The sequence below is a fragment of the Stenotrophomonas thermophila genome, assembly GCF_001499715.1.
Taxonomy (GTDB): domain Bacteria; phylum Pseudomonadota; class Gammaproteobacteria; order Xanthomonadales; family Xanthomonadaceae; genus Stenotrophomonas; species Stenotrophomonas hibiscicola.
This window is the reverse complement of the sequence record NZ_CVIW01000009.1, coordinates 1-81,768: the sequence shown is the minus strand read 5'-3', so window position 1 is coordinate 81,768 and position 81,768 is coordinate 1. Positions and strand designations below refer to the sequence as shown.

Below are 81,768 nucleotides of genomic sequence, written 5' to 3'. Positions count from 1 at the left end.
CCCGGTAGGGGCCTTGTTTTTCTCCCGCCACGGCAAGGCGGGGACGTTGGGCCACAAGGCTTTACGCGCAGTCAGAAAGGTGAAATCGCTGGTGTGTTTTCCGGGTTTCCGGTAGCATGTCGGCTTACGCGGGAATAGCTCAGTTGGTAGAGCGCAACCTTGCCAAGGTTGAGGTCGCGAGTTCGAGTCTCGTTTCCCGCTCCATGTTCCGACTGGCCCCATCTTGGGGTTTTGTCTTGTCAGGGCTACGTTCCTGGCGTGAAGTACGTTGGCCTCATGGCAGAGTGGCTATGCACCGGATTGCAAATCCGTTTACAGCGGTTCGATTCCGCTTGAGGCCTCCAATTGAAAAGCCCTGACTCCGGTCAGGGCTTTTTTGTTTGGCTGCGATCGATTCCCCGCTCGCGCGATCGCCACCCGACCTGGCGGTCAGTCATGGCGGATGCGGTGGCGCTACACTCGCGTGATGAACCAGATTGATCACTTCCGCGGGGCTTTGCTCGGCCTCGCGTGCGGCGATGCCGTCGGTACCACGCTGGAATTCAAGCCCCGTGGCAGCTTCACCCCGATTACCGACATGGTGGGTGGTGGGCCGTTCCACCTGCAGCCGGGGCAATGGACTGACGATACCTCCATGGCGATGTGCCTGGCCGAGAGCCTGGCGCGCTGCGACACCTTCGACCCGCGCGATCAGATGAACCGCTACGCCAACTGGTACCGGCACGGTTACTGGAGTGCGACCGGCGAGTGCTTCGATATCGGTATGGCAACGCGAGCTGCGATCGACCGGTTCCTGCAGGACGGCCATCCGCTGGCGGGGAGTGACGACCCACGCAGCGCTGGCAATGGCTCGATCATGCGTTTGGCGCCGGTAGCATTGCGCTACGCCGGGACTCCCGATCTGCAGGCCATAGCCGAGCTGAGTTCGCGAACGACGCACGCTGCGCAGGAGTGCCTGGAGGCGTGCCGCTTGCTGGCGGTCGCGCTGGAGCGGGCGTTGGCGGGGAGCACCCGCGACGGAGTGCTGGATCTCAGCGATGTTCCCGTCAAGAGCGCGCGGCTGCAGCAGATCGCGGCGGGCGGCTACCGCGGTGCCGCGCGTGAGCAGATCCGTGGCAATGGTTATGTTGTTGACAGTCTGGAAGCAGCACTCTGGTGCTTTGATCGCCACGACACCTTTGAAGCCGTCGTACTCGAGGCGGCCAATCTTGGCGAGGACGCCGACACCACGGCCGCCATCGCCGGGCAGCTGGCGGGGGCATTCCAGGGTGCGCGCGGAATCCCCGGGCGGTGGTTGCAGCGGCTGGCCCTGCGTGCCGAAATCCAGGCGCTGGCCGATGCGCTGCACGCCTTGAACCAGGGCAGCGACCGCGCTGCGTGAGTCGGGTTCCCTGCCTGTGAACTGCGCCGGCAGGATGCTCCCTGCCGCCGCCATTTCCGACGCCGCGCTGCTTCACCTGCAGCCGTTCGCCACGTCCCGATCGCCAGTCTCAGCCGGCCACGACATGGAAAGGCGCTATGGTCGAGTTCCACGTCTCAGGGAGCCGCAATGGCGAGCACGGACATCACGCGTCGTTCCAGCCACGGAGCGAAACGGAAATGAGCAAAGTCACGGCAGATGTGCGCTGGTTGACCTTTCGCTTGAAGAACGGGCAATCCATCGGGCCGGACCGGTTGAAGGATGGCTGGATCATCGCTTCGGAAACCGCCCGCTGCGGGGTGCGCCGTGAGCATATCGAGGGGTCGGGCCTGGTCTACGCCCTCTATGCGCCGGCCAATCTGGCTTCGCCGCGTCGCGCGGAAATGCGCATGCGCGAATTCCTGATGAGCTCGGGCTACACCTTCACGATGGGCACGCTGGGCGGCTGAGCTGCGCGCGGGCCGCGATTGTTCAACGCTGTGCGGCCTTCAACGCCTCGATGATCTGCGCTCCGGAGAAGCCACAATGGCCTTCGCCAACGGGCGGCAGCACCTGTGGCAGCGGACGGGCGCCGGCCCGTGCGGCCGTCTGCAGATACACCGTCTGCATGCGCGGCACGATCGTCGGGTCGTTGTTGTTGAACTGGATCACCAGCGGTCGCCTCAACGCACCGCTCAATGCCAGCTCCCTGCGGACAGCGGCCTGCGCGGCAGGCACGGCATCGACACGTCGTACGCCGGCATTGAACGCCATGTCGTCACCGAAGCCGCTGTAAGCCACACCTCTGTTGCCCACCGGCATGCCGCCACTGCGCGTGGCCAGTTCGTGCAGGACCAGTGCATGCAGGCTGATCGTGCCGGCCAGTGCATCAGCGGACACCTGCAGCCGCTGTGCCAGCAACGCGGCATGTGACGGGCTGCGTTGCAGCGCATTGGAGATGCCTTGGTACAGTTCGCCCTGTGGCAGCGCAGCCGCTTCGGGTGAGAGCACTCCCGCACCCGGCAGGCCTTCGGCCTTGGCAAAGAAGTAATCGAAAGCGACCAGCGTGGTCAGCAGATCACTCGCGATCTGTTCGCCACTGAGATTGGCGCCGCATAGCGACACACCACCGGCGTAGTGTTGCGGGAACCGCTCGAGGCTGGCGAGGGTCACGGCGCCGCCCATCGAAAATCCCAGCATCCAGATATGGCGCACATGCTTGAGTTCGGCCACTGCATGCCGGCGCAGGCGTTCCATGTCGGTGATCGCATCGGCCACCGCCCAGCCCTGGCTGGCATAGGCGCTCTGCGCGACGGCGTAGCCTGCAGAGAGCAGTGGCGCGGTGCCGTCATTGGCGGCCATCGGCGTAGTACGTGGCACGCCTACCGGCTAGCCGTGCGCCAGCATCACCAGGTCACCGTTCCAGTCTGCCGGAACGTCCAGGCGCCACGGGGCCCTCTGCAGCTCGCCACTGAACGTGCGCGGTGATGCAGCGGGTGCGGCCATCACCGGTGTCGCCGGGAATAGCAGGGCGAGGGTGAGGGCACATCGTAGCAAGCGACACATCACGAGCATTCCATCCGGAAATGGCGTCAGCTTAGACCCCGCCAGCAGCCTGCGCGCGCTGCACTGCCGCAGGAAGGGCGGGGGGCGCTCCCCGAGTCGATCACGTCCGCTACGGGAGGATTCCGATACGATGTGTCGCCTTGATCTCTTTCTACTTTACCCAGGGTCCCGTCATGGTCGACCGTCTCGCCATTCTGCTTGAACGCTTTGCGGTCACTGCCTCGGTGTTCCATGCCGGTGCGCTGTGCGGTATCAACATGCTGGAGGGGGAGAATGAGGCCGGGCAGCTGCACCTGGTGCGGCGCGGCCCGTTGCAGGTCAGCCACGGCCGGCAGACCGTGCAGGTCGAGGTCCCCAGCCTGCTGCTGTACCCGCGACCGATGCCGCATCGCTTCAGCACTGATCCGCAGCACGGCGCCGACATGGCCTGCGCCAACCTGCATTTCGAGGGCGGTCGGCTCAACCCGATCAGCGTCGCGTTGCCCGATTTCATCTGCATGCCGCTGGCGGATCTCAATGGCGGCAACGCAGCGCTGGAACTGCTGTTCGAGGAGGCCTTCGAGCAGCGCTGCGGGCGTGCGGTGATGGTCAACCGGTTGTTCGAGGTAGTGATGATCCAGGTGCTGCGCCAGCTGATGGAAGGGGGCGGGATGCGTGGTGGCCTGTTTGCCGGGCTGGGTCATCCACGGCTGCGGCTGGCACTGGTAGCAATGCATGAGGCGCCCGCTCAGTCCTGGACCCTGGAAGACCTGGCCGAGGTTGCCGGCATGTCACGCAGCGTGTTTGCTGCCAGTTTCCGCGAGGCGATGGGTACCACGCCCGGGCAGTACCTGCAGGGTTGGCGGGTGGGCCTGGCGCAGCAGGCACTGCGTCAGGGGCGCCCGCTGAAACGGATTGCCGACGACGTGGGTTATGGCAGCGAAGCCGCGCTGTCGCGCGCGTTCAAGGCGCATACCGGGCTGTCGCCGCGGGAATGGCGCGGGCAGACCCGGGCCAGCGCGGCCTGAGCGCTCAGCCCAGCAGCAGCCGGGCCAGCTTCATGCCGCCGAATAGGCCGGCCAGGCCCAGTGCCACCGAGCCGCCGGCATACAGGGCCGCCAGCCCATGTTGGCCGCGCTGCAGCAGCAAGCCGATCTCCAGTGCATAGGTGGAAAACGTGGTGTAGCCGCCGAGGATGCCGGTGGCCAGCAACAATCGCAGCTGTGGCGAGGCGCCATTGCGCATCGCGAAGACCTCGACCACGACGCCCATCAGGAGCGCGCCGCTGATGTTGATCAGGAAGGTCGACCAGGGCCAGGGACTGCCGGCCACTACCCGCGCGCCGAGCAGATTGCAGGCGTGGCGCAGGCAGGCACCGATGCCGCCTCCGATGAAGACCAGGAAATAGCCGTTCAGTGCGTGCATGGGGTGCCTCGAATACGGGTTCGCAGGGTCAATGGCGAACGCTGAGGGCAGGCACGACCCGCCGTCGACGAACACCGGATTCGTCATGGCAGGAGCCATCAGCCTTCTCAGGCGGTTATCGGGGGAGCCCCATCCCCATTGAGGCCCATGCTACCAGCGGCGGTGCATTTACGTCATCGAGGTCGTCAGAACCCGGGCAACCTTGCTGCGGCTGAAGCCGTCCATCAGCAGTTCAAACGCGAGCAGATCCAAGGCCGCGTGGCGCCGGTGGTCGATCTCCAGACCGTTCTCGGCCACCAGATGGCTGACCAGCTCGTAGGCGTCCTGCCAGACATCCAGGTGGGCCTGGCTGGGGATGTAGGCATTGCCAGGCTCACCGACGCCAAGCCCGCTGACCCCGTACAGCAGCTCGCGTGCGTCCAGCTTGGCCGCATCGGCGATGCGGAACAGCTGTTCGGCCTTTACGTGCGAGGCGCTCACGTGGTCGTTGAGCCAGTTGCTGATGGTTGCTGTCGTTGATTTGGCGGCGCGTGCCAGATCGGCCGGGCGTGGGTGCCCGGCTTTCTTCATGGCTGCCGCGAGTCGTTGGCCGAGAGTATTCATCTATGCAAGCCAGCTTAACGCGTGGATTGCGAAGAAGCCTTGCCGCAAGAATCAGTCTGGTTAACAGAAGGACCGACCGTGACCGAATTCTGGAGCAAGCGGCAGGTACGAACCCGGCTGGGATTCCGCACCGACGCGGAACTGGCGCGCTTCTTTGGCATCAGCCGTTCCGCAGTGTCGCAATGGCCGAGGGACTTTCCCATTCCTCCATTGCGGCAGTACATCCTCCATCAGCGCTACCCGAACCTTTTTCCGACAACTGAAGCGCGGGCAGACGAATCCATCTGATTTGCGCCGCCTTTTGTCGCATCCAGCCTGCTTAACCCGATGCGCTAAGTACACTTAGCAAAATAGGCAAGTTCAATCGATCCCAAGCTGATAATCAGTGCCGCCTACTGCGGACGTCGTGCTGTGCTTCCGGACGCCTGTCGGCTTCGCCCCATCCGGCACCCCCAGGGCCCCGTATGTAGTTTCGTGAACGATTAATAATTTCAATCACGAAAGTCGCTGCATGTAATTGACCTGTCGTGAAATCTGTGACTAATTGGAGTCAACCAGTCGTGAAGCCTGGGAGTCTTTCAGTAGCACGCAAGTGAGTCGGTAGACCGTCAACGATGCAGAACAAGTCCAACGGAGGTCGTATGGAATACGGCATGAATGGCTTGGCTGAACGGGTACGCCGCGAACTGGAAGCCAGTTATCACAAACACGGATGCGGTCCGGCGTTCTGGGATACCTACCAGCAGGTGCTGGATCGCCTGGTCCCACAGGGGACCGAGCGTACCGAAGTCACCAACGAGATGGCGCTGATCATCGAACAGTTGGGCATCGTCCGGCGCGCCCAGCTTGTGCCGCCGCACGCCAACGCGTCGCGTTGATTCACAGCAGGCGCCAGGCGCCGCAGGCAAGCAGCGCGAGCAACAAGGACAGCAGGGCCAACGTCCGGGGGCGCCACAGGCGCTTCGGTTGTCCGGCCATCGCCTGCGGACTGCAGTAGCGCACCAGCCCAGGACCGAAACCGGCCCGGAGCTGTTGTTGTGCGCAGGCCTCCAGGCAGGCGCCACAGGCCAGGCAATCGGCCTGCGGTCCCTGGCGGATGTCCAGTTGCATCGGGCAGGCACGGACGCAGGCTGCGCAATCGGTGCAGTCACCCAGGCGGTCGGCGCTGAAGGTCGGCATCGGTCCTGCCAGCAGCGGATGCGCAGCGCGGAATACGTAGTCCTGCGCAGTGGTCGGGTCGAGCAGGCCGCGGCCACGGCCCAGCACCCCGCCGAGACCGGACGGGCGTGGCCCGCGCGGCTCACCGCGGCGGGCGTCGTACAGCATGCGCGGCGTATGCGGATCGGTCAGCAGCGGCTGCATGCGTGCGAACGGGCACAGCGAACGGCACACCTGCTCACGCAGGAACCCGGCGTTTCCCCAGGTGGCGGCGGCGTAGAACAGCACCCAGAACGTTTCCCAGCCGCTCCAGCCAGCGCTTGGCGCGGCGGCCAGCAATCCGCTGATCGGGCTGAACAGGCCGACGAAGGTGATGCCGGTCCACACTGACAGCAGGCCCCAGGCCAGCTGGGTGGCTGGGCCTGCCGCAGGTGCGGGCAGTACCCGCGCCGCGCTGCGGGCGATCCAGTCGAAGGCACGGCGCCACAGCGTCTGCGGGCAGGCGTGGCCGCACCAGACGCGGCCGGCGAGGTGGGTCAGCAGCGCGAGGCTTACTACCAGTACCGCCAGCAGGCCGATCAGCGCGCCGACGTCGCCGGGCCACAAGGTCCAGCCAAACAGGTCGAATCGCCGCGCGCTGATGTCCAGCAGCAGCGCCTGGCGTCCTTCCCAGCGCAGCCACGGCAGTGCGTAGAACACCACCAGCAGGGCAGCGCTGAGCGTGCCGCGCCAATGCCAGGGACGGGGTACCCGGGTGCAGGACGTGCTCATCCCAGCGGCAGCTCCTCGTCGTCATCGCCCGGCAGGGGCCGCTGCAGGTACCAGGTGACCGCGCTGGACAGTGCAGTGACCGACCAGAACATGAAGAATCCTGCCGTATAGCCCAGTTCGCGGCTGATGGCCGTGCCCGGGAAACTGATGGCCTGCAGGCGCAATGGATCGACGAAGGCGAAGAACACCACGCTGGCAACGCCGGCGGCGATGAAGCTGGGCCAGAGGATCGCGCCCCAGTGCTGGATCAGCCGCTGGCGGCGGTTGGGAAAAGGTCTGTTCATGCTGTCCCCGATCGAAAAGTGGGCGGCGCGTATACTTCGCCAGGATCGGCGCCGTATCCGCAGGGCATGCTTCCTGCAAGCGTGCCAGCCTAGGCGCAGCGGATTGCGCCGACATTGATCTGGATCAACGGCGCTGCCGCCTGGGTGCGGCAGCCTGCCTGCAAGCTTTGGATGCCCCGATGAACGCAACACAGCCGCCTGTCCTCCCCGTCGCCTCGCCCGGGTTGTGCACCGAGCAGGAAGTGACCCGACTGGTCCACGATTTCTATGCCCGCGTGCGAGTGGAAGAGCGGCTGGGACCGGTGTTCGAGGCGCACGTGCACGACTGGCCCGGGCACCTGGCGCAACTGGTCGATTTCTGGTCGGCGATGCTGCGTGGCACTCGCCGCTTCAAGGGCTCGCCGATGTCCAAGCACATGGCCATCGAGCTGGACAAGGACCTGTTTGATCGCTGGCTGGTGCTGTTCCGGGTCACCACTGCCGAGTGCGGCAACCCGCCGATGCAGGAACTGGCCAACGACGTGGCTGCGCGGATCGGTGACACCTTCTGGAAGCGCTACCAGATGCTGCGCTGGCCGCAGGTCGGCCTGCCGGTACTGGGGATCGCCGGCAAGCATTGATCTGGGTCAAGGCGGCACAGGCCGCCTGGCGCGATGCTGGGGGCATGGACACGTTCTCTCCCGCTGCCGGTGGCCTGGCCTGGACCTTCGACCCCGACCTTCTGCGCCGGCACGACCGGCCGGGCCCGCGCTACACCTCGTATCCGACCGCGCCGCATTTCCATGATGGCTTCGACGCGCCGGCGCTGCGCCAGGCGATCGCCGACAGCAACCAGCTGGCCCGCGCGCTGTCGCTGTACGTGCATGTGCCGTTCTGTTCCAGCCCCTGCTTCTACTGTGGCTGCAACCGGGTGATCACCCGCGACCGCGGACGTGGCCACAGCTATGTGTCGCGCGTGCTGGCCGAGGCCGACCTGCTGGCGCCGCAGTTCGAGGACGGCCGTGAGGTCATCCAGCTGCATCTGGGCGGTGGCACGCCGAATTTCCTCGAGGCCGAGGCGATGACCACGCTGGTGGAAGGGCTGCGCCGGCGCTTCGATTTCAGCGATTCACCGCAGCGCGATTTCTCGATCGAACTCGATCCACGCTTCATCGACACCCGCGACGTCGCCATGCTGGCGCGCCTGGGATTCAACCGGGCCAGCCTGGGCGTGCAGGATTTCGACCCGCAGGTGCAGGAATCGATCAACCGCATCCAGGGCGTGCAGCAGACACTGGACATCCTGAGCGCCTGCCGCGACAGCGGCATGCGTTCGGTCAACGTCGACCTGATCTACGGCTTGCCGGGGCAGAGCCTGGAGGGGTTCGGCCGCACCCTCGATAGGGTGCTGGCGCTGCGTCCGGACCGCCTGGCGGTGTACGGATACGCGCATCTGCCGCACCTGTTCCGTGCGCAGAAGCAGATCGACGAAAGCCGCTTGCCTTCGCCGGAGGACAAACTGGCGCTGCTGGGTCTGGCGGTGGAGACGCTCTCTGCGGCCGGCTACCAGTACATCGGCATGGATCACTTCGCATTGCCGGAAGAAGATCTGTCGCGCGCACAACGCGCCGGGCAGCTGCATCGCAATTTCATGGGCTATACCACCCACGCCGATACCGATCTGCTCGGCCTGGGCGTGAGTGCGATCAGCCACATAGGTGCCACCTACAGCCAGAATCCGCGCGACCTGCCGTCATGGGAGGATGCCGTGGACCAGGGGCAGCTGCCGGTGTGGCGCGGCGTGGCGCTGAGCGCTGACGACCAGCTGCGTGCGGAACTGATCCAGCAGTTGATGTGCCAGGGCGAGGTCGATGGCGTGCAGCTGGGTCAGCGCCACGGCGTGGATTTCGAGCAGTACTTCGCCGAGGACCTGCATTCGGTACAGCGGCTGCAGGAAGACGGGCTGGCCGAATACCGCGATGGCGTAGTGCGTTCCAGCGAACCGGGGCGACCGCTGCTGCGGTTGCTGGCGATGTGCTTCGATCCGTACCTGCGTGCCACTCACGAGCAACCGCGTTACTCGCGTGCGATCTGAGTGTGGGTTGCGCGGCGTGCGTATGGTGCCCGGAGCCGGAATCGAACCGGCATGACCTTGCGGTCGGCGGATTTTAAGTCCGATGCGTCTACCAGTTTCGCCATCCGGGCCAGCAGCGCGGCGCCGATTGTAGCCCACCTGCCTCGGCCTGTTTGCATCACGGCGGTCGCGTGCTTAACTGCCGATCGTATTCATGTCATAGTCCCTGCCATCGTTCCCAGGGGGGAGCCATCTGATGTCGCTGCACGCGATTGCCTATGCCAGCGAGGCCCGCGCCGATCTGCAGACAACCGATCTTGACCGCCTGCTGGCCGATGCCACGGCATTCAATCGTGTAGCTGGAGTCACCGGCGTCCTGATGTTCGATGGCAGCCGTTTCCTGCAGTATCTCGAAGGCCCGCAGGACGGTATCGATTCGGTGTTCCAGCGCATCCTCAACGCGCGCAGCCATGGGCAGCTGCACGTACTGTGCCGCGCTCCGGTGGTGCAGCGGGCATTTCCGCGCTGGTCGATGGGTACGCGGCGCATCGAGCCAGAACCACTGGCGCAGATCGTCGACGCCGCTTGGCCCGGCTTCCTGCTTGGCAGCGGTGGATTTGAACGCCTGCTGCAGGCCTGGACCGGTGCCGACGGTGAGCTGGAACCGGCGGCGGTGGCGTTGGGGTCCTGAGCCCGCCTTGGCGGCAGGGCGCCGGGGCCGGTAGGCTGTAGCCTTTCTGGCGCAGGTTTTCCGGAGTGGTGCAGCAGATGAGTGTGTTGGCCGAGGCCATGGCAGCGTATGTGCGATTGCATCGATTGCATGGGATGTGCCGATGAGTGTGCCGGTTGCGGCGGCCAGTGACCCTCGGTTTGCGGTGGTCGGCCTGGGATATGTCGGCCTGCCGTTGGCGGTGGCGTTTGGCCGGCAGTGGCCGACGTTGGGCTTCGATATCGACGCCGGTCGCATCGCCGAGCTGCGCAGCGGCCAGGACCACACACTGGAAATGGAAGCCGACGAGCTGGCCAGTGCGCACCTGTTGCAGTACGGCAGCGATCCGGCACTGCTTGATGCCTGCAATGTCTACATCGTCACCGTGCCGACCCCGATCGATGCCTACGAACAGCCCGATCTGGAGCCGTTGCGTTCGGCCACGCGCCTGATTGCCAGCCATCTCCGCGCCGGAGATCTGGTGATCTACGAGTCCACGGTCTACCCCGGAACCACCGAGGAAGTGTGCGTACCGCTGCTGGAACAAGGGTCCGGCCTGCGCTTCAACGAAGACTTCTACTGCGGCTACAGCCCCGAACGGGTCAGCCCCGGTGACCGCCAGCGGCGCCTTGCCGACATCCGCAAGATCACCTCCGGATCGACCCCGGAGGTCGCTGCGGTGATTGATGGTCTGTACCAGCGCATCATTGCCGCCGGTACGTTCCCGGCCCCTTCGATGCGCGTGGCTGAAGCGGCCAAGGTGGTCGAGAATATCCAGCGTGACGTCAACATCGCGCTGGTCAACGAGCTGGCCCTGATCTTCGACCGGCTCGGCATCGACACCCAGGACGTGCTGGATGCCGCCGGCAGCAAGTGGAACTTCCTGCCGTTCCGCCCGGGCCTGGTCGGTGGTCACTGCATCGGCGTCGATCCGTACTACCTGCTGCACAAGTCCGAGAGCGTGGGTTACCACCCGGACCTGATCCACACCGCGCGACAGGTCAATAACCGCGTCGGCGAGCACGTAGCGGCTCGGGTGCTGGCGATGCTGGCCGAGCGTGGCCGTGCGCCGGCGGATGCACGCATCCTGGTCCTGGGCGTGACCTTCAAGGAGGATTGCCCGGACCTGCGCAACAGTCGCGCGTTGGAACTGGCACAGCGCTTGCGCGATGCCGGTGCGAGGGTCGAGGTAAGCGACCCGTGGGTCGGCCCGGCGGCATTGACCGGCGAGGGCCTGGACTGGCTGGCCGAGCCCGGGGCAGGGCGCTATGACGCGGTGGTGCTGGCGGTGGCCCACGCCCGTTTCAAGGCGATGGATGAATCCGCAATCCGGGCGCTGCTGGCGCCCGGTGGCCTGGTCTACGACGTGAAATCGGCCTGGCCGCGCAACGTGGTTGACGATCGTTTGTAAGCCCCGGCTGCGAACGGCGCGGTAGACTCGGGGGCAGTTGCAACCGAGGAACGCCATGCACCGGTATATCGTCTACCTGCTCGCCATCCTGATGTTCCCGATATGCCTGTGGCTGGCCACGATCTGGCCAGCCTGGTACTGGGGCGTCGGCCTGACTGCCGCGATGGTGGCGCTGGGGACCTGGGACCTGCTGCAGAAACGCAGCACGTTGCGCCGCAATTATCCGGTGATGGCGCACTTCCGTTACGGGCTGGAGTCGATCGGCCCGGAGATCCGCCAGTACTTCGTGCAGAGTGACCTGGAGGACGTGCCGTTCTCGCGCCAGCAACGCGCACTGATCTACCAGCGCGCCAAGAACGAGATGGACACGGTACCGTTCGGCACCCTGCGCAGCACTTATGCGGTGGACTACGAGTGGATCAACCATTCGCTGGCACCGACGACGATTGCCAAGCATGACTTCCGCGTCCTGATCGGCCCGAACTGCGCCAAGCCTTATTCGGCCAGCGTGTTCAATATCTCGGCGATGAGCTTCGGTTCACTGTCGGCCAATGCCATCCGCGCACTGAACGAAGGCGCACGGCGTGGTGGTTTCTACCACGACACCGGCGAAGGCTCGATCTCGCCCTATCACCGTGAGATGGGCGGCGATCTGGTGTGGGAGATCGGCTCGGGGTACTTCGGTTGCCGCGACGAGAAGGGGGGGTTCAGCGAGGAACGCTTCGTTGCCAATGCCACCCATGACCAGGTCAGGATGATCGAGATCAAGCTGTCGCAGGGTGCCAAGCCGGGTCATGGCGGCGTGCTGCCAGCGCCGAAGGTGACTGCCGAGATCTCGGTGACCCGTGGCGTGCCGATGGGCGTGGACTGCGTGTCGCCGTCGCGTCACTCGGCGTTCTCGACACCGGTCGAGCTGCTGCAGTTCGTCGCCCGCCTGCGCGAGCTGTCCGGTGGCAAGCCGGTCGGTTTCAAGCTGGCGATCGGCCACCCGTGGGAGTGGTTCGGCATTGCCAAGGCGATGCAGGAAACCGGGTTGCTGCCGGATTTTATCGTGGTGGATGGTGCCGAAGGGGGCACCGGCGCGGCACCGGCCGAGTTCGTCGACCATGTCGGCGTGCCGATGCACGAAGCGCTGCTGCTGGTGCACAACACTCTGGTCGGCCTCGATCTGCGCGAGCGCATCCGCATCGGTGCAGCCGGCAAGATCACCAGTGCGTTCGACATCGCGCGCACCATCGCGCTGGGTGCCGACTGGTGCAATGCCGGCCGCGGCTTCATGTTCGCGCTGGGCTGCATCCAGTCGTTGAGTTGCCATACCGACAAGTGCCCCACCGGCATCGCGACCCAGGACCCGGCGCGCTGGAAGCATCTGGATGCACCGGACAAGGCCACCCGTGTGTACAGCTACCACGAGCACACGCTGCATGCCTTGAAGGAACTGCTGTGTGCCGCGGGCCTCAATGATCCGGCCGAGCTGGGGCCGGAACACATCCTGCGCCGTGTCTCGCCGGTGGAGATCCGTTCGCTGGCCTCGTTGTACCGCTACCTGGAGCCAGGCGAACTGCTGCACAAGGTGCCCGACCATGCGGTGTTCCATGCGTTCTGGGCCGATGCGCGCAGCGACTCGTTCCAGCCACCGCCGAAGATCCAGGCGCTGCGCGCCAGCAAGTCGCGATAACGTGATGTTGTAGAGCCGAGCCCATGCTCGGCTGATCTTCGTTCCAACATCGCGATGCGTGATCGAGAAGCAGCCGAGCATGGGCTCGGCTCTACAGGGAGATGTCATGCGGTTCAGGACCGGCACCATCGACGATGTCGCCATGCTGTGGGCACTGCGCACGCGTTGCGTTCGCGAGACGTGCAGCAGCCACTACCCGGCGGAGGTGATCGATCCGTGGTCTGCTTCGCCGCCGCCGTCGCAGTACGCACGGTTGCTGGGGCAGGGAGGCTGCGTAGTGGCCGAGGACGGGCAGGGTGGCCTGCTCGGCTTCGGCGTCTTTGATGCCGATGCCAATGAAGTCGATGCGTTGTTCGTCAATCCGGATCATGGCGGCCAGGGCATTGGCCAGGCGTTGATGCAGCGCCTGCTGGCGATGGCCGATCGTGAACGTGAGGTGGTGCTGTCGGCCTCGCTCAACGCCGTGCCGTTCTATCAACGCCAGGGGTTCGTCAGCGTGCGCGAAGAGGCCTACCCGCATCCCAGCGGCGTGGCGCTGGCTTCAGTGAGCATGCGCCGGCCGTGGTGAGTGACCTTTCCCGGCGTTGGATTCAAGCCGAGCATGGGCTCGGCTCTACAGGTAACGCCGTCGAGCATGGCTCGACGCTACAAGGCAGGCGTCACCGCCCGGCCAGCCACCTGATTACGCCTTCCGCAGCACGCAGGCCACTGGCGTAGCACGCGGTCAACAGGTAGCCACCTGTCGGCGCTTCCCAGTCCAGCATCTCGCCGGCGCAGAACACGCCGGGCACTGCCCGCAGCATCAGGCCATCATCCAGCGCATCCAGGCGCACGCCGCCGGCGGTGCTGATCACCTCGGCCATCGGCCGGGGACGCAGCAGGCACAGCGGCAGGCGCTTGAGCGTAGCCGCCACGGCAGGCAGGTCGCTGCCCGCTTCTTTACCCAGAATCTCGAACACCAATGCGGCTTTCACTGCATCCAGGCCGGCTTGGCGGCGCAGGTGCTCGCCGAAGCTGCGGCCCTTGCGTGGGCGTGACAGATCGGCAAGCAGGCGCACCTCGTCGCGGCCCGGTACCAGATCCAGCCACAGCATCGCGTGGCCCTCGCGGTTGATGGTCTCGCGCAGGTCCGCCGCCATCGCATAGATCAGGCTGCCTTCGATGCCGTACTCGCTGGCCACGCATTCGCCCTGCAGCGACTGTGGCTGTCCGGCCAGGTCGATCCAGTGCGCGACCACCGGCTTCAACGGTGCACCGGCATTGCGCTGGGCGAAGAACGGGGTCCAGTCCACGTCGAAGCCGCAGTTGGCTGACTGCAGTGGCGCGATGTCCACGCCACGGGCCTGCAGTGGCGCGACCCAGGCGCCGTCACTGCCCAGCTGCGGCCAGCTGCCGCCGCCCATCGCCAACACGGTGGCATCGGCGTGGACATCGATCTCGCCGGCTTCGGTGGCGAAGCGCAGCGCGCCGTCGTTGCCCCAGCCGATCCAACGGTGGTTGGCATGCAGGCGCACACCCTGTTCCTTCAGCCGGCGCACCCAGCCACGCAGCAGCGGCGCGGCCTTGCGGTCGACCGGGAACACGCGGCCGGAGCTGCCCACATAGGTCTCCACGCCAAAGCCGCCGGCCCAGTCGCGCAATGCCTGCGCATCGAAGCCATCCAGCCAGCGGCCCACGGTCGTGGACTGCTCGCGGTAGCGGCTGTCGAACAGCGGACGCGGATCGGAATGGGTGAGGTTGAGCCCGCCCTTGCCGGCGATCAGGAACTTGCGGCCGGGCGAACCCTTGGCCTCGTACAAGTCCACCTCCAGACCGGCGGCGCGCAGGCGCTCGGCGGCGAACAGGCCGGCCGGGCCGCCGCCGATGACGGCGACCCGCGGAAGCGGTGCGGCATTACGGTTTGACATCGAGCAGCTCGACATCGAACACCAGCGACGAGCCGGCCGGAATCGGGCCAACCCGGCGGTCGCCGTAGCCGTAATCCGGCGGGATCATCAGGGTGCGCTTGCCACCGACCTTCATGCCGGCCACGCCTTCATCCCAGCCGCGGATGACCTGGCCGGCGCCGAGTGCGAAGGTGAACGGTTCGCCGTGCCTGAAGGAGCTGTCAAATGTCTTGCCGTGCTTGGTTTCGGTGCGGTTGTCGTAGATCCAGCCGGTGTAGTGCACGGTGACCTTGCTGCCGGGAACGGCTTCAGCACCGGTACCTGGCACGGTATCGATCCGCTCGAAGGCGGTCAGGGTGCCGCCGGGCGGCGGGCCGGACGGTTCGGTCGAGCAGCCAGCGGCGGCGAGGGACAGCAGCAGGGGAAGCAGCAGGCGGCGCATCGGGCGTCTCCGGTAGGGCGCAGGTCGAGGGCGGCAAAGGGTAGCGCATCGGCGCCGGGTATCATGGGGACATGGCAAAACTCCTGCTCAATCTGCGCAATGTCGGTGACGACGAGTACGCCGATGTCTGCACGCTGCTCGACCAGCACGGCATCGCCTGGTACCGCACCGAACCCAGCCCCTGGGGCATTTCCAACGGAGGCCTGTGGCTGCGCGAGGACGCCGATCATCCACGTGCGAAGGCGCTGATGGCGGAGTACCAGGCCGAACGCGGGCCGCGCATCCGTGCCGAGCGTGAGCAGGCATTGCGTGATGGCACGGCGGAGACCTTCGGCAGCCTGTTCCGGCGGCGGCCGCTGTTCGTAATGCTGGTGCTGCTGGGGATGGCCGCTGCCGCTGCGCTGGTGCTGCTGCCGTTCGTGCTGTTGCGGGGGTAAGGGGTTTCGGCCGGGTTGCACCCGGCACCCGCAGACGCAACGGCGACGTCAAAAGCCGGGCTTCAGTGGGAGGGTGGGGCGGTGTGGGCAGGCGGGGGACGGCGAACGCTGCTCCTGCGTGCCTCGTAGAGCGCCATCCATGGCGCTCTGCGCCCCGCCTGCCCACACCGCCCCACCCCTGACAGATTCCGGGTGTCTGCCGGGCTTGGGGTCGGATCCCTCTGCTGCGCAGAGGGCACTGACCCCTGAATCTGTCTGTGCGGGCGGGAGGCGCTAAAATGGCGGGGTGATCGCCAATACCGCTGCCTACCATTTCGCCGTCATCGACGCCCCTCAGGCCCTGTGTGACCAGCTGCTGGCGCGTGCCGAGGCGGCACAGCTGCGCGGCACGATCCTGGTGGCGGGCGAGGGGCTGAACCTGTTCCTGGCGGGTGCGCCAGAGGCGGTCGAGGGTTTCTACGCAGCGCTGCGCTCTGACGCGCGCTTTGCCGATATGCGGGTCAAGACCAGCTTCAGCGAGCACCAGCCGTTCGCCCGGCTGAAGGCCAAGGTGAAGGACGAGATCATCAGCTTCCGCCGTGATGACGGCCAGCCGCTGGACTATCCGCGTGCGCCGGCGGTCGATCCGGCCACCGTGCAGCGCTGGCTGCGGCAGGGGCATGACGATGCCGGCAAGCCGGTGGTGATGCTCGATACGCGCAATCTGCAGGAAGTGGAGTACGGCACCTTCAAGGATGCGCTGGTGTTGCCCATCCACAAGTTCACCGACCTGCCGGAGGCGCTGGTGCCGCACCGCGAAGCACTGAAGGACAGCACCGTGGTCAGTTTCTGCACCGGCGGCATCCGCTGCGAGAAGGCGGCGCTGTGGATGGTCAACGACGGCATGGACAACGTGCTGCAGCTGGACGGTGGCATCCTCGGCTACTTCGAGGAAGTGGGCGGCGAAGGCTACGAAGGCCGCTGCTTCGTGTTCGATGAGCGCATTGCGCTGGATGCGGAACTGAAGCCGATGGTCGACCAGCCGTTGCCTGATCCGCGCCCCAGCGCGTTCTAAGCCGGGATGTCGATTCCCCGGTAGAGCCGGCCGCTGGCCGGCTGCCAGGGCACGTTGCCGGCCGGCCAGCGGCCGGCTCTACCGAATCAAGCGCAGCCAGTCGTGGACCCGCGCTGCGGGAATCAGCATCCTGCCACCGGCACTGGCCGCTGCGCCGGGTCGTCCCCATGCATGGGGGATCCTGTGACGGAAAAACGCCTGATGATCCCGTTGTCGATCCTTGACCTGGCCCCGGTCTGCGAGGGCAGTGACACCACCACCGCCTTTGCCAACATGCTGGAACTGGCCCAGCACGCCGATGCGCTGGGCTACCGCCGCTACTGGCTGGCCGAACACCACAACATGCCCGGCATCGCCAGTGCGGCCACCGCCGTGCTGATCGGCCATGTCGCCGGCGGTACCCGGCGCATCCGGGTCGGTGCCGGCGGCATCATGCTGCCCAACCATGCCCCGCTGCAGGTGGCCGAGCAGTTCGGCACGCTGGCCTCGCTGTATCCGGACCGGATCGACCTGGGCCTGGGCCGCGCACCGGGTACTGACCAGCCGACCGCGCGTGCATTGCGCCGCTACTTCGACAGCGCGGACCAGTTCCCACAGGACGTGCGCGAGCTGCTGCACTACTTCGAGCCGGTTCAGCCGGGGCAGGCGGTGCAGGCCGTTCCAGGTGGCGGCCTGCGGGTACCGACCTGGATCCTCGGTTCCAGCCTGTTCGGCGCGCGCATGGCCGCGTCGATGGGCCTGCCGTATGCGTTCGCCTCGCACTTCGCACCCGACGCGATGGACGAAGCCCTTGCTGTCTACCGCCGCGAGTTCCGCCCCTCGGCGGCGCTGAAGCAGCCGCACGCGATGCTGGCCCTGAACGTCGTTGCCAGCGACAGCGAGGCGGAGTCGCGCCGCCTTTTCACCAGCCAGCAGCAGAGTTTCGTCAACCTGCGTCGTGGCCGGCCGGGCAAGATTCCGGCACCGATCGACGACATCGAGTCCTTCTGGGAGCCGCACGAAAAACTGGGGGTGGAGCGGGCGCTGGCCTGCACCGTGCTGGGCGATCCGCAGCAGGTCGGGGAGGGCATCGCCGCGTTTGTCGAACGGCACAAGCCCGACGAGCTGATGCTCACCGCCAACCTGTACGACCACCGCGCGCGCTTGCGCTCGTTCGAACTGACCATGCAGGCCTGGCACGCCCGCCACGCGGGCTGAACAATTGCGTCACGGGCTGTTGCGGCCGTGCCCGGTCTGATGGGGGCTCATTCCGATGGAGTCCCCCACATGGCCGACACTCGCGCCGAACACGTCAACCAGCTGGCCGAACTGATCAAGGATGTGGAGGTGGCCATGTTCACCACCACCGGCGTCGACGGACGGCTCTACAGTCGGCCGCTGGCCACCCAGCAGGTCGCCTTTGACGGCGACCTGTGGTTCGTCATCACCGCCGACAGCCCGAAGGTGGCCGAGATCGCGCTCGACCCGCGGGTCAACGTGGCGTATGCCTCGCCCTCGAACAACACCTATGTCTCCGTGGCCGGGCGTGCCCGCGTCGTCGATGACCGCGCGAAGGTCGAGGAGCTGTGGTCGCCGGCGATGAAACTGTTCTTCCCGGGTGGCAAGGATGATCCGAACCTGCGCCTGATCCACGTGCGCGCCGAGAGCGCCGAATACTGGGATGGCCCGGGCACGCTGCTGGGCAAGGCATTGAGCTTCGTGCTGTCGGCGGTGCAGGACGAACCGGCGGCGCTGGCCGACAACGGTTTCATCGACCTTCGGTGATTGCTGCATCCACGCGTGGCGTGGATCTACCCGATGTCGGTAGTGCCGGCCGCTGGCCGACAACCCTGGAAACGTGGCAGCCGGCCAGCGGCCGGCTCTACCGGATGCCGCTTCAGAACCAGCGCTGGAACAGCTCCAGTGTATAGCCCACCAGCTGCCCCGAACTGAAGCCGAAGAACGCGATCGCCACCAGTGCGGCGATCCAGTTGAACAGCATCAGCGCACCATCGCGTTCCAGCAGCGCCAGCGAGAACAGCAGCAGCTGGAAGCCGAACAGGAAGTTGGTGAACGGAATCGGCAACGACAGCAGCAGGCCCAGCAACACCAGCAGCAGGCCAGTGAACGCGTGTGCGGGCAGCGGTGTCAGCAGCTGCGGCAGGCGTGGCTTCAGCATCCTGTCCAGCCGCCGCAACGGGCGATCGATACGGTCCAGGAAGCGGTGCATGGTGCCGCGCTTCGGCCCGCGTCGGGCAATGAAACCGGGCAGCCAGGGGCGGCGCAGGCAACACAGCATCTGCAGGCCGATCAGGACCACCAGTGGGCCGCTGACCGCACCCCCCATGCCCGGGATCGGGATGAACGAGGGCAGGATCGCCACGAACAGGAACACGCCGAACGCGCTCTGCTGCAGGTTGCTGAGGATCTGGCCGAGCGGCATGTGCTCGGCGGGATCGCCGGAGGCGAACATCTCCAGCAGGGTGCGGATGCCCTCGTTGCGGTAGGTCGGGCGCTGCGCGCCCTGGCCCTGGCCGGCCTCAGGCGGTGAGCTCATCGGCCTGCTCGTCGGATAACGTGCGCAGCAGCAGCTTGTCCACCCGCGCACCGTCCAGGTCGACCACCTCGAAGCGCCAGCCGGCCCAGTCGAAGTACTCGCCTGCGTGCGGGATGCGGCCGAAGTAATGGATGCACATGCCGGCCAGCGTGTAGTAGTCGCCATCCTCGGCATCGGGCAGGTCGTTGCTTCCGATCAGCTCGCGCAGGTCCTCGATCGGCAGCGAGCCGTCGACCAGCAGCGAGCCGTCCTCGCGGGTCACCACCAGTGCGTCTTCATCGGCATTCTCCACCGCCTGCAGGCGGCCAACCACGGCGCCCATCAGGTCGCTGATGGTCACCAGGCCCTGGATCTCGCCGTACTCGTCCACCACCAGCGCCATCGACTGCTGCTCCTCGCGGAAGATCTCCAGCAGCTTCATCGCGTGGGTCGATTCGGACACGTACAGCGGTTCGCGCAGGGTCTGGAACAGCGCGTTGTCCCCGCGCGCCATGCGCGTGGCCAGCGATTTCAGCTCCAGCACGCCGACCACGTCCATGTCGTTGTCGCGGTACACCGGGTACCGCGAGAACTCGTGCTCGGCCATGATGTCCAGATTGCGCTCCAGCCCGGCCTGGGTGTCGAGCCAGGCGATGCGGTTGCGCGGGGTCATCAGGCTGTCGGCGGTGCGGTCGCCCAGGCGCATGACGCGGTTCATCATGTCGCGCTCGTGGGCGTCGATCACGCCAGCTTCGTGGCTCTCGGCCACCAGCATCCGGATCTCCTCTTCAGTCACCTGCGCGGCCTCGTCCTTGCCCAGGCCCAGCACCTTCAGTACCAGCTGGGTGGTCTTGGACAGGAGCCAGACGAAGGGCAGGGCGAGCCTGGCCAGCCAGCTCATCGGCATCGCGACCAGTCCGGCAATGGCCTCGGAACGTGTCAGGGCCAGGCGCTTGGGCACCAGTTCGCCGAAGATCAGCGTGATGAAGGTGATCAGCGAGACCGCCAGGGCGGTGCCTACTTCGCGCGCGTACGCAAAGCCGGGCATCAGGCCCTGCAGCCAGCCGGCGATCGCGTCGCCGATCGCATCACCACCGAGGTAGCCGGTGAGTACGCCGATCACGGTGATGCCGATCTGCACGGTGGACAGGAAGCTCTCCGGCTTCTCCGACAGCTCCAGCGCCTTGGCGGCGCGCTTGGAGGTGGCGGCCATCTGCTTCAGGCGGCTCTTGCGCGAGGTCATGACCGACATCTCGGACATGGCGAAGAAGCCGTTCAGCAGAACCAGCGCGAAGACAATCAGGATCATTTCAAACACGGGCGTCGTCCCCGGTTGGTGGCAGGGAGGGCAGGTGCTTGCGATGGCGGCAGGCGCTCAGGAACGGGGTCCGGCGCGGCGCAGGGGGATAAGGGTCGTCGTCCATAAGGTGCGCCTGAAGGCGCGCTGGCATCTTAGCAAAGGGGCGTGGCAGGGTGGCAACCGCCTGTTCAGGTTGGGGCTCCCAGAGCCCGGAAAGGGCGCGGGGATACCCGTGATGGTCATCTAGCCGTCATAATTCGCTCTGGTGCCGTCCTTCCCGCGACGGCTGACAGGTTTCTCAATGTTCTCTCTGCAGACCATTTTCGGTTCCGGCAAACAGTTCTACACCCTGCTCGATGAGGCTGCTGTCGCGGCTTCCGATGCCGCCAAGGCGCTGCATTCCATGCTGCGCGAGGCCGACCGCCAGCCCGCGCTGGACGCCTTCAAGCTGGCCCGCCTGCGCGAACGCGCGGCCTCGGACAAGATCAGCCAGGCGCTGGTGGACAGCTTCATGACCCCCATCGAGCGCGAAGACATCGAAGCGCTGGGTTCGGCCCTGTACAAGATTCCGAAGCAGATCGAGAAGTTCGCCGATCGCTATTCGCTGGCCACGACCCACCTGGAGCACATCGACTTCGCGCCGCGCGCGGCGATGCTGGAGCAGGCCGCCGGCGTGGTGGTGGAGATGGTGGCCGACCTGCGCCACATGAACCTGGACCGGATGACCGCGCTGAACGAGAAGCTGCGCTCGCTGGAGAACGAGGCCGACCGTCTGATGCTCGAGCTGTACCGCGACATCTACTCCGGTCGCCTGGACAACCTGCAGATGTTCCTGCTGAAGGAATTCTTCGAGATCCTGGAAAAGGCCATCGACCGTTGCCGCGAGGCTGGCGTGGTGGCGTACCAGATCGTGTTGAAGAACAGCTGACGGACGCCGCCGCATGTTGACCCTTGTCCTGGTAGTGATCCTGGCCGCGCTCGTCTTCGAGTTCATCAACGGCTTCCACGACACTGCCAATTCCATTGCCACCGTAGTGGCGACCAAGGTGCTCTCGCCCGGCTGGGCGGTGATGCTGGCCGCCTTCATGAACCTCATCGGTGCGCTGACCGGTACGGCAGTGGCGCTGACCATCGCCTCGGGCCTGCTCAACACCAACGTGGTGGAAGTCACCCCGCAGGTGATCCTGTGCGCGCTGCTGGGCGGCATCATCTGGAACCTGATCACCTGGTGGAAGGGACTGCCGTCCTCGTCCTCGCACGCGCTGATCGGCGGCCTCTGCGGCGCCGGCCTGGCTGCGGCCCACAACAACTGGGATGCCCTGATCTGGTCCGAGCGCCTGGGCAGCTGGGCGCAGAACAAGGGCCTGCTGTGGAAGGTGTTCGTGCCGATGATCACCTCGCCGATCGCCGGCTTCCTGCTCGGCATCGTGGTGATGGTGCTGCTGTGGGCGCTGATCGCCGGCCTGGCCAAGGTCGGTGGCGCCATCGGCCGCCTGGCCCGCCCGCGCATCGTCAATGCCTTCTTCGGCAAGGCGCAGATCGCCTCGGCGGCCTACATGGGCTTCGCCCACGGCCACAACGACGCGCAGAAGACCATGGGCATCATCGCGATGACCCTGATTGGTGCCGAAGCCACCGGCGCACTGAACGATCTGCCGTCCTGGCTGGCCTTCATGCACCCGGACGCGCACGCCGGTGACGGCATCGCCATGTGGATCGTGCTGACCTGCGCGGTGGTGATGGCGGCCGGTACCGCTTCGGGTGGCTGGAAAATCATCAAGACCCTGGGCCACAAGATGGTCAAGCTGCACCCGATCCACGGCTTCGCCGCGGAGACCAGCTCGGCCACCATCCTGACCCTGGCGGCCCACTTCGGCATGCCGGTCTCGACCACGCACAGCATCTCCACCGCGATCATGGGTGTCGGCTTCGCCAAGAACCCGCGTTCGCTGAAGTTCGGCGTGATCGAGCGCATCGTCTGGGCCTGGATCCTGACCATCCCGGCGGCCGGCGGCTGTGCGTACCTGATCCTGAAGCTGTTCGAACTGTTCGGCTGGACCTGATCGCCACGCCAGGGTTGCAAACGAAAAAGCCCGCCATATCAGGCGGGCTTTTTCATGGGCAAGAATTTTTCCGCACCCACCGTGTCGACCAAGGTCGACACCTACCAGAGCAGAACCAGGGTCAGAGCCCGTTGCCAAACAACGGGATCCACCCCCGTGCCGACCAACGGTCGGCACCTACCAACAGCGCCCGGAAACTGTCGAAGGCGGGGTGGGGTGGGCAGGCGGGGGCGCAGAGCGCCATGGATGGCGCTCTACGAGGCACGCAGGAGCAGTTTTTGCCGTCCCCCGCCTGCCCATCCCACCTCGCCAACCCACGGAAACCCTGCTTTTGCCGTTGCAGTTGCAGTTGCCGTTGATCCGGCGGGGGCCGGGCCGCAGGCCCGGCCACCACCATCAATCAGTTGCGCTGGAACAGCGCCTTCACGTCATTCCGGAACGCCGCCTGGCTGTCCGTCCGGCTGTAGAACATGTGCCCGCCCGGATAGCTCCGCACCTGCACCCGGTCCGGATTGCTGCCCATCGTCGGCATCTGGTCCACGGTCAGGATCGAACCCATGAACGGGCACGACAGGTCGTTCCAGCCATGCACGATCAGCACCTGCAGGTGCGGGTCGATCGCCACGGCCTGGCGCAGCTGGGTCACCGCGCCATCGCGCAGCTCGCCATTGCGGTCCCATAGCCGGTTCACGTCGTAGTTCAGCGCCTGGTACCGCGCATCCACCTTCCAGCCGACCACGCGCGTCACGAAGTCGACCATCGCCGTGGTGGTCGGCGCGATGATGCTGTCCAGCAGCGGATCGTTGGCGCGCTGCTCCGGATCGTTCGGGAATGGATCGAACGCGGTCACGTTGGAGTCGTAACGGCTGCCCAGCGTGCCCTTGTCGCGGAACACTTCCCGCAGGTAGGCCTGGGTTTCCAGCCGGCCACCGGCACGGCGCACGAACTGCGGGTCCAGCCCGGTCAGTTCGGTCACCCGGCGCAGCATCGCCTCGGTTGCCTGCGGATCGCTACGGCCTTTCATCAAGGCGGTGGCGTAGTCGCCACGGGTGTATTCCACTACTTCGCGCATCGCTGCATCGGTCAGTTTGCCCTGGCGCTCCAGGTGCGCGGCAGCGATCGACGGCAGGGTCTGCATCCACGCCATCGGCGAGACATCGGCGTTGTCTTCCAGGGTCGGGCTCAGGTACGGCGAGACCAGTACCAGGCCGTTCATCGCCACGCCCAGCCGGGTCTGCAGGTAGTGGGTGATGCGCGGGCCGCGATAGCCGCCGTAGCTCTCGCCAGTCAGGTACTTGCGCGACGCCATGCGCTGGTTGCGCAGCAGCCAGTCGTAGATCGAGCGTGACAGGTATTCGATGTCGGCGCTGGGGTTGTACAGTGCCTTCTTCGCTTCATCGTCGCCGATCCGCGCGCGGCTGAAGCCGGTGCCGACCGGATCGATGAACACCAGGTCGGTGAAGTCCAGCCAGGTGCCGGGGTTGTCGTGCAGCGTGGCCGGCGCCGACGCGCTGTCACCCTCGGAGCCGAAGGTCACCACCTTGGGCCCGATCGCGCCCATGTTGAGGTACACCGACGACGCACCGGGGCCGCCATTGAGCGCGAAGGTCACCGGCCGGTCCTTGCCCGGCATCGTGTAGGCGGTGAACACCACATCGGCGATCACCTTGCCCTTGGCATCGCGTACCGGCAGGGTGCCGACGGTGGCGGTGTAGTCCAGGGTGCGGCCGGCCAGGCGCATGCTCTGGCGGGCTGAGGCGTCTGCGGGCAACGCAGGTGCCTCGGTCTTGTCGTCTTTCGGATCGGGCTTGGCGTCGGCATCAGGCGCGGCCAGCACGCTGGCTGGGGCGATGAGCAGGCCGACGCAGAGCGCGGCAGTGTGCAGCAGGGACTTCATGGCACCGGGTGGGCAGCGGAAGGGGATTCCGATGCTAGGCCGGTGGCGGCCCATGTCGTATGTGTCCAAAGGCATGGCCGTGCGTTGAGCCCGCTACTGGCCAGATTGGGTCAAGCGGGCAGGGTGGCGGCCGCTTCGTCATCGGCCAGCAGGCCATAGACGGCCGAGTCGGCCAGTTCCCCCTGGATCCGCCAGCGCTGGCGCAGCACTCCCTCGCGGCGGAAGCCCAGGCGTTCGAGCACGTGCGCGGAGGGTGCGTTGCGCGGGTCGATCTCGGCTTCCACGCGATGCAGGTGGAGGGTGCCGAACAGGTAGGCCAGTACCTGCTGCAGGGCCTCGTGCATGTAGCCCTGGCCCTGGCGATCCGGTGCCAGCAGGTAGCCGATCTCGGCGCGTGCCGCATCGCGGTCCAACGCAAACACCACGCAGATGCCCAGCAACGGGCCGTCCAGCGTTTCGCGCACGGCCAGCTTGAGCTGGGTGCCGGTGGCCTGTGCCGCCAGGTCATCGTCGATCTGCGCGCGTGCCTCGGACGGTCGTGTCCATGCAGGATGGTTCCAGAACCGCATCACGTCCGGATCGGACTGGATTGCGAACAGGGCGGCCGCATCGTCGCGGCGGATCGGGCTCAGGACGAGGCGCGCGCTGTGCAGCGGCAGGCCGGGAAACAGCAGGGAGTGGCTGGCCAATACGTTGGTCCACACGGATGGACGCGCATTATGGCGCCGCCGGGTTTGCCGATGGGGGTGGAATGGCCGGGGCGCATGAACCGGCACTACCGGGCGATGGGGCCAGAGCCGTTTCGCGGCAGGAAACGGGTCCGGCCCCGTACCGGCATCAGACTTCCAGCGACGCCAGGTCGCCCTTGCTCTCCAGCCAGCCCTTGCGGTCGGAGGCGCGCTTCTTGGCCAGCAGCATGTCCATCAGCGAACTTGTCTGCTCGCGATCGTCCACGGTCAGCTGCACCAGCCGGCGCGTATCGGGGTGGATGGTCGATTCACGCAGCTGAGGCGGGTTCATCTCGCCCAGGCCCTTGAAGCGGGTCACGTTGATGGCGCCCTTGATCTTCTCGCGTTCGATCTTGTCCAGCATCGAGCGCTTTTCTTCCTCGTCCAGGGCATAGAACACCTGCTTGCCCACGTCGATGCGGAACAGTGGCGGCATGGCCACGAACACGTGGCCGGCATCGACCAGCGCAGGGAAGTGCTTGAGGAACAGCGCGGTCAGCAGTGTTGCGATGTGCAGGCCGTCGGAGTCCGCGTCGGCCAGGATGATGACCTTGCCGTAGCGCAGGCCGCTGATGTCGTCCTTGCCCGGGTCGCAGCCGATCGCGATCGCCAGGTTGTGCACTTCTTCCGAGGCCAGCACGCTGTTGGAGGAAACCTCCCAGGTGTTCAGGATCTTGCCGCGCAACGGCATGATGGCCTGGAAATCCTTGTCGCGGGCCTGCTTGGCGCTGCCGCCTGCCGAATCACCTTCCACCAGGAACAGCTCGGTGCGCGACAGGTCCTGGCTGATGCAGTCGGCCAGCTTGCCGGGCAGGGCCGGGCCCTGGGTGACCTTCTTGCGGACGACCAGCTTTTCGGTCTTCAGGCGGGCGCTGGCGCGCTCGATGGCGATCTGCGCGATCTTCTCGCCCAGCTCCACGTTCTGGTTGAGCAGCAGGCTGAAGGCATCATGGGCGGCACCTTCGATGAAGCCGGCCGCCTGGCGTGAGGACAGGCGTTCCTTGGTCTGGCCGCTGAACTGCGGGTCGGTCATCTTCAGCGACAGCACGAACGACACGCGGTCCCACACGTCTTCCGGGGCCAGCTTGACGCCACGCGGCAGCAGGTTGCGGAAGTCGCAGAACTCGCGCAGCGCCTCGGTCAGGCCGGTACGCAGGCCGTTGACGTGGGTGCCGTGCTGGGCGGTGGGGATCAGGTTGACGTAGCTTTCCTGCACCAGCTCGCCTTCCGGCAGCCAGGCCACTGCCCAGTCCACGACCTCGGTGTCCTTCTTCAGGCTGCCGACGAACAGCTCGGCCGGCAGCATCTCGCGATCACCCAGCTCCAGCTTCAGGTAATCGCGCAGGCCGTCTTCGTAGTACCAGGTATCGACTTCACCGGTGGCTTCATCGGTCAGCTTCACGGTCAGGCCCGGGCACAGCACGGCCTTGGCGCGCAGCAGGTGCTTGAGCGCGCGCACCGCGAACTTCGGCGTATCGAAGTACTTCGGATCCGGCCAGAAGCGCACGCGGGTACCGGTGTTCTTCTTGCCGACGCTGCCAACTACTTCCAGCGGTGTGGCGCGGTCGCCATTGCGGAAGGTGATGCGGTGTTCGGCACCGTCGCGCTTGATGTGCACTTCCACCAGGGTCGACAGCGCGTTGACCACGCTGACGCCGACGCCGTGCAGACCACCGGAGAAGGTGTAGTTGTTGTTGCTGAACTTGCCGCCGGCATGCAGGCGGGTGAGGATCAGCTCGACGCCCGGGATCTTTTCTTCCGGATGGATGTCCACCGGCATGCCGCGGCCGTCATCGCTGACCTCCACGCTGCCGTCCTTGTACAGGGTGATCTCGATCGAGCGGGCGTGGCCGGCGAGGGCCTCGTCCACCGAGTTGTCGATCACTTCCTGCGCCAGATGGTTCGGGCGCGCGGTGTCGGTATACATGCCGGGACGGCGCTTGACCGGGTCAAGGCCGGACAGGACTTCAATATCGGCGGCGTTATAACGGGCGTTCATCTGTCTTCGAAAGCTTGGAGCGACGGGCAAGTGTGGGGTCTGGCACGGGATTTTGCACGCCTGCGGTTCAGTCTCGGCGACGCAGAGGGGGTAAAATGGCAGCCGCTGGAATCTGAACGCCGGCGCTCCGTTGGATCAGAACGTCCAAGCCATACCGCGAGGAGGACTCCATGAAGAAGTTGCTGACCATTGCGATCCTGGCCGCTGCCGCCGTTGCAGTGCCGCTGGTGGTGGCGCAGAACGCCGGCCAGTCGGCCCCGCAACAGGGTGATCAGGCCGACAAGGCCCAGGCCGAGGCCGATGCAAAGGCCAAGCGCCGGGCCCAGGCCAATGCCCAGATGAAGGCGCAGGGCCAGCCGGCCCCGCAGCAGGAAGAGGAAGAGGAAGCGCGCAAGAAGCGCTGATCCTGCAGCCTGCCAGGCGCCCTTGCGACAAGGGTTGCGCTCCGGAACGCCCCGCTCAGCGGGGCGTTTCTTTTTGGGAACGTGGCGTCTGCCCCTTGGGTTGGCGGCCATCAATCTGTAAACTATGGCTTTCCGGGAGTAAGTGCGTGTCCACCATTTGCGAATGGGCTGGAGCGGCCAAGCGTGGCTTCCAGCATGGCGGGTCGCAGGTGACGGTCGATTTGGCCGGCACGGCCGCCCCGACCTCGCACGATGGTTCCGGTCCGGCGCCTGCCGCCGCACGGATCCGCACCTCCCTCGCTGCCTCAGCGAACCGGAAAACCCCCTCTGAGCACCATGCCCGCCCTCCGGGTGCGCGTGGTGCTGCCGTTTTCCATTTCCAGACAGGATGCTTGCAGCCATGACTCCCTTGATTTTCGTAACCGGCGGCGTGGTGTCCTCGCTCGGCAAAGGCATTGCCGCCGCGTCGCTGGCCGCCATTCTCGAAGCCCGTGGCCTGAAGGTCACGATGATGAAGCTCGATCCGTACATCAACGTCGACCCGGGCACCATGAGCCCGTTCCAGCACGGTGAGGTCTATGTCACCGACGACGGCGCGGAGACCGACCTCGACCTGGGCCACTACGAGCGCTTCGTGCGCACCCGCCTCAGCCGCAAGAATTCGGTCACCACCGGCCGCATCTACGAGAACGTGATCCGCAAGGAGCGCCGCGGCGACTACCTGGGCGCGACCGTGCAGGTCATTCCGCACATCACCGACGAGATCCGTCGCTGCATCGACGAAGCCACCGAAGGCTACGACGTGGCACTGGTCGAGATCGGCGGCACCGTGGGCGACATCGAGTCGCTGCCGTTCCTGGAGGCGATCCGCCAGGTGCGCACCGAACGTGGCCCGGAGAAGGCGCTGTTCATGCACCTCACCCTGGTGCCGTACATCGGCGCCGCCGGCGAGCTGAAGACCAAGCCGACCCAGCATTCGGTGAAGGAGCTGCGCTCGATCGGCATCCAGCCGGACGTGCTGCTGTGCCGCTCCGAGCAGGCGGTGCCGGATTCGGAGCGCCGCAAGATCGCCCAGTTCACCAACGTCTCCGAGCGCGCGGTGATCAGCGTGCCGGACGTCGACGTGCTGTACCGCATTCCGTCGGGCCTGCATGCACAGGGCCTGGACGAAATCGTGGTCAACCAGCTGAAGCTGGCCGACAAGGCCGGTCCGGTCGATCTTTCGATGTGGGAAGACGCGGTCGACGCGACCCTGCACCCGCTGGATGAAGTGACCATCGCCGTGGTCGGCAAGTACGTCGACCACCAGGACGCCTACAAGTCGGTCGGCGAAGCACTGAAGCACGGCGGCCTGCGCCAGCGCACCAAGGTCAACCTGAAGTGGCTGGAAGCACAGGACCTGGAAGGCACCGACATGGCTGCACTGGCCGATGTCGACGGCATCCTGGTACCGGGTGGCTTCGGTGACCGCGGCTTTGAAGGCAAGGTGCTGACCTCGAAGTTCGCCCGCGAGCAGCAGGTGCCGTACTTCGGCATCTGCTACGGCATGCAGGCGGCAGTGGTCGATTACGCGCGCAACGTGGTCGGCCTGGAAGGTGCCAACAGCACCGAGAACGATCGCCAGTCGCCGAACCCGGTGATCGGCCTGATCACCGAATGGCGCACCGCCAGCGGCGATGTCGAGAAGCGTGACGACAAGAGCGACCTCGGCGGCACCATGCGCCTGGGCCTGCAGGAACAACGCCTGAAGCCGGGCACGCTGGCCCGCGAGCTGTACGGCAAGGACGTGGTCGCCGAGCGCCACCGCCACCGCTACGAGTTCAACAACCGCTACCGCACCCAGCTGGAAGATGCGGGCCTGGTGATCGCGGGCAAGTCGATGGACGACACCCTGGTGGAAGTGGTCGAGCTGCCGCGCGATGCCCACCCGTGGTTCCTGGCCTGCCAGGCGCACCCGGAATTCCTGTCCACGCCGCGCGACGGCCACCCGCTATTCATCGGTTTCATCCGTGCCGCGCGCGAGCGCAAGGCGGGCGGCAAGCTGCTTTCCGAAGCGCGCGACTGACTTGTGAATGGGGGCGTGGGCCCCCATCCTGCATGCTTCAACCCCCAGCGCACCGGCCCGGCCGGTGCTGCGGACAACAAGGAAACGCCATGAAACTGTGTGGATTCGAGGTCGGGCTGGACCAGCCCCTGTTCCTGATCGCCGGCCCCTGCGTGATCGAGTCGATGCAGCTGCAGCTCGATACCGCCGGCAAGCTGAAGGAGATCACCGGCAAGCTCGGCGTCAACTTCATCTTCAAGTCCAGCTTCGACAAGGCCAACCGCACCTCGGGCACCGCCTTCCGCGGCCCGGGCATGGAGGAGGGCCTGAAGGTCCTGGCCGAGGTCAGGAAGCAGATCGGCGTGCCGGTGCTCACCGACGTCCATGAGTACACCCCGATGGACGAAGTGGCCTCGGTGGTGGACGTGCTGCAGACCCCGGCGTTCCTGGTCCGCCAGACCGACTTCATCCGCAAGGTGTGCTCGGCCGGCAAGCCGGTCAACATCAAGAAGGGCCAGTTCCTGGCGCCTTGGGACATGAAGCCGGTCGTGGAGAAGGCCAAGGCCACCGGCAACGAGCAGATCATGGTCTGCGAGCGTGGTGCCAGCTTCGGCTACAACAATCTGGTCAGCGACATGCGTTCGCTGGCGGTGATGCGCGAGACCGGTTGCCCGGTGGTGTTCGACGCTACCCATTCGGTGCAGCTGCCGGGCGGGCAGGGCACCAGTTCCGGTGGCCAGCGTGAGCACGTGCCGGTGCTGGCCCGTGCCGCCGTGGCGGTGGGCATCTCCGGCCTGTTCGCCGAGACCCATCCGGACCCGTCCAAGGCCCTGTCCGATGGCCCCAATGCATGGCCGCTGGACCAGATGGAAGCCCTGCTCGAGACCCTGATGGAACTGGACGCGGTGACCAAGAAGCACGGCTTCTCGCGCTTCGCGTGAGTCGTGACCCGTGGCTGGCGCTGGAAAACCAGCGCCGCCGCCGGCACTGGAAACAGTGGCCCTGGGGCCTGATCGCACTGGGCCTGGCCGTGCTGTTCACCGTGGGCATGTTCGGTCTGGTGCTGATCGGCGCCGCGTCCGCGCGCCCGCCGGGTGATGGCAGCACCACGCTCAATCTGCGCGCGTACTTCCTTGCGCTGCTGGCGGGGGAACTGCTGGCTGCCGTGGGATGCGTCGTCTCCGCCGTGCTTGCGTGGCGCCTGAATCGTGGCAAGGTGGCCGCCGGGTTGGCGATCATCCTGCTGTCGCTGTGGCTTGGTGCCCTGTTCTACGGGCTGTTCTGATGAATGCGACCTTGGCAACCCGTGATCGGCCCTGGGCCTGATCGCGCTGGCGCTGGCTGTTCTTGCCTGGGCCGGCCTGGTGGCAGCTGTATTCGCCTTCGCCGCCAGTTTCGGTTCGCCCGGGGATGGCAGCCATGGCATGCAGGCCATGCAGTACTGGATCTGGGCTGCACTGGCCATGCTCGTGCTGTCCTTCGTTGGCAGCCTGGTGGCGACGGTGATGGCCTGGCGTTGCCGCCGCGGCGGCGTAGTGGCGGCCATTGCTGGTGGCCTGCTGGTGGTGATGGTGTCGTTGATCCTGATGGTGATCGGGGCCACTCTGGCCTGACGGCGCCCACGCCATTTGGCAAGTGGCGGGCAGCCGGGGATAATCACGCGGCATTCGTTTTGTCGCCCCCTCTCCAGACAGGTAACCGGCCCGACCATGAGTACGATCCGCAGCATCCACGCCCGTGAAATCCTCGACAGCCGTGGCAATCCCACGCTGGAAGCCGAAGTCATCCTGGAGGACGGTTCGTTCGGTCGTGCCGCGGTTCCCTCTGGCGCCTCGACCGGCACCAAGGAAGCGGTCGAGCTGCGTGACGGCGACAAGACCCGTTACCTGGGCAAGGGCGTGCGCAAGGCCGTCGACAACGTCAACACCACCATCGCCAACGCGCTGAAGGGTTTTGAAGCCACCGACCAGGCCGGCCTCGACCGTCGCCTGATCGATCTTGATGGCACCGAGAACAAGGGCCGCCTGGGCGCCAACGCGCTGCTGGGTGTTTCGATGGCCGCCGCGCACGCCGCCGCCGCGTCGAGCAAGCAGGCACTGTGGCAGTATCTGGCCGCAAAGACCGGCGTGGCCCCGGCGCTGCCGGTGCCGATGATGAACATCATCAATGGTGGCGCGCACGCCGACAACAACGTCGACTTCCAGGAGTTCATGGTGCTGCCGGTCGGCTTCACCTCGTTCTCCGAAGCGCTGCGCGCCGGCACCGAAATCTTCCATTCGCTGAAGTCGGTGCTGAAGGGCCACGGCCTGAGCACGGCGGTGGGCGACGAAGGCGGTTTCGCGCCGGACTTCCGCAGCAACGTCGAAGCGCTGGACACCATCCTCGAAGCGATCGGCAAGGCCGGCTACACCGCCGGTGAAGACGTGCTGCTGGGCCTGGACGTGGCGTCCAGCGAATTCTTCGAGAACGGCAAGTACAACCTGGTCGGCGAGAACAAGCGCCTGACCTCCGAGCAGTTCGTCGACTTCCTCGCCGACTGGGCCGCGCAGTACCCGATCATCACGATTGAGGATGGCCTGGCCGAGAACGACTGGGCCGGCTGGAAGCTGCTGACCGACCGCATCGGCAAGAAGGTGCAGCTGGTCGGCGACGACCTGTTCGTGACCAACCCGAAGATCTTCCAGGAAGGCATCGACTCGGGCACCGCCAACGCAATCCTGATCAAGGTCAACCAGATCGGCACGCTAAGCGAAACCCTGGAAGCGATCGCCATGGCTGATCGTGCCGGCTACGCCGCCGTGGTCTCCCACCGCTCGGGTGAAACCGAAGACACCACCATCGCTGACATCGCCGTGGCTACCACCGCCACCCAGATCAAGACCGGCTCGCTGTGCCGCAGCGATCGCGTGGCCAAGTACAACCAGCTGCTGCGCATCGAGGAAGCCCTCGGCGCCGGCGCGCGTTACGCCGGTCGTGACGCGTTCGTTTCGCTGAAGCGCTGAGCCGATGCGCGACTGGCGCTGGATGCTGCTGGTGCTGGCCCTGTTGCTGGGCTGGCTGCAGTACCGCTTCTGGTTCGGTCCGGGCAATTCGGGTGAAGTGATGATGCTCGAAGCCCAGGTCGCCAACCAGGAGCGGGACAACGAGGGCCTGCAGCAGCGCAACGACGCGCTGGCCGCCGAAGTGAAGGACCTCAAGGAAGGCCAGTCCGCCATCGAGGAGCGCGCGCGCAGCGAGCTGGGCATGATCAAGCCTGGCGAGAAGTTCTACCGTGTGGTCGAGGATGCGCCGGTCCAACCGGCGCAACCTGCGGCAGGTGTCAGCGCCCAGGTCGGCGATCATCCGGCGGACGTGCCATGAGTGGGGCGATCTGGGTGGTGGTTCCGGCCGCCGGCCGTGGCGCCCGCTTCGGCGCCCCGCTGCCCAAACAGTACCTGCAGGCCGGCGGGCAGATCCTGCTCGCCCATACCCTGGACGCGCTGCTGGCGCACCCGGCCGTGGCCGGCGCAATGGTGGTGATCGGACAGGACGACGGTGACTGGCCTGGCTGGAGTGAATGGGCCGGCAAGCCGGTGCTGACCTGCATCGGCGGCGCGACCCGTGCCGCCTCGGTGCTGGCCGGGCTGCAGGCCCTGCCGGACTCGGTGCGTGCCGATGAATTCGTGCTGGTCCACGATGCGGCGCGGCCCAACCTGTCGCTGGCCGACCTTGGCCGCCTGCTTGAAGTCGGTCGTGCCGACCCGGTCGGGGCGATCCTGGCCGCACCGGTGCGCGACACGCTCAAGCGCGCGGGCGATGACGGTGGCATCGATGGCACCGAGCCGCGGGAGCGCCTGTGGCGTGCACTGACCCCGCAGCTGTTCCGCCGCCACCAGCTCAGCCGCGCGCTGTCCGACGCCGCCGCCGCCGGTGTCGAAGTCACCGACGAGGCCATGGCCATGGAGCGCCAGGGCCAGCGCCCGCTGCTGGTGGAAGGCAGCGAGGACAACTTCAAGGTAACCACTCCGGCCGATCTCGACCGGTTCGAATTCGTACTTTCCCGCCGCGCCGGCTGATTGCCCGCGCGGCCCTGCTGCAAGGGTTGCATCCATGAGCACCGCACCGTTCCCGCCCGTCCGCATCGGCCAGGGCTACGACGTCCATGCCTTCGGTGAGGGCGATCACATCATGCTCGGTGGGGTGAACGTGCCGCACAGCTGCGGCGTGCTCGCGCACAGCGACGGCGACGTGATCCTGCATGCCCTGTGCGACGCGATGCTCGGTGCGCTGGCGCTGGGTGACATCGGCCAGCACTTCCCCCCGAGTGATGACCGCTGGAAGGGCGCTGACAGCAGCGATTTCGTCCGCCATTGCGACAGCCTGCTGCGCGAGCGTGGCTGGCGCGTCGGCAACACCGACATCACCGTGATCTGCGAGCGTCCGAAGGTCGGTCCGCATGCGCTGGCCATGCGTGAGCGCATCGGCGACCTGCTGCAGCTGCCGCTGGATGCGGTCAGCGTCAAGGCCACCACCTCGGAGAAGCTGGGCTTTACCGGCCGTGGAGAAGGCATCGCCGCACAGGCGGTGGTGCTGCTGGTGGCGGCATGATCCCGCTGCCGCTTGCGTTTGGTGCGCCGTTGCTGTCGGCGCGCATCCGCACCACGCCGGAAGATTTCCAGGTCGACGAGTTGCCGGCGTTCGAGGCCACTGGCGAGGGCGAGCACCTGCTGCTGCACATCCGCAAGCGCGGTGCCAACACCGTGCATGTGGCCAAGCTGCTGGCCAAGTGGGCCGGCCTGCCGGAAATGGCGGTGAGCTACGCCGGCATGAAGGACCGCCATGCGGTCACCACCCAGCGCTTCAGCGTGCACCTGCCCAAGCGCATTGCACCGGATCTGGCCGAGCTGGCCAGTGATGAGATCGAAGTGCTCGAAGCCACCTGGCACAACCGCAAGCTGCAGCGCGGCGCCTTGGCCGGCAACCGCTTCAAGCTGGTGCTGCGCCAGGTGCGGGGCGATGCTGCAGCGATCAGTGAGCGTTTGCAGCAGATTGCCAGCCGGGGCCTGCCGAACTGGTTCGGTGAGCAGCGCTTCGGCCGCGACGGCGGCAACGTGCCGGCCGCATTGGCGATGTTCGGGGGCCGCCGCATGCGCAAGGACCAGCGTTCGCTGCTGTTGTCTGCCGCCCGTTCGGCGCTGTTCAACCGCGTGCTGGCCGCGCGCGTGGAGCAGGGCAGCTGGGATCAGCCACTGGAGGGCGAAGTGTGGATGCTGGACGGCAGTCGCAGCGTGTTCGGCCCCGAGCCGTACACCGACGTGCTGGCCGAGCGCCTCGCGCGGTTCGACATCCATCCCAGCGCACCGTTGTGGGGCGAAGGCGAGCTGCGCAGCGCCGACGCTGCACGTGAGCTGGAGCTGGCCGCGCTGGACGACGAGGAATCGAAGGCGCTGCGCGCTGGCCTGGAAGACGCACGGTTGAAACAGGAGCGCCGCGCGCTGCGCCTGCGCCCGGCGCTGCTGCAGCATCAGTGGCTGGCCAGTGATGTACTGGAACTCTCGTTCGCGCTGCCGCCGGGCTGCTACGCCACCGCTGTACTGCACGAGCTCGGCCCGGTCGAAGACGCCTCGCAGGCCTGAGCAGGGCGCGCGGTAGAGTCGACTGTCAGTCGACTTGCGCGCGCAGCGCGGGGTATTCGCTTGCCGCTGGAAGAGCAGTCGACTGACAGTCGACTCTACCTGGACTCATGGCATCCCCTTTTTTCAGCGCCGCGCCAGCAGCACCAGTACCGCGCCGGTCCCGCCTTGCCCGGCCGGCGCTGAATGGAACGCCAGCACGTCGTTGCGCAGCCGCAGCAGGCGGTCAACCAAGTTCTTCAGCACCGGCGCACCGCCATCGGCTTGCAGGCCCTTGCCGTGGATGATGCGCACGCAGCCATATTCGTGTGCATGCGCTTCAAGCAGGAACTGGCGCAGCAGCGTCTCCGCCTGCGCGGCGGTGGCGCCGTGCAGGTCCAGCTCGTCCTGCACCGAGTACTGGCCACGCTTGAGGCGCTGGAACAGGCGTGGTGGCAGGTTGTCGCGTCGATAGCTGGCCACATCGCCGGCTTCCAGCGGGGTGCTGTCGCGCAGCAGCCGGGCGAACTCGCCGGCGGCGTCGGCCTCGTCACGTTCGGCCATCCGCGCACGCGGCTTCGGTCGCGGCGCGGCAGGTGCCGGCTCGGCATCCTTGCGCAGCGGCGTCACTTCGCCGATGGCCGCACGGAACAGCGCGGCGGGATCTTCGTCTTCAGGGTGCGACATGCGCACAGGGTAAACCGCCGGCGCAGGTCTGCCTATGACGGTTCGATGTCGGCCGTGACCGCCGGCAGGGTAGGACCGGCGGCTCGCATGCGGCACAATAGACGATGCGCTTGCAGGGTCGACGGCTTCCGCAGGGGAGCGCGGCGGTCCCGCCCACACTGCACGGTGACGGAATCGAATTCTTGGAAAATCAAGCGGTTAAATCGAAGATGCGAATCCTGGTCAGCAATGACGATGGTGTCGACGCTGCAGGCATCCGGATGCTTGCCTCGGTCCTGCGCGAGGCTGGGCACGAAGTTACGGTGGTCGCACCCGACCGCGATCGCTCCGGCGCCAGCAACTCGCTGACGCTGGATCTGCCGATACGGCTCAAGCGCATCGACCATTACACCGTCTCGGTGGCCGGCACCCCGACCGACTGCGTGCACCTGGCGCTGACCGGCCTGCTTGAATTCGAGCCCGACATTGTCGTGTCCGGCATCAACAACGTCGCCAACCTCGGTGATGACGTGATCTATTCCGGCACTGTTTCGGCGGCGATGGAAGGTCGCTTCCTGGGCCTGCCCGCCGTGGCGGTGTCGCTGGTCAGCCGCAACCACGATCCGAAGCACTACGAAACCGCTGCGCGCGCCGCGGTCGAGATCGTTGCACGGCTCAAGGCCGATCCGCTGCCGGCCGACACCATCCTCAACGTCAACGTGCCGGACCTGCCGTGGAGCGAGGTCAAGGGCTTCGAGGTCACGCGCCTCGGCAACCGCCATCGTGCCGAAGGCTGCATCGCGCAGAAGGATCCACGCGGCAACGAGGTGTACTGGATCGGCCCGGCCGGCCGCGAGCAGGACTCCGGCCCGGGTACCGATTTCCACGCCGTGCGCACCGGCCACATCTCGATCACGCCGATCCAGGTCGACCTCACCCGCTACCAGGCGCTGGAGAAGGTGGCCAGCTGGGTCGGCGGCCTCAGCGCAGCCTTGGACCAGCCGGCATGAGCCCACGCCTGCGCCTGCAACCGGAAGCTGTGGGTATCGGCATGACCTCGCAGCGCGTGCGTGACCGTCTGGTCGACCGCCTGCGCGAAGCCGGCATCGTCGACGAGCCGACCTTGAACGCGATCCGGGTGGTGCCGCGCCATCTGTTCATCGACGAAGCGCTGGCCTCGCGTGCCTACGAGGATACCGCGCTGCCCATCGGCCACGGCCAGACCATCTCTCAACCCTGGGTGGTAGCGCGGATGACCGAAGCGGTCCTCCAGGTCGCGCCCAAGCGCGTGCTGGAAGTGGGCACCGGTTCCGGGTACCAGGCCGCCATCCTCGGTGCGCTGGGCCTGGAGGTCTACACCGTGGAGCGCATCGGCGACCTGCTGCGCCAAGCGCGCAAGCGCTTCCGTGCGCTGGGCATGAACATCCGCACCAAGCATGACGACGGTCGCGTCGGCTGGGCCGAGCACGGTCCCTTCGATGCCATCGTGGTCACTGCGGCGGCGCCGGCACTGGTCGACGCGCTGATCGAGCAGCTGGCCGAGGGCGGCCGGCTGGTGGCGCCGGTCGGTGGTCCCGGGGCGCAGTCGCTGGTGCAGCTGGACCGCAAGGCCGACGGCAGCATCGAACAACACGTGCTGGCGCCGGTCACCTTCGTGCCGCTGCTGTCTGGCATGCTCGACTAATCCACGGAGCAGGGTTGCATGAAGATTTTCGGGCCGCTGTACGAGCGGGCGATGAAGTGGGCGGCGCACGAACGCGCGCCGACCTACCTGACGGTGTTGAGTTTCTTCGAAGCGATCATTTTCCCGGTGATGCCGGAGGTGATGCTGGCGCCGATGTGCGTGGCCCAGCCCAAGCGCGGCTGGTGGTTCGCCACCCTCAGCCTGGCCGGCTCGATGCTCGGCGCGCTGGTTGGCTATGCACTGGGTCACTACGCCTTCGAGGCGATCAAGCCGCTGTTCGAAGCGCTGGGCATGCTGCCGGCGATCGAGCAGGGCATCACCACCGTGCAGGCGAAGATGGCTGAGTCGCCCTGGGCGGTGTTCACCTTCCTGGTGCTGGGCGGATTCATGCCCATCCCGATGAAGGTCTTCACGTGGGCATCGGGTATCGTCGGCGTACCCATGCCGCAGTACCTGCTGAGCATGCTGATCGGTCGCGGCAAGCGCGTGTTCGTGCTGGCCGCGGTCATCCGTATCGGTGGTGCGCGTGCCGAAGCCGCACTGCGTCGCTGGATTGAACCGCTGGGCTGGATCGCCACCGTGCTGGTGGTGGTGCTGATCGCCTGGCTTGTATGGAGGTCGAAGTTCGCATGAATCCTGATCGTCTGAGCAAGGGAGTGCGCATCGGCGCGCTGGCGTTGCTGGTTTCCACACTGGCCGCCTGCGGTACCGCCACCGTGGTCCGCCCGGGCGGCGGCAACGCTGGCGGCGTGACCACGCCGAAGACCTCGGTACCCAAGCCCGGGCAGACCGTGGTGGTGCGCAAGGGCGACACCATCTATGCGCTGGCCCGCATCCATGACATCACCCCGGCCGACCTGATTGCCTGGAATCGTCTGGACAACCCGTCGACCATCTACCCCGGCCAGGTGATCCGCCTGTATCCGCAGGGGGCCACCAGCGGCCGTGCGCCGACCACGGTGGTCACCCCGCCGCGTTCGGCTGGCAGCAGTGGCGGCAGCACCGCGCCGGCCCCGGCGCCGGTCGGGCCGGTGAAGAGCAACATCGCCTGGCGCTGGCCAGCCGATGGCGCGATCGTCGGCCGCTACGTGGCCGGTGACGCGACCAAGCAGGGCGTCGACATCGCCGGTACCAGCGGCCAGCCGGTCAAGGCCGCCGCCAATGGCGTGGTGGTGTATTCCGGTGCCGGCCTGGTCGGCTACGGCGAGCTGATCATCATCAAGCACAGCGACCAGTGGCTGTCGGCCTATGGTCACAACCGCAAGCGCCTGGTCAATGAAGGGCAGAGCGTGAAGGCTGGCGAGCAGATCGCCGAAATGGGCCGCACCGGTGCGAACCGCGACATGGTCCACTTCGAGATTCGCTACAACGGCAAGCCGGTCGATCCGCAGCAGTATCTGCCGGCGCGCTGACGCAGGCAGAGACGGGTAGCGCCGGGCCGTGCCCGGCGGCTTTCCGCGCCGCGATGCGGCGCCGCCCGAGCACGGGCTCGGGCGCTACAGAGTCAAGTGTGATCCAGGGTAGCGCCGGGCCATGTCCGGCGGCACCACGTCAGCCTTCGAGAATGAAGGCGGCGGCGACCTTGCGGCCTTCGCCGGCCAGGATGTTGAACGTACGCGCGGCGGCTGGATTGTTCATCACTTCCAGGCCGATGCCGCGTGACAGGCAGGCGGCCATCACCGCCGCCGGCGGGAACACCTGACGGTCACCCGTGCCGAGCACGATCAGCGCCGGGTTCAGCGCCAGGATCGGCTCCAGGTCAGCCAGCTGCAGCGCAGTGGCGCTCACCGCCGGCCATTGCGTGACCAGCTGGTCCGGGGTCAGGAAGAAACTGCTGCCCAGCACCTGGTCATTGACCTTGGCCGAGCGGCCATCGGCGGCGCGCAGGCTGTAGGCGTAGTCCGGCGGTTCGTGGTTCAGCTGCATGGCAGTAGGCCGATCAGCCGCGCGGCAGCACGATCTGGCGCTGTTCCCTGCTCGGGCGGTACAGCACGGCGACGTGGCCGATGCGCTGCACCAGCGCGCTTTCGGTGGCTTCGACGATCTCGCCGATCATCACGTCACGGGCCTCGCGGTCTTCGGCAGCGACCTTCACCTTGACCAGCTCGTGGCGCTCCAGCACTTCGTTCAGCTCCGCAATGAAGGCCGGGGTCACACCCTTGCCGCCGGTCTGCAGCAGGGCCTTCAGGTCGTGGGCTTGGCCGCGCAGGAAACGGGTCTGGGAGGCGGTCAGGGCGATGGACATGCAGGAAAAGACGGTTGAATGGGGCGATCAGGGTATCATGAGGACCCCATCAGCCCCTATTTTCAATGGCTACCCGCAGCAAAAGCAGCCAGCGCTGGCTCAAGGAACACTTCTCCGACCCCTTCGTGAAGAAGGCCCAGGCCGAAGGCATGCGCTCGCGTGCCGCCTACAAGCTCGAAGAGCTGCTGGAACGTGACCGGTTGCTGAAGCCGCACATGGTGGTGGTCGACCTCGGCGCGGCCCCGGGCGGCTGGTCTCAACAGGTGCGGAGACAGATCGGCGATACCGGCCGGGTGCTGGCCTTGGACATCCTGGACATGCCGCCGCTGGCCGGCGTGGAGTTCCTTCATGGTGACTTCAGGGAAGAAGCCGTCCTATCGCAGTTTGAAGCCATGCTCGGGGACCAGCCGGTAGACCTTGTGCTGTCGGACATGGCCCCCAATAAGAGTGGTGTGGGTGCGGTCGACCAGCCGCGGATGATGCACCTGGCGGAGCTGGCCCTGGATTTTGCCGACAACCACCTCAAGACCGGTGGGGCGTTCCTGATCAAGCTGTTCCAGGGTGAAGGCTTTGACGACTACGTGCGCGACATGCGCCGCCGGTACGACAAGGTCTCCATCCGCAAGCCGGAAGCCTCGCGCAAGCGCTCTCCCGAGGTGTATGCCTTGGGTCAGGGAAAACGCGCCCACATGAAGTAAGCTCGCAATGTACGCAAGTTCGACCCCCACGCAACGCCAGCACTGAGAGGAACACCGGAGCCAATGAGGATGAACGACTTGACCAAGAACCTCCTGCTATGGGTGGTCGTCGCCGTCGTGCTGATGGTGGTCTTCCAGAGCTTCTCGCCGAAGTCCTCCGGAGCCGGCGCGCAGGGCGCGTCGTACTCGCAGTTCCTGGACCAGGTGGACAGCGGCAACGTGCAGAAGGTCGCCTTCGGCGGCGACATGCGCGGCGGCACCAGCCAGCTGACCTACACCACCCGCGGCGGGCAGACATCCACCATCACCGCACCGTTCGATCGCGACCTGATCAACGTGCTGCGCACCAAGAACGTGGAGATCGTGCAGGAGGAGCCGTCCAGCGGCATTTCCCTCGGCGCGATCCTGATGAATTTCCTGCCGGTCATCCTGATCATCGGCTTCTGGTTGTTCATCATGCGCCAGATGCAGGGCGGCGGTGGCGGTGCCAAGGGCGCGATGTCCTTCGGCAAGTCGCGCGCCAAGCTGCAGGGCGAGGACCAGATCAAGGTCACCTTCGCCGACGTCGCCGGCTGCGACGAGGCCAAGGAAGAAGTGGGCGAGCTGGTCGACTTCCTGCGCGACCCGTCCAAGTTCACCAAGCTGGGCGGCAAGATTCCGCGCGGCGTGCTGATGGTGGGCCCGCCGGGTACCGGCAAGACGCTGCTGGCCAAGGCCATTGCCGGCGAAGCCAAGGTGCCGTTCTTCTCGATCTCCGGTTCGGACTTCGTGGAAATGTTCGTCGGCGTCGGCGCCAGCCGCGTGCGCGACATGTTCGAGCAGGCCAAGAAGCATGCCCCGTGCATCATCTTCATCGATGAAATCGACGCTGTCGGCCGCCACCGTGGCGCCGGCCTGGGCGGCGGCCACGACGAGCGCGAGCAGACCCTGAACCAGCTGCTGGTCGAGATGGACGGTTTTGAAGGCGGCGAAGGCGTGATCGTGATCGCCGCGACCAACCGTCCGGACGTGCTGGACCCGGCGCTGCTGCGCCCGGGCCGTTTCGACCGCCAGGTCGTGGTCGGCCTGCCGGACGTGAAGGGCCGCGAGCACATCCTGAAGGTCCACATGCGCAAGCTGCCGCTGGCCGACGACGTCGAGCCGATGGTGATCGCGCGCGGTACCCCGGGCTTCTCCGGCGCCGACCTGGCCAACCTTTGCAACGAGGCCGCCTTGTTCGCTGCGCGTGGCAACGAGAAGGAAGTCCGCATGGACCACTTCGACCGTGCCCGCGACAAGATCCTGATGGGCGCCGAGCGCCGCTCGATGGCCATGAGCGAAGAGGAGAAGACCCTCACCGCCTACCACGAAGCCGGTCACGCCATTGTCGGCCGTCTGGTACCCGAGCATGATCCGGTCTACAAGGTCACGATCATTCCGCGTGGCCGTGCGCTGGGTGTGACCATGTACCTGCCGGAAGGCGACAAGTACTCGATGAACCGCGTCGCGATCCAGTCGCAGCTGTGCTCGCTGTACGGCGGCCGCGTCGCCGAAGAGCTGATTTTCGGCGAGGACAAGGTCACCACCGGTGCCTCCAACGACATCGAGCGTGCCACCAAGATGGCCCGCAACATGGTCACCAAGTGGGGCCTGTCCGAGCAGCTCGGTCCGATCGCCTATGGCGAAGAGGACGATGAGGTGTTCCTGGGCCGGTCGGTCACCCAGCACAAGAGCGTGTCCAACGACACGGCGCGCCGTATCGACGAGGAAGTGCGCAATATCCTCGACAAGGCCTACGCCCGTACTACCCAGCTGCTGACCGAGAACATCGACAAGCTGCACGCGATGTCCCAGCTGCTGCTGCAGTACGAGACCATCGACGCGCCGCAGATCGACGCGATCATGGAAGGCCGTGATCCGCCGCCGCCGGCGGGCTGGAGCAAGTCGAACAAGGACGGTGGCAACGACAAGGGCGGCGACGCCCGTCCGCTGCCGCCGATCGCGGGCCCGGCCGAATCGCACTGACGGCCCCCTGCAGGTGCACCAGACGAGGCCGGGGCAACCCGGCTTCGTCGTTTCCGGGCCACTGGCCCATCCCGAAGATCCGATCTGACGCTGGAGCCCGCATGTCCGCCCCGAAGCCCGAACCGATTTCCCACACCGCCGAAATGGTCATCGCCACCGTGGTCGGCGTGGGTGTGGGCCTTGGGGCCGACAACCTGCTGCTGGGCTGCGTGGTGGGTATCGGGGTCGGCATCGTGCTGAGCATTGCCAGGACCCTGTACGTGGACCGCAAGCGCCGCCGCCGTTGAGGGGGTGTCGGCAGGGCTGCGCCCTGCACCCGTGGTAGTGCCGGCCGCTGGCCGGCAACCTCAACAGCAACAGCGGGCTTTCCGTAGGATGGCGGGGCGGTGTCGGAGTGCGGGGACGCTGCAAGTACGTCCCTGTAAGCTTGGCAGCCGCATCCATGCGGCTGACACCCCGCCCTCCGACTCAGCCCCACCTCTGACAGATTCCTGCTGCTGTTGGTGGGTGTCGACCTTGGTCGACACGTAGATCCACGCCATGCGTGGATGAATCTCCATCTAAATCGAACATCTCGATATCCGGGAGATCTGAGCCGAGCATGGCTCGGCTCTACAGAAAACAAGGCCCGACAGATCGTGGAAATCTGTCGAAGGCGGGGTGGGTCCGGTTGCGGGGGCGTGAGCCGCATGGGCCCGAGGCATGCCTCGGGCGGGTTGGGCAGGACGCCCAACCCCGGTCTTGCCGTGTGCGCAGCACAGCGCACACGAGCAAGCGGCGACCGAGCTTACATGGACGTACTTGCAGCGGCCCCCGCAACCGGGCCCACCCCGCCTACCCTCAGGAAACCAGCCTCTGCTGTTGCTTGGGCTTTTGCTGTGGCCGTTGCCTCTGCGGGTGCAGGGCGCCGCCCTGCCGAACTAAACTACCTGCCGTTGTCCCAGCAGGATTGCCCATGTTCGATACCTCGCCCCAGCTCGATTGCGCCGGCCGCATCCTGCGCCTCGACCGTGCCCGGGTCATGGGCATCGTCAACGTCACCCCGGACTCGTTCTCCGATGGCGGCGCGCACGACACCACCGAGGCCGCGGTCGCCCATGGCCTCAAGCTGGTCGAGGAGGGCGCGGACCTGCTGGACATCGGCGGCGAATCGACCCGCCCGGGCGCTACGCCGGTGTCGATTGAAGAAGAGCGGCGCCGGGTGATTCCGGTGATCGAGCAGCTGGCTGCCCGTACCCGGGTGCCGATCAGCATCGATACCTTCAAGCCGGAGGTGATGCGCGCGGCCGTAGCCGCCGGCGCCGGCATGATCAACGACATCTACGGCCTGCGTCAGAAAGGGGCGCTGGACGCCGCCGCTGGAACCGGCGTGCCGGTGGTGCTGATGCACATGCAGGGTGAGCCGGGCCACATGCAGGCCGATCCGCAGTACGACGACGTGGTCGCCGAGGTGCACGGTTTCCTGGTGCAGCGCCTGTTCGCTGCCGAAATGGCGGGCATCGCAAAGAAGAACCTGCTGATCGATCTCGGTTTCGGTTTCGGCAAGACCACCGCCCACAACATGACCCTGCTGGCGCGCTCGGAACACTTCCTGGAACTGGGCGTGCCGATGCTGGCCGGCCTGTCGCGCAAGCGCAGCCTGGGCGAGCTGACCGGCCGCGACGCGGCGTCCGAGCGGGTGGCGGCTTCGGTGGCCGCGCACCTGATCGCAGTCCAGCGTGGCGCACGCATCGTGCGCGTGCATGACGTGGCCGCCACCGTCGATGCGCTGAAGATCTGGCAGGCCGTCGAGGCCGTGCCAACGCCGCGCGCCGACGCCACGCCGACGATCCGCTGGCCGGACGAAGACTGATGGGCATCGACCGGCGGCCACTGGCGATCGCCGTAATGGGGCCGACCGCCAGTGGCAAGACCGCCACCGCGATCGCCCTTGCGAAGCAGCTGGATGGCGAGATCGTCAGCGTCGATTCGGCGCTGGTCTATCGGCATCTGGATATCGGCTCGGCCAAGCCGGATGCGGCCGAGCGGGCGCAGGCGCCTCACCATCTGCTGGACCTGCGCGATCCGTGGCAGACCTATTCGGCGGCCGAGTTCGCCGCCGATGCCGGCCGCGTCGTGGCCGACATCGTCGCACGCGGCAAAACGCCGATCCTGGCAGGTGGCACGGGGCTGTACTTCCGGGCCCTGCTGCAGGGCCTGTCGCCGATGCCGGAGGCCGACCCGGTGATGCGCGAAGCACTCAGCACCGAGGCGGCCGAGCGGGGCTGGGCGGCACTGCACGCCGAGCTGGCCAAGGTCGACCCGGCCGCCGCCGCACGTATCCATGCCACCGACCCGCAACGCATCCAGCGGGCGCTGGAGGTCTATCGCCTCACCGGCACGCCGATCAGTGAATGGCAGCGCCGGCCGGGCGTCGCGCCGTTGCCGGTGCGCACCCTCAAGCTGATCCTCGCCCCGCGTGACCGCGCGGTACTGCACCAGCGCATCGAGGCGCGCTTCGACGCCATGCTGGCGCAGGGCTTCCTGGACGAGGTGCGGGCATTGCGTGCAATGCCGGAAATGACCGCCGTGGCGGCGCCGCTGGACCTGCCCGCGGTGCGCGCGGTTGGCTATCGCCAGGCCTGGGAATACCTGGACGGGGAGGGCGATGCTGCCCGTTTCCGTGACAAGGCCATCTTCGCCACCCGGCAGCTGGCCAAGCGCCAGCTGACCTGGCTGCGCGGCGAGCTTGATGCGCGCTGGTTCGACCCCCATGTCGATGGGGAGCGCCTGGCCGGCGCGGTGTCGACCTTCGTCGCACGCTGAACCCCCGCCAGCCGTGTAACATCATCGGTCGGCGGGCGGCTCGGGGGCCGTGGCAACCGTCGGCAACCCAATAAGAACAATAATCAGGAGTGTGCAATGTCCAAGGGGCAATCGCTGCAGGATCCTTTCTTGAACGCACTTCGGCGCGAGCGCGTGCCGGTTTCGGTGTACCTGGTCAACGGCATCAAGCTGCAGGGCACGATCGAGTCGTTCGACCAGTTCGTGGTCCTGCTGCGCAACACGGTCAGTCAGATGGTCTACAAGCACGCCATTTCCACGGTCGTTCCGGCACGTAACGTGAAGGTCGGTCCGGGCGGTGGTTACGTGCAGTCGGGTGAAGGTGGTCAGGCAGGCGATGAAGCAGACGAGTAAGACCGGAGCGGTGAATGTTTGACCGCTCGAAAAAGGGCGAACACGCCCTGTTGATCCAGCCCCATTTCGGCAAGCTGGAAGACGATGTGCTGGAAGAATTCGGTGATCTGGCCCGCTCGGCTGGGGCCAGCATCGCCGCGACGATCACTGCGCGCCTGGACCGACCGAATCCGTCGACCCTGATCGGCAGCGGCAAGCTGGACGAGATCAAGGCTGCGGCCGACGCCAGCGGTGCCGACCTGATCCTGGTCAACCATGCGTTGAGCCCGGGCCAGGAGCGCAACCTGGAACGGTTCCTGGAGCGCCGGGTGATCGACCGTACCGGCCTGATCCTGGATATCTTCGCCCAGCGTGCGCACAGCCACGAGGGCAAGCTGCAGGTCGAGCTGGCGCAGCTGCGGCATCTGGCCACGCGGCTGGTGCGCGGCTGGACCCACCTGGAGCGCCAGCGCGGTGGTTCAATTGGCCTGCGCGGCCCGGGTGAAACCCAGCTGGAAACCGACCGCCGCCTGCTGCAGAAGCGGGTCGAGCAGTTGCAGAAGCGCCTGGAAAAGGTGGAAGTGCAGCGCACCCAGATGCGTCGTGCGCGTGTGCGCAGCGAGCTGCCCCGTGTGGCACTGGTGGGCTACACCAACGCCGGCAAGTCGACCCTGTTCAACGCCATGACCGGCGCCGAGGCCTATGCCGCCGACCAGCTGTTCGCCACGCTGGATCCGACCGTGCGCCGCATCGCGGTGCCGGGCGGCAACGTGGTGCTGGCCGACACCGTTGGCTTCGTCCGCGACCTGCCCCATGACCTCGTCGCTGCGTTCCGCTCGACCCTGTCCGAGGCGCGCGAGGCCGATTTCCTGCTGCACGTGGTCGATGCTGCCGACCCGCACCGCGAGGAGCGCATCGCCCAGGTGGACGAAGTGCTGACCGCAGTCGGTGCCGGCGATCTGCCGCAGCTGCTGGTGTTCAACAAGATCGACCGCATTGACGGCGCCGACGTGCGCCACGACGGCCAGGACGGTATCCCGGACGAATCGCGTCGCGAGCGGGTGTGGATTTCCGCGCGTGACGGTCAGGGCTTGGAGCTGTTGCAGGCGGTGCTGGGCAAGCGCCTGGGCCTGCAGCATGTCACCGGCGAACTGCGTCTTCCCCCGGATGCAGGCCGCCTGCGCGCGCGCCTGCACCAGCTGGAGGTGATCCGCAGCGAGCAGGCCGATGAGGATGGTTGGCTGCTGCAGGTCGACCTGCCGATCGCCGAAGCCGAAAAGCTGGCCGCCAGTGCCGATGGCGCCCCGATCCGCGCGCTGCTGCCGGAAAAACTGCCGGAGTGGTGAGGTAGCGACCGGGGCCCGGTAGTGCCGGCCGCTGGCCGGCAACGCAACCGTGCCGGAGGGGCGCGACATCCGCCTGTCATCTGCGGTACAACGTGGTTCTTCACCCCACCGTCATGCCGATGTCCATCCCCACCGACGCCGATCTCAATGCCCAGTCCGCCGCGCTCGGACAGCGCCTGCAGCAGGCCTCGCTGCAGCTGGTGACCGCCGAAAGCTGCAGTGGTGGCTGGATCGCCAAGTGCATGACCGACATTGCCGGCTCGTCGGCGTTCTTCGACTGCGGCATGGTGGTCTACAGCTACGAAGCCAAGCAGCGCCTGCTCGGCGTGCGCGCGCAGACCCTGGAGCAGTTCGGTGCGGTCAGCCGCGAAACCGTGCTGGAAATGGTCTCCGGCGCGCTGGTCAATTCCGGTGCCGGCATCGCCGTGGCGGTGACCGGCATTGCCGGCCCCGGTGGCGGGGGCCCGGACAAGCCGGTCGGCAGTGTCTGGATTGGCTGGAAGCGCCGTGGCGGCTATGCCCGCGCCGAGCTGTTCCAGTTCGACGGCGACCGCGAAGCCATCCGCCGGCAAACCGTGGCGGCGGCATTGCGCGGTATCGACGCCCAGCTGTGACATGCTGCTCCGGTAATCGTCCGGAGCACGCATGATGTGGGAGACGCTGGGTACTGTCCGTGACCTGGGCCGACTGCAGGAAATCGCCGTCGTCCTGATCCGCTATGGCTTCGGCGACGTGGTGCGGCGCATCGGCCTGGCCACCACGCTGGAGCGGGCAGGGCGCCTGCTGCACTGGAACGAGGACCGCCAGGAACTGCTGCGGATGACCGCGCCGGTGCGTGTGCGCAGCGCTATGCAGGATCTGGGTCCCACTTTCGTCAAGCTCGGGCAGGTGCTGGCGACGCGCGTTGACCTGCTGCCGCCGGAATGGATCGCTGAACTGTCCGAACTGCAGAACGCGGTGCCGGCGCTGCCGTACGCGGATATCCGCGAGCAGCTCGAAGCCGACCTTGGCGCCTCGCCGACGGAGGTGTTCGCCTTCCTCGATGAAACCCCGATGGCCGCCGCCTCGCTGGCGCAGGCCCATCGCGCCCGGCTCCACGATGGCCGTGAGGTGGTGCTGAAAATCCGGCGGCCCGGCATCCGCGATGTGGTCGAGGCCGATCTGCGGCTGCTGGCCCGCCTGGCCGAGATTGTCGAGGCGCGGCTGCCAGACCTGCGCCGCTATCGTCCGGCCGAGGTCGTGCAGCAGTTCACCGTGTCGCTGCGACGCGAACTGGATTTCGCCGCCGAATGCCGTAACGCCGAACGCATCGCGCGCAACTTCAGCGGCCGCGACGACATCCTGATTCCCAGCGTGCACTGGCAGTGGACCTGCGAAAGCCTGAACGTGCAGGACTTCGTCGACGGCATTCCCGGCCGTAACCTTGCCGGTGTCGATGCGGCCGGGCTGGACCGCCGCGAACTGGCCCGGCGCGGCGCCGGCATCGTGTTGAAGATGGTGTTGGAGGACGGCAGCTTCCACGCGGATCCACACCCGGGCAACATCATCTACCTGCGCGACGGCCGCATCGGCGTGATCGATTTCGGCATGGTCGGCGCGCTGTCCGAGGCGCGCCGCTTCCAGGTCGCGCAGCTGCTGCACGGGCTGGTCGAGCAGGACCCGCAGGGCGTGGCCGACGTGTTGCTGGACTGGGCCGGTGGCGTGGAAGTGGACGAGAACCGGCTGCAGCACGACATCAGCCAGTTCGTCGACCAGTACCGCGGCGTGCCGCTGAAGGACCTGCGTATCGGCCTGATGCTGGGCGATATCACCCAGCTGCTGCGCAGCTACAGTCTGACGTTGCCGGCCGATCTGGCGCTGATGATCAAGGCCTTCCTGACCCTGGAAGGCATGGGCCGCCAGCTCGACCCGGATTTCGACATGGCCAGTGCCGCGCGCCCGTTCCTGGAGCGGGTAGTGCTGCAGCGCTATGCGCCCAAGGCGCTGCTCAAGCGTGGCCGCCGCAGCCTGCTGGGGCTGGTCGACTTCGCCGGTGAGCTGCCGCGCGACCTGCGCAAGCTGGTGCAGGCGGCGCGCCGCGGACGACTGCAGCTGAAGGTCGAAACCACCGCGCTGCAGGGCTTCGGCGAACAGGTGAACCGTGCGGCAAACCGGCTGGTGGTAGGCGTGATCACGGCTGCCCTGATCATCGGCTCGTCGATCGTGATGCACAGCGTCGGCGGGGTTTCCAGCCGCTGGCTGCTGGCGCTGGGCGTGTGCGGCTTCATCGGCGCCGGCTTCTGTGGTGTGTGGATCCTGTTCTCCATATGGAGGAGCGGCAAGCACACATAGTGTGCTTGCCGCAGCGGTTCCCCATCGGAACCGTGGAATCGCTGCGCGATTCCTGTAGGGCCGACCGCTGGTCGGCTGCTCTTGCTTTTGCCTTTGCCGCCCGGCCATTGGCCCAACTGCCGAGCATGGCTCGGCACTACAGATCCCCATCACCTGTTTGTCGTACCCGGCACTTGCAGTTGTGTGCGTTAGTAGTAATACTACTAACCATGGACCTGACCGACACCCAGCAGGCGATCCTGCAGTTGATCGCCGAGCGTATCGAGAGCGAAGGCGCACCGCCCTCGCAGACTGAAATCGCACGTGCGTTCGGCTTCAAGGGCGTGCGCGCGGCCCAGTACCACCTGGAAGCCCTGGAGCAGGCCGGTGCGATCCGTCGCATCCCGGGCCAGGCCCGCGGCATCCGCCTGGTGCAGGCGCCGCCGGTCGAGAAGCTGGCCGAGCCGGGCCTGCCCGACAGTGTGCTGCGCCTGCCGGTGCTGGGCCGGGTTGCGGCCGGCCTGCCGATCGGCGCCGACATCGGCTCGGACGATTTCGTGGTGCTGGACCGGGTGTTCTTCTCGCCGGCGCCGGACTACCTGCTGAAGGTGCAGGGCGATTCGATGATCGACGAGGGCATCTTCGACGGTGACCTGATCGGTGTGCACCGCACCCGCGACGCCCATTCCGGGCAGATCGTGGTGGCGCGCATCGATGACGAGATCACGGTCAAGCTGCTGAAGATCGCCAAGGACCGCATCCGCCTGCTGCCGCGCAATCCCGATTACAAGCCGATCGAGGTGCTGCCGGACCAGGATTTCGCGATCGAGGGCCTCTATTGCGGCCTGCTGCGGCCCAACCGTTGACCCGTTCCATAGCGCATTACCCCGCGGTCTTTTGTGGCGATTCTCTGGTTCCACTGAGGTTGGTACGGATGTCCGATAATTCTTTTCAGAGCGCCGGGCAGAATCTCAGCCTGTGCGATACGTCCGACTTAAAGTGAACCCATGGCAAAGAAGACCCCCAAAGACAGCACCCCCAACGACATGACCTCTGCAAGGACCAATACGATGGACGAGAACAAGAAGCGCGCCTTGGCTGCTGCTCTGGGCCAGATCGAGAAGCAGTTCGGCAAGGGCTCGGTGATGCGCATGGGCGACCGCGTGGTCGAGCCCGTCGAAGCCATCCCGACCGGTTCGCTGATGCTCGACATCGCACTGGGCATTGGCGGTCTGCCGAAGGGCCGTGTCGTTGAGATCTACGGGCCGGAATCCTCGGGCAAGACCACGCTGACCCTGCAGGCCATCGCCGAATGCCAGAAGATGGGTGGCACCGCCGCCTTCATCGATGCCGAGCACGCGCTGGACCCGATCTATGCCGCCAAGCTGGGCGTGAACGTGGACGACCTGCTGCTGTCGCAGCCGGATACCGGTGAGCAGGCGCTGGAAATCGCCGACATGCTGGTCCGTTCGGGCTCGGTCGACATCCTGGTGGTCGACTCGGTCGCCGCACTGACCCCGAAGGCCGAAATCGAAGGCGAGATGGGTGACCAGCTGCCGGGTCTGCAGGCCCGCCTGATGAGCCAGGCGCTGCGCAAGTTGACCGGCAACATCAAGCGCTCCAACACCCTGGTGATCTTCATCAACCAGCTGCGCATGAAGATCGGCGTGATGATGCCGGGCCAGAGCCCGGAAACCACCACGGGCGGCAACGCGCTGAAGTTCTATGCCTCGGTCCGCCTGGACATCCGCCGTATCGGCGCGATCAAGAAGGGTGACGAGATCATCGGCAACCAGACCAAGATCAAGGTGGTCAAGAACAAGCTGGCGCCTCCGTTCAAGCAGGTCATCACTGAGATCCTGTACGGCGAAGGCATCAGCCGCGAGGGCGAACTGATCGACATGGGCGTGGATGCCAAGCTGGTCGAAAAGGCCGGCGCCTGGTACAGCTACGGTGAAGAACGCATCGGCCAGGGCAAGGACAACGCCCGCGGCTACCTGCGCGACAACCCGACCGTCGCTGCAAAGCTCGAGGCGGAACTGCGCGAGAAGTTCCAGCCGGCCGAAGCGGCCCGCGAGGATGGTGACGACGAAGGCGACGACGAGTAAGGCTTGCTGTGGGGCAGGGCGGCGCCGTCAGTGACGTCGCCCTGTCCCGCAGGTTCGAATCGCCCATGGATGGGCTGGGTGCCACGGATGGCGCCACCCTTGGAGTACTCATGTCCGACGCCGAAGACATTCCGACCGGCCGCAAGCGCCGACCGCGTGAGCAGACTCCCGTGCAGCGGGCGCTGGGCCTTCTGGTCCGCCGCGAACACTCGCGCAAGGAACTCACCCGCAAGCTGACCGCCCGTGGCATTGAAGACGAAGCCGCGCAGGCCGCTGTCGCCAAGCTGACCCAGGCCGGCTGGCAGGACGACACCCGCTTCGCTGAGAACCTGGTGCGGATGCGCGCCAACACCGGCTATGGGCCCATCCATGTCCGCGCCGAGCTTGGCACCCACGGCCTGGACAGTGCCGCGATTGCCGCAGCGATGGACAGCTACGAAGGCGACTGGCAGGAAAATGCTCGCGATCTGGTCCGCAGGCGCTTTGGCGAGGCCGGCCCGCAGGACCTGGCGCAGCGGCGCAAGGCCGCCGATCTGCTGGCCCGACGGGGCTTCGACGGCGATAGCATCCGCCGCGCGACCCGCTACGACCCGGATGACTGAGACTGGCGGCGCCGGGCCTGATACCCTTTAGGTTTTCGGCGGTCCCTCGCGACCCTGGCCAACGCGGCCGGTGGTCCGGGTCCGCCGGCCCGCAGACTGCCAGCCCCCAATGAACGCATCCGCCAAATTCACGACTTCCCAGATCCGCAGCGATTTCCTTGAATTCTTCAAGGGCAAAGGCCACACCATCGTGCCGTCGGCGCCGCTGGTGCCGGGCAATGATCCGACCCTGCTGTTCACCAACTCCGGCATGGTGCAGTTCAAGGACGTGTTCCTCGGCGCGGAAAAGCGCAGCTACGTGCGCGCGGCCGATGTCCAGCGCTGCCTGCGCGCGGGCGGCAAGCACAACGATCTCGACCAGGTTGGCTACACCGCACGCCACCACACCTTCTTCGAGATGCTGGGCAACTGGTCGTTCGGCGATTACTTCAAGAAGGACGCGATCGCCTGGGCCTGGGAGCTGCTGACCCAGGTCTGGAAGCTGCCGGCCGAGCGCCTGCTGGTTACCGTGTACCAGACCGACGACGAAGCCTACGAACTGTGGCGTGACATGGTCGGTGTGCCGGAAGAGCGCATCGTGCGCATCGGCGACAACAAGGGCGCACCGTTCGCCTCGGACAACTTCTGGCAGATGGCCGACACCGGTCCGTGCGGCCCGTGCACCGAGATCTTCTATGACCACGGCGACCACATCGCCGGTGGCCCCCCGGGTTCGCCGGATGAAGACGGCGACCGCTTCATCGAAATCTGGAACCTGGTGTTCATGCAGTTCGACCGCCAGCCCGACGGCACCCTGGTGCCGCTGCCGGCGCCGTGCGTGGATACCGGCATGGGCCTGGAGCGACTGGCGGCGATCCTGCAGCACGTTCACACCAACTACGAGATCGACCTGTTCCAGGCGCTGATCCGCAAGGCCGCCGAGCTGACCGGCACCGCCGACCTGGAAAACAAGTCGCTGCGCGTGATCGCCGATCACATCCGCGCCTGTTCGTTCCTGATCGTCGATGGCGTGCTGCCGTCCAACGAAGGCCGTGGCTACGTGCTGCGCCGTATCATCCGCCGCGCCCTGCGCCACGGCTGGATGCTGGGCGTGCGGCAGCCGTTCTTCAGCAAGCTGGTGCCGACCCTGGTCGAGCAGATGGGCGAGGCCTATCCGGAACTGCCGGCGGCGGTGGACACCGTCACCCGTGCGCTGCAGGCCGAAGAAGAGCGTTTCGCCGAAACCCTCGATGCCGGCATGAAGATCTTCGAGGACGTGGCCGGCAAGGCCAGCAACGGCGTGATCCCGGGCGTTGACGCCTTCCGCCTTTACGACACCTACGGTTTCCCGCTCGACCTGACCCAGGACATCGCCCGCGAGCGCGACCTGACCGTCGACATCGCCGGCTTCGACGCCGCAATGGAGCAGCAGCGCGAGACCGCACGCGCAGCCGGCAAGTTCGGCGGCGGCGTGACCCTGCCGGCCGAGCTGGTGGCAACGCTCAGCCCGACCCTGTTCCTGGGCTATGACCGCCTGCAGGCCGACGGCCTGAGCGTGCTGGCCCTGCTCAAGGACGGTCGTCCGGTGCAGTCGGCCGATGCCGGTGACGCAGTCATCGTGATCACCGACCAGACCCCGTTCTACGCCGAATCCGGTGGTCAGGTCGGCGACACCGGCGTGCTCACCGGCAACGGAGTGCGCCTGGTGGTGGAAGACACCCAGAAGTTCGCTGGCCAGTTCCATGGCCACGTCGGCACCCTGTCCGACGGCGGCCTGAAAGTGGGCGATGTGCTGTCCGGCCAGGTCGATGGCGAGCGCCGCGGCGCCACCATCCTCAACCATTCGGCCACCCATCTGCTGCACGCTGCCCTGCGCGAAGTGCTGGGCACCCACGTGCAGCAGAAGGGCTCGCTGGTCGCGCCGGACCGCCTGCGTTTCGACTTCTCGCACTTCCAGCCGATCAGCGCGGAAGAGCTTGCCGTGATCGAGCGCAAGGTCAACCAGCAGGTGCGCGCAAACAACGCGGCCGAAGTCCACACCATGGGCATGCAGGAAGCGCTGGACTTCGGCGCGATGGCCCTGTTCGGCGAGAAGTACGGCGAGCACGTGCGCGTGCTGAAGATGGGTGACTACTCCACCGAGCTGTGCGGTGGTACCCACGTCAACCGTACCGGCGACATCGGCCTGTTCAAGATCACCTCCGAGGGCGGCGTCTCCGCGGGCGTGCGCCGCATCGAGGCGGTCACCGGCCAGGGTGCCCTGGACTACGTGGACGCCGAGGAGGCCCGCCTGGCCGAGGCCGCTGAACTGCTCGGCGGCAGCGCCGCCGACGTGGTCGAGAAGATCCGTGCCCTCGGCCAGCGCCAGAAGCAGCTGGAGCGCGAACTGGAGGCCGTGAAGGCCAAGGTCGCCGCCGGCGCCACGGCCGACCTGTCCGGCCAGGCCGTCGAGGTTGCCGGCGTGAAGGTGCTGGCCGCCCGCCTGGAGGGCTTCGACGCCAAGGCCCTGCGTGACGCCATGGACCGCCTCAAGCAGCAGCTGGGCGACGCGGTGATCGTGCTGGCCGGCGCCCAGGACGGCAAGGCTGCCCTGGTTGCGGGTGTGAACGGCAGCGCAATGGGCAAGGTCAAGGCCGGGGAACTGTTGTCCCATATCGCCAGTCAGATCGGGGGCAAGGGCGGCGGACGCCCGGACCTCGCCCAGGGTGGTGGCGAGGACGGGCCCGCCCTTGCCACCGCGCTGGCTGCGGTCGTCGAATGGGTCAGCCCCCGCCTGTGATGAACCTGGCCGTCCCCTCCTTGTAGGAGCGGGACGGCTGACGGTACCATTGCGAATCTTTTCCCTTTGTCGTGGTAGCGCTTCTTGACGGAGCGTCAAGCCGGTGGGGGATACCCTTCCACACGGTTCCATGGAGACTTACAAAAATGTTGATCCTGACTCGCCGCGTCGGCGAAACCCTGATGATCGGTGACTCGGTGAGCGTCACCGTGCTTGGCGTCAAGGGTAACCAGGTGCGTATCGGCATCACCGCGCCGAAGGACGTCGCTGTGCATCGCGAAGAGATCTATCAGCGCATCCAGCGTGGTGATGAAGCCGGTGGCACCGGTAGCGAAAATTCTGCCGAATAACGCTTTACCTTCGCACTCGATTAACGTTATGATTCACGCCCCGCTGAGGTGCAACGCACCAGACGCGGAGAAAACCCCGGAGTGATGCCCGAGTGGCCGAAGGGGCTCCCCTGCTAAGGGAGTATAGGGTCAAAAGCTCTATCGAGGGTTCGAATCCCTCTCACTCCGCCAGATACAAAGAAGCGCCTGCAGATCCTCGATCTGCAGGCGTTTTTCTTTGTTCAACGCGGTAACACACGGCCACGCCGCACGGGCGTTGTGCAGGCCTAGTGGGTGGTGCCAGCCGCGTCCTGCCCGACTTCGGGCGAGGAATAGAGCCTGGGCTCCGGCACCGCATGACCCGGATGAGCGGGCGGCGCAATGCCGCTTGGCGTTTCGCGCCAGAGAATTGCCAGTGTGCAGTCATTGGCACGTTGCCTGCACATTCTTTCCGCTTTGCGTTGTGCGGCGTCCGCCGTCTTTTCCCCAAGTGCAAAGCCCATGGCGACGGTGCCGGTAGCGATCGCCGAATATCCCACCGCGGTGGTCGTGGCAGTCTGCGCACAGTTGCGGGACCGAACGGCGCAGTGCTGCAGTGCGCGCTGCATCGCGGCCGACAGCGTGCTGTGGTTCATGGCGTAGCCGTAGCGGCCATCGTCGTCGTAGACGATGGCGGAGGCCGCGTTGGCGCCGGATGACAGGCACAGCAACAGGCCAAGTGACAGGGGGCGCATCCAGTTCATTCCCATCTCCATTTTCTGCTGATGGTGGATCAGACCGAGTTTGAAACGCAACGTTGCCGCCACTACGCCGAGCCCGCAGTTCATCGAACCGCGGGCGGCGCCATCGGTTGACCGTCAGAGCCTCACCGTCACCCCCACCTGGAAACCACGCCCCGGCAACGGCGCGATGTACTTCAACGGCGAGTTGTGCGGGCGTGCTTCTTCATTGAGCAGATTGCTGCCGTTGACGAACACCTCCATGCCGGCGATGTAGCTGTTGCGTACCGGCAGCTCACGGCTGACCTGCAGGTCGACCAGGTTGAAGGCATCCAGTGGCACTTCCTCGCTGACGTTGCGGCCGAGGTACTTCTGCGTGTCGTAGTAGGTGCTGGACAGCTGCGCCTTCCACCCCTCGCGTTGCCACTGCAGATTGGCGCCGTAGCGGTTGGTCGGCATGTTCGGCAGGTACTCGCCGTCGTTGTGGGCACGCAGCGAATCGGGGTGATCGGCCTTGTTCTTCACCAGGTCGGCGAAGGCGGAGATGTTCAACGTGCCATAGCGGCCAAGGTCCAGAGCCTGCGATGCGTCGATCTCGAAGCCCTTCACCGTGGTGTCGGTCTGCTTCCAGTATTTCAGCGGCAAGCGGTTGGCGGTCTGCAGGCCCGAGTAACCCAGGTACAGATAGTTCTCGTACTTCATCCGATACGCGGTGGCCGACAGTTCGAACCCTCCGATATGCAACAGTCCGGTCAGCTCCAGGTTTTTCGCGCGCTCTGGCTCGAGGTTCTGGTTGCCTTCTTCCTGGGTCATCACCGAGTAGTGCGCGTTGCTCGCATACAACTCATTGATCTCCGGTGCGCGCTGCGAGGACGAGTAGCGCACCTTGGCGGCGAACAACGGACCGAGCTCGACATACGAACCCAGGCCGTAGCTGTTGAGCCGGTAGGAACGATCCTGCAGTTTCGTGTTGGCGGCATTGCGCGCGGTCTTGAAGCGGCTCGGCTGCAGTTCGTGGTCGACACGCTCGTGGCGCAGGCCAGCGTCGAAACTGGCCCAGCCGTAGTCCAGCGTCTCCTTCAGGAACACTGCATTGCTGCGGGTGTCGACGTCAGGCAGGTAGCGCAGCGAGCCGCTGCCGGTGACATCACGCGACTGGTGGCTGTAACCGAGCAGGCCGCCGAGCGGACCGACGCGCTGATGGCTGAGCAGCAGCTCGGCCTGGGTGCTCTCGAAATCGTAGTCGTTGGCCCGGGAGGCACCCAGCCGTTCGCCCGAGGTGTTGTCCAGCTTCGAAACACGCAGTTCGGCGCGCTCGAACCACGGCAGCGGGTCGCGCAACAGGGCTTCCAGTGCGTAGCGTTCCTGCTTGATCACCACGCCCACCGGCAATGCGTTGGCGTAGTTGGAACCGAACGACAGGTTCTGCATCGAGAACCCGGGCACGCCGTATTCGCTGTCCTTGGCATCGATGCTGACACCCACGTAACCACGGTCGAAGAACAGGGTCGACCCGAACGCCACCTGCGAATTGCGCGCGTAACTGTTGGCCAACCGGTGATGGTAATCGGGCGTCACATCATTGTTGATCTGCTTCTGTACGTACGACGGCGTGCCGGCGACATAGGCCGGATTGACCGGATTGATATAGGTACGGCGTTGCCAGAACGAAGTCGGGTTGTTGGTGTAGAACGAGAAATCACCATCGGCCCAGTCCGGGTTCTCGGTCATGAACTGGTCGATGTAAGGTTGCGAGGCCTTGTTGTAGATCTGCTGGACGCGCGCCTCCTTCTGGCAGCTGTCGGCCAGCGCCGAGTTGACGCCGCCGGTCGGCGGAAACAGTCGGGTGTTGCAGACACTGGCCTTGCTGTTGCCGGGGATGTCGTAGTGCGAGATGCGCTGCCGAGAGACCTGCAGGTTGGTCGAGAGGTTGCGCTGGTTGTTGAAGTTCATGCGGAAGCCCTGCGCGTCGGCGGCATTGAAGCCCTTGCGCAGGACCAGTTCCATCGACTGGTCCTTGTCTTCCATGCTGCGCGACATCAGGCCCGGATCGATCTCCACGCTGCCTCCGATCGCATTGCCGCCGTAGCGCACGGTGTCGGAGGACTTGTTGACGGTCACACTGCGTACGAACAGCGGATCGAACGGAATGTTGATGTCGCCGCTGATCGCGTTCATGCCGAGGATGGACTGGCCGTCCTGCAGGATCTGCACGCGGTTGCCGCTGAGGCTGCGGATGACCGGAGCGCCCGCGTTTGGCCCGAAGGCGCTGCTCTGCACGCCGGAGACGTGTTCGAGCAGGCCGCCGAGGGTGCGGTTCTGCGCCTGTGGATTGTCGACAGTGACCCGGCTGTCGGTACGGGAGGGCTGGCTGGCCTGGACCTGGAGGGTGGGGAGGGTGGGTTCGTCCGCGGCCTGGGCGGTGTGGACGGCGAACAGAATGGCAGCAGCAAGCAGATGGCGACGCATGACACGCTCCGTGAAGATTACGTGAAATGTTATAATGTAACTATTGCGGGCAAACAAGGGCGTTTTGGCTCTAGTCGCGAGGCCGAACACACGGGAGGCGCGAATGAGGTTGCCGGCCGTTCAGCGCTCTGCCTTGTGCGGGGCGCCGATGCTGTGCACGATCCGGATGCTGCGCCCCACAGCGCTTCACGCAGCATCTTCTTCACGGAAACGGAGCAACGTATGAAGCTGCTGTCCGCTGTGTTGTTGTCTGCGCTTTCGCTGGCCGCCGTTCCGGCGCTGGCCGTGGAGGCTTCGCCTTCACCGCTGCTGGGGCGCTGGTCGCTGGATATCGCCACGTCTGCGCTACCCGAAGCGCAGCGCCCGAAGCATGTGGTACTTGAGTTCAAGGATGCCGGTGGTGGTCGTTGGAGTTCACACGTGGACATCGTGCTGCACGATGGCAAGACCATGAAATCCGACGGCACGCTGGCGCTCGACGGTACGCCGGGGCCCCTGTCCGGCACCTACGGCGCGGACAAGGCCAACCTGAAACTGCCGGCGCCGAACACCCTGGTGATGCAGCTGGTGGACCACGGTACGCCGGCCTCCACCCGTATCTACACCGTGGCCGGTGATCAGGCGACCATGACCGAGACCAAGGCGTTCTACGGTCACGACGGGACGCCGATCCTGCAGACCAACCTGTTCAAACGGATACCGTAGCGGCGCCGCCTGAGCCATGCCCACGGGAAGGGAATCTGCGGGCATGGCACCGGCAGCCTTACACCGCGGCCGGGTCGCGCTTGCCGGTGTCGATGCCGTACCTGTCGATGGCCTCCTGCATCCGCGCGCGCTCGATGAGGCCTTCGTCGGCCAGCGACTTCAGGGCGGCCAGCACGATGAAGTGGCGATCCACTTCGAAGAAGGTGCGCAGCGACTCACGCGTGTCGGAACGGCCGAAGCCATCGGTGCCCAGCGCGATGAAACGGCGGTCGTTGAGGAAGGGACGGATCTGGTCGCCGACGATCTTCATGTAGTCGGTGGCCACCACCACCGGGCCATCATGGCCCTGCAGGCACTCCTGCACGTAGGGTACGCGCGGTTCCTCAGCCGGGTGCAGCAGGTTCCAGCGTTCGGCAGCCAGGCCATCGCGGCGCAGTTCGGTCAGGCTGGTCGCGCTCCAGACATCGCTGGCGATGCCGAAGTCCTGCAGCAGCAGTTTCGCCGCGGCTTCCACCTCGCGCAGGATCGAACCGCTGCCCATCAGCTGCACGCGTGATTGCGAGGCGGCATCGGCGGCTGCCGGGTGCAGCAGATACAGGCCCTTCAGGATGCCCGCTTCCACGCCCTCCGGCAGTGCCGGCTGCGGATAGTTCTCGTTGAGCACGGTGATGTAGTAGTAGATGTCTTCCTGGTCGACATACATGCGGCGCAGGCCGTCATGGATGATCACCGCCAGCTCGTAGTTGTAGGTCGGGTCGTAGGACACGCAGCTGGGAATCACCGACGACAGCACGTGGCTGTGGCCGTCATCGTGCTGCAGGCCTTCGCCCATCAGTGTGGTGCGGCCGGAGGTGGCACCCAGCAGGAATCCACGGGTGCGCGCATCGGCGGCGGCCCAGGCCAGGTCACCGACGCGCTGCAGGCCGAACATCGAGTAGAAGATGTAGAACGGGATCGTCGCCAGGCCGTGGTTGCTGTAGGCGGTACCGGCCGCGATCCACGAGCAGATCGCACCGGATTCATTGATGCCTTCCTGCAGGATCTGGCCGTCCTTGGCTTCCTTGTAATAGCTCAGCTGGCCGGCGTCCTGCGGGGTGTACAGCTGACCCAGGTAGGAGTGGATGCCGATCTGGCGGAACAGGCCTTCCATGCCGAAGGTGCGCGATTCATCGGGCACGATCGGAATCACCAGCTTGCCCAGTTCCGGGTCCTTCAGCAGGCGGGTGAGGATGCGCACGAAGCCCATGGTGGTGGACTGGCCGCGATCGCCGCTCCCCTGCAGCAGGGTGTTGAAGATCGACAGCGGCGGCAGCGGCAGCGGATCGACCTTGGCCAGGCGCGCCGGCAGCTGCCCGCCCTGGATGCGGCGGCGCTCGGCGAAGTAGGCCGCTTCGGCGCTGCCCGGTTCCGGGCGCAGATAGGGCATCTCCTCCAGCTGCTCGTCGCTAACCGGCAGGTTGAAGCGGTCACGGAAGGCGCGCACCGCATCGGCGCTCATCTTCTTCAGCTGGTGGTTGATGTTCTGGCCTTCGCCGGCTTCGCCCATGCCGAAACCCTTGACCGTCTTGGCCAGGATCACCGTCGGCCGGCCGCGGGTGTTCACCGCCTGCTGGTAGGCGGCGTACACCTTCTGCGGATCGTGGCCACCACGTGCCAGCGCCCAGATGTCGTCGTCGCTCATGTGCGCGACCAGCTCCAGCAGCTCGGGGTAGCGGCCGAAGAAATGCTCGCGCACGTAGGCGCCGCTCTGCGACTTGAAGGTCTGATAGGCGCCGTCCACGCATTCCATCATGCGCTGGCGCAGCAGGCCGCTGTGGTCGCGGGCCAGCAGGTCGTCCCAGCCACTGCCCCAGATCAGCTTGATCACGTTCCAGCCGGCCGCGCGGAAGGTGCCTTCCAGTTCCTGGATGACCTTGGCGTTGCCGCGTACCGGACCGTCCAGGCGCTGCAGGTTGCAGTTGACCACGAACACGATGTTGTCCAGCCGTTCGCGGCCAGCCAGGGAAATTGCCGCCAGCGATTCGGGCTGGTCCATTTCGCCGTCGCCGAGGAAGGCCCAGACCTTGCGGCCCTGGTGTTGTTTCAGACCACGGTATTCCAGGTAGCGCATGTAGCGTGCCTGGTAGGCGGCGGTCAGCGGGCCCAGTCCCATCGACACGGTGGGGAACTGCCAGAACTCCGGCATCAGGCGTGGGTGTGGATACGAGGACAGGCCTTCGCGACCGGCTTCGCGGCGGAAGTTGTCCATCCGTGCCGGATCGATGCGGCCTTCCACGTATGCGCGGCCGTAGATGCCCGGCGCCGAATGGCCCTGGATGTAGATCATGTCGCCGTCGAAGGTATCGGTGCGGCCACGGAAGAAGTGATCGAAGCCGACGTCGTACAGCACTGCCGCGGACTGGTAGGTAGCGATGTGGCCGCCGACATTGGAATGTTTGCCGGCACGCAGCACCGTCACCATCGCGTTCCAGCGGATCATCGCGTTCAGGCGGCGCTCGATGGCCAGGTCACCCGGGTAGGCCGGCTGGCGCTCGGGCGGGATGGTGTTGACGTAGGCGGTCCAGGCACGGGTATGCAGGTCGCCGTGCTGCCGGGCGTCCAGATCGCTCAGCTGGTCGATCAGGTAGTGCGCGCGCGGCCGGCCGCCGGCCTGCATCACCGCCTCCAGCGATTCACGCCACTCCTGGGTTTCCAGTGGATCGGTATCGAAGGGAATGAGGGCTTGGTTCATGGCTGTCTCCAGAGGGCGTCGGTCGGAGGTCTGCCTGGGCGACAACACCGGCAGGGCGCACAGCACTGGAGCGGGGTCGCAATGGCGGGCGCCGTGACGCGAAGGGCGACCGTGGCGGCCACCGAGAAGACAAGCGTAGGCCTGCCCCCCACGCTTCGGTAGGCGGGCGGGGCTTGGGTCTCTGGCAAGCAAGGGTTGGCGCCGCGCGCCTTATCATGGGCCGATGCGCTGGGTGCGGCCGCTGATCAGGCCGGGGACAGCCCAGGCAGGAACACCGGGATGATCGCCACGCCGATGCCCAGCAGGCACCAGGCGACGATGGGCAGCCAGCGCGCCAGGCGTTGGGCGGGTTCCGGTGCACGACGGCCGCCGATCCACAGCAGCAGCGTGAGCACACCTAGCGCATAGGCGAGGACGACGACTACCGGATGCACATGGATGACCCGGCTGGGCGGCCACATCTGCTGCTGGTAGGCGGTGGTGTGGGCGACCAGCAGCAGGAACAGCAGGCTGCTGAGGGTGTTGATGGCGGTGCGTGCGTTGATGGGAGCACTCCTTGTGCGGGCTGCCGGGACAGTGCAGGGGCCGCATTCTAGCGGCTGCCCGCCGGTCGTTGAAACGCCACTGTCATCGATGGCGGTCACCCTGCGGGGCTTTCCAGCCTCGGGGTGGTTGGCCGGCCGTGAACAGCGTGAGGATCTGGGAGAAGAGCTACCAACTGCGGCGCCGGCTGCTGCGTGGCTTCTTCCTGCGTCGCGGTTCGGCCAGCGAGGATGCCGAAGACCTGGCGCAGGAGGTCTACCTGCGCCTGCTGCGCAGCACCGGCGAAGATGCCGATGCGGTCGAGAACCCGGAAGCCTACCTATTCACCGTGGCGGCCAACCTGGCGCGTGAGCATGCGCGCGCGCGGTCGTCGCTGCCGCCGCTGGAAGACGTCGACCTGCTGGCCGAAGTGCTGAAAAGCGAAGAAGACATCGAAGGTGATTTCGAGCGTGCGCAGCGCTGGAACGATATCCGCAGCACCATCGCACGACTGCCGGCAACCACGCGGCGGGTGATGGAGCTGCACTACCGCGACGGACTGGACTGCCCGGCAATCAGCCAGCAGCTGCAGGTGTCGGTGCACATGGTGCGCAAGCACATCGGCAAGGGGCTGGAGGCCTGCAGGAAGGCGCTGGGCGCCAGGGAGCTCACATGAACCGGACCTCATCGCCCGTGGCCGACGACACGATCGCCTGCGAGGCCATGGACTGGTTCCTGCGCAATCGCGAGGGGCCATTGGATGAGGCCGGGCGCCTCGCGTTCCTGGACTGGATGAAGCGCTCGCCGGAGCACGTGCGCGCCTACATGCACGCCCTTGCCTTGCACCGGCAGGTGGGCGAGGCGCTGCAATCGCCGTTGCCTGACGACGCGGCGGTTCCACCGCGGCAGGTCGCCGCCAAGGTGGTGCCGCTGTTCGGTAGCGTGCACGCGCCGCCGCGCGCTGTGCCGCGTCGCGGTCGTGCGCGCTGGTGGGTGGCGGCTGCCGCAGCCTGTATCACCCTGCTCGGCGTGGGCCTGGTTCCGCAGGTGATGCCCACCGAGCAGCTTTACAGTGCCGGACAGGGTGAACTTCGCGACCTGGTGCTGCCCGACCAGACCCAGGTGCGGCTCAACGCGGACAGCCGCCTGCGGGTACGCATAGGCTGGTTCAGCCGCAAGGTGGAGCTGCTGCAGGGTGAGGCCACATTCGACATCGCCCGCGACCGCCGTCCGTTCGAGGTGGCGGTGAACGGCCTGGAGATCCGCGACATCGGCACGGTGTTCGATGTATCGCGACGGCTGCAGAGCACGCGCATCGGCGTTGTCTCCGGCGAGGTGGAGGTATGGAGCCAGGGTGCGGACCCCCGGCGTCTTGCGCAGCTGGGCGAAGGCCGGGTGGTGCAGGTCGACGCGGGCAGCCATGCGGTCGAGTCCTTGGACCTGCCATTGTCGATGCTGCTGGATTGGCAGCAGCGCAAGGTGTCCTTCCTGGATGAGCGGCTGGACGAGGTGGCCGCTGCCTTCAACCGGCACAACCAGGTGCAGGTCCGCGTGCTGGACGAAGGCGCGGCATCGGCACGGTTGTCGGGCAGTCTCGATGCGCATCGCATCGGTGCGCTGCAGGCCTTCCTCGAACGCGACCCGCGTTTCGTGGTGAGGCGCGAAGGCGACACCGTGCGGGTTGGCAGTCGCTGAGGCCGACATGGCCGTGGACTGTCAGAAAGAATTCATCGAATCCGCGTTCTCCACTTCGGTGGATGCGGGCTCTTACTTGGGAGAAGCCGCTGTCGAGCCACGCAGCGGCGCCTGCTGCCTTCTCTCTTCCAAGGACCCGTGATGCGCAACACGCTCTACCTGTCAATCATCCTCGCCCTGTCTCCCTGCAGCGTGCCGCTGGCCTTCGCCGCCGGTGCCGATGGCCTGGAGGCGCGTGTATCCACGCCGATCGCGGCGCAGCCGTTGGCGCGTGCGCTGGAGCAGTTGTCGCGCAGTTCCGGGGTGCAGTTCCTGTACTCGGCCGGCGGTGATGCCCGCATGGCCGGTGCGGTGCCGCGCGGTGCCACCGTCAGGCAGGCGCTGGACGCGCTGCTGGCCGGTACCGGCCTGGGGTACACCGTGGTGGATGGCAATGTCATCGCCATCGATCCGGCGCCAGCACGCAACCAACCGAAGCCGGCCGCGCCGAAGCCGCGCGAGGCCGAGGCAATGGTGGCGCCGACCCTGGACACGGTGAAGGTGATTGCTGCACATGAGGTCATCGACCAGAAGAAGAGCTCACCGGTGATCAAGGATTCGGTGGTGTATGACGAGATGGACAGCTACGGCGACGAGACCTTGGCCGAGAGCCTGATGGCCGCTCCAGGCCTGAGTGCGGTGGAGGATGCCGGTGAGCCACGTTACGTGACCGTGCGCGGCGTACAGGCCAACCTCAACTACACCACCATCGATGGCATCGCGATTGCCAGCGTGGGGGGCAGTGGCTCCGGCGAGCGCATGAACAACCTGCAGCTGATTCCCAGCGACATCGGCACCCGTACCGACATCTACAAGAGCTTCAGTGCGGAGCAGGCACCGGATGCGATCGGCGGCGTGATCGACATCATCAGCCGCAGTGCCTTCGACCGGTCCGGCAAGTACGTGTTTGCCGATGTGGCAGGCATCTATTCCACTGCCGAGACCAACGTCGAGCGCAGCGCTGGCGGCAATCACGAGACCCTGGGCCATTTCGGCAAGAGCGCCAAGATGGTGTTCTCCAACCAGTTCGGCGCCGACCAGGAATTCGGCATCGTTGCGGTGGCACGCTATGAGCAGCGTTCACGCAACAGCGTCAAGCGCTGGGTGGAGTCGAACTACTACTACAACGACGCTGGAAAATACCTCACCGACGGTACCACCGGTCCGGACGAGGCCAAGGGCTGGAACGGGCTGCGTGCGCCTGGCAACTTCAGCACCGGCACCTACACCAACTTCATCACCAACTTCGGTGGCTCCGCCAAGCTTGAGTGGAAGCCCTCGGATGATCCGTTCTACGCATCGTTGCTGCTGTATTCGTACCGGTTCTACGAGAACTCGACGATGAACAAGACGGATCTGTACGGCAACGCCAAGTTTCCGGTCCGCAACCAGACCGAAGACAGCGGCACCACCCAGATCAACAGCATCTACATCAAGAACCGCCACGACCGCTGGGACCGCAGCAACCGTGGCGCCATCGCCAGCTTCAACTGGGACATCGGCGACCGTTCGCGGCTGACCCTGCGCGGCGGCCATACCGAAGAGACCTTCCACAACAGCCAGGTCTACTGGGGCGTGCGCGCCTACCCGAGCAATCTGTTCGTCGACTACGAGAACGACAGCCACGGTTTCCCCAACGCGGTGGCCGTTTCCGATTCCAGCCTGCTGACCAGTTCCGCATTCAAGCTCAATCCGGCGCAGGCCTACGTCTCCCCGCGCGATGCCAAGGAGAGCATCGACAACCTGCGCGCCGACTTCAGCTACAACATCGACGCCGATGCGAGAGGTTTCGGCCTCGCCGCCGGCGCCGAGTACCGCCACCTGAAAATCTGGCAGGACATCGACTTCGACTACTTCAAGAGCAGCGCCACGCTCAACGACTACCTGTATCCGGGTTCGACACTGCTGGGCAGCGTGCCCGGCTTCCCGCTGATCGAAAACCGCAAGTGGACCGAGGAACTGCTGCCGAAACTGGACAGCAACAATGCGGCGTATCCGAATGCCAACTTCACCAGCGACTACAAGTACGTGGAGGACATCACCAATGCCTATGTATCCGCGCACTACGCCTGGGACCGGCTGCTGCTGATCGGCGGCCTGCGCTACGACCACACCCGCTTCGATGCCTACAGTCCGTTCAGCGATGATGGCGGCGCTACGTATACCTCTGCGTTCCGCAACACGAGCGGTGGCTACAACAACCTGCTGCCCTCGTTGAACGCAACCTTCAAGCTCACCGAGGACCAGCGCCTGCGCTTCTCCGCCAGCCGCACGCTGGGCCGGCCGACGCCGAGCAACATCGCCCAGGCCACCAGCACCAGCTGTGGCGATGACGAGGAGGGCAGGGGCTTCTGCACCATCAAGCAGGGCAATGCCGATCTGCAGCCGCGCCGTTCCACCAACATCGACCTTGCATGGGACCTGTACTTCAACGGCAACAACGGCCTGGTCTCGGTGGCGTTGTTCGACAAGGTGATCAAGGACGACATCTACACCCTGACCACCTTCGAGAACGTGGGTGATACCCGCTATCGGGTCACCCAGCCGATGAACACCGATGAGTCGAAGCTGCGCGGTGTCGAGTTCGCGGTGGCCAACCGCAACCTGCAGTGGGGCCGCCAGCGCTTCGACATGTACTTCAACGCCACGCGGCTGGAAGGGCAGACCGACTACCGCATCAGTGATGGCACCGCGCGCCGCCTGGATCGCCTGCTGTACCAGCCGGACTGGTCGCTCAATGGTTCGGTGATCTGGCGCATGCCGTGGAGGAGCGCGCAGCTGCGCCTTTCCGGAACCTACCGCAGCCGGATGCTGGTCGACTTCGGTGACACCGAATGGCTGGATTCGTACTACGACCCGTACATGACGTTCAACATGGCCTTCAGCCACAAGGTCGGCAGGCACGTGACGCTGAAGTACGAAGCCAAGAACCTGTTCAACACCCAGCCAACCTACAGCACCGGCCCGAACGGGCGTTTCCGAACCGAGATCGACGACTACGGCCGCTTCTTCTACTTCCACATCATCTACAACTGAGGGCAGCGCCGTGGATACGATCAATCGCAGGCGATTCCTGGCCCTGGCCGGCCTGTCTGCTGCCGGCGCCTGGATGGGCACGGCACACGCGCTGGCCGCGCAGGCCGATGCTTCCGCGCTGAACCCGCGCAACCTGCTGGCCAAGCCGCGCTTTGCCAGCACACCCTTCACCCTGGGCGTGGCCTCGGGTGATCCCTCGACCGATGGCATGGTGCTGTGGACGCGCCTGGCGACCGAACCGCTGATGTTCGGCGGTGGCATGCCGACCCGGCCGATGCTGGTCCAGTGGCAACTGGCAGCAGACGAAGGCATGCGCAAGGTGGTACGCCAGGGTTCGGCAATGGCGCATCCCGAACTCGGCCATGCCGTGCACGTGGAGCTGGACGGATTGGCGCCCGGACGGCCCTACTGGTACCGCTTCACCGTAGGCGGCCACGCCAGTGCGGTCGGTTGTACCCGCACGCTGCCCGCAGCCACGGCCGCAGTGGATCGTGTGCGTTTTGCGGTTGCCGGTTGCCAGCACTACGAAGAAGGCCACTACACCGCGTGGCGGCGTATCGCCGAGGAACGGCTGGATTTCGTCTTCCACTACGGTGATTACATCTACGAAGGCGAAAGCCAGCCGGGCCTGCGGAAGATGAACGGCCAGCCGTTCACCAACCTGCGCAACCACGTCGGCCCGCAGATCTACACGCTGGATGATTACCGCCGCCGGTACGCCCAGTACAAGAGCGATGCCGACCTGCAGGCCGCGCATGCGGCGGCACCGTGGTTCGTCACCTTTGACGACCATGAAGTGGACAACAACTGGGCCGGCGCAGAAGACCAGGATGACACACCCAGCGAAGTATTCCTGCTGCGCCGCGCACAGGCGTTCCAAGCCTACTACGAGAACATGCCGTTGCGCCGTTCGGCATTCCCGCGCGATGGCCACATGCAGATGTACCGGCGCGCACGCTACGGCACGCTGATGGACCTGCACCTGCTCGACACCCGCCAATACCGCAGCAAGCAGGTGAACATGGCGCTGCGTGAGCAGGTGGAATCTCCGGAGCGCAGCATTGTGGGGGCGAAGCAGGAGCGCTGGCTGTTCGACGGCCTGGCCGATGCTGCACCACGCTGGCACACGATCGCCCACCAGGTCGCACTGGGCAACTACATGCGCGAGAAGGACGGCATGGTGCAGTCGTCCGACGACCAGTGGTCAGGCTATCTGGACAGCCGCCGGCGGCTGCTTGACCACATCCAGAAGGTGGGCTTCGGCAACGTGGTGACCGCCTGTGGCGACGCGCATCGCCACTATGCCAGCGATCTGGTGCAGGACCACCGTGACTCGGGCGTGATCTCCAGTGAGTTCCTCGCCACCTCGATCACTTCCGGTGCCGACGGCCAGGGCGTGGACGCGTATGCCAGGAACCAGCTTGCGCACAGCCCCTACCTGAAGGCGACCACCGACAAGCGTGGCTACGTGCTGTGCGATGTCACCCGCGATGCGTGGATCGGCGACATGAAGACGCTGGATACCGTGATGCAGCCGAATGGCGCGGTGCAGAGCTGGAAGCGCTATGCGGTGGAGCACGGCCGGCCGGGGCTGCAGGAGGCCTGAATCTACCGGTCTACCCTGTAGAGCCGAGCCCATGCTCGGCTGCTCTTCGATAGCTGACCGGGAAAGCAGCCGAGCATCGGCTTGGCTCTACAGAGATCCTTCAATCGTGCTCGAACCGCAATGGCTCGCTGCCCATCGCCGGATCACTGGTGCCGGGGCGCCCATCCTCGGCGCGGCCGGCCAGGCGCAGGGCACTGTCGCCCGCACCGACGAGCAGGTCGTACCAGCCTGCGGTGGGCGTTGCGTCCCACGCCAACGCGGTCTCTGCATGTGCGGGCAGCACCAGCGTCTGCTCGGGCATATGCCCGGCATAGGCGCCCGGCTGCACACGCACCTGCTGCGCGCTGTCACGCAGATTGCGCAGGCGGAGCCGCAGTTGGCCATCCGCACGATCGGTTGAAGCCTGCACGGCAGGACCCGTGGCCGCTCCCTGGAAGTGGCGATGGAAGCCGTTCGGGCCCAGCAGCCACAGGTCATAGCGACCCTGGGCGTCCAGCGGCCAGCGCTCGCGCAGCGGCATGCCCGGCAGCAGCGTGTAGCGGCGTGGCACCGCATCCAGCCGCAGCCGATCGTAGACATGCAGCACTGCTGCTGCGCCTTCGCAGGACAGCGCCAGATCCACGCCCGAGGCGTCCACCGCAGCGATCGATGCCTGCGGCCGATAGGGCAGGGCGCGCGCCGGGCGTACACCGCTTTCCTGTTTCGCTGGCTTCAGCCCCTCTGGCAGCGTTGGCACGGTGCGCCCCGGCAATGCAGCGGCGCGTGCGGCCACCGCGCTCACGTCGGGCAGGCCGCGTACGAACGGGCGGGTATCGCGCTGGGCGAAGTCGAAGGCGTTGCTGAGGTCGCCGCAGACCGCGCGGCGCCACGGCGAGATGTCCGGTGCGGCCACACCGAAGCGACGTTCGATCAACCGTATGACCGAGGTGTGGTCGTACACCTGCGAATCGACCCAGCCACCGCGGCTCCACGGCGAGATGACGTACAGCGGCACGCGCGGGCCGAGGCCATACGGACGTCCGCGCAGCTCGGCAGCATCGTACTTTTCGTCGCCCGGAGCGGGATGACGGTGATACTCGCCCTCGGTACTGACCGACGAGGCACCTGCCCATCCACCGTTCACCGGTGAGGGAGGGGCCGGTGGCGGCATGTGGTCGAAGAAGCCGTCGTTCTCGTCGAACATCAGCAACAGCGCGGTGCGGCTCCACACCTCTGGATCAGCGGTCAGCGCGTCCAGCACGCGCGCGGTATAGGCCGCGCCCTGGGCCGGGCTGGACGGGCCGGGATGCTCGCTGCCGGCTGCATCGGCGATGATGAAGCTGACCTGCGGCAGGCGCCCACCGGTCACGTCCTGGCGCAGCTGCGCCAGGCCACGCGTGCTGACCCCGCGTGCGCGCAGCTGCGGGTCATGCCCCGGCGCAGCGCGATGGGCCTGGCGGAATGCCTCGAAGCCGGCCAGCGGATTGTCAGTGAAGTTGTCGGCCATGTCCTGGTAGATCTGCCAGGACACGCCGGCGTTCTGCAGGCGCTCGACATAGCTGGTCCAGCGGTACGACGCCGGATGCCCGCCGTGTTCGGGGAAGTTGTCATGCGAGTTGGCGATTACCGGGCCACCGGCACGGGCCTGTGCATCGTTGTGGCCGGTCCACAGGAACACCCGGTTCGGGTTGGTGCCGGCCTGCATGGCGCAGTGGTACGCATCGCAGATCGTGAAGGCATCGGCCAGCGCGAACTGGAACGGCAGGTCGCTGCGCTGGAAGTAGCCCATCGAGTGGTTCTGCTTGGCCTTCGGCCATTGCCCCATGCGGCCGTGGTCCCAGGCGCGCTGCGCATCGGGCCAGGTATGCGGCGTGCCTTCCACGCGCATGTAGCCGAAGTGCGCGGCGGTATCCAGCGGGAACGGCGCGATCGCCCGCGTGCCGCTGGCATCGGGCTGCAGCCACAGGCTGCGGGTGCGGCCACCGGCTTGCAGCGCGGTGGCCGGGGCGACGAACCGATCACCGAAGCCACGTACCCCCGGCAGCGTGCCGAAGTAGTGGTCGAACGAACGGTTCTCCTGCATGAACACCACGATGTGCTGCAGGTCTTCGAGGCTGCGCGTCTGCGCGGCGGGGGCGATCGCTGCGGCCCGTGCGATGCTGGGCAGCAGCGGGGCAAGGCCGGCGGCAACGCCGGCCTGCAACAACCGGCGTCGGCCGATATCGGTCACGGGCTCACTCACAGGTCCACGCGGAAGGAGATGCCGACGGTGCGCGGAGCGCCGATGAAGGCGTTGTCGCGGCCGTCCACCCCTGCAAGATACCGCTTGTCGGTGAGATTGCTCACCACCAGGTTGGCACCCATGCCCTTCAGGCGCGGCGACAGCTCCTGCAGGTCGAAGCCGATGTTGGCGTTGAACACGGTGGCCGAGGGCAGCGTGTTGACGTTGGCGGCATCAAGGTAGCGCGTGCCCAGGTAACGGCCGGACAGGCCGAAGTTCCAGTTCTCGCCCTGCCAGTCCGCCGACAGGACGAGGGTCTGTTCGGGCTGGCCGACCACCTTGGCGCCGTCGACGATGCCCAGCTGGGTATCACGCGCGGCATTGCCGCTGCCCAGGTACTTGGAGCGGTTGTAGGTGTAGGCCGCGTTGATCCGCCAGCCATTGTTCCACCCATAGCCGAACGCGGCTTCCAGGCCGTTGCTTTCCACGCCGCCGAAGTTCTCGTAGACACCATCGGTCTCGCCCAGGTAGTCGATGCCACTGACGAAGCCCGCCGGCAGATAGACGATGCGGTTGTCGAACTTGATGTTGTAAAGCGTGACCGAGGCGGTCAGCGGCCAGCGGCTGATGCGCATGCCCACTTCAATGTTGTCGGCGGTTTCGGGCTCGACGTTGCGGAAGCGCTGCGGGTCGGTCTCGCCAAGCACGCCGGAGGGGATGGCGGCGAAGTTCTGCGAGAAGCCGGCGAACAGCTCCATGCCTTCCACACCCGGTGCCCAGGTGACGCCGGTGGACAACAGTGGATCGGACCTGGAATCGGATTTGACGTGCTCGCTGGCACCGATCACGCGGCGGCGCGACTGGTCGACGAAGAATTGCTTCACGCCCAGGCGGGCACTGAACGGCCCGAAGCGGGCCACGTCCTCGACGTAGTACATCTGCTCATCAACCTTGTACTTGTCCTCGAACTGCACCCAGTACGGCTGATGGTCGAAGGCGATGTCCTGGCCGACGTTGAGCAGGCGGTGCCAGTCACGGCGTGCCGAACGGTCCAGCTTCTCCACCCACAGGCCGCCACGGATGGTGTTGTCGATCGCACCGAAGGTCTGCCGCCATTCGACGTCGGCGGTCACGCCCATGCGGTCGTTGTCGTAGTGGGTGTGGCGGTAGGACTGCGCGCCCAGCACGTTGCCCGCGTAGCAGTTCGGATCGTACTCGGCGGTGAAGCCCAGGCGCGGGGTGCAGCCGGCCAGGCGCTGCGCGGCGCTGCCATCGGGATTGACGAAGAAGATCTGGCCACGGTTGCTGCCGCCGTACACGGTTTTGCCACCGAGATATTCCGATTCGGGGTGGCCCGCACCCTCATCGCTGACCTGCGCCAGGTAGGGTGGAAGCCAGTCGCCACGACCTTGCATGCGGTGCCCGTAGGCGGCCACCGAGGCCTTGAACCCGTTGCCGCCGTCGAAGGCCGCACGCAGGTAACCGAAGGTGTTCTCGCGCAGCGCGCGCGAGCCCGAACGGAAGTTCTGGTCCAGATAGGGAATGCCGGTGAGGGTGCCGACCAGGTTGTCGCGATCCGGATTGGTGGCAAAGCCCTTCGGAGAGACGCTGGTGTATTCCGGCTCGTCGGCATCGTTGTAGGACAGGTAGCCGGTTAGGGTCCAGCGATCCAGTTCGGTGATGAACTTGCCGGCGATGTGGTCGTTGCTGGCGTGGCCGGTGCCGTCGATCCAGTCGTGCACCTTCGACGAGGAGGCGCTGATCCACGCGCGGGTGTGGCCGCCGAGCAGGCCGGTGTCGTAGCGCACGTAGTACTTGCGCGCCTCGTTGTCACCGGCACCGACCACGAAGCGCAGGCGGCTGTCTTGCAGCGGGTCGCTGGTAAGGAAGTTGAGCGTGCCTCCCAGTGCTTCGTTCGAGCGCGAGGAGATGTCAGCGGTGCCCTGGCTGACTTCCACCGTCTCCAGGTCGAGGGTGTCGATGTAGCGGTTGGCCAGCGAGCCGCCACCGTAACCTGAGCCGCCGTTGGGCAGGCCGTCGATGGTGGTGCCGATCTGCTGGGTATCACGATTGGTGACGAAACCGCGCATGCTGATCTGCGTGCCCCACACCGACGAGCCGGTGGCGTCGGCCTCGCTGACCACCACGCCGGGTACTTCGTTCAGCGCATCGTTGACGCTGCTCATCACCGTCTGCCGGTTCAGTGTTTCTGCGCGCACCGACGTCTTGGCGTAGCTGGTGGCCTGGCCGATCACCTGTACCTGGTCCAGGGTACGGGCATCACTGCTGCGCGCTTCGGTCGTCTCGCCCTGCGGTGCTTCGGCCAGGGCGTCCAGTGCGGGGGCGATCAGCACGGCAAGCAGCGAGACACGGGGAAAACGCGCAAACGTTCGCATTGAAACCGGACCTTCAGGGGAGGGAAGCCCCGGAGTGTCGGCAGCGCCCATGACATCGGCATGACGCGGCGAAGCAGGAACCGTGTTGTGTGACGGCCGGTTCCAATGGCCTCTGCTCAGTACCGCGCGTCCTTGGGTTTCGGGTCGCGCGGCCAGTCCTTGGCCTTGTTGGCGAAGTCCGGGCGTGGCTGGTTGATGAAGTAGCTGGCGATGTCCACCGCATCCTGGTCGGGCATCACCTGCTGGCCCAGTGGCGGTTCACGGGTCACTGCCGGCGGCATGTTGTGCTTGACGAAGCCGGCGGCCTTGTACAGGCGCGCCATGCCGGCGCCGATGTTGAAGCTGTGGTCGCCCCATAGCGGCGGGAACGCGATGTCACCGCTGGCGTCGCGCCGGCCTTCGCCATTGTCGCCATGGCAGGCAGCGCACTGCACGGCGTACAGCGCCTGGCCACGGATAGGGTCCGGGACCAGCGTGCTGTCGATGGGCCCCTCACTGGGGGCAGCCACCCTTGCACCCACTGGCACAGGGCTGCTCAGCCACGCCATGTAGTCGAGCATCGCACGCATCTGCGGCGAGTCCTTCGGCAGCGGCTTGCCGTTCATTGAACGCTGCAGGCAGCCATTGATGCGCTCGGTCAGGCCGATCACCTTGCCCGGGCGCGGCATGTAGCGCGGATAGGCACCGCCGCCGGTGTTGAAGTAGTGATTGCCGAACGGCCGCTTGCCTTCGGCCATGTGGCACGAGTTGCAGTTCAGATCGTTGCCGACGTTGTCCGGCAGCAGCCGTGCGGTCTCGTTGAGGAGGCGGCGGCCGAGCGTCACCGACTCGGCATTGCCGAGCCCGGCGATTTCTTCGGCGCTGGGTGCACGGTAGTGGCCGACCACCTTGCCCTGTGCATCGAGGATATCGATCGTGCTGGCCACGGCGGCATCCAGGTCCGGGTACAGATGACGGTAAGCGAGGGTACCGGCGCCGGCCAGCAGCACGAGGGTGATCGCACTGCCGATCAGCAGGCGGGAGCGTTTGCGCGAACGTTTCATCGTGCGGCCTCCTGCGGAACGTAGTGCACCGGCTTGTCGCGCACCACCCTGCGCATGCGCGCCACGTCGACCTCGCTCACTGCGCTGGCCTGATTGCCCCAGCTGCTGCGGATGAAGGTCAGGATCTGTGCCAGCTGCGCGTTCGGCAGCTGTTCGAAGCCGGGCATGGTGAAGGCCATGCGGTCGTGCGGGGTATGCGGCGTGCGGCCACCGATCAGGGTCACCTGCACCAGCGAGCTGGGATCGTCAGCGAACACGATCGAGTTGCCGGCCAGGGCCGGATAGACGCGCGGCATGCCGCGCCCGTCGGCGCGGTGGCAGGCCTGGCAGTGCTCGGCATAGGCCAGCGAACCGGCCACGCGGTAGTCGCCGCTGCGCAGTGCGGCGGTGGTCGTGTCGCTGCCGGGCGACCACTGTGCGCTGCGTCCTTCGCGGGCGGGCAGCTGCTTCAGGTAGCGGGCCATCGCCAGCAGGTCAGCGTCGGACAGGTACTGCGTGCTGTGCTCGACCACGTCGGCCATGCCACCGAAGGCCGCCGACCGATCGGTGCGTCCGGTGCGCAGGAAGTCGACGATCTCGCCCTCGCTCCAGCTGGCCAGGCCGCTCGCTTCATTGCGCAGGTTCTTCGCATACCAGCCTTCCAGCACCGAGCCGGACAGGAACTGGCGGCTGCCATCGTCGGCCATTGCCTTTTCCTGGAACGCCAACCCGCGTGGCGTGTGGCAGGCGCCGCAGTGGGCCAGGCCTTCCACCAGTTCGGCGCCGCGCTGCTGGCTGGCATCCAGCGACGGATCCGGGTTGAACGTGCGCGGGCGTGCGAACAGCAGCTGCCACCAGGCCAATGGCCAGCGCATGTTTGCCGGCCACGGGATGGTGCTGTCGGCGTTGTTCTGCTTCACCGGTTGCACCGAGCCCATGAAGTAGGCGTACAGCGCCTTGATCTCGGCGTCGCTGGCGATCACGTACGAGGCGTACGGCATGGCCGGATACAACGGCTGGCCATCGTGACGGATGCCGCGACGTACCGCGCGCTCGAAGTCGGCGTAGTCGTAGGCACCAATGCCGGTGTCCGGATCGGGCGTGATGTTGGTCGAGTAGATCGTGCCCATCGGCGTCTGCATGCCGAGGCCACCGGCGAACGGCTTGCCACCCGGTGCGGTGTGGCAGGCCGCGCAGTCTGCGGCGCGCGACAGGTATTGTCCCTGCGCGATCAATGCCGGATCGTGGATGTCGACCTGCGCGGCCTGTCGCGGTGCGAACCAGTAGGGCGTGGTGCGGGCGACGCCGTAGGCGGCGGCCAGCGTGGCGACCAGGGCAATGGCGAGCTTGAACGAGGTGCGCATGGCGGCACTGTGGGCAATCGTGCCGGCGTATTCATTGATCCGGATCAATGCCGAGGTCAATCGCGCCATTGTGACAACCTGAATCGATCCCGGATTGTCATCAAGCCGTCATCCGCGCGCGATAGATGGTCCACGCCCGCGTCGCTAACCTGCCACGCTGTCGCACCCATCCTCGATTGCCCATGAAGCGCCTGCTGCTGTTGTTGCTGGCGTGCGCCGGCCTGTGGCTGGCTGCATGCTCCTCCTCGCTCAATGCCTCGTCCACCTCGCTCGCCGATCGGCTGATCGCGCCAGGTGGCGTGTCGACCCTGCTCGATCGCCCGCGCATCGCCGCGGCCATCGCCGAACTGCCCAACCGCCATGGCTTCGCGCCGGGCCGCGATGGCGTGCCGATCTTCTGGCGTGTGTTTGATCCGGGCGATTACGGCGCGCGTTACCACTACCTGCCGCAGCGCCACGAGAACGGCCTGCCGCTGGATACCGGTCTGAGCCTGGCGGTACCGCGGCCGTTCCGCGCGCAGGCACCGCGCGGTACCGTGGTGCTGCTGCACGGCTGGATGATGAACGGCGATTCGATGTTGCCGTGGTCGCTACAGTTGGCTGAATCCGGCTACCGCGTGGTCACGCTCGACCTGCGCAATCATGGCCAGTCCGGTGCGGGGCCGTCCGGCTATGGCACTTACGAATCTGACGATGTGGTCGATGTGATCGGCGAGCTGCGCGCACGCGGTGAAGTGACCGGCCCGCTGTACCTGTTCGGCGTATCCTACGGCGCCGCCACGGCAGTGTTCACCGCCGACAAGCTGGGCGATCAGATAGCAGGCGTGGTGGCGATGGAGTCTTTCGCCAACGCCGGCGTGGCCATCCGCACGATGATCCCGCACCTGATGAGGCTGCAGCCGGAAGGCCTGAAGGCGCAGGCGATGGCGTCGTATGCGCGCTGGCGCTACGGCAGCCAGGACATCAACCAGGTGATCGCCGACGCCAGCCGTCGCATCGACGTCGATCTGGACCGCGTCGACGTCGCGCGTGCGCTGGCCGATACCCGCGCCTGCGTGCTGCTGCTGCACGGGCAGGGCGATCAGCACATACCCGTCAGCCAGGGCCGCGAACTGGCCCAGGCCAACCCGCGCGCGCACTACATCGAGATGCGCGGCGAAGACCATATCACCCTGCCGCTGCGGCTGGATCTGCTGGCCGGAGTGGTTGACGACTGGATGGCGCGCGACGAGCACCACCCGCAGAGCGCATGTCCGGCGCCGCAGCTGCCGGCCCAGGCCGAATGGCTGGCACACGGCTGAAAAAGGGGACGGAGGGGATTAAGTCGTTTGCAGCACACCCGTGGCAGATGCGACTTAATCCCCTCCGTCCCCTTTTTTTGTCAGGCCACGCGTCGGGCCAGTGAGCGGGCGGAGGCAGCTACGCCCAGCAGCAGTACGGCTACGCACAGGAAGGCAAAGCCGAGGCTGGTGGCATGCGCCACTGCGCCGATCGCCGCCGGGCCGGCGAGGATGCCGGCGTAACCCAGTGTGGTCACTGCAGTGATGGCGATGCTCTCCGGCATCACCCGCTGCTGGCCGGCCATCGAGAACAGTGCCGGCACGATGTTGGCGCAGCCCAGCCCGACCAGCACATAGCCCGCCAGCGCCACCGGGAATGAGGGCACCAGCGTGGCCAGGGTGAAGCCTGCTGCGGAGGTGATGCCGCCGAAGACCAGGGTGCGGGTGCGGCCGAGGCGCTCGACGATGCCGTCGCCGAACAGGCGCATCGCGGTCATCGCCAGGGTGAACAACGCGAAGCCGGCGCCGGCCTGGTCACGCGGCACCTGCCGCACTTCGGCCAGGAACACCGCGCTCCAGTCCAGCATCGAGCCCTCGGCGAGGAACACCACGAACGCCAGCACGCCGATGAACAGCACCACGCCGTGCGGCAGTGCCAGCAGTGGGCCTTCGTGCAGGATCCGTTGCGGGCGCCAGTGCGGCGCCGACAGCACCGCGACCAGCAGCAGTGCCGCCACCGAAACCAGCGCGGCCAGCCACAGCGGTGTACCCAGGATCAGCAGGCCGGTCATGCAGCCGGCGCCGACGAAGCCACCGATGCTGTAGAAGGCGTGGAAGCCGGACATCATCGCGCGCCCGGCGTCGCGCTCGACCGCGACCGCCTGCATGTTCATCGCACAATCCAGCGCACCGACGCCGGCGCCGAACACGAACAGCGCCGCGCCCAGTGCCACCGGCGAAGGCGCCAGCACCAGCAGGGGCAGGGCGCACAGCATCATCGCGCAGGTGATCACCATCACCCGGCGGCAGCCCAGTCGCCCGGTCAGCGCACCCGCCAACGGCATCGCCAGCAGTGAGCCGAGCCCGAGGCACAGCAGCACGGCGCCGAGGCTGGCGTCGGACAGTCCGGCCTTGGCCTTGGCGTAGGGCACCATGGGCGCCCACGCGGCGGTGGCGAATCCGGGAATGAAGAAGGCGGCGCGGGTGGCGTGCTGCTGGGCACGTGGGGATGAAGGCGTCATGCGCGATGCGAAGCTCCAAGGGACGTTTATGGAAACGTTTTCAGGTCGGCTCGGCAAGTGCCATGCGCGACATCGGGCGACGCATACGATTGCAGTGACCCGATTGCGTCACCAGCGATTAACGCCACGCGCGGACAGTGGCTGCACGGTCTGCATTCCGCCGGCCGCTGCCGGAGACCTGTACATGAGCACGACACCGACCATCCTCCTCGTCCACGGCTTCTGGGGCGGGGCCGCACATTGGGCCAAGGTGATCCTGGAACTGCATCGCAACGGCCACGACCGTGTGCAGGCGGTGGAACTGCCGCTGACCTCGCTGGCCGACGACGCAGGGCGCACCCGGAAAATGATCCGGCAGATCGACGGGCCGGTGCTGCTGGTCGGCCACTCCTACGGCGGTGCGGTGATCAGCCAAGCCGGTAACGAGCCCAACGTGAAGGGCTTGGTTTACATCGCTGCCTTCGCGCCTGATGCCGGCGAGAGCCCGGGTGGCATCACCCAGCAGCACCTGCCGGAGGCGGCGCCGAATCTGGCACCGGACAGCGATGGCTACCTCTGGCTGCGTGCGGACAAGTTCCATGAGAGCTTCTGCCAGGACCTGAGTGCCGACGAGGGCCGGGTGATGGCGGTGACCCAGAAGGCGCCGCTGGCCAGCACTTTCGGCGACACGGTCAGCGATCCGGCGTGGAAGCACCGGCCGAGCTGGTACCAGCTGTCCCGCCACGACCGCATGATCGCGCCGGAAAACCAGAAAGCCATGGCCGCAAGAATGCAGCCCAAGCGCCTGCTGGAGCTGGATGCCAGCCATGCCTCGCTGGCCTCGCAGCCGAAGGAAGTGACCGCGCTGATCCTGGAGGCCTGCGCCGCCATCGGTGGGTAACACTCCTCCTGTAGCACGCCTGGCGCAGGCCGGGCTCTACGAAAAGGCCCCCGATGCTCAGCAGCATCGAGGGCCTTGTGGTTACAGCGGCAGGTCGAACACCAGCACTTCGGCATCGTTGCCGTTTTCCAGCGTCAATTGGGCTTCGTCGCTGACCTGCAGTGCATCGCCGGCTTCCAGGGTGATGCCGTTGACCTGCAGCTGGCCACGCGCCACCTGCACATAGGCGCCACGACCGTTGCCGAGGGCGTGATGCAGCTTCTGGCCGCCATCAAGAATGGTGGCGAAGATGCGGGCATCCTGGTGGATGCGCAGCGAACCGTCGGCACCGTCAGGCGAGGCGATCAGGCGCAGCTGGCCGCGCTTGGCCTCCGGCGAGAAGTGGGTCTCCTCGTAGGACGGCGTGATGTTCTCGGTGTCCGGGAAGATCCAGATCTGCAGGAAGTGCACGGTCTCGTCGGCCGAGTGGTTGAATTCGCTGTGGGTGACGCCGCTGCCGGCGCTCATGCGCTGCACGTCGCCATAGCGCAGCACCGAACCGGTGCCCATCGAGTCCTTGTGTTCCAGCGCACCGCCCAGCACGTAGGAGATGATTTCCATGTTGCTGTGGCCGTGGGTGCCGAAGCCCTGGCCGCCGATCACCTTGTCTTCGTTGATCACCCGCAGCGGGCCGAAGCTGACGTAGCGGGGGTCATAGTAGTTGGCGAAGGAGAAGGTATGGCGCGAGGACAGCCAGCCATGCTCGGCCAGGCCACGGGTAGCGCTCTTGCGGATCTGCAGCATGATGGAATCTCCTTGTTCGATGGTTTCGATGGGGCGGGGGGACCGGTAGCCGCTGTGTTTCCCCGTTGGAGAGAAGTATCCGCTTGCGCCCGGGGTTTTAAAAACGGATAGTTTTGACAGCCATCATCGAAAAATTCGAATGCTCAAGCTCAGCCTCGATGCCCTGCAGATCCTGGATGCCATCGACCGCCGCGGCTCGTTTGCGGGCGCTGGCAAGGCGCTGCACAAGGTGCCCTCGACCATCTCCTACACCGTGGCCAAGCTGGAGGAGGACCTGGGCGTGCAGCTGTTCGACCGGGTTGGCCCGCGCGCCGAGCTGACCGCAGCTGGCCGCGCGCTGCTGGACGAGGGTCGGCACCTGCTGCGTGCAGCCCGCGAGCTGGAACTGCGGGTGCGCCGGGTGGCGTCGGGCTGGGAGACCGAGCTGACGCTGGCGGTGGACTCGGTGTTTCCGACCTGGCTGCTCGGCCCGGACATCGCCGCGTTTCGTGAGGCCGAGGCACCGACCCGGCTGCGATTGATCGGCGAGGCCCTGTCCGGCACCTGGGAGGCCCTGCTGGACCGCCGTGCCGACCTGCTGGTCGGCGCGCCGGGCGAGGGCCCCAGCGGCGGTGGCTACGTCGTCGAGCCGCTGGGTACGGTGGCGTTCGTATTCGCGGTCGCGCCCGAACATCCGTTGGCCAACGTGCCTGGCGTGCTGGGTCGCGAGCAGCTGGTCGAGCACTGCGCGATCGCGGTCTCCGATTCGGCACGACGGCTGCTGCCGCGCACGGTGGGCCTGTTGATGGGGCAGGAGATGCTGACGGTGCCTGACATGGCCAGCAAGCTGAAACTGCAGTGCGAAGGCGTGGGCTTCGGTTTCCTGCCCGAGCCGTGCGCGCGCGCTGCGGTGGCGCGTGGCCAGCTGGTGATCCGCGAGGTGGAGGAGCACAAGCCGGAAGAGACCTTCTGGCTGGCCTGGCGCACCGGCGAGGACGGCGCCGCACTGCGTTGGTGGCGCGAGCGCTTGCGCAGGCCGGAGCTTTTGTCGCAGTGGTGGCAGGCAATGGCCAAGGGGTAGGGTTTGGCAGGGCTGCGCCCTGCACCCGCCGAGGCCAAAGCAACAGCAACAGCGTGCATTCCGTGAGATGGCGGGGTGGGTCCGGTTGCGGGGGCCGCTGCAAGTACGTCCATGTAAGCTCGGTCGCCGCATCCATGCGGCTCACGCCCCCGCAACCGGACCCACCCCGCCTTCGACAGATTTCCACGATCTGCCGGAACGGCATGAGCTGCTCCTGGTAGGTGTCGACCTTGGTCGACACGGTAGATCCACGCCATGCGTGGATGCTCTTCGATCAATTATCGAAATACTCGAACTCGATGGAGATTCATCCACGCATGGCGTGGATCCATCAGATCGCGGAAATCTGTCAGAGGTGGGGCGGCATGGGCAGGCAGGACCGTTGGCGGCATGGATGCCGCCATCGAGCCCCCATGGATGGGTTTACGGCGTGTCCTGCCTGTCCATGCCGCCCCGCCAACCCACGGAACACCAGCTGTTGCTGTTGCTGTTGCTTCGGCCATAGCTGTTGCTTCGGCGGGTGCAGGGCGCAGCCCTGCCGAAAAACACACATAAAAAAACAGCAGGCCGAGGCCTGCTGTTTCGGTGTAATGGTGCGCCCGGAGAGATTCGAACTCCCGACCGCCTGGTTCGTAGCCAGGTACTCTATCCAACTGAGCTACGGGCGCCAATTACATAAACTTGTTGTGTTGACTGTGTATGGTGCGCCCGGAGAGAT

The 81,768-nt window shown here is 66.3% G+C and carries 77 protein-coding genes, 5 tRNA genes, 1 pseudogene and 1 riboswitch; of the genes and pseudogenes, 56 read left to right on the top strand and 27 right to left on the bottom strand.

Annotation, left to right across the window (positions count from 1 at the left end):
* The first annotated feature begins 128 nt into the window (after positions 1 to 128).
* The 4 genes from BN1263_RS05950 to BN1263_RS05935 all read left to right on the top strand — a co-directional run bounded on the left by BN1263_RS05950 (position 129) and on the right by BN1263_RS05935 (position 1,869).
* A tRNA-Gly gene (locus BN1263_RS05950) sits at positions 129 to 204 on the top strand.
* A gap of 66 nt (positions 205 to 270) precedes the next feature.
* Positions 271 to 344 (top strand) — tRNA-Cys (locus BN1263_RS05945).
* Between the two features lie 122 nt (positions 345 to 466).
* The gene (locus tag BN1263_RS05940; RefSeq protein ID WP_058980167.1) at positions 467 to 1,381 is read left to right on the top strand and encodes an ADP-ribosylglycohydrolase family protein; all 915 of its coding nucleotides are present in this window, start codon (positions 467 to 469) and stop codon (positions 1,379 to 1,381) included.
* Between the two features lie 218 nt (positions 1,382 to 1,599).
* The gene (locus BN1263_RS05935; protein WP_020723485.1) at positions 1,600 to 1,869 is read left to right on the top strand and encodes a hypothetical protein; all 270 of its coding nucleotides are present in this window, start codon (positions 1,600 to 1,602) and stop codon (positions 1,867 to 1,869) included.
* A gap of 22 nt (positions 1,870 to 1,891) precedes the next feature.
* Here the strand turns inward: BN1263_RS05935 and BN1263_RS05930 are convergent.
* Positions 1,892 to 2,965 (bottom strand): annotated as a pseudogene (locus tag BN1263_RS05930) (alpha/beta hydrolase family protein).
* Positions 2,966 to 3,138: 173 nt separating this feature from the next.
* On the opposite strand from BN1263_RS05930, the gene BN1263_RS05925 reads away from it, so the two are divergent.
* A complete protein-coding gene (locus tag BN1263_RS05925) occupies positions 3,139 to 3,972 on the top strand; it encodes an AraC family transcriptional regulator (protein ID WP_058980165.1) in 834 nt (277 codons plus the stop codon).
* Positions 3,973 to 3,976: 4 nt separating this feature from the next.
* Here the strand turns inward: BN1263_RS05925 and crcB are convergent, their stop codons facing one another.
* Together crcB and BN1263_RS05915 are read right to left on the bottom strand one after the other, a co-directional pair.
* A complete protein-coding gene (crcB, locus tag BN1263_RS05920) occupies positions 3,977 to 4,369 on the bottom strand; it encodes a fluoride efflux transporter CrcB (protein WP_021204393.1) in 393 nt (130 codons plus the stop codon).
* A gap of 82 nt (positions 4,370 to 4,451) precedes the next feature.
* Positions 4,452 to 4,515, bottom strand: a riboswitch (Fluoride riboswitch).
* Positions 4,516 to 4,537: 22 nt separating this feature from the next.
* Positions 4,538 to 4,939: an XRE family transcriptional regulator gene (locus BN1263_RS05915; protein ID WP_019658973.1), complete on the bottom strand. Its 402-nt coding sequence runs from the start codon at positions 4,937 to 4,939 to the stop codon at positions 4,538 to 4,540.
* A 111-nt stretch (positions 4,940 to 5,050) separates the two neighbouring features.
* On the opposite strand from BN1263_RS05915, the gene BN1263_RS20010 reads away from it, so the two are divergent.
* Positions 5,051 to 5,260, top strand: a complete 210-nt coding sequence (locus BN1263_RS20010) for a helix-turn-helix domain-containing protein (RefSeq protein WP_019658972.1) — start codon at positions 5,051 to 5,053, stop codon at positions 5,258 to 5,260.
* Positions 5,261 to 5,613: 353 nt separating this feature from the next.
* Positions 5,614 to 5,850 (top strand): hypothetical protein, encoded by a 237-nt coding sequence (locus BN1263_RS05910; protein ID WP_019658971.1) that lies wholly within the window; start codon positions 5,614 to 5,616, stop codon positions 5,848 to 5,850.
* Position 5,851: 1 nt separating this feature from the next.
* Here the strand turns inward: BN1263_RS05910 and BN1263_RS05905 are convergent, their stop codons facing one another.
* Together BN1263_RS05905 and BN1263_RS05900 are read right to left on the bottom strand one after the other, a co-directional pair.
* Entirely contained in the window at positions 5,852 to 6,901 is a 1,050-nt protein-coding gene (locus tag BN1263_RS05905; protein ID WP_058980163.1) for a 4Fe-4S dicluster domain-containing protein, read from the bottom strand.
* A complete protein-coding gene (locus tag BN1263_RS05900) occupies positions 6,898 to 7,185 on the bottom strand; it encodes a hypothetical protein (protein WP_019658969.1) in 288 nt (95 codons plus the stop codon). The genes BN1263_RS05905 and BN1263_RS05900 overlap by 4 nt, the downstream gene beginning before the upstream one ends.
* Positions 7,186 to 7,364: 179 nt before the next feature.
* Between BN1263_RS05900 and BN1263_RS05895 the strand changes: the two genes are divergently transcribed.
* Together BN1263_RS05895 and hemN are read left to right on the top strand one after the other, a co-directional pair.
* Entirely contained in the window at positions 7,365 to 7,805 is a 441-nt protein-coding gene (locus BN1263_RS05895) for a group III truncated hemoglobin (protein WP_058980161.1), read from the top strand.
* A 44-nt stretch (positions 7,806 to 7,849) separates the two neighbouring features.
* Entirely contained in the window at positions 7,850 to 9,259 is a 1,410-nt protein-coding gene (gene hemN, locus BN1263_RS05890; RefSeq protein WP_058980175.1) for an oxygen-independent coproporphyrinogen III oxidase, read from the top strand.
* Between the two features lie 23 nt (positions 9,260 to 9,282).
* On the opposite strand, the gene BN1263_RS05885 is transcribed toward hemN, so the two are convergent.
* Positions 9,283 to 9,369 (bottom strand) — tRNA-Leu (locus BN1263_RS05885).
* Positions 9,370 to 9,494: 125 nt separating this feature from the next.
* Between BN1263_RS05885 and BN1263_RS05880 the strand changes: the two genes are divergently transcribed.
* From BN1263_RS05880 to BN1263_RS05865, 4 genes are all read left to right on the top strand, one after another.
* Entirely contained in the window at positions 9,495 to 9,929 is a 435-nt protein-coding gene (locus BN1263_RS05880; RefSeq protein WP_019658901.1) for a BLUF domain-containing protein, read from the top strand.
* Positions 9,930 to 10,071: 142 nt separating this feature from the next.
* Positions 10,072 to 11,358 (top strand): nucleotide sugar dehydrogenase, encoded by a 1,287-nt coding sequence (locus tag BN1263_RS05875; RefSeq protein ID WP_019658900.1) that lies wholly within the window; start codon positions 10,072 to 10,074, stop codon positions 11,356 to 11,358.
* Between the two features lie 55 nt (positions 11,359 to 11,413).
* A complete protein-coding gene (locus BN1263_RS05870) occupies positions 11,414 to 13,036 on the top strand; it encodes an FMN-binding glutamate synthase family protein (RefSeq protein WP_058980159.1) in 1,623 nt (540 codons plus the stop codon).
* Between the two features lie 106 nt (positions 13,037 to 13,142).
* Positions 13,143 to 13,604: a GNAT family N-acetyltransferase gene (locus tag BN1263_RS05865; RefSeq protein ID WP_019658898.1), complete on the top strand. Its 462-nt coding sequence runs from the start codon at positions 13,143 to 13,145 to the stop codon at positions 13,602 to 13,604.
* Positions 13,605 to 13,695: 91 nt separating this feature from the next.
* Here BN1263_RS05865 and BN1263_RS05860 read toward each other — a convergent pair whose 3' ends face one another.
* Positions 13,696 to 14,943 (bottom strand): TIGR03862 family flavoprotein, encoded by a 1,248-nt coding sequence (locus tag BN1263_RS05860; protein WP_058980157.1) that lies wholly within the window; start codon positions 14,941 to 14,943, stop codon positions 13,696 to 13,698.
* Positions 14,930 to 15,364 (bottom strand): FKBP-type peptidyl-prolyl cis-trans isomerase, encoded by a 435-nt coding sequence (locus tag BN1263_RS05855; RefSeq protein WP_058980155.1) that lies wholly within the window; start codon positions 15,362 to 15,364, stop codon positions 14,930 to 14,932. Before BN1263_RS05855 ends, BN1263_RS05860 begins: the two co-directional genes overlap by 14 nt.
* Positions 15,365 to 15,435: 71 nt before the next feature.
* Between BN1263_RS05855 and BN1263_RS05850 the strand changes: the two genes are divergently transcribed.
* From BN1263_RS05850 to BN1263_RS05835, 4 genes are all read left to right on the top strand, one after another.
* Positions 15,436 to 15,801, top strand: a complete 366-nt coding sequence (locus tag BN1263_RS05850; protein WP_021204401.1) for a DUF6164 family protein — start codon at positions 15,436 to 15,438, stop codon at positions 15,799 to 15,801.
* A gap of 286 nt (positions 15,802 to 16,087) precedes the next feature.
* A complete protein-coding gene (locus tag BN1263_RS05845; RefSeq protein WP_058980153.1) occupies positions 16,088 to 16,855 on the top strand; it encodes a sulfurtransferase in 768 nt (255 codons plus the stop codon).
* Positions 16,856 to 17,056: 201 nt separating this feature from the next.
* Positions 17,057 to 18,052, top strand: coding sequence for an LLM class flavin-dependent oxidoreductase (locus BN1263_RS05840; protein ID WP_019658893.1), 996 nt, complete (start codon positions 17,057 to 17,059; stop codon positions 18,050 to 18,052).
* 69 nt (positions 18,053 to 18,121) lie between these two features.
* Positions 18,122 to 18,619, top strand: coding sequence for a pyridoxamine 5'-phosphate oxidase family protein (locus tag BN1263_RS05835; protein ID WP_058980151.1), 498 nt, complete (start codon positions 18,122 to 18,124; stop codon positions 18,617 to 18,619).
* Between the two features lie 112 nt (positions 18,620 to 18,731).
* Here the strand turns inward: BN1263_RS05835 and BN1263_RS05830 are convergent, their stop codons facing one another.
* Both BN1263_RS05830 and BN1263_RS05825 read right to left on the bottom strand, forming a co-directional pair.
* Positions 18,732 to 19,391 carry an exopolysaccharide biosynthesis protein gene (locus tag BN1263_RS05830; RefSeq protein ID WP_058980149.1) on the bottom strand — a complete coding sequence of 220 codons (660 nt, stop codon included), beginning with the start codon at positions 19,389 to 19,391 and terminating at the stop codon, positions 18,732 to 18,734.
* On the bottom strand, positions 19,375 to 20,679 hold the full coding sequence (locus BN1263_RS05825) for a hemolysin family protein (RefSeq protein WP_005416017.1): 1,305 nt from the start codon (positions 20,677 to 20,679) through the stop codon (positions 19,375 to 19,377). The genes BN1263_RS05830 and BN1263_RS05825 overlap by 17 nt, the downstream gene beginning before the upstream one ends.
* 292 nt (positions 20,680 to 20,971) lie before the next feature.
* On the opposite strand from BN1263_RS05825, the gene BN1263_RS05820 reads away from it, so the two are divergent.
* Both BN1263_RS05820 and BN1263_RS05815 read left to right on the top strand, forming a co-directional pair.
* A complete protein-coding gene (locus tag BN1263_RS05820) occupies positions 20,972 to 21,598 on the top strand; it encodes a DUF47 domain-containing protein (RefSeq protein WP_004152833.1) in 627 nt (208 codons plus the stop codon).
* A gap of 13 nt (positions 21,599 to 21,611) precedes the next feature.
* Positions 21,612 to 22,733 (top strand): inorganic phosphate transporter, encoded by a 1,122-nt coding sequence (locus BN1263_RS05815; protein ID WP_019658889.1) that lies wholly within the window; start codon positions 21,612 to 21,614, stop codon positions 22,731 to 22,733.
* Positions 22,734 to 23,133: 400 nt separating this feature from the next.
* On the opposite strand, the gene BN1263_RS05810 is transcribed toward BN1263_RS05815, so the two are convergent.
* The 3 genes from BN1263_RS05810 to parE form a co-directional block, all read right to left on the bottom strand.
* Positions 23,134 to 24,630, bottom strand: coding sequence for a S10 family peptidase (locus BN1263_RS05810; RefSeq protein ID WP_058980147.1), 1,497 nt, complete (start codon positions 24,628 to 24,630; stop codon positions 23,134 to 23,136).
* A 110-nt stretch (positions 24,631 to 24,740) separates the two neighbouring features.
* Complete coding sequence (locus BN1263_RS05805; protein WP_019658887.1) at positions 24,741 to 25,319, bottom strand: GNAT family N-acetyltransferase; 579 nt, start codon at positions 25,317 to 25,319, stop codon at positions 24,741 to 24,743.
* A 148-nt stretch (positions 25,320 to 25,467) separates the two neighbouring features.
* Positions 25,468 to 27,357: a DNA topoisomerase IV subunit B gene (gene parE, locus BN1263_RS05800; protein WP_058980145.1), complete on the bottom strand. Its 1,890-nt coding sequence runs from the start codon at positions 27,355 to 27,357 to the stop codon at positions 25,468 to 25,470.
* A gap of 170 nt (positions 27,358 to 27,527) precedes the next feature.
* Here parE and BN1263_RS05795 point away from each other — a divergent pair, with 170 nt between their 5' ends.
* From BN1263_RS05795 to truD, 10 genes are all read left to right on the top strand, one after another.
* Positions 27,528 to 27,761 (top strand): hypothetical protein, encoded by a 234-nt coding sequence (locus tag BN1263_RS05795; RefSeq protein WP_019658885.1) that lies wholly within the window; start codon positions 27,528 to 27,530, stop codon positions 27,759 to 27,761.
* A gap of 400 nt (positions 27,762 to 28,161) precedes the next feature.
* Positions 28,162 to 29,826 carry a CTP synthase gene (gene pyrG / locus BN1263_RS05790; RefSeq protein ID WP_058980143.1) on the top strand — a complete coding sequence of 555 codons (1,665 nt, stop codon included), beginning with the start codon at positions 28,162 to 28,164 and terminating at the stop codon, positions 29,824 to 29,826.
* Between the two features lie 89 nt (positions 29,827 to 29,915).
* Entirely contained in the window at positions 29,916 to 30,746 is an 831-nt protein-coding gene (kdsA, locus tag BN1263_RS05785; RefSeq protein WP_019658884.1) for a 3-deoxy-8-phosphooctulonate synthase, read from the top strand.
* Positions 30,743 to 31,090, top strand: a complete 348-nt coding sequence (locus BN1263_RS05780; RefSeq protein WP_058980141.1) for a hypothetical protein — start codon at positions 30,743 to 30,745, stop codon at positions 31,088 to 31,090. The genes kdsA and BN1263_RS05780 overlap by 4 nt, the downstream gene beginning before the upstream one ends.
* Before the next feature lie 79 nt (positions 31,091 to 31,169).
* On the top strand, positions 31,170 to 31,418 hold the full coding sequence (locus BN1263_RS05775) for a hypothetical protein (protein WP_260832917.1): 249 nt from the start codon (positions 31,170 to 31,172) through the stop codon (positions 31,416 to 31,418).
* A 96-nt stretch (positions 31,419 to 31,514) separates the two neighbouring features.
* The gene (eno, locus tag BN1263_RS05770) at positions 31,515 to 32,807 is read left to right on the top strand and encodes a phosphopyruvate hydratase (RefSeq protein WP_058980140.1); all 1,293 of its coding nucleotides are present in this window, start codon (positions 31,515 to 31,517) and stop codon (positions 32,805 to 32,807) included.
* A gap of 4 nt (positions 32,808 to 32,811) precedes the next feature.
* Positions 32,812 to 33,165 (top strand): cell division protein FtsB, encoded by a 354-nt coding sequence (ftsB, locus tag BN1263_RS05765; RefSeq protein WP_019658881.1) that lies wholly within the window; start codon positions 32,812 to 32,814, stop codon positions 33,163 to 33,165.
* Complete coding sequence (ispD, locus tag BN1263_RS05760; protein ID WP_058980138.1) at positions 33,162 to 33,860, top strand: 2-C-methyl-D-erythritol 4-phosphate cytidylyltransferase; 699 nt, start codon at positions 33,162 to 33,164, stop codon at positions 33,858 to 33,860. Before ftsB ends, ispD begins: the two co-directional genes overlap by 4 nt.
* A gap of 34 nt (positions 33,861 to 33,894) precedes the next feature.
* The gene (gene ispF / locus BN1263_RS05755; protein WP_058980136.1) at positions 33,895 to 34,392 is read left to right on the top strand and encodes a 2-C-methyl-D-erythritol 2,4-cyclodiphosphate synthase; all 498 of its coding nucleotides are present in this window, start codon (positions 33,895 to 33,897) and stop codon (positions 34,390 to 34,392) included.
* The gene (gene truD / locus BN1263_RS05750) at positions 34,389 to 35,420 is read left to right on the top strand and encodes a tRNA pseudouridine(13) synthase TruD (RefSeq protein ID WP_058980133.1); all 1,032 of its coding nucleotides are present in this window, start codon (positions 34,389 to 34,391) and stop codon (positions 35,418 to 35,420) included. The genes ispF and truD overlap by 4 nt, the downstream gene beginning before the upstream one ends.
* Before the next feature lie 123 nt (positions 35,421 to 35,543).
* On the opposite strand, the gene BN1263_RS05745 is transcribed toward truD, so the two are convergent.
* Positions 35,544 to 36,083, bottom strand: coding sequence for a Smr/MutS family protein (locus BN1263_RS05745; protein ID WP_019658878.1), 540 nt, complete (start codon positions 36,081 to 36,083; stop codon positions 35,544 to 35,546).
* A gap of 209 nt (positions 36,084 to 36,292) precedes the next feature.
* Here BN1263_RS05745 and surE point away from each other — a divergent pair, with 209 nt between their 5' ends.
* The 4 genes from surE to BN1263_RS05725 are packed head-to-tail and all read left to right on the top strand — an operon-like array spanning position 36,293 to position 39,158.
* Positions 36,293 to 37,072 carry a 5'/3'-nucleotidase SurE gene (surE, locus tag BN1263_RS05740; protein WP_019658877.1) on the top strand — a complete coding sequence of 260 codons (780 nt, stop codon included), beginning with the start codon at positions 36,293 to 36,295 and terminating at the stop codon, positions 37,070 to 37,072.
* The gene (locus tag BN1263_RS05735; protein ID WP_010485977.1) at positions 37,069 to 37,746 is read left to right on the top strand and encodes a protein-L-isoaspartate(D-aspartate) O-methyltransferase; all 678 of its coding nucleotides are present in this window, start codon (positions 37,069 to 37,071) and stop codon (positions 37,744 to 37,746) included. The genes surE and BN1263_RS05735 overlap by 4 nt, the downstream gene beginning before the upstream one ends.
* 18 nt (positions 37,747 to 37,764) lie before the next feature.
* Entirely contained in the window at positions 37,765 to 38,379 is a 615-nt protein-coding gene (locus BN1263_RS05730) for a YqaA family protein (RefSeq protein ID WP_019658876.1), read from the top strand.
* On the top strand, positions 38,376 to 39,158 hold the full coding sequence (locus BN1263_RS05725; protein ID WP_058980131.1) for a peptidoglycan DD-metalloendopeptidase family protein: 783 nt from the start codon (positions 38,376 to 38,378) through the stop codon (positions 39,156 to 39,158). Before BN1263_RS05730 ends, BN1263_RS05725 begins: the two co-directional genes overlap by 4 nt.
* Before the next feature lie 139 nt (positions 39,159 to 39,297).
* Here the strand turns inward: BN1263_RS05725 and BN1263_RS05720 are convergent, their stop codons facing one another.
* Positions 39,298 to 39,672 (bottom strand): Mth938-like domain-containing protein, encoded by a 375-nt coding sequence (locus tag BN1263_RS05720; RefSeq protein WP_058980129.1) that lies wholly within the window; start codon positions 39,670 to 39,672, stop codon positions 39,298 to 39,300.
* A 13-nt stretch (positions 39,673 to 39,685) separates the two neighbouring features.
* On the bottom strand, positions 39,686 to 39,991 hold the full coding sequence (gene yhbY / locus BN1263_RS05715) for a ribosome assembly RNA-binding protein YhbY (protein WP_019658872.1): 306 nt from the start codon (positions 39,989 to 39,991) through the stop codon (positions 39,686 to 39,688).
* A gap of 65 nt (positions 39,992 to 40,056) precedes the next feature.
* Between yhbY and rlmE the strand changes: the two genes are divergently transcribed.
* The 15 genes from rlmE to BN1263_RS05640 all read left to right on the top strand — a co-directional run bounded on the left by rlmE (position 40,057) and on the right by BN1263_RS05640 (position 55,494).
* Positions 40,057 to 40,689 carry a 23S rRNA (uridine(2552)-2'-O)-methyltransferase RlmE gene (gene rlmE / locus BN1263_RS05710; RefSeq protein WP_005409014.1) on the top strand — a complete coding sequence of 211 codons (633 nt, stop codon included), beginning with the start codon at positions 40,057 to 40,059 and terminating at the stop codon, positions 40,687 to 40,689.
* 69 nt (positions 40,690 to 40,758) lie between these two features.
* Positions 40,759 to 42,693 (top strand): ATP-dependent zinc metalloprotease FtsH, encoded by a 1,935-nt coding sequence (ftsH, locus tag BN1263_RS05705; protein WP_058980127.1) that lies wholly within the window; start codon positions 40,759 to 40,761, stop codon positions 42,691 to 42,693.
* A 101-nt stretch (positions 42,694 to 42,794) separates the two neighbouring features.
* Complete coding sequence (locus BN1263_RS05700) at positions 42,795 to 42,980, top strand: hypothetical protein (RefSeq protein ID WP_021202558.1); 186 nt, start codon at positions 42,795 to 42,797, stop codon at positions 42,978 to 42,980.
* A 668-nt stretch (positions 42,981 to 43,648) separates the two neighbouring features.
* Positions 43,649 to 44,545 carry a dihydropteroate synthase gene (gene folP, locus BN1263_RS05695; protein ID WP_058980125.1) on the top strand — a complete coding sequence of 299 codons (897 nt, stop codon included), beginning with the start codon at positions 43,649 to 43,651 and terminating at the stop codon, positions 44,543 to 44,545.
* Entirely contained in the window at positions 44,545 to 45,498 is a 954-nt protein-coding gene (miaA, locus tag BN1263_RS05690; RefSeq protein ID WP_058980123.1) for a tRNA (adenosine(37)-N6)-dimethylallyltransferase MiaA, read from the top strand. Before folP ends, miaA begins: the two co-directional genes overlap by 1 nt.
* A gap of 96 nt (positions 45,499 to 45,594) precedes the next feature.
* The gene (hfq, locus tag BN1263_RS05685) at positions 45,595 to 45,870 is read left to right on the top strand and encodes an RNA chaperone Hfq (RefSeq protein WP_004152891.1); all 276 of its coding nucleotides are present in this window, start codon (positions 45,595 to 45,597) and stop codon (positions 45,868 to 45,870) included.
* Between the two features lie 14 nt (positions 45,871 to 45,884).
* Positions 45,885 to 47,195 carry a ribosome rescue GTPase HflX gene (hflX, locus tag BN1263_RS05680; RefSeq protein ID WP_005412934.1) on the top strand — a complete coding sequence of 437 codons (1,311 nt, stop codon included), beginning with the start codon at positions 45,885 to 45,887 and terminating at the stop codon, positions 47,193 to 47,195.
* 119 nt (positions 47,196 to 47,314) lie between these two features.
* On the top strand, positions 47,315 to 47,809 hold the full coding sequence (locus tag BN1263_RS05675; protein WP_058980173.1) for a CinA family protein: 495 nt from the start codon (positions 47,315 to 47,317) through the stop codon (positions 47,807 to 47,809).
* 34 nt (positions 47,810 to 47,843) lie between these two features.
* Positions 47,844 to 49,526 carry a 2-polyprenylphenol 6-hydroxylase gene (gene ubiB, locus BN1263_RS05670; protein WP_058980171.1) on the top strand — a complete coding sequence of 561 codons (1,683 nt, stop codon included), beginning with the start codon at positions 47,844 to 47,846 and terminating at the stop codon, positions 49,524 to 49,526.
* A gap of 209 nt (positions 49,527 to 49,735) precedes the next feature.
* Positions 49,736 to 50,371, top strand: coding sequence for a transcriptional repressor LexA (gene lexA / locus BN1263_RS05665; RefSeq protein ID WP_005412936.1), 636 nt, complete (start codon positions 49,736 to 49,738; stop codon positions 50,369 to 50,371).
* Between the two features lie 204 nt (positions 50,372 to 50,575).
* The gene (gene recA, locus BN1263_RS05660) at positions 50,576 to 51,613 is read left to right on the top strand and encodes a recombinase RecA (protein WP_026346904.1); all 1,038 of its coding nucleotides are present in this window, start codon (positions 50,576 to 50,578) and stop codon (positions 51,611 to 51,613) included.
* 110 nt (positions 51,614 to 51,723) lie between these two features.
* Positions 51,724 to 52,215, top strand: a complete 492-nt coding sequence (gene recX, locus BN1263_RS05655) for a recombination regulator RecX (RefSeq protein ID WP_058980118.1) — start codon at positions 51,724 to 51,726, stop codon at positions 52,213 to 52,215.
* Positions 52,216 to 52,324: 109 nt separating this feature from the next.
* Positions 52,325 to 54,973, top strand: a complete 2,649-nt coding sequence (alaS, locus tag BN1263_RS05650) for an alanine--tRNA ligase (protein WP_058980116.1) — start codon at positions 52,325 to 52,327, stop codon at positions 54,971 to 54,973.
* Positions 54,974 to 55,119: 146 nt separating this feature from the next.
* On the top strand, positions 55,120 to 55,323 hold the full coding sequence (gene csrA / locus BN1263_RS05645; RefSeq protein ID WP_004152909.1) for a carbon storage regulator CsrA: 204 nt from the start codon (positions 55,120 to 55,122) through the stop codon (positions 55,321 to 55,323).
* A gap of 78 nt (positions 55,324 to 55,401) precedes the next feature.
* Positions 55,402 to 55,494, top strand: a tRNA-Ser gene (locus BN1263_RS05640).
* Between the two features lie 95 nt (positions 55,495 to 55,589).
* On the opposite strand, the gene BN1263_RS05635 is transcribed toward BN1263_RS05640, so the two are convergent.
* A complete protein-coding gene (locus BN1263_RS05635; RefSeq protein WP_260832916.1) occupies positions 55,590 to 56,129 on the bottom strand; it encodes a DUF4189 domain-containing protein in 540 nt (179 codons plus the stop codon).
* 30 nt (positions 56,130 to 56,159) lie between these two features.
* Positions 56,160 to 58,490: a TonB-dependent receptor gene (locus BN1263_RS05630; RefSeq protein ID WP_058980114.1), complete on the bottom strand. Its 2,331-nt coding sequence runs from the start codon at positions 58,488 to 58,490 to the stop codon at positions 56,160 to 56,162.
* 222 nt (positions 58,491 to 58,712) lie between these two features.
* Here BN1263_RS05630 and BN1263_RS05625 point away from each other — a divergent pair, with 222 nt between their 5' ends.
* Positions 58,713 to 59,195 carry a hypothetical protein gene (locus tag BN1263_RS05625; RefSeq protein ID WP_058980112.1) on the top strand — a complete coding sequence of 161 codons (483 nt, stop codon included), beginning with the start codon at positions 58,713 to 58,715 and terminating at the stop codon, positions 59,193 to 59,195.
* A 58-nt stretch (positions 59,196 to 59,253) separates the two neighbouring features.
* Here BN1263_RS05625 and aceE read toward each other — a convergent pair whose 3' ends face one another.
* Both aceE and BN1263_RS05615 read right to left on the bottom strand, forming a co-directional pair.
* Positions 59,254 to 61,926, bottom strand: coding sequence for a pyruvate dehydrogenase (acetyl-transferring), homodimeric type (gene aceE, locus BN1263_RS05620; RefSeq protein WP_058980111.1), 2,673 nt, complete (start codon positions 61,924 to 61,926; stop codon positions 59,254 to 59,256).
* Between the two features lie 245 nt (positions 61,927 to 62,171).
* Positions 62,172 to 62,570 carry a hypothetical protein gene (locus BN1263_RS05615; protein ID WP_058980110.1) on the bottom strand — a complete coding sequence of 133 codons (399 nt, stop codon included), beginning with the start codon at positions 62,568 to 62,570 and terminating at the stop codon, positions 62,172 to 62,174.
* Between the two features lie 38 nt (positions 62,571 to 62,608).
* Here BN1263_RS05615 and BN1263_RS05610 point away from each other — a divergent pair, with 38 nt between their 5' ends.
* The 4 genes from BN1263_RS05610 to BN1263_RS05595 all read left to right on the top strand — a co-directional run bounded on the left by BN1263_RS05610 (position 62,609) and on the right by BN1263_RS05595 (position 68,824).
* Positions 62,609 to 63,124 carry an RNA polymerase sigma factor gene (locus BN1263_RS05610; protein ID WP_058980109.1) on the top strand — a complete coding sequence of 172 codons (516 nt, stop codon included), beginning with the start codon at positions 62,609 to 62,611 and terminating at the stop codon, positions 63,122 to 63,124.
* Positions 63,121 to 64,143 carry a FecR family protein gene (locus BN1263_RS05605; protein WP_058980106.1) on the top strand — a complete coding sequence of 341 codons (1,023 nt, stop codon included), beginning with the start codon at positions 63,121 to 63,123 and terminating at the stop codon, positions 64,141 to 64,143. The genes BN1263_RS05610 and BN1263_RS05605 overlap by 4 nt, the downstream gene beginning before the upstream one ends.
* 141 nt (positions 64,144 to 64,284) lie before the next feature.
* Complete coding sequence (locus BN1263_RS05600) at positions 64,285 to 67,218, top strand: TonB-dependent receptor (protein WP_058980103.1); 2,934 nt, start codon at positions 64,285 to 64,287, stop codon at positions 67,216 to 67,218.
* A gap of 10 nt (positions 67,219 to 67,228) precedes the next feature.
* Entirely contained in the window at positions 67,229 to 68,824 is a 1,596-nt protein-coding gene (locus tag BN1263_RS05595) for an alkaline phosphatase D family protein (RefSeq protein WP_058980101.1), read from the top strand.
* 100 nt (positions 68,825 to 68,924) lie between these two features.
* Here the strand turns inward: BN1263_RS05595 and BN1263_RS05590 are convergent, their stop codons facing one another.
* The 4 genes from BN1263_RS05590 to BN1263_RS05575 form a co-directional block, all read right to left on the bottom strand.
* Positions 68,925 to 71,033 carry a phosphocholine-specific phospholipase C gene (locus tag BN1263_RS05590; protein WP_058980099.1) on the bottom strand — a complete coding sequence of 703 codons (2,109 nt, stop codon included), beginning with the start codon at positions 71,031 to 71,033 and terminating at the stop codon, positions 68,925 to 68,927.
* Positions 71,034 to 71,041: 8 nt separating this feature from the next.
* On the bottom strand, positions 71,042 to 73,420 hold the full coding sequence (locus BN1263_RS05585) for a TonB-dependent receptor (RefSeq protein WP_058980097.1): 2,379 nt from the start codon (positions 73,418 to 73,420) through the stop codon (positions 71,042 to 71,044).
* A gap of 116 nt (positions 73,421 to 73,536) precedes the next feature.
* Entirely contained in the window at positions 73,537 to 74,463 is a 927-nt protein-coding gene (locus BN1263_RS05580; RefSeq protein ID WP_058980096.1) for a c-type cytochrome, read from the bottom strand.
* Positions 74,460 to 75,806, bottom strand: coding sequence for a c-type cytochrome (locus tag BN1263_RS05575; protein ID WP_058980169.1), 1,347 nt, complete (start codon positions 75,804 to 75,806; stop codon positions 74,460 to 74,462). Before BN1263_RS05575 ends, BN1263_RS05580 begins: the two co-directional genes overlap by 4 nt.
* Before the next feature lie 182 nt (positions 75,807 to 75,988).
* Between BN1263_RS05575 and BN1263_RS05570 the strand changes: the two genes are divergently transcribed.
* On the top strand, positions 75,989 to 77,107 hold the full coding sequence (locus BN1263_RS05570) for an alpha/beta hydrolase (RefSeq protein WP_058980093.1): 1,119 nt from the start codon (positions 75,989 to 75,991) through the stop codon (positions 77,105 to 77,107).
* An 80-nt stretch (positions 77,108 to 77,187) separates the two neighbouring features.
* On the opposite strand, the gene BN1263_RS05565 is transcribed toward BN1263_RS05570, so the two are convergent.
* Positions 77,188 to 78,327: an MFS transporter gene (locus BN1263_RS05565; RefSeq protein WP_058980091.1), complete on the bottom strand. Its 1,140-nt coding sequence runs from the start codon at positions 78,325 to 78,327 to the stop codon at positions 77,188 to 77,190.
* Between the two features lie 184 nt (positions 78,328 to 78,511).
* Between BN1263_RS05565 and BN1263_RS05560 the strand changes: the two genes are divergently transcribed.
* Positions 78,512 to 79,207 carry an alpha/beta hydrolase gene (locus BN1263_RS05560; protein WP_058980089.1) on the top strand — a complete coding sequence of 232 codons (696 nt, stop codon included), beginning with the start codon at positions 78,512 to 78,514 and terminating at the stop codon, positions 79,205 to 79,207.
* Between the two features lie 81 nt (positions 79,208 to 79,288).
* Here BN1263_RS05560 and BN1263_RS05555 read toward each other — a convergent pair whose 3' ends face one another.
* The gene (locus tag BN1263_RS05555) at positions 79,289 to 79,990 is read right to left on the bottom strand and encodes a pirin family protein (RefSeq protein ID WP_058980087.1); all 702 of its coding nucleotides are present in this window, start codon (positions 79,988 to 79,990) and stop codon (positions 79,289 to 79,291) included.
* 139 nt (positions 79,991 to 80,129) lie between these two features.
* On the opposite strand from BN1263_RS05555, the gene BN1263_RS05550 reads away from it, so the two are divergent.
* A complete protein-coding gene (locus BN1263_RS05550) occupies positions 80,130 to 81,050 on the top strand; it encodes a LysR family transcriptional regulator (protein ID WP_058980086.1) in 921 nt (306 codons plus the stop codon).
* 591 nt (positions 81,051 to 81,641) lie between these two features.
* Here the strand turns inward: BN1263_RS05550 and BN1263_RS05545 are convergent.
* A tRNA-Arg gene (locus BN1263_RS05545) sits at positions 81,642 to 81,718 on the bottom strand.
* Between the last annotated feature and the right edge of the window lie 50 nt (positions 81,719 to 81,768).

What these genes read in the sequence shown, in the direction of transcription:
- BN1263_RS05605 (WP_058980106.1), top strand. Translation starts at nt 63,121, where the DNA reads ATGAACCGGACCTCATCGCCCGTGGCCGACGACACGATCGCCTGCGAG.
- csrA (WP_004152909.1), top strand. Translation starts at nt 55,120, where the DNA reads ATGTTGATCCTGACTCGCCGCGTCGGCGAAACCCTGATGATCGGTGAC.
- BN1263_RS05555 (WP_058980087.1), bottom strand. Translation starts at nt 79,990, where the DNA reads ATGCTGCAGATCCGCAAGAGCGCTACCCGTGGCCTGGCCGAGCATGGC.
- ubiB (WP_058980171.1), top strand. Translation starts at nt 47,844, where the DNA reads ATGTGGGAGACGCTGGGTACTGTCCGTGACCTGGGCCGACTGCAGGAA.
- hemN (WP_058980175.1), top strand. Translation starts at nt 7,850, where the DNA reads ATGGACACGTTCTCTCCCGCTGCCGGTGGCCTGGCCTGGACCTTCGAC.
- kdsA (WP_019658884.1), top strand. Translation starts at nt 29,916, where the DNA reads ATGAAACTGTGTGGATTCGAGGTCGGGCTGGACCAGCCCCTGTTCCTG.
- BN1263_RS05815 (WP_019658889.1), top strand. Translation starts at nt 21,612, where the DNA reads ATGTTGACCCTTGTCCTGGTAGTGATCCTGGCCGCGCTCGTCTTCGAG.
- BN1263_RS05835 (WP_058980151.1), top strand. Translation starts at nt 18,122, where the DNA reads ATGGCCGACACTCGCGCCGAACACGTCAACCAGCTGGCCGAACTGATC.
- alaS (WP_058980116.1), top strand. Translation starts at nt 52,325, where the DNA reads ATGAACGCATCCGCCAAATTCACGACTTCCCAGATCCGCAGCGATTTC.
- BN1263_RS05580 (WP_058980096.1), bottom strand. Translation starts at nt 74,463, where the DNA reads ATGAAACGTTCGCGCAAACGCTCCCGCCTGCTGATCGGCAGTGCGATC.
- BN1263_RS05720 (WP_058980129.1), bottom strand. Translation starts at nt 39,672, where the DNA reads ATGCAGCTGAACCACGAACCGCCGGACTACGCCTACAGCCTGCGCGCC.
- BN1263_RS05875 (WP_019658900.1), top strand. Translation starts at nt 10,072, where the DNA reads ATGAGTGTGCCGGTTGCGGCGGCCAGTGACCCTCGGTTTGCGGTGGTC.
- pyrG (WP_058980143.1), top strand. Translation starts at nt 28,162, where the DNA reads ATGACTCCCTTGATTTTCGTAACCGGCGGCGTGGTGTCCTCGCTCGGC.
- BN1263_RS05935 (WP_020723485.1), top strand. Translation starts at nt 1,600, where the DNA reads ATGAGCAAAGTCACGGCAGATGTGCGCTGGTTGACCTTTCGCTTGAAG.
- eno (WP_058980140.1), top strand. Translation starts at nt 31,515, where the DNA reads ATGAGTACGATCCGCAGCATCCACGCCCGTGAAATCCTCGACAGCCGT.
- BN1263_RS05635 (WP_260832916.1), bottom strand. Translation starts at nt 56,129, where the DNA reads ATGAACTGCGGGCTCGGCGTAGTGGCGGCAACGTTGCGTTTCAAACTC.
- BN1263_RS05825 (WP_005416017.1), bottom strand. Translation starts at nt 20,679, where the DNA reads ATGATCCTGATTGTCTTCGCGCTGGTTCTGCTGAACGGCTTCTTCGCC.
- BN1263_RS05910 (WP_019658971.1), top strand. Translation starts at nt 5,614, where the DNA reads ATGGAATACGGCATGAATGGCTTGGCTGAACGGGTACGCCGCGAACTG.
- BN1263_RS05725 (WP_058980131.1), top strand. Translation starts at nt 38,376, where the DNA reads ATGAATCCTGATCGTCTGAGCAAGGGAGTGCGCATCGGCGCGCTGGCG.
- BN1263_RS05855 (WP_058980155.1), bottom strand. Translation starts at nt 15,364, where the DNA reads ATGCGCCGCCTGCTGCTTCCCCTGCTGCTGTCCCTCGCCGCCGCTGGC.
- aceE (WP_058980111.1), bottom strand. Translation starts at nt 61,926, where the DNA reads ATGAACCAAGCCCTCATTCCCTTCGATACCGATCCACTGGAAACCCAG.
- BN1263_RS05625 (WP_058980112.1), top strand. Translation starts at nt 58,713, where the DNA reads ATGAAGCTGCTGTCCGCTGTGTTGTTGTCTGCGCTTTCGCTGGCCGCC.
- ftsH (WP_058980127.1), top strand. Translation starts at nt 40,759, where the DNA reads ATGAACGACTTGACCAAGAACCTCCTGCTATGGGTGGTCGTCGCCGTC.
- lexA (WP_005412936.1), top strand. Translation starts at nt 49,736, where the DNA reads ATGGACCTGACCGACACCCAGCAGGCGATCCTGCAGTTGATCGCCGAG.
- BN1263_RS05700 (WP_021202558.1), top strand. Translation starts at nt 42,795, where the DNA reads ATGTCCGCCCCGAAGCCCGAACCGATTTCCCACACCGCCGAAATGGTC.
- BN1263_RS05820 (WP_004152833.1), top strand. Translation starts at nt 20,972, where the DNA reads ATGTTCTCTCTGCAGACCATTTTCGGTTCCGGCAAACAGTTCTACACC.
- BN1263_RS05915 (WP_019658973.1), bottom strand. Translation starts at nt 4,939, where the DNA reads ATGAAGAAAGCCGGGCACCCACGCCCGGCCGATCTGGCACGCGCCGCC.
- BN1263_RS05745 (WP_019658878.1), bottom strand. Translation starts at nt 36,083, where the DNA reads ATGTCGCACCCTGAAGACGAAGATCCCGCCGCGCTGTTCCGTGCGGCC.
- BN1263_RS05940 (WP_058980167.1), top strand. Translation starts at nt 467, where the DNA reads ATGAACCAGATTGATCACTTCCGCGGGGCTTTGCTCGGCCTCGCGTGC.
- hflX (WP_005412934.1), top strand. Translation starts at nt 45,885, where the DNA reads ATGTTTGACCGCTCGAAAAAGGGCGAACACGCCCTGTTGATCCAGCCC.
- BN1263_RS05675 (WP_058980173.1), top strand. Translation starts at nt 47,315, where the DNA reads ATGTCCATCCCCACCGACGCCGATCTCAATGCCCAGTCCGCCGCGCTC.
- BN1263_RS05905 (WP_058980163.1), bottom strand. Translation starts at nt 6,901, where the DNA reads ATGAGCACGTCCTGCACCCGGGTACCCCGTCCCTGGCATTGGCGCGGC.
- BN1263_RS05880 (WP_019658901.1), top strand. Translation starts at nt 9,495, where the DNA reads ATGTCGCTGCACGCGATTGCCTATGCCAGCGAGGCCCGCGCCGATCTG.
- BN1263_RS05585 (WP_058980097.1), bottom strand. Translation starts at nt 73,420, where the DNA reads ATGCGAACGTTTGCGCGTTTTCCCCGTGTCTCGCTGCTTGCCGTGCTG.
- ispD (WP_058980138.1), top strand. Translation starts at nt 33,162, where the DNA reads ATGAGTGGGGCGATCTGGGTGGTGGTTCCGGCCGCCGGCCGTGGCGCC.
- BN1263_RS05830 (WP_058980149.1), bottom strand. Translation starts at nt 19,391, where the DNA reads ATGAGCTCACCGCCTGAGGCCGGCCAGGGCCAGGGCGCGCAGCGCCCG.
- recA (WP_026346904.1), top strand. Translation starts at nt 50,576, where the DNA reads ATGGACGAGAACAAGAAGCGCGCCTTGGCTGCTGCTCTGGGCCAGATC.
- recX (WP_058980118.1), top strand. Translation starts at nt 51,724, where the DNA reads ATGTCCGACGCCGAAGACATTCCGACCGGCCGCAAGCGCCGACCGCGT.
- BN1263_RS05850 (WP_021204401.1), top strand. Translation starts at nt 15,436, where the DNA reads ATGGCAAAACTCCTGCTCAATCTGCGCAATGTCGGTGACGACGAGTAC.
- BN1263_RS05925 (WP_058980165.1), top strand. Translation starts at nt 3,139, where the DNA reads ATGGTCGACCGTCTCGCCATTCTGCTTGAACGCTTTGCGGTCACTGCC.
- BN1263_RS05565 (WP_058980091.1), bottom strand. Translation starts at nt 78,327, where the DNA reads ATGACGCCTTCATCCCCACGTGCCCAGCAGCACGCCACCCGCGCCGCC.
- crcB (WP_021204393.1), bottom strand. Translation starts at nt 4,369, where the DNA reads ATGCACGCACTGAACGGCTATTTCCTGGTCTTCATCGGAGGCGGCATC.
- BN1263_RS05730 (WP_019658876.1), top strand. Translation starts at nt 37,765, where the DNA reads ATGAAGATTTTCGGGCCGCTGTACGAGCGGGCGATGAAGTGGGCGGCG.
- BN1263_RS05870 (WP_058980159.1), top strand. Translation starts at nt 11,414, where the DNA reads ATGCACCGGTATATCGTCTACCTGCTCGCCATCCTGATGTTCCCGATA.
- BN1263_RS05895 (WP_058980161.1), top strand. Translation starts at nt 7,365, where the DNA reads ATGAACGCAACACAGCCGCCTGTCCTCCCCGTCGCCTCGCCCGGGTTG.
- BN1263_RS05630 (WP_058980114.1), bottom strand. Translation starts at nt 58,490, where the DNA reads ATGCGTCGCCATCTGCTTGCTGCTGCCATTCTGTTCGCCGTCCACACC.
- hfq (WP_004152891.1), top strand. Translation starts at nt 45,595, where the DNA reads ATGTCCAAGGGGCAATCGCTGCAGGATCCTTTCTTGAACGCACTTCGG.
- truD (WP_058980133.1), top strand. Translation starts at nt 34,389, where the DNA reads ATGATCCCGCTGCCGCTTGCGTTTGGTGCGCCGTTGCTGTCGGCGCGC.
- ftsB (WP_019658881.1), top strand. Translation starts at nt 32,812, where the DNA reads ATGCGCGACTGGCGCTGGATGCTGCTGGTGCTGGCCCTGTTGCTGGGC.
- BN1263_RS05575 (WP_058980169.1), bottom strand. Translation starts at nt 75,806, where the DNA reads ATGCGCACCTCGTTCAAGCTCGCCATTGCCCTGGTCGCCACGCTGGCC.
- miaA (WP_058980123.1), top strand. Translation starts at nt 44,545, where the DNA reads ATGGGCATCGACCGGCGGCCACTGGCGATCGCCGTAATGGGGCCGACC.
- BN1263_RS05560 (WP_058980089.1), top strand. Translation starts at nt 78,512, where the DNA reads ATGAGCACGACACCGACCATCCTCCTCGTCCACGGCTTCTGGGGCGGG.
- BN1263_RS05570 (WP_058980093.1), top strand. Translation starts at nt 75,989, where the DNA reads ATGAAGCGCCTGCTGCTGTTGTTGCTGGCGTGCGCCGGCCTGTGGCTG.
- ispF (WP_058980136.1), top strand. Translation starts at nt 33,895, where the DNA reads ATGAGCACCGCACCGTTCCCGCCCGTCCGCATCGGCCAGGGCTACGAC.
- folP (WP_058980125.1), top strand. Translation starts at nt 43,649, where the DNA reads ATGTTCGATACCTCGCCCCAGCTCGATTGCGCCGGCCGCATCCTGCGC.
- surE (WP_019658877.1), top strand. Translation starts at nt 36,293, where the DNA reads ATGCGAATCCTGGTCAGCAATGACGATGGTGTCGACGCTGCAGGCATC.
- yhbY (WP_019658872.1), bottom strand. Translation starts at nt 39,991, where the DNA reads ATGTCCATCGCCCTGACCGCCTCCCAGACCCGTTTCCTGCGCGGCCAA.
- BN1263_RS05840 (WP_019658893.1), top strand. Translation starts at nt 17,057, where the DNA reads ATGATCCCGTTGTCGATCCTTGACCTGGCCCCGGTCTGCGAGGGCAGT.
- BN1263_RS05865 (WP_019658898.1), top strand. Translation starts at nt 13,143, where the DNA reads ATGCGGTTCAGGACCGGCACCATCGACGATGTCGCCATGCTGTGGGCA.
- parE (WP_058980145.1), bottom strand. Translation starts at nt 27,357, where the DNA reads ATGAACGCCCGTTATAACGCCGCCGATATTGAAGTCCTGTCCGGCCTT.
- BN1263_RS05900 (WP_019658969.1), bottom strand. Translation starts at nt 7,185, where the DNA reads ATGAACAGACCTTTTCCCAACCGCCGCCAGCGGCTGATCCAGCACTGG.
- rlmE (WP_005409014.1), top strand. Translation starts at nt 40,057, where the DNA reads ATGGCTACCCGCAGCAAAAGCAGCCAGCGCTGGCTCAAGGAACACTTC.
- BN1263_RS05860 (WP_058980157.1), bottom strand. Translation starts at nt 14,943, where the DNA reads ATGTCAAACCGTAATGCCGCACCGCTTCCGCGGGTCGCCGTCATCGGC.
- BN1263_RS05600 (WP_058980103.1), top strand. Translation starts at nt 64,285, where the DNA reads ATGCGCAACACGCTCTACCTGTCAATCATCCTCGCCCTGTCTCCCTGC.
- BN1263_RS05795 (WP_019658885.1), top strand. Translation starts at nt 27,528, where the DNA reads ATGAAGAAGTTGCTGACCATTGCGATCCTGGCCGCTGCCGCCGTTGCA.
- BN1263_RS05810 (WP_058980147.1), bottom strand. Translation starts at nt 24,630, where the DNA reads ATGAAGTCCCTGCTGCACACTGCCGCGCTCTGCGTCGGCCTGCTCATC.
- BN1263_RS05550 (WP_058980086.1), top strand. Translation starts at nt 80,130, where the DNA reads ATGCTCAAGCTCAGCCTCGATGCCCTGCAGATCCTGGATGCCATCGAC.
- BN1263_RS05735 (WP_010485977.1), top strand. Translation starts at nt 37,069, where the DNA reads ATGAGCCCACGCCTGCGCCTGCAACCGGAAGCTGTGGGTATCGGCATG.